This is a genomic window from Actinoalloteichus hymeniacidonis, assembly GCF_014203365.1.
GTDB lineage: Bacteria > Actinomycetota > Actinomycetes > Mycobacteriales > Pseudonocardiaceae > Actinoalloteichus_A > Actinoalloteichus_A hymeniacidonis.
On sequence record NZ_JACHIS010000001.1, the window covers coordinates 5,580,728 to 5,691,903 of the forward strand.

Sequence of the window (111,176 nt, forward strand, 5' to 3'; positions counted from 1 at the left end):
CAGCGCCACCCGACGCCGCTCACCGCCGGAGAAGTTGGCCACCGGGGCGTCGAGGCCGCGTTCGGTGATGCCCAGGCCCTCCAGGATGCCGCGCACCCGCGCGTCGGAGGCCCATTCGTGCTCGGCGGCGTAGCCGAGCGGATCGAGGATCGCCTGGCGGACCGTCGAGCCCTCCGGGAGTTCGGTCCGTTGGGTCACGACAGCCATCCGCAGGTCGGAGGTGTGTGCGACGCGGCCGGAGTCCGGTGGCTCGATGCCCGCCATCACCTCCAGCAACGTGGTCTTGCCGCCGCCGTTGAGCCCCACCACGCCGACGCGCTCGCCACGTCCGATGCCCAGCGATACGGAGTCGAGCAGGTTTCGCACGCCGTAGGACTTCGACACCTCGGACAGGTTCACCAGGTTGACCATCGGCCGGGACACACTCCGTTTCGTCCATCCGCCACGACCCGCGCGGCCGCCACCACTGCATTATCCGCTCTCGTCGGTCGCCATCCGACCTGCCGGGGGCGTTGAGAGGCCCGACGACCGTCTGCCACCCCGACTACCCAGGCTCCACAGCATGGCGACCGCGATCGAGGCCAGTCCGCCGATCACCACGACGGTGGTCGGCGCCAGCACGGCCAGCGCCGCACCCACTAGGGCGAGCGAGGTCCGTTCGGACATGCCATCGGCGAGGTGATAGATGCTGAACACCCGGCCGTGCAGGTGTCGTGGCACATCTCGGAGCAGCAGGGTGACCTCGATGCCGATGATCACGCCGCCCGCGATGCCCATGATGAACAGCACGATGGCGAGCGGGACGGCGAGCGTGGCCAGTGGCGCCACCGAGGTCCAGGCGACTCCTTGCACGAGATAGGCCGTGAGGTGGTGGGTGCGCATGGTTGTGGCGGCGAGTTGTCCGGCCAGCACCGTGCCCACCAGTAATCCGGCTCCGTAGACGGTGAAGAGCAGTGCCACGCCCCGGCCATCGCCGGAGAGGTCGGTGCCGAAGATCCCGAGCAGCACGGTGAGACCACCGCCGATCAGACCCCAGGAGGTGCAGAGGGCGACAACGGCCCTGGCGGCCCGATTGCGGCGTAGGACGGCGATCCCACCGCCGAGTTGTAGCCGTCGTGGCGCAGCTGCGGTGTCGAGGCCCATTCGTCCGATGACAGGCATTCGCCACACCACGAAAGCACCGAGCACCTGGAGTCCGCAGGCGAAGCCGAAGACGGGCAACGCGCCGAGATCGCTGACCCCGCTGCCCGCCACCGCGCCCAGGATCGTCGTGATCGCCATGATGCGGGACACCGCGGCGTTGGCCAGTGGCCATTGGCGTTCGTCGAGCAACGCATAGCGGAGCCGCTGCAGCGCCAGGGGTGGGAATTGGGCCGCTATCGAGCAGATCGCGTTGCACCCGGCGACGGCGATCAGCGATTGGGATAGCGACACCGCCATGCCCATGATCAGCACGGCCTGTACTGCGAGAGCGACGCCGGCAGCCAGCCTCGGTTCGACGTGGTCGACCACCGCGCCCGCGACCGGTCCGGCCAGCAGACCGGGAACCGTCCCCGCCAGCAGCAGCCAGGCCAGTGTCGAGCCGGAGTGTTCGGCCAGTACTGCGACCGTCAAACCGATCTGGACGGTCCATAACCCGAGGGAGCCTGCTAACCCGACGAACCACAGCCTGCGGAAGGGCCCGGAGTCCCAGATGCGGATACGCCGGCTTCGATTGTCACTCTCTGTCACCAGTCGATCATGCAAGCTCCACCGGACTGGATGTCAAGAGCTCGCGGCTGGCGTGCGCGCCGCAAAGTTCGCTTACCACCATACAATTCCACCGTTTGCCTTTTACCCGAAAGGCGCAACGGAAGTCCGATTGGTTGCGCTTTAGCCTATCCGGCTGCGCCATCGGGCGCACCGCGTTAGCCCGTACCGACGATTGCGCACGCCGCCCACTGCTCCGTAATATTGATCTTCTCGTGATGGTTGTCGATCGACTGCAATCATCCGAATTCGCGAGCTGGGGGTTGAGCAATGAACTGACCGAGAGAGCCCAGGTCCGACGCGCCAGGTCATCCTTGCCGGTGGGCGCTTCCACGGTCGATATCGACCATAAAACCCCCTGAATTCGCCGTGAATTATCTAGGTCAAATTTCATGGCGCGTTTCCGCGACCTTGTTCCGCAGTGTCATTCTGCGGTGCCCGTTACCCGCATTTGGCACCCTGCAACGACTCTTCGAAGGTGGGACGCCGCCCCGTTTCAAGGAGAGTCGAGTCAGTTGATCAACAGCGGCGCCGCCGGAACGACGTCACCAATTGCCGGAAACCGCAGTTTCCTGGCGCTGCTGTTGGCAAATGGAATATCGGCATTGGGCACCGGCCTGTACCTGCCCGCGATCCAGCTACTCGCGGTCGAGCTGACCACCGATGAGACGGCGGTGGCCGCGCTGAAGGTGGCCTCGGTGCTGCCCGCCGCCCTGGTCACCCTGTGGTCCGGGGTCGCCGCCGACCGAATGCGCCGCCGGGCATTGATGATCTTCAGCGATGTCGTTCGGGCCGTGGCGATCCTGTCCTTCGCGGGCCTGGTCGCGGGCAATGTGCACACGCTGTGGCCGCTGTATCTGGTCGCCATCGTGTTGGGCTCCACGCAGACGCTGTTCGATAGCGCGGCGCAGGCGATCCTGCCGCAGTTGGTGCCCCACCACGAGCTCGACCGCGCGAACAGCCTGCTGACCTTCTCCTGGACGATGGGGGTCGCCTTCCTCGGTCCGGCCATCGGCGGCGTGTTGTTCTCGATCGACCACGCCCTGCCGTTCGTCGCGAACGCGGCTACCTTCCTGCTCTCGGCGGTCATGCTGGTCTGGGTTCGGGTGAAGACCGGCGTCGCCGTCCCCCGGGGACCGAGGGGGATCCGCAGCATCACGGCCGAGGTCGGCACCGGCATCCGACACGTCCTGGAGCACCGCGTCCTGCGTTCGGTCACGCTCATCGGCGCGGTGGTGAGTTTCTGCGTCGGAATGATCACGAGCGTGTTCGTGCTGTTCAGCACCCGCTGGTTGGGGCTCGATGCGATCGGGTTCGGACTGTTCCTGGTCGGCGAGGCCGTCGGCGCACTGGCAGGCAGTTACCTGGCCGTGCGGCTCGAAGGACGGGTGAGTCGCCGCGTGATCGTCCGGGCGGTACCACTGCTGATCGGGGCCATGTACGCCCTACAGGCCGTGACGTCCTCGCTCCCGTTGGCCTTCGTGGTCGTCTCCGCCGGGAACGCCATGTTCATGGTCTGGACGATCGTGGCGACCTCGATACGACAGAGCATCGGTCCCAACGCGCTGCTCGGGCGTATCACCAGCGTCGATCGCCTGTGCGGCCTGACCGCTACGGGGGCTGGGGCACTCGTCGGTGGCACGGTGGCGGGCAGCCTTGGTGTCCAGGCCCCGTTCTTCCTCAGCGCCGCCGTGTTGTGCATCCTGCCCCTGTGCGTCCGGCTGCGAGTGGATCAGGACGAGGTGCCGACGTCGCTTCGTTGGTGACTCGGGCTCGTCTCCTGCCCGATGCCTGCCACTCATGCGTGCACCGGTGGTGGGGCAGGCCGCGTCTGATCCTCGCGTTGCACGACCTTGGCGCCCGGCACCGGCCCCTGGGCGACCCGAACCGTGCGGCAGACTCCCGCCCCGGACAGCTCGGCTGCCACCTGGACTGCGGATGCCGCGCTCTCACACAGGAAGGCACAGGTCGGTCCCGAACCGGACACCACACCGGCCAGCGCGCCCGCGTCCACGCCTGCCCGCAGGGTCCGACGCAGTGTGGGGCGCAAGGACACCGCCGCCGCCTGCAGGTCGTTGCCGAGCAACAGGGCCAACTGCCGAGGGTCGCCGGAGGCCAAGGCCTCCAATACGGGTTCGACGGAGCCGATGCGGGGTGGTCTGCCCTCATCGCGCAGCCGGTCCATCTCGTGGAAGACACTCGGCGTCGACAGTCCTCGGCGGGCCAGCGCCAGCACCCAGTGGAACGAGTGCCGGGACAGCACCGGGACGAGCCGCTCGCCGCGACCGGTACCCAGCGCGTTGCCGCCGTGCAGACAGAACGGCACATCGCTGCCCAGCGTCGCCGCGACATCGGCGAGTTCGTCTCGGCCGATGTCCAACTTCCACAGCGAGGCCAGCCCGACCAAGGTCGCCGCCGCGTCGGCACTACCGCCCGCCATGCCACCCGCGACCGGAATGCCCTTGTTGATCACCACCCGGACCTTCGGATCCGCTGAGTTCCGGCCGACATGCGCGGCCAGCGCCTCGACGGCTCGCCACGCGAGATTCGTCGGCCCGGCGGGCACGGCATCGGCTCCCTCGCCGTGCACCTCCACGCCGGGATCGTCCGTGGCTGCGACGGTGATCTCATCGGTCAACGACAGGGCTTGGAAGACGGTGATCAGATCGTGGTAGCCATCCTCACGCAGATCGCCGACGCCAAGGTGCAGATTGACCTTGGCCGGAACGCGAACCGTTATCGGGGGTGGTACGACTGCGAGCACCCCTGCAGCCTACGGCCGGTTCCGCTGGATGTGTTCGATCAACCTTCTATGAGCACTCTTCGGCATCAGACGATCACCTTCCGTTAGTCGCTGGTGCATCCGGATCACCCCGCTCGACCCCCATCCGTCCCCCTGCACGAGGGCCGAGGGCGGATGGGGGCCGATGGCCGCGACGATGCTTGTTCTCACCCGCTTTCCGGCGAGAACGAGTCGGGTCAGAAGGAGGGCAGCACACCGCCGTCGTAGTTCTCCTCGATGAAGGTCCGAACCTCATCGGAGGTCAGCAGCTCCACGAGCGTGGCGATCCTCGGGTCGTCGGCCAACGCGGGCGTGGTGACGATGCCGTTGGCGTTCGGGTTGTCCGCCGCCTCCTCCAGCAGGATGGAGTCGTCGGCCGGGCTCAGGCCCGCGTCGATGGCGTAGTTGCCGTTGATCACCGAGGCGTCGGTGTCGGCGAGGCTCACCGGCAGCTGCGCGGCCTCCAGCGGCGCGAACTCCAGGTTCTTCGGGTTGTCCTCGACATCGGCCTCGGTGGCCTGCCCCTCGGTGCCCTCCCGCAGGCTGATCAGGTCGTTGGCGGCGAGCAGTTGCAGACCCCGGTTGAGGTTGGCCGGGTCGTTGGACACGCCGATGGTGGCGCCGTCGGGCAGGTCGTCGATCGACTCGACGCTCTCCGAGTAGAGGCCGAGCGGTTCGAGGTGCACCGCCTCGATCCACTCGTACTCTCCGCCGTGCTCGATCTCGAAGTTGTCGAGGTAGGGAACGGTCTGGAAGTAGTTCGCCTCCAGCGAGCCCTCCTGCAGCGCGGTGTTGGGCTGGATGTAGTCGGTGAACTCGACGACCTCCAGTTCCAGTCCCGCCTCCTCGGCCAGCTCCTCGTTGATGAAGTTGAGGATCTCGCCGTGCGGCACCGGGCTGACGCCCACGCGCAACGGGCCGTCCGTCGAGCCGGGCTCGGTGGCGTCCGGACCGTTCTCGCTGCCGCAGCCCGCGAGCACGGCTGCGGAGGCGGCCAGCAGGACGGTGGTCTGTCTGACCCGAGCTCGAATACGCATTGCGGTGTACTCCTTCTTCGCTGGTGGCCCACTGTGCGATTGCGGCCAGTGTGTCCACAGTGGACTGAATTGGACCGACGCCACCGGACTCCGGACGCCGTTGCGCGGCAACGGGCCGGTGGCGCGGGTAGAACAAGCTGTGCGTGGCGCGATCAGATCTTCAAAGCGGACCGCCGTCGATCGATGCCTCGGGCCAACCGGTCGAAGAGCAGCTGGGTGAACCACGCGAGGGCACCCAGCGCGATCACCGACGCCCACAACATCCGGGTGTCGTTGCGCTGGTAGCCGTAGCGGATCGCCACGTCGCCCAGTCCGCCACCGCCGATGACCCCGGCCATCGCCGAGTAGCCGATCAACGTCACCGCCGTGACACCGATCGCCGCGACCAGCGCCGGGCCCGCCTCACGCAGCAGCACGCTGCGGACCATGCGCGTGCGGCTGGCTCCGGTGGTGATGGCTGCCTCGACGACCGCGGCGTTGACCTCGCGCAGGGCAGCCTGGACCAGCCGTCCGACGAACGGGATAGCACCCACCGTGAGCGGGACGATCACGGCCGTCGGGCCGATCGTGGTGCCGACCAACGTCCTGGTCACCGACCCCAGCAGGACCAGCAGCACCACGAACGGCAGTGAACGACCGATGTCGACCACCACGCCGAGTACCCGGTGCAGGACCGGACGCGGGCTCAAACCGGTCGGCGAGGTGATGTGCAGCAGCACCCCGAGGGGGATTCCGCCGATCGCCGCCAAGACGGTGGCGATGCCGACCATGAAGATCGTGTCTCCGGTGGCGGCTGACACCAGATCGAAGACCCGATCCCACGGGGTCGGTTCTCTCACGCGGCCACTCCTCCTATCTCCTGCGGGGTGCGACGGATCGTCGCGTCGTGCTCGCCGAGCCAGGCCAGCGCAGCCTCGGATCGGTCACCGGTCAAGCCGATGCGGAATCGAGCGACCGGGGTGTCGCCAAGCCTGGTGAGACCGCCGCCGAGGATCGACAGGTCGACGCCGAACCGGTTGGCGGCCTCCGGCAGCAGCGCGCCGACGGCGGCGAATCCGACCAGCACCACCTCGGCGACGACGTCGGCCCGCGTCGAGGGATTGAAGGCCCCCGTCGCCTGGTCGACCTCGGGAAGCAGGGCGGAGGTGATCCGGCTACCTGGCACGCTGAGCAAGTCGAGCACCTTTCCGTGTTCCACGATCTGTCCGTCGTCCAGCACCGCGACGTCGTCGCAGATCCGCCGGACCACTGCCATGTCGTGCGTGACGACGAGGACGGTCACACCGAGTTCGGCCCGCGCCCGGTCGAGCACGGTGAGCACCGAACCGGTGGTCTCCGGGTCCAGCGCCGAGGTCGGTTCGTCGGCCAGCAGCACGGACGGCCGCGCCGCCAAGGCCCTGGCCACGGCGACACGCTGCCGCTGACCACCGGAAAGCTGATCGGGGTAGTTGCCTGCCTTGTCGGTCAAGCCGACCAGGTCCAGCAACTCGACGACCCGGGAACGACGCGCCGCCGGGCTCACCCCGGCGCTCTCCAGCGGAAGCGCGACGTTGCCCGCGGCGGTGCGCTGGCGCAGCAGCGAATCGCCCTGCGGAACGACGCCGATGCGGCGGCGGGCGGCCCGCAGATCACGACCGCGCAGCGAGACCAGGTCGGTGCCCTCGACGGTGATCGAACCGCTATCGGGCTGTTCCAGCAGCGCGATGCACCTGGCCAGCGTGGACTTTCCCGCGCCGCTGGGGCCCACCACCCCACACACCGTGCTTTCCGGGACGGACAGGGTGACCCCGTCCAGGGCGTGCACCACGCCGTTCTTGCCGGGGAAGGTCTTGGTCAGCTTGTCGACAGTGATCATCTTTAGCTCCACGACGCCGGGCCGCGCGAAAGGCGGCACGCTGAGACCGCCCCCATCGGGGGCGGTGAGAAAGGGCGACGAAATTCCGGTGGGTTCTAAGCTCGGGTTGACTCGAGGTAGACCCGACAGCCGGAAGCGGTTCGACGACACTGGTCGACCACACGTCGGCGCGTGAGCATGAAGCGAACTAACACTACGACTCCATCGGTCCTGGCGTTAGCACCTGCCCAACGAGTGGGTGGTTGCTGCGGCGTCATAGAGCCAGGTCTCTCAGCCGCTCAGGATGGTCGGTCTCACTGAGTAAAACCGACGAGCGAGTGTGAACGCAAGTAGATTCAGGCCACATCGGCACAACGGCACCCGTTTCGCCCAACGTGAAAGCGCTTCGGCGCGGGCTCCAGGCACGAGGTCGGGCAGCCAGAGCGTGTCGGAGGACACGCACAGCGAACGCGATCGGTTGGCAGCACGCCGTCGGGTCGGGTCGCCGCCCGGACGCTCGGACCACTCGGGTTCGGCCTGGGCAGCAGGGATTCTCCACCCGCGTTCGTCGTCTTCGAAGCAACGAGCGCGATCCCCTGCCGGGTTCGGGGATTCGCTGCACCGACTCGGGATCAACGCGGTGATCTCGCAGGAGGATGCCCGGTGACCGCCCTTGGGCAAAGTTCGGCGGCCCGACCGGCCGACTCGATGATGGCTCGCCCGAATCGTTCGTATCGCGCCGAACGAGCGCACGGCGACGATCCCGGACATCAGTGACCCAAGTCACTCTTCGGCCGTGTCAGGAATCCCGGTGCCATCTCGTTCTGGGTGCGAACGTAGAGACAGGAGCAGGAGAATGCGCCATCGCATCGTTGTCCTGGGGGCCGGATACGCCGGGGCCTTCGCCGCCGGATACCTCGCCCGTCACCTTCACCCCGACGACTTCGACATCACCGCCGTCAACGCCGAATCCCACTTCGTCGAGCGGATGCGCCTGCACCAGCTCGCCGCAGGCCAGGATGCGCCCCGCCATGAATTGGCGAAGGTGTTCGCAGGCACGAGCCTCCGGCTGCGAGTGGCGCGTGTCACCGCCGTCGATGTCGAGCACCGAATCGTCACCGTCGAAGACCGTGCTGGCACCGAACGACTCGAGTACGACACCCTCCTCTACTCGCTCGGCAGCACCACCGCCGACCACGGCGTCCCCGGCGTGGCCGAACACGCCTTCCATATCGCCGAACGGCAGCCGACACTGCGATTGCGTCGCAGGCTGGGCGAGCTGGCCGAGAATGGAAGGGTGCTGGTGGTGGGCGGCAATCTGACCGCGATCGAGGCCGCTACCGAGATCGTCGAGGCTCACCCCGAACTACAGGTCACCCTCGCAACCAGCGGCGAGCTGGGCGGCTGGCTGAGCCCGAAGGCTCGCCGTCATCTGTTTCGTGCCTTCGACCGATTCGGCATCACAGTGCACGAGCACACCACCATCGGCCGGGTCGAGGCCACGGGGGCCGTCGCCTCCGATGGCACGACCCTCGCTTCCGACGCGACCGTGTGGGCGGCGGGTTTCTCCGTCCATCCCATCGCCGCCGCGAGCGGTCTTGATGTCGAACACGATGGCAGGATCACCGTCGACCGTCTGATGCGCTCGGTCTCGCACCCCGAGGTCTACGCCGCCGGTGACAGCGTCCATGCCGTCGGCGATAACGGCAGTCCGCTGCCGATGTCGTGCGCTTCGGCGGGATTCACCGCCAGGCAGGCAACGGCCGCGATCGTCGGGGACCTGACCGGTCGGAAGATCTCGAAGATCCCGATGGCATACCTCGGAAACTGCCTCAGCCTCGGACAACGGGATGCGATCTTCCAGGCGGTCGATGGCGAGGCGCACTCGAGGTCCTGGTCTCTCCGGGGCCGGCCTGCCGCGCGTCTCAAGGCTGGAGTGCTCAAGAACGTCGTGTGGAGCACCTGCCATCCGACCTACGGGCTGCCGAGCCGCAAACTCCGGCTGACCACCGCGGATCGTTCGGTCGGCCGCGATAGGCACGCAGAGTCGCTCTGATGGACACTGCTCACCTGGGGTATTTCGAGGTCAACCGGGATCGGTTGGCCTCGATTGCCTACCGACTGCTCGGCTCGGCCGCCGATGCCGAGGACGCCGTGCAAGACGCATTCCTGCGCTGGCAGTGCGCAGACCGATCACACATCGAGGTACCCGAGGCGTGGCTGACCAAGGTAGTCACCAATCTGTCTCTCGACCGCCTCCGGTCGGCGCAGCTGCGGCACGAGCGCGCGGTCGGCGACTGGCTGCCCGAACCACTCCTGGACGGTGACCCGATGCTGGGCCCGGCCGACACCGTCGAACAGCGGGAGTCGGTGACGCTGGCGGTGCTGGTGCTCTTGGAGAGCCTGACGCCGATCGAGCGGGCGGTCTATGTTCTCCGCGAGGCCTTCTCCCATAGCCATGCCGAGATCGCCACGATCCTCGACATCACCGAGTCCGCGAGCCAACAGCACACCCACCGGGCTCGACGTCATGTCGCCACCAAGCGGACCCTCGGTGCAGTCGACGGTGCCGCCGCGCGCCGCATCGTCGAGGCCTTCGTCAACGCCGCCGCCTCGGGCGACACCGAACGCCTGGTGGCGTTGTTGACCGACGACGCGACCGCGATCGCCGACGGGGCCAACTGGACCACGAAATTCACCCGTTACTCGGTTCCCGATCGAATCGCCGCAGCCATACGCGCCAACTTCAAGCCGACTCCGGCGAGGCGAAAGCTGCTGGGCGGCGCCCCGGCCATCCACGCCGCCGTGGTCAACGGCTCCCCCGCACTGGTCGTGACACTCGAAGATCGGGTGCGCGGGCTCGCCGTTCTGGAGATGCGCGACGGCAAGGTCTCGGCCGTGCGCAGCATGGGAACCACCGCCCGTTTCGGTCGGCTCATCAAGGAATGGCGCCGACGCGAACACGACGCGCCCCTCATGGAATGGTGATTCTTATGTCCCCTGCCAGCGTGTTTCCGCCGGTCTCAGCGGTAGGCGCGGCGTGGCCGGCGCTCGGAACGGAAGACCAACAGCCCCAGCGGTACTACATCGCACCGGTACCGCAGCGGCGTGGCTGGCACCGATAACGAGCCGATCAGGCAGGCAACGCAGGGCGCGCCGTCGCCGGGAACGAGCCGTTCCAGGCCGTCGCCGAGGCGGAATGTCGTGCCACACAGGGCAACGAGGCGGGTTGCGGTGACGCCATCGGCGGGCACGATATGCACCTGAACTTCCCCGGATCTGCGGACGAACCAGCGGACCGCGTCATCGGAGGCCGGCGGATCGACTTCGCCGAGGTGGATGGCTCGGCAGTCGTGACAGTCCTCGACATGGGTACTGGGGATTCCCGGCTCGACCTCGGCGGGTGGTGGACCGAACAGGACCCCGGCTCCGCAGAGCGCGATTGCCCGGTCGCCGTCAATGGGCAGCAGTTCGCCCGCGTCGACGAAAACCTTGTGTCGTTGCAGGATCAGCCCTGCTTCCGGCGCCGCGACCTGATCGATCAGCAGAGGTTCGCCTGCGGTGTCGGCCGGCAGCTCGCTCATCGGGTCACCGCCGCATGCAGATAGGGACGCACTCGGGCGGCCCGGAGTTGTCGGACCGTGCCGACGACGAAGAACGTGGTGATCGTGGGTTCGGGTTTCATCGGATCACCGCCCGCGCACGACGAATCGGCACGATGACCGTGCCGGTCTCCGCTGGTCTATCGAGGACGGAACATGCGGGGCACGGTTGGTCCTCGTAGTAGCACTCTTCGATCGGCCACCGGTTGAGTGCGACGAAACGAGATCCCCCGCACGCAGGCCACACCACCACCGAGCCGTCCCGCTGTTCGCTTCGACCAAGGTGGGTATCGCCCATCTGTACCGAACGAACGAACCACCAGGGCGCATGGAACGGATCGCTCATCCTCGGCCCCCGTTTCCAGCGGTGGCCACGATGGCGCTGGCTTGAGGAGAACCCGACTCCGGCCCATGTTCCGCAGCGTTTTCGGCACGCAACAACGTGATCGAGTCGGCCAGCGCGAAACCAGCCTGTGGGACGTCGTCGAACAGAATGCGCCAGCAACCGATCGGCTGTGCGGTCCCGAGAATCGCTAGATCGACATGCTGAGCGGTCGGGGTCACGACCAGGTGCCGCCCGACCAATCCGCTGCCCACCGCGGGCAGTTCGATCGGCCGACCTTGCGGGCGCAGCGCGGCAAGTAGCCGGCGAGCATCGGTGACGGTGAGTGCCACCAACACCGGAGTCAACGGCCTGCGAGTCGCCTCGATCAACACGTGGTCCCGCGCTCGATTGCAGCTGACCACCAGCGATTCCCGCTTCTCGACGATGCCCTGCAACCGCGCGGGCACCGACACCGACCAGTCGGCCGGATCACGAAACCTCACGACCGCACCCCCACCGGCACGCCGCCCACCAGCACTGGGCGATAGCCCGACTGCTGCGCTTCCAAGGCGCAGCGCGCCAGAATCGTCATCACCGACACCGAACGCACCCGCTTCGGTGCGACTCGTTTCGGCGGCCGGTAGCCCCACCAGGCCAGCGCAAGCCCGAGGACGACCAGGGCCGAGCCGCAGGCAACCAGCGCGATCATGACGCGCCGCTAACAGACGAAGCCAGAAGCCCGTTCAGTGTGTGCTTGGCGCTCCCGCCTTTGGCTCCTCGCAGGGTGATCGCGTTCCCCGAGCGGAAGCACGTTCGCTGAACGCTCTCGAATGAGCAGTACATGCACATCCTCCACAGATCGACTCCAGAGACTTAGTGACTCCGGAGTCAGTATCCAGTTGCGGAGTCGGTGGATACAATTCCCCAATTGGGGGAGACTCAACGGACTATGGAGCGCCCGTACGCTCGTCCCATGGCCACGCCGAAGTCCCTGGCACTCGCGAATGAGTTGCGTCGTCACCGAGAAGCTGCGGGCGCCAGTGCGCGACAACTGTCGCTCCAAGCTGGGCTATCGCACTCGACGGTCGCGCGATGGGAATCCAACGTTCGAGCGCCCAGCCCGACTGACCTCGCTGCGGTTCTAGCTCTACTCGGCGTGGATGCAACAACCCGCGACGAGTTGATCGCCATGGCGACAGACGTCGATGGCCGCCAGTGGGTCGCAACGGGGTTGCCCGAGCAAGCACGTGCGCTACGCGCGCTGCTCGAAGCGGAACGCGACGCGTGCCGGGTCGTCACCGTCGCGCCGTTGCTAGTCCCCGGAATGTTGCAGACTTCCGACTACGCGAGGGCTATCTTCACCGCGGGCGATGTGCCCGACGAAGAGATTGAGACTCGTGTCCGAACGAGGGTTGGACGGCGCGAAAACTTCACCGGTCGACGCGCCACCGAACTGGTAGCCATCCTCGGCGAGGCCGCGCTGCGGCGACCAATCGGTGGCCCGGAGACACAGATTGATCAGCTCTACGCCCTTATAGACCTCGCGGATCTACCCGCCGTCGATCTTCGTGTCATCGCGCTCTCCTGTCCGTGGAGCCCGGACTTGGAAGGCGCGTTCGATCTGTTCGACTTCCCGGATGACCGGGACTCGGTCGTCTGCGTTGAGCACCGACGGAGTTCGCTGTTCCTGCATGAACGTCGTGATGTTGACGCATACCGAGCCGCAGTCGCTAACGTCATGAATGTGGCGATGAGCCCGGTGGACTCGACCGGTCTCATCGGCGACATCATCAAGGAGATGGAGAAACCATGACGACGCAACCGCACAACCTCCCCATCTGGCGGAAGTCGAGCCGGTCCGAGAACGGCGGCAACTGCGTCGAGATCGGCCACGCGCCCGGCCTCGTCGGCATCCGCGACACCAAGAACAGAGCTGGCGGCACCCTCCACGTCGATCCAGCGACCTTCGGCGCGTTCGTGCTCTCGATCAAGGCCAACCGGCTCGGCTGAGGTCTGCGCGTAGTCGAGGCGGCGCCGCAGCGAGGAGAACCTGCGGCGTCGCCCGGGAGCGCGCGATATACGAGGTACGCAGCGGCGTTCTGAGCATGGCCCAATCTAGATTGAGGCCCCGCCCGACTCCGCCTTACAATCAGAAGACACAATCCCCTGCGGGGATAACACCATGAGCCCGATAATAGACCCGGCCAATTATCGGCGACTCAAGCTTCAGTCGCCCAGCAAGCTTCCGCCCCCTTTCAAGCCAAACCTTCTCCACCTCGGGCGAGGCAAAGCCAGCCGTCGAAAAATCCTCCCGGTCGAAAGCACATTGGTACTCTTGATCCCAACCCTGCAGCTCTCGAACTAGATCAGGGCCGAGTCGGAGAAATTCTATCGTCTCCTCGTCGATATAGTGATTCAAATCGTCATCAGGATCGCCACTGTCGTAGTAGAACGGCCCCTCTTCCAGGCCTACCAAGAGCGATACATCTATCAACGTCCTACCCAGATCCATTTTTTCTCCGAGACTTCATATCATGCACGACCCCTTCGGGATGCAGCCATAGGCTTGATAATCGACCCGCGCAACCACCGGCGACTCTTGCTTGAGGCGCACGGCCAACTCTTTTCCCTTTTGAACCCAATTCTTTTCAGCCTCTTCACTCGGAAAACCGGAAGCGCGGAAATCATCGCGATTGAAAGTCTGCTGGAACTCGTCGTCCCACGCCATCAAATCTGCGACCAGCTCTGGACCAATTTGGAGGAATTGGATGGTATCTTCGTCGATCCAATGGTTCAGCGAATCCTCGGGATCTCCGTTATCGTAGTAGAAGGGACCTTCATCCCAGCCACTCAACATGGACACCACGATAGGTTCGGTCAAATCATGCAACTTCCGTCCGGGATGCAACCGTTGGCCTGATAGTCAACTGCGGAAACGACCGGAGACTCGTTCTTCAACCACAAAGCCAACGCCTTCCCTCGCTCAACCCACTCCGCCTCTTTACTTGAGCTAGGAAATCCGGAAGCTCGAAAATCTTCCCTATTGAAAGTTGCCTGATACTCGTTGTCCCACGCGACAAGCTCACGGACCAGCTCAGGCCCGATCCGCAGGAAAGCTACCGTATCCTCGTCGATCCAATGATTCAACGAATCTTCAGGATCACCGTTGTCATAGTAGAATGGACCCTCATCCCAGCCAGTCAGGATCGTCACAACCACAGCCACCTTCATCCTTCCCCTACCTCAAGATCGATGCAGCCTCGCCCGGACTCTACGGCCCAGCGGCACCGGCATCGCACCAACAATAAATCCGTCGCGCACCGTGATCGCCACGCGTCGAAACCTCCCGCCATAGGCTACTTCATAAACCGGCCGATCCTGCCCTATATAGCCGACCTTAATTCCTTCCTCGAGCGCCACGAAGACCAAATTCACAATTTCGTCTCGCGAAATCCCAGACCGCTCGAAGTCTCTCACCCGAGAACGGCGAAGGATATGTTCCAATCCCCCATCTGAATGGCCCCGTTCCAACCACACCAGCCGCCCATTGCGCAGTCGTATCATGCGCACGACAGCATCGGGCTCCACGTGCATCCCTTTGCCCCGAAGCTCGTCGATCCACTCGGCGTAGTGATCCTTCACGTTATAGCCGGGCTGGCCTGACGGTAAAGCAGTTCCTGCGCCCACTTCAGCTCGTGCAAGCCCATGACCGGCGATCTCCCAACAGTAGGCGTCGATGATCTCTTGCGCGCCACGCAGCGCGGCCTCGCTCAATCGGACTTCGTCCGCCGCCGAATGCGCCAGCCGGTGGATCTGCGCCACCTGTGGCCAAATCGAACCCTTGGTAGCTCCGGCGAACACCTCGTGGCCTTCGATGATCGCCAGGTCCGCCACCGCCGTCGAGCGCAGCGCCTCGGTCAAGAGGTCATAGGCCCGCCGCAACTGCTCCACGATTTCGGTTACCGGCACGACACGCCTCCTCACCATGCGTAGGCACAGTCAGAAGATTGCCAGACGGGCGACCGGTTTCGCCATCGCCGTGGCGCCTCGGTCCGCCTACCGCAGCCGGTAGCGGGCGCCCATCGTGGCGACGGCGTCGTCGACCGCGGAGTCCACCTCGGCCGTGGTGGGGGCCCAACCGACGACGAGCAGTCGCGGCCAGAAGATGTAATTCGAGATCATGCCCATGAACTGGGTGGTGGCCATGACGGGATCCTCGATGCGGGCGGTCCCGGCGTCATGTTCTGCGGCGAGATAGCGCTGGACGGACTCGAAGAACGGCATCTTGCCGAGGTCGAAGTGGGTCGTGGCGAGCGCGGGGAATCGGGGCATCTCGGCGATGACGATTCGGTAGAGGCCGACCATCTCGGGTCGGGACATGAGTGCGGCATAACGGCGGCCGTACTCCCGCAGCCCACGTTCGAGGTCACCGGTCTGCGGTGCGGGACGCTGGTCATCGCCCGTGCTCCAGTGCTCGGTGACCATGGCCTCGAACAGGTTCGCCTTGGTGGGGAACTGCTTGAAGAGAGTGGCCTTGGAGACCTCCGCAGCCTCCGCGATCCCGGCCAGAGATGTGCCCGCGTAGCCGTTGTCGAGGAACAGGCCGGTGGCCGCACTGATGATCGCGGCTCGCTTCTGCTGCGCGAGCTGCTGGTGGTAGGTCCCGGTCCTCGTCGCCATGGGCTCATGATGCCCCAGCGCGCGAGGCGAATCACTTGACTCACCTCCTTGGCCGCGCCTACCTTGAAGGTAAGGCGAGTCACTCGACTCACCTCTACGAAGGAGCGCGCTCGTGCAGCGATTCGAGAACAGGACCGTCATCGTCACTGGTGCAGGCGGCGGGATGGGCAGCAGCCACGTGCGCGCCTTCCATGCTGCGGGGGCCAATGTCGTGGTGGCCGACCGGGAGACGGAACGCGGCGAGCAGCTCGTCGCAGCGCTCGGCCCTCGGGCGATGAACGTACGGCTGGATGTCACCAGCGAGACGCAGTGGACGGCAGCCATCACGGCAGTCCAGGAGCGCTTCGGGCCGGTGTCGGTACTGGTGAACAACGCAGGTATCCAGCAATCGGCAGCACCGATCGAACACACAGATCCAAGCGTGTTCCAGCGCGCCATGGACATCAATGTGACGGGCCAGTTTCTCGGTATCCGCGCGGTGACGCCGTCGATGCGCGCCGGGGGCGGAGGCTCGATCATCAACATCGCGTCGACCATGGGCAACGTGGGCACGGCCTACTACGCGGCCTACACCGCCAGCAAATGGGCCGTGCGTGGCCTGACGAAGACGGCGGCGCTGGAGCTCGGCCGGGACGGGATCCGGATCAACTCGGTGCACCCCGGCGTGGTCTCGACACCGCTGATCAATACCCCGGTAGCCCCGGGCGAGCGCCCGATCTCGGACTTCTATTCACCCGAGCCGTATGCGATCCCGCGCATCGGCCAACCCGAGGACATCTCCCGCCTGCTCCTGTTCCTTGCGTCCGACGAGGCGTCGTACGCGACCGGCTCGGAGTTCGTGGTCGACGGCGGGCTGCTGCTCGGACCTGCTCTGCAGTACGAGGCGGCCTGATGGACTCCGCAGTCCGCGCAGCGATCGAGATCACGCCCGCCGCCACGACGCGGGAGCGGATCATCGACATCACGACCACCGGCCGACGCACCGGTTTGCCCCGCCGCATCGAGATCTTCTTCTACCACGTCGCAGAACGCACCTACCTGTGCAGCGGCACCGTGCCCTCGCCCCGCTGGTACGTGAATCTGGTGGCGAACCCCGCGTTCACCTTCCACCTCAAGCACGGGGTGCGAGCGGACCTACGGGCCACCGCGCGGCCGGTCACCGAGGAGCAGGAGCGTCGTGCCGCGCTCGGCGAGATCGTCGCCGACCTCAACCAGCCGGCCAATCCGGGCACCCTGGCCCAACCCGTGCGGCTGGAGGATTGGGTGCGGCACTGCAAGCTGGTCGAGGTGTCCTTCCTCGACTAGATAGTTCGTCCGCCTAGCCTGCACAAGCACTCAAGCCAGACATCGGCCGCCTCGGACGTGGCTTGCCGCGCACCGGCGCCGGCGCGGAACAGGCCGGTGCAGCAGGCAGCCACAGCCAAGGGGGTTGCCGGTGTCACCCTCGCCAGGCGCAGGCGCAGCGAAGAGGCCACAAACCGGCAACGAGTCCTCCGGTTAAACGGAGAATGCGCCGGATCCGGCACGCCTGATCACACCATTCGGCGGCAACAAATTTGGTTGTGATATTCGCGCGAGTATCCCGACAATTCGGATCCGCGCCGTTCCACCTGCGATTCCCCGGCTAACCGCCACCCAATACGCCAAAGTGCCCCATAGTGTCGGCGGGCTGTCTTACCCTGCCGACCACAGCTTCGCCGAAAGCGAATGCTGCTGGGGACTCGTGGCGATACATCAAGCAACACGAATCGCACATCGCTGGTGGTGGTCGCGTTCCTCTTTCGATGCCGCCGAGCCAGAAAGCGTCCGCCGTGACCGATCCACTCCCCGCCGACGAAGACGTTCTCGTGCTGCCGCCCGAGTGGTTTCCCCACCTCGCCCCTCGGCGTGGCGGGCACCTGCTTCCGGTCGTGCCCATCAAGAAGGCGATCGAGAAGGCGGACAAGCTCGTCGCCGCCGCTCAGGAGACCATCGAACAGCGGCTCCTGGGGAACACAGCGTGGGCGCGCTTCACCGCAGCGGCGCGCGAGCATCAGGCGGGAAATCCTTCGCCGTTGGGCGCGGCCGTGCTTGCCGGGATCGTGGCGAGCACCCTCACCGACGCCAAGCTGCAACGGCTGGAGGTGTTCGCCGACGCCTGGGCCGCCGCGCACGGGGTGGTCTTCGCGGCGGAAGCCGTCGCCGAGTTAGCCGACATGACCGTGACCTCGGCGTACTCCGGTTCGGCGCGATCCTGGCGGGGCAGCAACAAGACCCACCTGTTGGAGGGTCCACGCCTGCGTTCCCGCGACGAGCAGCACGTCGACCGATGGCCTGGCGAACCGATCGCACGCCGGGTTCGCGCCCTGCTGGCCGAGGCGGACGAGGCGCTCTATCGGCGGGCTGTTCACGCCCTCGAACCGAGGCCACACGGCCGTTTCCGCAACGTCGTCACGGCGTTCCTACTGCCGACCGAACAATGGCAGCAGCACGAGGACAGGGGCATCGGCGCCGCTGAAGTCGAGTTGCGACTGCAGACCACCACGTCGTTCACCGAGGTCGCGCTGCTGCTCAGCCACACCGAGGGCGTCCGGCGCGCCTACGAGAACAATCCGCGTGGACTGGTGTTCACCCTGGTGGAAGGGCTCGCAGGGTCGGCCCACCCCGAGAAGCTCGCCGCGTTGCTGCACGGGATGCGTTCACAGTCCAAGGGAATCCGGGCGTGGTCGGCCCTCTCCGAGGCGTTGGCGGTGGTTCCCACGGACGACGCTTTCCTGGCGTTGGTCGGCGTCGGACTCGCCGACCCGCTGGTGAGTGCGGCTCACCGTTTCCCGCGCCGCGCACTGCGATTGCTTGCCAAACCCGTCGAAGACGAGGGCTTCTCGGAGCGAGCCATGCTGTTGCTTCGGCGGCTCGCGAACTCGTACCCCGAACTGGCTGCGGAGATCCTCGCGAAGCCGTCCACTACAGGGCGGGAGCGGCTGGCAACAGCCATCCACGCCACAGCCGCACCGGAAGCCGAACCGGCCACCGTGCCTGCCTTACTGGCCGAACCACCGTGGAGCCGTGCAGGCGCGGTCAGCGCCGATACCACCGTGGTCGAAGGACTCACCCCTGCCGCCGGAACCACCGTTCGTTGGGCGCCGGGTGAACGCGCGGCCTGGCGGTGGCAGAACTTCCAGGTCGCCAGCAGTTCCCGGACCGGATTCGAAACACGGGCAGCCTCGATCACGAAGTCGCTCGATCAAGGAGACCTATCCGGCGGGAATACCGCCTGGCTGTTCGCCAACGGACCGATGGACCTCATCGAACCCCTCATCCGAGACGATCGGACCAAACTCGACAGTTGGGAGCTGATCGGCCACGGTCGACGGCTGGCCGCCCGCCACGGGACGGCGCTGGCCGAGAAGCTACGCCGAGCAGCTGCGGAGGAACCCCGAAATGCCGGGCACACCCTGTTGCCGTTCTGCGACGCCGCCACCGCCACCCTGATGGCCCACTGGCGGGCCCGACGGCCCGTGCTGCGGCACCTCGCCGACACCTGGCTGGCCCGTCATGGGTCGGAGGCGGCGACACTCCTGATCCCGGCGGCCCTCGGCCCCCTCGGCCGGGACCGGCTCCACGCCAGGCAAGCGCTGTGGGTTGCCGCCCAAGGCTGCGAATCCGCCGTCATCGAGGCCGCAGGCGAACACGGCACCGCAGTCCAGCAATCGATCGCCACGCTGCTGGCCACCAATCCGCTGCTCGACGGCGCACCCGCCGAGGAAGCCGTGCCCGAGCCCGCAGCCGCAGTTTGGGTCGACGTCGAGGTGCTCCCGCCGGTCCTGTTGTCCTCCGGGGAACAACGGCTGCCCGACGCCGACGTCCGCACCCTGCTCCACGTGCTGCAACTCCCATGGCTCTCCCGCTCGAGCAAGGCGCTCGTCGAATTCCACGCCCGGTGTGATTCGAGGTCGCTCGCGGAGTTCTGCTGGCAGCTGTTCCTGGCGAAGTTCCGGATCGATCAACAGGAGGGCGAGAACTGGGAGAAGGCACTCGGCTGCCCGGCGACCAGCTGGGTGGCCCGCGCCCTCGGCTGGTTCGGCGACGACCAGACCGCCCGCGACATCGTCGAGTTGCTGCGCCACCACAAGGGCAAGGATCTGACCACCTCGCTGTTCACCGCGCTGGCGGACATCGGGACCGATCGGGCCTGGAGTCACCTCATCCGGTCGGCTCGGCGTGGCCGGGCCGGCCGCGAGCACGCCGAACTGCTGCTGGCCGCCCACACCTACCGGCAAAGCTGCTCCACGGCCCAGCTCGCCGATCAGGTTGTGCCGAGACTGGGCTTCTCTGCCGCAGGCACACTCACGGTCGACTACGGAGTCCGCCAGTTCGCGTGCGGACTTAACGATGGACTCCAAGTGGTCATCACGGATGGTGCAGGCAAAACCCTCAAGACCCTGCCCCGCCCGGTGCAGAAGGACGAACCGACCGCCGCGGCACAGGGCTATCAACGCCTACGCGAGCTGCGCGACGACCTGAGCCGGATCGCCGAAGAACTGGCTCAGCGGCTCGAACGCGAACTGGTCCAGCCCACAGACCGCAACAGCGCCCAGTTCCGTGCCCAGCTCGGACACCCCATTCTCTGCCCGATGTGGCGCGGACTGGTGTGGCTCGCCATCGACGCCGAAGGCACCCAGCGAGCGTTCCGGGTCGCCGAGGATGGAACCTTTGCCGATGTCGAGGATGACGAATTCCATCTCGACGACCACAGCACCGTCACCCTCGCCCATCCCGCCCAGCTGGGCGATGACCTGCGACGCTGGACCGAACTCTTCGGCGAGTACAAGGTCATCCAGCCCATCGTTCAGCTCGGCCGCCCGGTGCACCGGCTCGAACCCGAGGAGCGTGGCGCCGTCGAACTCGCGCGTTACCAGGGCAAGAACATCGGGCACGGTCGATTCAAGGACCTGACCATCCGGGGCTGGGAGTGGGCAGAGGGACGGGTCGGCAAGCCCTTCGCTCGGCGGATGGGCGCCGTAATGGCCGTGCTGGAGTTCGAGCATTGGGATGGCGCATGGTCCGGCGATCTCGTGATCGCCAAGGTGCGGATCACCCGGCCGGCGGGCAGCGAGTTCCGCGACGACCACGGCCTGCCGCTGAGCGAACTCGGCCTGGCCGGGGAATCGGAACTGCTCAACGACCTGCACGACCTGTTCGCCTAGCGCCGCTACGCAGACCCGCAACGGACACCGCCGAGGGCCTCAGCTCTCGGCGGCTCGCGCCGCGGCGATGGCGGCGAACTCGGTGACGGTGAGCTGTTCGCCGCGCTGAGCGGGATCGATGCCCGCAGCGCGCAGCAGTCGTTCGGCCTCCGCAGCCGAACCGGCCCAGCCGGACAACGCGGCGCGCAGGGTCTTCCGGCGTTGGGCGAATGCCGCATCGACCACGGCGAACACCTCGCGCCGGGGCGCGTCGGCGGGCGGCTTCTCCCTGCGCTGGAACGACACCAGGCCCGAGTCCACATTGGGCACCGGCCAGAACACCCCACGCGGCACATTGGAGGTCCGCCGCACATCGGCATACCAGGCGGCCTTCACGCTAGGCACCCCGTACACCCGGCTGCCGGGTTCGGCCGCCAGCCGGTCGGCGACCTCGGCCTGCACCATCACCAGGCCGGAGCGCAACGAGGGCAACTGTTCCAGCAGGTGCAGGACCACCGGCACGGCCACGTTGTAAGGCAGGTTCGCCACCAGGGCGGTCGGCTCGCCGATCTCCTCGGCGCCGACCCGCATCGCATCGGCGGTGACGACCCGAAGCCGATCGGCCAGATCGGGGGCGCGCTGCGCCACGGTCGCCGGCAGTTTGGCCGCCAGCACCGGGTCGATCTCCACCGCGACGACCTCACGGGCATGCGGCAGCAGCGCCAGGGTGAGCGAGCCGAGACCGGGGCCGACCTCCAGAACGACGTCCTCGGCGGAGACACCCGCGATCCAGACGATCCGACGCACCGTGTTGGCGTCGTGCACGAAGTTCTGGCCCAGCTTCTTCGTCGGCCGGACGCCGATCTCCTCGGCCATCCGACGAACATCGGCCGGACCGAGCAGGGCGCTCGATCCGGCCGAAGACTGCGATTCGCTCACGCGCGGAGGTTACGGCATCGGCCGTATTCGCACCGACGACCTCACTGGGGAAGTCCCAGCTGGCTCGCGCAGTGCGGCCACGAGTTGTAGCGACCGCCGTTGGCGTCCCGCAGTTTGATCGCCACCGCGATCTGCTGCTCACGGGTCGCCTCGTTGGGGTAGGTGGCGTATTCGCCGCCGCCGTAGGCGTTCCAGGTCGGAAGGCCGAACTGAAGCCCGCCGTAGTACAGGCCGTTGGAGCTGATGATCTGCCAGTTACCGGTCGACTCGCACTGCGCGAGCCGGTCCCACACCTCTTCGTCGTCGATCTCGGGAACCTCGGGTTCCTTGGTTCCGATTCGAACGATCCTGGGTTCGGACTCGGTAATCGTCTCGACGGAGATCTCTTCGCGCTCGGTCTCCGCCCCGTTCACCGTGACCACGCGGTAGGTGACGAGTTCGACGCCGGGGACGCCTTCCTCCTCGACCTCCTCCTCACCTTCGAGGATCTCGGGATCCTCGATCTCCTCCAGCTCGGGTTCGATCTCGCGTTCCTCGGTCTGTTCCTCGCTTCGGGTCCTGGTGATCTCGACGAGTAGGCCGTTCTCCAACTCGGTGACCAGCGGTGGCTCCACCGAGTCCTGCTGTTCGAGGGCCAAGCCCTCGGATTCGAGTAGTTCCTCGACGGTGGTCGCGTTGGTGGACAGCTCCACCATCTCGCCGCCGCCGTCGATCAGTTGCACGAGCTTGGAGATGTTCAGCTCGACTTCGAGCCCCTCCAACGGGATGGGGGTGCTGTGTGGGAGGGACATCTCCTCGGGCTTGACCCGCATGTCCAGTTCGTCGAGGGCATCAGCGAGAGTCAGTGCCTGCGTCCAGACCTCGCGGGTCTCCTTGTCGATCTGCAGTGTGAGCAGCCTGCCACGCTTGAGCACGATGGCACTGCCGTCGGCGACGGAGGAGTCGGCCGAAGGCGCCACCGCATCGTGCTCGCCCGCTTCGAAACCCGCGCTGCTCAGCGCACCCGCCACGGTCGTGGCGAAGGTGCGGATCGAGTGTTGTTCGCCGTCCACGGTGATCGCGACAGATTTGTCCATCGCGATGGCGGTGCCGGAGCCGCTGATCAGGATGACCAGCACCGCGACCACCATGGCACGCAGCAACGTGCGTTTCTTCACCTGTAGTCCAGCCGTCGTGGTTCCGGGCAGGGGACTCCATTACCGAGTGTCGGGCCGATCGGCGCGATGTGATCAGCGCACTCATCAGTCCACACAAGGGATGTTCACCACGAAAGCGCGTGACCCCGACTTCGCACGCACTCCGCGCGGGACCACCAGGATTCCCCATCCCGGCTGTTGGCGATCACGGCACAATAACGAGCTTCACCGCCCCCCGCCAAGACCCCGCCGGAGGCTGTGTTGCCGATCACACGATTGATCGACCTTTTCGTGACCAACGGTGAACCCTAGCTCACGGATCGCAGACGAAATGCTCGTTCCGCGTTCGCCGTCAGGATTCCGGCCATCGTCGCGTCGGACACGCCTCGGACTTCGGCGAGCGCCCGCACGGTGTAAGCGGCGCAATAGGGTTCATTCGGCCTACCCCGGAACGGATGCGGCGTCAAGAATGGCGCATCGGTCTCGACCAACAACTGTTCCTCGGGCACCAGCGCGGCGGCTTCTCGCAGGTAACCGGCATTGCGAAACGTCATGGTTCCCGCGAAGGACAACAGATATCCGGCGGCCGCACAGCGCTTGGCGAAGTCGACGTCGCCGGAGAAACAATGGAAGACCACCGTCTCGGGAGCGCCCTCTTCGGCCAGTACCCGCAGAATGTCCTCGTGCGCGTCGCGGTCGTGAATCATCAACGGCTTACCGAGGCTCTTCGCCAACTCGATATGCCAGCGGAACGCCTCCTGCTGGGCGACGGGTGGCGAGTAGTCCCAGTAGTAGTCGAGGCCGGTCTCGCCGATGGCCACCACCCTGGGCTGCGCCGCCAGCGCCGCGAGCTCTGATCGCTGCTCATCGGTGAAGTCGGCTGTGCGGGTCGGATGCAGGGCCACGGCGGCGAAGACCCGCTCGTCCCAACCGGCGGCCTGCACCACCCAACGCGCCGACTCGACGTCGTCAGCCACGGTGATCACCCGGCCGATGCCTGCGGCCTCGGCCCGATCCACGATCGCGGCCACGTCGGCGGCGGTGCGAGCGCCACAGGCGTCCAGGTGGGTATGCGAATCCACCGCCTGCACCGGAAGTGGTTCCGGCGCAGGCGGTGGTGTGGTGTCACGCTGCCTGCTCATCCTGGCAGTCTTGCCTGCCGTGGGACGACCATGCTCATCGAGGGGTCACTTCTGGATGGGCGCCCATTCCGGTCCGGTCTCGCCCAGCTCGGCATCCAGCTTGGCGAACAGCGGGCTCGGCTTGGCCAGCGGCCTACCGATCTCGATCGGCACCGACTTCCACTCCGCCTTCTCCTGGGCGTAGTCCCCGGTGATGATCGGGTAGCTGCGGGACGGGTCGTCAAGGTCCTCGACCTCGCGCAGCTCCGGCTGCGCCGCCCACACGCCGGTGCCGCCGAGCAGCTCGTGCACCTTCTGCGCCGAGTGCGGCAGGAACGGCGTCAGCAGGGTGTTGGCGTCCGACACGACCTGCAGAGCGGTGTGCAGGATCGTGTCCCGCCGCTCCGGGTCGTCCTTGCGCTTCCACGGCTCCTCGTCGGAGATGTACTTGTTCGCCGCGCCGACCACCCGCATCGCCTCGGCGGCACCCGCACGGAATCGCGAACGCTTCAGGTGCTCGCCCACGACGTCGAAGGCGGCCTTGGCCGTGGCCTTCAGCTCCTCGTCGGCCGCTTGCGGCGCGCGAGCCTCCGGGACGGCACCGACGTTCTTCGCCGCCATGGACACCGCGCGGTTGACCAGGTTGCCCCACTCGTTGGCCAGCTCGAAGTTCGTGCGGCGCACGAACTCCTCCCAGGTGAAGTCGACGTCCTGGGTCTCGGGGCCTGCGGCGGAGATGAAGTAGCGCAGCGCGTCCGGGCCGAACTCCTTCACGAAGTCACGCAGGTAGATGACGGTGCCGCGCGAGGTGGAGAACTTCGAGCCGCTCATCGTGAGGAACTCGCTGGAGGCGATCTCGGTCGGCAGGTTCAGCTTGCCGTAGGCACCGGCCTCGCCGCCCTTGTCCCCCGCCCCGTTCTGGCCGAGCAGCAACGCGGGCCAGATCTGGGCGTGGAAGGTGATGTTGTCCTTGCCCATGAAGTGGACGATCTGCGCGGCCGGGTCCTGCCACCACTGCTTCCAGGCGTCCGCGTCGCCCGAGCGGCGGGCCCATTCCACGCTGGCGGAGAAGTAGCCGATCACCGCGTCGAACCACACGTAGAACCGCTTGAGCGGCTGATCGCGCCAGGTGTCCAGCGGGATCGGCACACCCCAGTCGAGATCTCGGGTGATCGGCCGGGGACGCATGTCGTCCACCAGGTTGCGGGTGAAGTTCAGGACGTTGGGCCGCCAGTCGGTCTTGGTGCCCAACCAGTCGGCCAGGGAGTGGCTGAACGCGGGAAGGTCGAGGAAGAGGTGCTCGGTCTCGACGAACTTCGGCGTCTCGCCGTTGATCCGCGACACGGGCTTGATCAGGTCGGCGGCGTCGAGCTGGTTGCCGCAGTTGTCACACTGGTCGCCCCTGGCACCGTCGTACGAGCAGATCGGGCAGGTGCCCTCGACGTAGCGGTCCGGCAGCGTGCGGCCCGTCGACGGGCTCACCGCGCCGGTCGTGGTCCTCGGCAGGATGTACCCGTTGCGGTACAACGCGAGGAAGAACTCCTGGACGACCTGGTAGTGGTTGCCCGAGGTCGTGCGGGTGTACATGTCGTAGGTGACGCCGAGATCGCGGAGATCCTCGCCGATGACCCGGTGGTACTTGTCCGCGGTCTGCTGCGGGGTGAGTCCCTCCTTGTCCGCCTGGACCAGGATCGGTGTTCCGTGCTCATCGCTGCCCGAGACCATGAGCACCCGGTTCCCCGCCATTCGCTGGTAGCGCGAGAAGACGTCTGAGGGGACACCGATACCGGAGACGTGACCGATGTGGCGGGGGCCGTTGGCATACGGCCACGCCACCGCGGTCAACACGGAAGAACTCATGCGTCAAAGACTACGAACCGCGCAGGCACCGACGCCATCGGGTTCCGTGAGAACGACGTCCGGGATCGTCGACCGGCATGATGAGGCCGTGTCTGCCACCCGGTTGTTGATGCTCGGATTGGTGCGGTCGTTCGGCAGGACCAATGGCTACCAGGTTCGACGGGAGCTGCTGAGCTGGAACGCCGACCGCTGGGGCAATGTCAATCCCGGCTCGATCTATCACGCGCTCAAACAATTGCGCGGCAACGGCTTGCTGCGCACCGTCGACGAGCCCGCGCGGCAATCGGGACGCCGGTCGGAGGGGATCTATGAGATCACCGAGGACGGCGAGACGGAATTCCTGCGCCTGCTGCGGGCCGCGCTCATCGAGGTGGACGACCCGCACTCCGGCGAGCTGGAGGCGGCGATCTCCTTCCTGCCGAACCTGCCCGCCGAGGAATCGGCGGCGCTACTGCGGCAGCGCCTGACGAAGCTGCAGCAGCGGCGCCGGACGCTGGCCGCCGACGTCGAGCAGCTGCCCGGCTGGGGCAAACCGGCGCAGGTCGGCGAGCTGTATCGGCTGTGGCACGGACAGACCGACGCGGAGATCCGCTGGTTGCGCGAGCTGATCGGCCGGATCGAGACCTCCGCCTCCTGATCGGTTCCCGCCGTCTCGCTCGCCGGGATCGGATGGCGGTCCGGCTCTGCGTGTTAATCAAATTTGACTAAACCGTGCCACGGGTGGACTCTGTGCTCAGGTTGGTCAAATTTGACTAGGAGCACTGATGATCAGAGCCCGAGGGCTCACCCACAGGTTCCGTCAGGGAAAAGACGAGTTCACCGCGGTCGACGGCATCGATCTGGACGTCGCTCCCGGCGAGTTCGTCGGCTTCCTCGGCCCGAACGGCGCGGGCAAGACCACCACGATGCGCATCCTCACCACGCTGCTGAAACCGACAGCGGGCGAGGCGACGATCGCGGGCTGCGACCTGCGCGCCGACTCCGCAGGCGTCCGCCGCCGAATCGGCTACAGCACACAGACCGGCGGCGCGGGCCCGGACTGCCTGGTCGGCGAGGAACTGGCCCACCACGGCAGGCTGCACGCGATTCCCAAGGCCGCCGCCCAACAGCGAGCGAACGAATTACTGGACAGACTCGACCTGCACGGCCTGGGCGGCCGCCGCGTCGACACGCTTTCCGGCGGACAACGCCGCAGGTTGGACATCGCGATGGGGTGATCCACGAACCGGAGCTGATCTTCCTCGACGAGCCGACCGCCGCCCTCGACCCACAGAGTCGACGCAACCTGTGGGACCACATCGCGGCCCTGCACGCCGAGACGGGCAAGACCGTCTGCCTCACCACGCACTACCTCGAAGAAGCGGATGCGCTGTGCGAACGCGTGCTGGTGATCGACGGCGGGCGCATCGTGGCCGAGGGCAACCCCGCACACCTGAAGAGCCAGGTTGCGGGCGACGCCATTCTGCTGGGCACCGACCGACCCGAGGCGGCGGCCGAGGTGCTCGGCACCATCCCCGCCGTGGCCGAACTGGCCACCGAGGCCCACGGGCTACGACTGCGCATCCCCGAGGGCAGATCGGTCCTGCCGGAGCTGCTTCGCGCACTCGACCACGCCTCGATCGTCCCGACCTCGGTGGAGATCCGGCAGCCCAGCCTCGACGACGTCTTCTTCCAGCTCACCGGCCGATCCCTGCGCGACGTGGGCAACTGATCGCACCGCATCGCTTCGCCCATCGCGCTACCAAGATGACAAGGAACCGACATGGCCCTCGCACACGACACCTGGCTGATCTTCATCCGAGCCCTGCGGCAAGCCGCCCGAAACCCCACCTGGGTGGTGGTCGGGTTGTCCCAACCGCTGGTCTACCTCGTTCTGTTCCGCCCGATGCTGGAACCGATGGCGGCCACCCCCGGCTTCCCTCCCGGCGATTCCTGGCAGGTCATGCTGGCCCTGCTCGCGCTGGCAGGCACCGGGTACGCGGGTTTCTCCCTGATCGCCGATCTGCGCAGCGGGGTCCAAGAACGACTTCGCGGCGCGCCGATCAGCCCGACCGCCCTGTTGTTCGGCCAAGTAGGCAAAGACCTGGTCGTCATCCTCGGCCAGGCCGCCCTACTGCTCTCGCTCGCGCTGGCCATGGGCCTGCGGGCCGCACCGCTGGGCGTGGTCGTCGGGGTGGCACTGACCATTCCCCTGGCCGTCACCATCGCGGTCACCTCGTACGTGCTGGCGCTGGGGCTGCGCAACGAGGACGCACTGTCGGGCGTGCTGTCCTCGATCATGATCCCGTTGATGCTGCTGTCCGGAATCCTGTTGCCGATCAGCCTCGCGCCGGACTGGTTGCACGCGATCTCCCGGGCCAATCCCCTCGCCTACATCGTCGAAGCGCAGCGGGCCGCGTTCCTCGGCGACCTCGGTCCCGAGGTCCTGATCGGTGGCCTGGTCGCGGTGGGCCTGCTCCTGCTCGCCGGCTGGTGGGGCACCCGAGCATTCCGCCGCGAGGCCGGGTGAGAACGAGTCCAGGATCGAGGCGGTAGCGAGGACGCTGGTCGGCACGATGACGGACCGACCCACCACGGCAAGGGGCGCGCGCCCTGGTCTGGGGACGTGCGCTGACTCTCATTCGGTGCTGAGCGCTATCGGATTCCGGTTCCAACCCGATAATCAATGGCCAAGTCCGGGTGTGTTCGTGCCGTTCACCGCTGGAGCCGTCCCGTCGGGCATAGACCGGTTGACCGAGGCCCTGTGGTCGGCAGCGGCGGTGGCGGGCCTGGCGACCAGGGAAGCACCTGCGGTGTCCGTCCATCCGCCCCAAGCTCCCCTCGCCGCAACGGCTGGAGCGATCAAAGGACTGGCGTCTTCGGCGGTGAACGAAAACCGGTCGAGCGAGGTCGCGCTGCGCGGCGCGTAGTCAACAGCCGAGCGCAGCGGCCCCAGTGCTCGACCTCACCTCGACGGCGTGCCGGGCAGGGGGTTGCACAGATCCACATCGCGTCGGGTTGGATCGGACGAATGCGCACGTATGTCCGGCGATTAGCCAAGCCCGACGTGGCACCCGAGCAGCTGCTCCGCAGGTTGGCCCAGCGAGCCAGGACGCTGCGTATCGCCGAACCCGCCGCGCTGATCGGCAGCTGGTTCGGCTCGACCGCCGTCCTGGTGCCGTCGGTGGCCCTGGATCGGCAGCGAACCGACAGCACACCGGCGTCGGACATCGCGCCGGCAGGCCCCGATCCGGCGGGCACGATCGGCGGCGGATTACTCGGCAGCCTCGACCATCCCGACCGCCCCGGTCACGACTGCCGAGGCTCCTGGGGCTGGACGAACCAGGTCCTCCGCCGGGACGCCGCCGGTGACTGGTGGTTCGAGGCCCTGATCGGCGAGCCGCCGCACGGGATGGACCCGGACGCCGCAGTCGCCGCCGCCACCGAGTTCGCCGAACTGCTGACGGCAGCCGATCCCCCGATCGCAGCGCGCCGGGTCGGCGACCTGCGCACTCCCGATGCCGCTCGACATCGCAAGGCCGTGGCGGCCTGCGTGGAGGCGATCGCGGCGGGCGAGATCTTCCAAGCCAACATCTGCAGCCGCTTCGAGGTCGACTTCGACGGCGATCCCATCGACCTGTTCACCTCGGGCACCACGGCGATGCGCCCCACCCGAGCGGCCTTCCTCTCCCATGGCGACAACGGGTCCGTCGTCTCGTTCTCGCCGGAGTTGTTCCTGGCCCGACACGGTGACCGGGTGCGGTCCTCCCCCATCAAGGGCACGCTGCCCCGCCGAGGCCCGAGCGACGATGTCAACGCCGCGCGGCTCCGCGAGTCGGTGAAGGACGTCGCCGAGAACGTCATGATCGTCGACCTGGTCCGCAACGATCTCGGCCGCGTCGCCCGACCCGGCAGCGTGACCGTCCCCGAACTACTCGACGTCCAACCGCATCCCGGGGTCTGGCACCTGGTCTCCACCGTCGAAGCGTCGCTGCGGCCCGGAGTGAGCCACGCCGAACTGCTGGCCGCGACGTTCCCGCCCGGTTCGGTGACCGGGACACCCAAGGTGCGCGCCTTGGAGATCATCGACGAACTGGAGGCCGAGTCTCGACGGCTGCACTGCGGCGCGGTCGGGATGATCTCCCCGGTGGCGGGCCTGGAGTTGAACGTCGCCATCCGCACCTTCGAGCATCGGCACGGCCGACATGGCGGCGTGCTCGCCCTCGGGGTCGGGGGCGGCATCACCTCGGATTCGGATCCGGCCGCCGAATGGGCGGAATGCCTGACCAAGGCCGCGCCGCTGCTAGCCCTTCTCGGACATCGCCCGCCGAGCTAGGGCGCGGCTATCGTTTGGTCGAGCGAACCCGCAGCACCGTGTCGTACAGCTCCTTGCGCCCGACACCGCCCGCCGCCGCGACGGCCGTGACCGCCTCCTTGAGTCGCTCACCCTCGGCGACGCGGCTCTCCACCTCGGCCACCAGCGCCTCCGGATCGGCCGCGACCGCCTCGGCGCCCGCCAACACCACGGTGATCTCACCGCGCACGCCCTCGGCCGCCCAAGTGCTCAGCTCGCCGAGCGTGCCCCGGCGGACCTCCTCGTAGGTCTTGGTCAGCTCCCGGCAGACCGCCGCGCGCCGATCTGCGCCGAGCACCTCGACGGCGGCCGCGAGGGTGGCCGCCAACCGGTGCGGCGCCTCGAAGAACACCACCGTGCGCCGTTCGTTCGCCAACTCGGCGAACCAGCGAAGCCGCTCACCGGACTTGCGGGGCGGGAACCCGTCGAAGGTGAAGCGGTCCGAGGGCAGGCCGGAGACCGCCAAGGCCGTGGTCACCGCCGAGGGCCCCGGTAGACAGCTCACCGGCAGGTCGGCGGCCACGCATTCGGCGACCAGCCGGAAACCCGGGTCGGACACGCTGGGCATCCCGGCGTCGGTGACGAGCAAGACCGTCTGACCCTCCCGGATGGCCGCCAACAGCGCGGGCGCCCGGGCCGCCTCCACCGCGTCGTAGCAGCTCACCACCCGTCCTTCGACGGTGACCTCCAACGAGGCGGCGAGCTGTCGTAGGCGTCGGGTGTCCTCGGCCGCGATCACCTCGGACTCGGCCAGAGCAGCACGCAGCCGAGGCGAAGCGTCGCCCAGGTTGCCCAGCGGCGTCGCGGCGAGCAGCAGCCTGCCCGATCCAGATGTCTCACCCATTCGGACAAGCCTACGATCAGCGCCGTGAGCGCCTTGATGCCGGACACCGACATCGACCGCCCGACCTCGACGGATGGGGACAGAAATCCCCCCATCGAGCACCCGGGCGGCGAGCACTCCGAACAGGAGCGATCCGGTGAGAGACGTTCGGCCGACCCGCTCGAACGGCTACGCGGTCGGCTTCCCACCGACCGGGTACGCGGCTGGGTCGTCGCGCTGAGCCTCGCCGTGATCGGCGGGGTCATCCGCTTCTGGAATCTCGGGCATCCGACCGATCAGGGCACCCCGGTCTTCGACGAGAAGCACTACGTCCCGCATGCCTGGCAGATCCTGCGCAACGGCGGCTACGAGGACAACGCCGGTTACCGGCTGATCGTGCATCCGCCGTTGGGCAAGCAGTTCATCGCCATCGGCGAGTGGCTCTTCGGCTACAACGGCTGGGGCTGGCGATTCTCGGCCGCCGTCGCGGGCACCATCGCTGTGCTGCTCATCGTGCGGATTGCCAGGCGGCTGACCGGTTCCACGATGCTCGGGGCCGTCGCGGGCATCCTGTTGATCTGCGACGGCGTCAGCCATGTGCAGTCCAGGATGGGGATGCTCGACATCTTCCAGGCGGTGCTGGTCCTCGCGGCTTTCGGCGCGTTGCTGGTGGACCGGGATCAGATGCGGGACCGACTGCGGACCGTCGTCCTCGAAGGCCGCATCGCCGACAGCCGCTTCGGTCCGCGACTGGGATTCCGTTGGTGGCGGGTCGGGGCGGCCGTGCTGCTCGGGCTGTCCTGCGGGGTCAAGTGGTCCGGCGCCTACTACCTGGTCGCCTTCGCCGTGATCTCCGTGCTCTGGGATTACTCGGCGCGGCGCGCGGCGGGGATCCCCGGCCCGTTCAAGGCCACCGCGCTGCGTGACCTGCCCTCCGCGCTGTGGACCTTCGTCGTGCTGCCCATCGGCGCGTACCTGGCCACCTGGTGGGCCTGGTTCACCAGCGAGACCGGGCTGGATCGACACGCCGTCGGCCAAGACATCGGCACCGAATCGGCGTTCTGGTTCGTGCCCGATGCGTTGCGGGCGCTGTGGTTCTACAGCGCAAGTGTTCTGGACTTCCACAACGAGCTGATCACCGACGCGTCCGATCCACACCCCTGGGAATCCAAGCCGTGGACATGGCCGATGGGCCTGCGGCCGATGCTCTACTACTACGAATCGGGCGAGGGTGCGCCGGGCTGCGGTCAGTCCGATTGCGTTGGCGCGGTGATGCTCATCGGCACCCCGGCCATCTACTGGCTGGCGCTACCGATCCTCGGTTGGGCGTTGTGGCGGGCCTTGGGCAGGCTCGACTGGCGATACACCGCGGTGCTCGTCGGCTATCTGGCCGGTTGGCTGCCCTGGTTCATGAACCTCGACCGGCAGATGTACTTCTTCTACGTGACGCCGATGGCGCCGTTCCTGGTGTTGGGTCTGACCCTGATCCTCGGCGAGATCCTCGGCAAGGCTGGCGTGGGAGCGGAGCGACGCGGCACCGGGCTTCTGGTGGTGGCGCTTTATATCGGTCTGGTGGTGGCGAACTTCCTGTGGCTGTGGCCGATCCTCAATGGGGACTCGATCACGCCGTGGCGATGGAACGCCGAGCTCTGGCTACCGTCCTGGCGGTGAGCCCGCGTCAGTCCGCGTCGTCCACGTCGGTGAGCCAGCCCCGCCGATAGGCCGCGCCGACCGCAGCCGCGCGATCGGCGACGCCGAGCTTGGCGTAAAGCCGGGTGAGGTGCGTCTTGACGGTGGCCACCGAGATGCGCAGCGCACGGCTGATCTGCTGGTTCCCTCGCCCGTCGGCGATGAGAGCCAGGATCTCCCGCTCGCGTGGGCTCGGCGCCGATTCGCTGCCCTGGTTCTGGCGGAAGGCATTCACCAGCAGTGCGGCGACCGGCGGCGCGAGCACGGACTCCCCTCGGCCGGTGGTCCGGATGGCGGCGAAGAGCTCCTGACGTGTCGAGTCCTTCAGCAGGTAGCTGGTCGCGCCCTTGGCCATCGCGGCGGTGACGTCGGCAGCGGCACCGAAGGTGCTCAACACCATGATCGGCAGCGTCGGGTCGTGTTCGTACAACAGCTCGATCAGCTCGATGCCGTCGCCGCCCGGCATCCGCAGATCGGTGATTACCAGGTCAGGCCGTTTTCTCCGCACCTGCGCGAGCGCCTCCTGACCGTTGGCTGCCTCGCCGACGAGTTCGAGGTCCGGTTGGGTGTCGATCAAACCGCCGAGCCCGTCACGGACGATCGGGTGGTCATCGACGAGCAGCACCTTGGTGATCGGCTCGGTCATCTTTCGCCCCGTTTCTGCTGTTTCCTGCGACGCCGGGTCGCAACGGGATCATCGCGTTGATCATCGTGCCCTCCCCGGTAGCGGACTCGATGGCGAGTGTGCCGCCTGCGGCCTCGACTCGGTCCCGCATGGCATGTAGGCCGTAACCACCTGACGCAGAAGGCTCGGCAAGTTCGTCGAAGACGAAGCCGACTCCGTTGTCGACGATGTCCACCGCGATCAGGTCACCGAGGTAGGACACCGTCACGGTGACCTCGGTGGCTTTGGCGTGTCGTTCGATGTTGGTCAGAGCCTCCTGGGCGGTTCGTAGCAGAGCCTGCTCAGTCGCGGGAGCTGCGGACGTTTGATCGCCGGTGATCTCGAGCCGAGCCGAACACTGGGTCCGAGACCGCCACTGATCGAGCACCGTCCGGATGGCACCGACGAACGAGTGCTGTTCCAACGGTCCCGGCCGCAGTTCATTCACCGACCGCCGCGCCTCGATAAGGCTGGAGCGTGCCAGGCTCAGTGCCAAGCCGATCCGTCGTCGAGCGGGATGTCCTTCCTCGAGAAGTTCCTCGGCGATCTCCAGTTGGGTGCTCACCCCCGCGAGCCCCTGCGCAAGGGTGTCGTGCAGTTCACCCGCCATCCGGGCGCGTTCCGCCGTCACTGCGGCTTCCCGTTCGCGTTCGACCATCTGCCGCCGCAGCCGGTGCTGCTCCAGTGACGAGGCTTCCAGCTGATCTAGGACCCGCTGAGTTCTCTCGGTGGCACGCCGCCGCAGCTCAGCCTCGGTCTCCAAGCGGCGGAAGGCCCAGCCGAGCCCGGCGGCGATCACCGTGGAGCCCGCCATTTGCCACGCCGTCTGAGAATCGGGTGGCAGCCCGCCGAGTATCCCGGCCAGTAATACCCCGGTAGCCATCAAGCCGAGATACGCCCAGTTCCCAGGCAATGCGATGAACGTGACGAACAGACCGGAGGCCGCAACCAGCAGAAAGGCGGGATGCACCATGGTCAGCGACCAGGCCAGCACCAGCAGGCCTGCGAAGTAGCAGGCCATCGGTACGAGCTGGTTCTCCGGCCACTGCGGGTGCAGGGTGACGAACCACAGTTGCCAACCCAGCGTGCCGAGGACGAGCGCGAACAGCACTGCCGGATGCCCGGCCAACCGATCGAGATCGAGCAACGCCCGCACTATGGCCACCACGACGACCACGTAGAGCACGAGTCCCCAACCGAAGTTCCATCGGCGTTGGAATCGCGATGCGGCCGTCGTGGACAGCGTGTCCTCAAATTGGGCCACGGCGGCAGTCTCTCACTTCGGCCCGTAGGACAACCTGCGCAATAGCGTCTCCGCAGGACCGGACTTGCCCAGCACGTCGAGCCACTTCGCCAGCGCGATCGACGCCAGCCAGGTGACCACGGCCAACGCGAATACCGCAGCGGAGCCGAATTCCGCACCGAGTGCGAAGGTAACGGGCGAGAGGACCACCATGAACACGATCGAGGACAACAGGTAGAAGCTCATCGACCGTCGTCCCAGTGCAACCAAGGCGCCGGAGATCCCTGCGGCGCTACTCGATAACCGCAAACTCAGCAGCGCGATCAACGCGAGGTATCCGACGGCAGCCGCCACTCCACTGATCGAGTGCAAGAACGAGGTCGCGAACAACAGTCCAGCCGAGTCGACCACGATGAAGTGCCCGACGAGCAGACCGATAGGCAATCCACCCAGCAAGCCGATGGGTACTAAGACGTACGCCAGTCGGCGAAGCAGCGCGAGGTGGCGGCGGGGCTCTTCGAGGATGCGGTGCCGGGCGGCGATGACCCCGATGACCGAGGTGGCCAATACCGGGAGCAGCCCGAAGGGCGTCGACAGCCATTCGCCGAAGCGCATCGGCAACAGTTCGTTCAATGAGTCGCTTTCGAAGGACTGGAAGAAGCTGCGTCCCTCACCTCCGCCATCCCAGGCATACACGGCACCCTGGACCAGACAGGCGAAGACGACCCAGATCGAAGCCAACCACAGCAGGGCACGGTCTCCCCAGTTGAGCAACACGAGAAGCCCGAAGCCCAGCACGCCGTAAAGCCCGAGGATGTCGCCTGGGAAGAACAGCACGGCATGGAGTAGGCCGAAGAAGATCAATGCGGTGCTTCTTCGCCGCAGGATGGATTTCGTCCGCCGCTCGGTGGTACCGCGTGCGGTGTTTCGGCGGAACATCTGCACCATGCCGTAGCCGAAGAGCAACGCGAATAGCGGATACGCCCTGGCATCGACGGCGGTCACGACGAAGGTGCCGACCACACGGTCGAGCAGCCCCTCCTCGACGATGTGCTGTCGTGGGCCGTACGGCCGGTCGTAGAGGAAGATCGCCGAGTTCGCGATCCCGATGAACAGCAGCATGATCCCGCGCGCGAGATCGGGGGCGAGGATGCGCTGGGTCAAGCCGACCGGCGCGGCTCTGGCGATATCGATACCTGGTGGCTTGCTCACAAGTGGCTCGGACATGATCCAAACGCTAGAAATCCCGATGGATACTGCCCAGTCGTCCGATACGCCGACGCATCGGTTCGCCAAGGGGCCAGAGGATGTCGTCCGATCGGATGTCAACCACAGTCACCGAGGTCCGTAATACGTCCTGATTGTCAGCATCGCCACCGACTCGACGCCGTAGCGTGCAAGGTCCAATCGCCACCTCGAATCACCGCCGTGACCGACCACGACCTTCGGAGAACCATGACGATCCGCTACGCCAGCCCCGGAATCTCCTGCATCGACCACACCATCGAGGTGCCGCTCGATCACGATCAGCCGAACGGCGAGAAGATCTCGATCTTCGCCCGCGAGGTCGTCGCGGCGGGCAGCGAGCAGGCCGATCTGCCCTGGCTGCTATTCCTGCAGGGCGGTCCGGGCGGCAAGGCGACCCGACCCGCGCCGATGACCGGTTGGCTACGGCGGGCGCTGCGGGAGTTCCGAGTGCTGCTGCTCGATCAACGGGGCACCGGCCGGAGCACCCCGGCGAATCGGCAGAGCCTGGCGCGTTTCGATTCCGGCGAACAGGCGGCCGACTACCTCCGGCACTTCCGCAGCGACTCGATCGTGCGGGATGCGGAGGCATTCCGTCGTCAGCTGATCGGCGATCGGCCGTGGAGCGTGTTGGGGCAGAGCTTCGGCGGCTTCTGCACGCTGACCTACCTGTCGCTGGCCCCGGCGAGCTTGACCGCCGCCTTCGTCACCGGTGGGCTCTCCGGTCTGGATGCTGGCCCGGACGAGGTCTATCGGGCGCTCTATCCCAGGGTGCTGCGCAAGAACGCGGAGTACTTCGCGCGGTATCCGGGAGACGAGTCGATCGTCCGAGACATCGTCGCCCATCTCGACGAGCACGAGGTGACGCTGCCGACCGGCGAGCGCCTCACCCCACGCCGCTTGCAGACCCTGGGCATCGAATTCGGCAAGACCAGCACCTTCGACCGGCTGCACTACCTGCTGGAGGAGGCGTTCATCGACACAGCCCTGGGGCGCGACATCTCCGACACCTTCCGCCATGGGGTCGGCGCCTCGGTCTCCTTCGCCACCGACCCGCTGTACGCGGTGCTGCACGAGTCGATCTACTGCCAGGGCACGGCCTCGGCCTGGTCGGCACACCGCGTTCGGGACGAGTTCGACGCGTTCGCGCTCGACGGCGCCTCGCCGGTGCGCTTCACCGGCGAGATGATCTATCCCTGGATGTTCGACGAGGATCCGGCGCTGCGTCCGCTACAGGACGCTGCGGAGGCGCTGGCGGCCAAGACCGACTGGCCCGCGCTGTATGACCATGCCGTCCTCAATCGCAACACCGTGCCGGTCGCCGCCGCCGTCTACCACGACGACATGTACGTGGATCGCGAGTTGTCCCTGCGCACGGCGGACGAGGTTCGCGGCGCCCGTGTCTGGGTCACCAACCAGTACGAGCACGACGGATTGCGGATGGACCCCGACGTGCTGGATCGGCTGATCGCGATGACCCGCAACGAGATCTGACCGGCTCGGCGGTATCGCGAAAGCGTCGGATACGGGCTCGGCAGATCGCTGGGCCGAGCCCGTATCGGACAGCCATCAGTCCTCGGTCAACGCCCGCAACACCTTGGCCTGTTCGACGTCCGTGCCCGCCGCTCGCAGCTCGACCGCCTCGGCCGCGCTGAAACCGGCGACCCGCCAGGCCGCGACCTCGTCGATCGGGATGCCCGCCCGCCACCAGGTGGTCAGCAGCTCGATCGAGTCCTCACCCTCGGCCGAGATCCGCGCCGCCTCCCCCGCTTCGAAGCCCAACGCGGCGAAAACGCGAGCGGCACCCGGTTCGACGCCACGGCGGGCCCAGGGCAGCGCCGCCCGCCCCACCCAACCGGCGTCGAGGAAACCCCGCGCCGTCTCGGCGGGAATGCCGTGCCGTAGTAGTTCCCGCAACGTCGAAGCCTGTTCCGAATCGAGGTCGGCTCCGCCCGCAGGCCGTCGACGGTGCGTCAGGCGGTACAACAACCCTCGCGGCCGAGGAGTCTCGCCCGCACGATGCCGATCCGCAGCCTCCTGGGCGGAATAGCCCAGCTCGGACCACTGAACGGCCTCCCGAGGGGTCAATCCGGCGCGCAGCCACTCCTGCACTGTGTACGGGGACGCGCCGACGGTTCGCCATTCCCGCGCGGCCGTCGGGGTGTAGACGCCTGCGTGCTGCCAGCGTCGGGCTTCGTCGATCACGAAGCTCTCGGCAATCCACCCTCTGGCCTCGGCGATGGAGAAGCCCTGGTCCTGCCATTGCGGCAGCGGTTCCGGGGTCGGCGGCCCCTCGCGGTGCCCGCGGTTTCCCTCGGGTTCCGGCTCCGGCTCCGGCTCCGGTTCTGGGCCGTCGAAGAATCCGATGGTCATGCCGGTCCTTCCGCTGGGATTCGGGCGGTGGCCGCCCAGTCCGGCGCCCGGCCGTCCGACCCGATCAGACACACCACGACGGGTGGACGGGGGCGACGCTGCGGCCAGTCGGTCACGCCGTCGGTGAGCACGACCACGAGGTCGGGGCGCGGCCGCAGAGCCACCGCCGCCTCGATTCCGGCGCTCATGTCGGTGCCGCCACCACCGAGAAGCTCGATCTCCGCTGCGGAGCGCACCGATTGCACCGGATGCGCCCGAACGTCGCAACACAGCACCCGCAGCCTGCGGTGCGGACCGGTGACGCCGTTGATGATGGCGTCGATCTCGGCGAGTAGCCGCTGTAAGACGGGGGTGGTCACCGAGCCGGAGGTGTCGACGACCACCACGGTGTCGGGCACCGGGGCGATCATCGCGGGCGGCACCACCTCGGGATAGGCAGCGGCTCGGCGAGATGCCTTGCGATAGCTGAAATCCACCTTGCCCGTGCTGGTGGCCAGGCCACGGCGAAGCAACGCCCGCAGCCGGGTCCGCCAATTCACCGCAGCGGACACGCGTTGTTCGGCCCACCGTTGCCAACCTCCGGGCACCGCGCTGCGCGCGCTGACTCGATCCCGGATTCCCGCGACGATCATCCGTTGCAGTAGATCGCGGTCCAATTCGGTGGGTCCATCGCCAGAACCGGAGTCCTCATAGTCGCGAGGCCTACCGTCGGCGGCGCTGCCGCAGTCGACAGCCTCGGCCAACGTCCGGCCGCCTCGGCCCATCGCCTCGGCGAGCACGTCCAACATGGGCAGGTATTCCTCGGCCATGCGGTTACTCGGCAGACCCAGCTCGACCGGTGAGATCACGCCCGCAGGCCCGGTCAGGCCCTCGGCGATCAGGTCGTCGTTGATCTCGGCGTCGGCGGCCTGGTTCCAGCGTTGCGCTTCGGGCGTCCCGGTTTCGCCTGCGGCATGGGTGTTCCCGGAGTCGGTGTCGCGCACTGGCGAGCGCATCGCGTGCGATCGAACTAGGTGTCCCACGTGGTGCAGCAGCCACCAGCCGATCTCCGCGATCGGAGTGGCCAGCGTGGTGCCGGCCTCCAGATGCACATTCCACCGGCTGTCGGCCGGGAAGGCCCGGAATTCCGGATCGGGTACCGGCACACCACCCGAATCGGCGATGGCCGAGGCGATGGGCACGGGCCGGAGGGCGAAGAGCGCCGAGGCCAGGTACGGCGCGCGATGCGCCGCCCACAGTCGGGCCGCGCCGAAGCGGACCATGATCTGTTCGGTGTGTTCCACGTCCGGCGTCATGTGAGTAGCCCGGCGGCCCGCAGGATCGGGGCGAGTTCCAGCATGGTCTTGGGGAGCTGCGCGCCTGCGGGTCGTTGTGCGGCCAGGGCGCGAGCAGCGCTCGCGGCCACATCCGGTGCCTTGCGGGCGACTCTGGCGATCACGGCCCAGGCCCCTTCCCACACCGCCACATCGCCCTCCGTGTTGACATGGGCGACCAATGCACCGAGTAGTGCGTGTAATCGATCGACGCGGTCGGGCAGTGGTGCAGCCGGATCAGCCAGCAGCTCCCGAGGATCGGGCAGGTCCAGGTTGCGCAGCCAGGACAGCAGCTCGAAGCCCGCCGAGTCTCCGACCGCGCCCAGTACCAACTCGGCCCGTACCTCCTCGGCTGCCCCGCTCTGGGAACTGGCGGCGATGGCGCGGGCCGCCAGCTCCCAGCTTCGCGGGCTCGGCCAGCTGCGGCCTGCGGTGTCCGGGTTGTCCGGCACCGCGAGCACCAGTTCGGGGCGTACCCGTAGGAACGCTCCGACCAGCGATCGGGCCCGGGCGATCGCGGCTGCGGTGGGCGGCTGGGCGGTCACGAGTTCGGGAACCCGGAACCCGCTGGTGAAGCCCTCGGCGATCACAGCGGCGTCGACCGTCCAGTCGAGGTGGATCAACCGGTTCGCCAATGGCGCGGACAGATCCCAGCCGTCTGCTGCGTGTTCCGGCGGGTTGGCCGCCGCCACGATGCGGACCTGTGGCGGCAGTTCGAGGTCGCCGACGGTGCGTTCGAGGATGATCCGCAGCATCGCGGCCTGCACGGCGGGCGGCGCCGTGGTCAGCTCGTCGAGGAAGAGCAGTCCGGTGCCCGACTCGGCGAGCCGTTGGGCCCAACGCGGTGGGGCGAAGTAGGTGTTGCCCTCGCGGAGCACCGGGAGTCCCAGGAAGTCGCTGGGCTCCCGCAGCGAGCCGACGACGACCTCGACCGGCAGGCCGAGGTCTCGGCCCAGCGCGATAACCGACGAGGTCTTGCCGGTACCGGGTGCGCCCCAGATGATCACGGGCAGATTGGCGGCGACCGCTAGGGCGATCGCCTGTTGAGTGCTTCGTTGCTCGGCCATCGATCCTCTCCCGGATCAATCGATGAAGGCGCCTGTGGCGCGAATTCGGGCAGCACGAATCAAGGCATCCCCCAGGTCGGATGCCTTCGAAGTAGAAGGGAGTTCCTAGTCCTGCTCGCGGAACAGGCTGCGGCCGCCGTACTTCTTGTGCACGGCCTGCTTGCTGATGCCCAATACGGTGGCGATCGACGCCCAGGTGTGCCCCTGCACGCGGGCCCGCCGGACGAGCACCGCCTCCAGGCGTTCCATCTCGCGACGCACCTCGGCCGCCGCGCCGAGCCCGACGATCGGGTCATCGCCGTTGGCTGCCTTGGTCAACGACACGATCTGATCGATCTCCATGTTGTCATCCTAGGTTGACACACCTCAAGGCGTCAACCAAAGGTGACAAGTCGGCCGCGACCTGCCCGTCCCGACACCGCTATCGACGACGCGAGCGGCCGATACTCAATCGGACTCGGACACCACGAGACCATCCCGCATCCCAGCGATCACGCTGCTCAACGTGGTGAGTTGGAAGGGCACACCGGCTCCGGTGATCTCCCCGCGCAGGGCAAAAATGCCGAGCGCGACAGCCACCCCCGCTGTAGCGCCGTAATCGGAGACGGCGGAAAGGCGCACGAGACGCTGCACCGGCCGCCCCTCGGACACACCTCGCGCCCGCACCCACAGCTCGACGTCCTCCGCCTTCGCCGGATCATGCTTGGCCAGACCCGCGATCTGCGGCGCGAACCGAGGTAGCACCCGGAGTGCTATCAGCCCCGCGACCAGCGAGTTGAAGGCACGGCTGTTCCAGGCCGTCCGGTATTCGACGTCGGCGAGTCCAAGGCCGGCGGCCACGACCCCGCGTTCGGGATGCTCGATCAGCCGCATGCCCTGCTCTGCGCGCGAACCACGGTCCGGGGCCCGTTCGCGCCGTACCGGAGTTGAGACGATCTCCAGCATGTCGATGGTCCCCGCCCGGCCGACCCGAGCGTTGGTGTTCTGTCTGAAGAAGACATCGACGCCATCGATCGCGTCGCAACCGTCGACCGCCTCCCGAACCGCGAGGCCGGAGAGTCCGGGGAAGAGCCCGGCCATGGCGACAACGGCGAGTCCGGCGTCGGTGGCCGGTCGATCCAGCTCCCGCACCCGCGCCGCGAATTCCGGCTGGACCCCGACGTCCACGCTGTGCACACCGGATTCGAGGCAGATCCGCTGGACGAGCGGCGCGCTCTGAGCAACCGCGACTATCACCAGATCCGCGCCCGCGACCGCATCCCGAATGGACACCGAGTCACGTACATCCAGTGACACCATGCGTGCCTGCGGGCCGAGATCACCCGCGAGGCCGTCCGAGGCGCCGCTCCTACGCGTGCCGATCAGCAGTTCCGCATCGGGGACCACGGCCCTGACCTCGGAGCAGATTGCCCGACCGAGGATTCCGGTGCCACCGGCCACGACGATCCTCATCCGGGCCTCTCCTTCTGCGTCATCGCATATCCCCCACCGCTCGCAAGACCGCCCCAGATCGCCGGGTACGACGGCCAACCGAACTACGCCTTCTGCGGGAACCCCGGCATCGGCGTGGCCGATTCCCCTCGCCCGCCACATCGAGAGGAGTCCACACGGAGTCGATCGCCCCATTCGATCGATCAACACAAGGTACCCATCGGCCGACGCCGATCACAGCCACCGAGTGCCTGGGGTCAGGATGTGACCGTGGTAGTCGTGGGCATGACCTCGTTGGTCGACGAACGCTCGCCGCCGACCAACTCCAACAGCCGGGATGCCGAAGCCTCGGCCTGATTCGAGGTGATCGCCGAGACGATCCACTGTGGTGAGGTCGCGGCGGGCAACCGGATGGTGACCAGACCGGCGGCCTGCGGTTTGGCCGCGACATGCTGCGGCACCAGGGCGATGCCCAGCCCGCGATGGATCAGATCGAGCAGGGTGTGGATGTCGTCGACGGTGCAGCGGACCCGACGCCCGACACCATGCGCGGCACAGGCCGCCTCGTTGAGCGAGCGCACTCCCCAGGACGTCCGGAAGTCGATGAACTCGCGATCGCGCAGCTCGGCCCACTCGACATCCGACCGGCCTGCCAACGGGTGTTCGGCAGGCACCAGCAGCACGATCGCTCGCCTGCCGAGTTCGACCGGGTTGACCGTCGCCAGATGCTCGGTGGTCGCGACGAACGCGACATCGAGTTCACCGGCGCGCACCTGACCTGCGAGATCGTGCGATCCGGACTGGGTGAAGTGGATATCCACCAACGGATAACGGCGATGGAACCGTTCGAGCAACGGCGGCACGTCGACCACCCCGAGACACTGCTCGGCCCCGACCCGCAGCCGGCCCGCCAGCGCATGGGTCGCCCGGATGACCGCGTCCCGCCCTGCGGCGACCTGGGCGAGCATCGTGCGGGCGAAGGGCAGCAGTGCGAGGCCGGCGTCCGTCGGCTCCACCCGACGGGTGGTGCGGGTGAACAGCGGCGTGCCGAGTTCGCCTTCGAGATTGCGAATGCCCGCGGAGAGTCCCGATTGCGAGACGCGGCAGACCGCCGCCGCCCGGGTGAACTGCTGCTCGTCGGCGAGTGCGACGAGGTATTCCATCTGACGCAGATCCATTGATCGATACCGCTTCTCAATCGCAGCAAAACTAGTTGTTGGACTTCTACCTGGAGAGTACCTACCGTCGATATCGACGATCACTCGAACGAGAGAGGCGCACCCTTGCTGCAACGCACCCTGGGAAACCGCACCGTCGGCGCGATCGGGCTCGGCGGGATGCCGATGTCGATCGAGGACCGGCCCGAGGAGTCTCGGTCGATCGCGACCGTCCACGCCGCCATCGACGCCGGTGTCACCCTGATCGACACCGCCGACGCCTATCACCAGCACGCGGACGAGGTCGGCCACAACGAGGAACTCATCGCCCGCGCCCTGCGCTCCTACAGCGGCGACATCGATGACGTACTCGTCGCGACCAAGGGCGGTCATCTGCGCCCCGGCGACGGAACCTGGACCCGCAACGGGCGTCCGGAGTACCTCAAGGCGGCGGCGAAGGCCTCGGCCAAGCGGCTCGGCGTCGAGGCGATCGGCCTCTACCAGTTCCACCGGCCGGACCCGGACGTGCCCTACGCCGAGTCGATCGGCGCGGTGCGGGATCTCCTCGACGAGGGCGTGATCGTCATGGCCGGCATCTCCAACGCGACCATCGCCCAGATCGACGAGGCCAACGAGGTACTCGGCGGCCGGCTGGTCTCGGTACAGAACCAGTTCTCGCCCGCGTTCCGCTCCAGCCTGGACGAACTCCGACACTGCGCCGACCTCGGCATCGCCTTCCTCCCCTGGTCGCCGCTCGGTGGCATCAAGCGCGCGAGCGAGGTCGGCGGGCTGCACGCGCCGTTCCAACGCGTCGCCGACGCGCACGGTGTGAGCCCGCAGCAGGTCACCCTGGCCTGGCAGCTGTCCCTGGCCCCGGTCGTGCTCCCCATCCCCGGCGCCTCCCGGCCCGAGAGCATCACCGACTCGACCCGCGCGACCGAACTCGAACTCACCTCGGAGGAACTCGCCGAGCTGTCGAAGGACAGCTGAGCTAGACCGGAACCGCCGCCCCCGGTCATCCCCTTCGAACGGTTCGCGAGAGGACCACTGTGCAGACCTTCACCCTCCCGGGCACCGACATCGTGGCGCCGAACATCGTGCTCGGCCTGATGCGAATCGCCGACAAGTCCGACGACGAGGTGCGCGAGCTCGTGCGCACCGCCCGCGATGCGGGCATCGACTTCATCGACCACGCCGACGTCTACGGCCACGAGAAGCACGGTTGCGAACGCCGCTTCGCCGAGGCGATGGCTCTCACTCCCGCCGAACGCGACGCCATCACCATCCAGACCAAGGCGGGCATCGTCCGACAGGGCCCGTACTTCGACTTCTCCTACGAGCACCTCATCGAGTCGGTCGAGGGCTCGCTGGCGGCGTTGCGGACCGACCGCATCGACATCCTGCTGCTGCACCGCCCAGACGCACTCGTCGAGCCGGAGGAGGTCGCCCGCGCCTTCGACGAGCTGCACTCCTCGGGCAAGGTCCGCGCCTTCGGCGTCTCCAACCACACCCCGAACCAGACCGAGTTGCTGCGCAAGTACGTGCGGCAGCCGATCGTGGCCAACCAACTCCAGCTGTCGATCACGCACGCGCCGCTGGTGGCGCACGGCGTCGCGGCGAACATGCTCGACCGGCAGCAGTCGGTCACCCTCGACGGCGGCGGGCTCGTCGACTACTGCCGGTTGAACGACATCACCATCCAGGCCTGGTCGCCGTTCCAGGCCGGTTTCTTCACCGGGGTCTTCCTCGGCTCGCCGGAGTACCCGGAGCTCAACGCCGTCATCGACCGGCTGGCCGCGCAGTACGACGTGCCGCCGATCGCGATCGCCACGGCCTGGATCACCCGACACCCGGCCAAGATGCAGGTCGTCCTCGGCACGACGAACCCCGAGCGGGTCGCAGGCGCCGCCCGGGGTTCGGATGTGCCGCTCACCCGCGCCGAGTGGTACGAGCTCTTCCGGGCGGCCGGGCACATCGTGCCGTAGCCGCCGACGAGCTTCAGCGGTCTTCGACGCCCTCGCCGAACTCAGCCGAGGAAATCGGTGAGGGCGTCGACGACCGCCTCGGGTTGCTCGTCGGGCAGGTAGTGACCGCAGTCGGCGATCTCGACCAGTCGCACATCGGTGCCCTTGCTCGGCATCACGGCGGCGAGCATGGGGTAATTGGCCTGCGCGCCACCCAGGGCCAGGATGGGCAACGACAGCTTCGGGTACGACTGTTCGTCGACGATGTCGGTCGGGAATGCCTGATACCAGCTATTACCCGCCCGGACCGCGTCAGCGGTGGAGTAGGCGTGGGCATAGATCTGCCGGGAACGCTCGTCGAGCGAGGCGGGGTCCTTGGCCAGGCGGTCGAAGAGCCAATCGGCCAGGATTCGGGAGCGGCCCGCCAACAGCTGTTCCGGTAGTCCGCGGACCTGGTTGAAGGCAAACCACCACAGGTAGTAGCGGCCGGGGGTCGGTGTGCCGTCGACCTCCTGGTCGAGCTCGGGCAGCAGCCGCATGTCCGCCCAGGTCTCATCCGGATGCGGCACATCCAGGATGACGAGCTTCGTGGTCGCCTCGGGATAGATCGCCGCGTGTGCGGTCGCGACCATGGCCCCGATGTCGTGGCCCGCGAGCGTGGCGGTCGTCAATCCCAGATGCTTGATCAACTCGTGGATGTCGTGCGCCATCGTCTTCTTGTCGTAGCCCGCCTCGGGCTTGGTGGAGCCGCCCATCCCGCGCAGGTCCACGGCGATCACGCGATACCGCCGAGCCAACGCGGGCATCACCTTGTGCCACTGCCACCAGGTCTGCGGCCAGCCGCCCAACAGCAGCAGCGGTTCGCCGGTGCCCCCTTCGACGTAGTGCAGCCGGACGCCGTTGACCTCGGCGTGGTTGCTGGAGAAGTCGCCGTCGAGGGCGCGCGCCAGTTCGGCATCGGTCGGTGAATCTGTCTGCGGCACCGTCATTGCGTCGTCCTTCACGAGTACGGAATCGAAAACGGTACGAAGATCTCGTACCGTTGATGGTACGAGATCTTCGTACCGTCGAACTAGGCGTGTCAACCCTCGGCACGAGCTTCGGTACGCAATCCACGTACAGTTGTCGCCATGGTCGTGCTGCACCACCCCGACCCAGCGGAGATCGAACTCGTCGACGTTCTCGCCGCCTTGGGACACCCGGTCCGCCTGGACATCGCCCGCGCACTGGCCGACGGCGAAGAGCGGTACTGCGGCGAGGTCCTGCCCGATGTCCCCAAGTCCAGCAAGACCCACCATTGGCGAGCGCTCCGCGAGAGCGGCGTGCTCTTCCAGCGCCACGAGGGCCGCAGGTTCTATCTGTCCCTGCGCCGTGCCGATCTCGACGCCCGCTTCCCCGGACTGCTGGATCTCGTGCTGACCGAGCCCCGCTGATCGGCTACCGATTCGACGCCCGGCTCATCGCCAGAACAAGGCGACGATGACATTGGCCATCGCGATCATCCCCGCGCCGAGCAGCAGTGGCTTGAGGCCACTGTCATCGGCATCGGCCCTTCCAAGTCGGCGCGATCGCAGTAATCCGATCATCGATAGCGCGCCGACGACCAGCGCCAGGCCGAGCTTGACGATCATCTTCAGCTGATCGACTCCCAGGCCACCCACCTCGCGCGTCGCGATCAGACCACAACCCGTGATGATCGCGACGATGGCCCCGATGACCAGCGGAAGGAAGTCGAAGTTCCGCTTCCATGGCATTTGAAGGATGTACGAACCAATGATCGCCGACAGCCCGACGATGTGCGCGAACAAGAGCGAGTAACGGACGATGTCGAGGGTCGACACGGTCATCTCCAAGGGGTGAGTGATCACTTACTCACCCATCATCGGAGGGTGGGCGTCGTACTGTCAAGGCACAACGGATGCGGGGCAAGATGGCAATGAGCACACGGGATCGGATCGTCAAGTCGGCCGCCGAGGTGATGCGCGCCAAAGGAGTGACGTCGGCGACAACCCGCGAGATCGCGCGCGAGGCAGGTTGCTCGGAAGCATTGCTCTACAAGCACTTCGCGAGCAAACAGGAACTGTTCGTCGCGGTCCTGCGCGAGCGGCTCCCGCGCCTGCCGGATCTGGACGATCTCGTCGGCACACGTACCGTCGTAGAGAATCTTGTGGAGCTCGTCGAGGCCCTTCTCGAGTTCTATGTCGAGAGTTTCCCCATGGCAGCGACAATCTTCGGCAGCCCGGCACTGCGGGAGGCGCACCGAGCGAGCGTCTCGCAACTGGGGGCAGGCCCCGAGGGACCTGCCCTGCTCGTGCAGGCCTACCTTGAGGCCGAGGTCCGTGCCGGGCGACTGCCCCAAGATCTCCCAGCGCGAACCCTGGCCCGCGCACTGACCGGCGCAGCACTCTTCGAGGCGTTCCAGGCGGCTTACGCCGGCCAGGTCGCGATTGCGGAAGCCGGAATGCTCGCGCGCCGAATCGTCGAGTCCTTCGAAACTGGTCTCGGATGTCGCTGAGGAGCGGTCTTTCGTCCACGGTCGGGGCCTCTCGCGTCCCCGTCGGGACAGCGCAGACCCGTCGGTGTGTCATGGCACGATCGCAGGGTGAGGAGCAATTCTGCCGCGCAGCAGCATCGCCTGCAGGACCTCGCGTTGCTGCGCCGTGTCCGCGACCGCATCGACCGGGAGTACGCCCAGCCGCTGGATGTGGCCGCGCTGGCCCGTGGCGTCGGCATGTCGGCCGGACACCTCAGTAGGCTCTTCCGACAGGCCTACGACGAGACGCCGTACTCCTACCTGATGACCCGGCGCATCGAGCGCGCGATGGCACTCCTGCGGCGTGGTGATCTGAGCGTCACCGAGGTCTGCTTCGAGGTGGGCTGCTCATCGCTGGGCACCTTCAGCAGCCGCTTCAGCGAACTGGTCGGCATCCCGCCCAGCCTCTACCGGGCCAAGGCGTCGAGCGCGACCAAGGGCATGCCGGCCTGCGTGGCGAAACGAGTGACCAGACCGGTCAGGAATCGAGAAGCGCCCTCGCTCGTCCAGAACTAGCGTCACCAGCATGGACATCACGATTCATGCGAGTTTCCTCCCGCACGACGACCCGGAGGCCTCCCTGGCCTTCTACCGCGACGCCCTTGGTTTCGAGGTCCGCAACGACGTCGGATACGAGGGAATGCGCTGGATCACCGTCGGCCCCAAGGATCAACCCGGCACGTCCATCGTCCTGCAACCCCCTGCTGCAGATCCCGGTATCACCGAGAACGAACGCACGACCATCGCCGAGATGATGGCCAAGGGCACCTACGCCGGGTTGCTGCTGGCCACCGCCGATCTCGACAGCACCTTCGAGAGATTGCAGCACACCGCCGAGGTCGTCCAAGAACCCACCGAGCACCCGTACGGCGTCCGTGACTGCGCCGTCCGCGACCCTGCGGGCAACCTGATCCGCATCCAGCAGACGCGCTGAGCAGCAGCCACGCCCAGCCAGTAGTCCGGATCGACCCCGCGCCCACACCGCATCGCGCTCGGTGGGCTCAAGGAGCTGAACAATGACGCTGTCGCTCGATGCAGTCACGCTCGGAACCCAACAACCGGCGGCCGCACAGGCGTTCTATCAGGCCGCGTTCTCCGCCACCACCGACGACCACGGCAAGCACGTCGAACTCGACCTCCACGGCGCCGGCCGACTCACTCTGCACGACGCCGCATCGCCCGCCGATGGCGCACCGGCCTCGGCGCCGGGCGACTACCTGCTCAACGTCATCGTCGACCAGCCCAGCGAGGTCGAAACCCTGTTCGCGGCCGCGCTCGGCAACGGGGCAACACTGTCCAAGGCCCCGAAGAAGGGTCTGTTCGGAGGCTTCTCCGGCGTCTACCAGGCGCCCGATGGCGCGAGCTGGAAAGTGGCCGCGCCGACGAAGAAGGACACCGGGCCCGCAGCGAATCCGCCTCGGCCGACCGAGGTCGTCATCATCCTCGGCGTCGCCGACCCCGAGGTCTCCAAGGTCTTCTACGAGGCACTCGGCCTGACCGTGGACCACGACTACGGATCGAAATTCGTCGACTTCAGCCTGGCCGCCGGGAAACCCCGGCTCGGGCTGATGCCGCACAAGGCCCTCGCCAAGGATGCGGGACACGACCAGACCGACCGCGAACGCCGCCCTGCCATGGTCCTCAACCATCGGGCCGTCTGCCGCGCGAAGGTCGATTCCCTGCTGGCGGCGATGCCCACCAACGGCGAGGTCACCGCCCCGGCGAGCGTGACCGATGCCGGTGAGTACGCCGGTTACTTCGTCGATCCCGACGGCCATCGGTGGCGAGTGGCCGCCGCCTGACACGGCGGGTGGGGCGAGCCCGCCGAGCCGCGGGCCTGGATCGGCTGGGGTAGCCGCGACACGCGTCGGAGAGTCACTGCCACAACCGGGGGTCCTCGCTGGGATCCGCGTACATCGGCGGGCAGCCCTGCGTCGCCGCTTCGGGGCGCAACTCGAAGTGCCACGATTCGTTGCCGTAGATCTGGCACAGCCCATAGGAGTCGCCGTGCCGGACCAACCAGTCGATGGCGTCATACGGGCCGATATCCACCGCATCCCCCGATACGTGCGCCGAGGTCTCCGGCGTCGCCACCCACCGCGCCGCCTCCTCCGCAGAGCCGTACTCGTCGATGGCGTCCTTCAGCAGTTGCTCCTGATACTCCGGGGAACGCCAACCACTGGTGACCTGGAACGTGATCCCGTTATCGGCGGCGGCGTCCGTCGCGGCCTGGCGTACGGCGGCGAGGAGATCCGGATCGAGCTTCGTCACCGCAGGCGCCTGCTCGTCGAAGACGGAGAGCTGTTCGCCCTCCTCGACCACGCCGCCCATCGAAGTGCTCGCGGCGAGAGACGAGGAGAGGACCGGACGAAACCACTGCGCGGCGATCAGCCCGAGGACGGCGATCGCAAGCGCGATGCCGATGGCGAGGTGTCGACGGCGGCGAGGTACCACGGTGCTGGCAGGGGTGCGGTAATTCATGGCACTCAGCGAAGGTCGTCGCCGGTTCCCACGGCGTATCCAGTTTTGGATATGCCGGCGATATGCCCAGGTCCGTAGGCTTCCCGAATGCGCGTGTTGGTTGTCGAGGATGAGCCCTACCTGGCCGAGGCAGTTCGGGACGGCCTGCGGTTGGAGGCGATCGCAGCCGACATCGCGGGCGACGGCGACACGGCCTTGGAACTGCTCGGCGTCAACTCCTACGACCTCGCGGTCCTCGACCGCGACATCCCCGGCCCCTCCGGCGACGAGGTCGCCCGGTGGATCGTCGCCTCCGGCAGCGGCATCCCGATCCTGATGCTCACCGCGGCCGACCGGCTCGACGACAAGGCATCCGGTTTCGAGCTCGGCGCGGATGACTACCTCACCAAACCCTTCGAGCTCCGCGAGCTGGTGATGCGGCTGCGGGCGCTGGATCGTCGGCGCGTGCACGCCCGTCCCCCCGTGCGGGAGATCGCCGGGCTCCGGCTGGATCCGTTCCGGCGGGAGGTCTTCCGCGACGGTCGATACGTCGCGCTCACCCGCAAGCAGTTCGCCGTGCTGGAAGTGCTCGTCGGCGCCGAGGGCGGGGTGATCAGCGCGGAAGAGCTGTTGGAACGGGCCTGGGATGAGAACGCCGACCCGTTCACCAACGCCGTCCGGATCACGGTCTCCTCGCTGCGCAAACGCCTGGGTGAACCGTGGCTGATCGCCACCGTCCCCGGGGTCGGCTATCGGATCGATACCGACATCGACGGCTCGACGACCACGGACGGTCGGCGTGTATAGACCGCCCGGCATGAGCGTCCGGCTGAAACTCACCCTCAGCTACGCCGGTTTCCTGCTCCTGACCGGCGCCATGCTGCTGGCCGCCGTCTGGCTGTTCCTACTCCGCTATGTCCCGGATGAGGCAATCCACCTCACCGACGGTTTCGTGCCCAACCAAACGGATCTGCTGCGTGCCTTCACACCGGCCGCGACCCTGGTGCTGCTGTTCCTGCTCGTGGTCGGGGTGGTGGGAGGCTGGTTCTTGGCCGGGCGGATGCTCGCGCCGCTGAATCGCATCGGAGTCGCCGCCAGGCTGGCCGCGAGCGGATCGCTGTCCCACCGGATCGCGATGCCCGGCTCCAGGGACGAGTTCAGCGAACTCGCCGACGTCTTCGACATCATGCTCGGCAGACTCGAATCCCACGTCGCCGAGCAACAGCGGTTCGCCGCGAATGCCTCCCACGAGCTGCGCACACCGCTGGCCATCTCGCACACCCTGCTGGAGGTGGCGCGTAACGACCCGGATCGCGACGTGGACGCACTGATCGCGCGGCTGGGCACCGTCAACACCCGAGCGATCGAGCTGACCGAGGCGCTACTGCTGCTCAGTCGGTCCGACCGACGATCCTTCGCCCGTGAGGTCGTCGATCTGTCGCTGATGGCGGACGAGGCCGTGGAGACGCTGCTCCCGCTCGCCGAACAACGCGGCATCACCCTCGACGTCACCGGCGAACCGGCCAGGACCATCGGCTCGGCGGGGCTGTTGCTGCGGGTGGCGACGAACCTCGTGCAGAACGCCATCGTCCACAACCTGCCCGCCGACGGCATGATCTCGGTGCACACCGATGTCCGGCAGGGTGCGGCGGTGCTGCGCGTCGAGAACACCGGCAACATGCTCTCCCCTGCGCTGCTCTCGACGCTGCTGGAGCCCTTCCAACGCGGCAGTGAACGGGTGCACGACAACGATCACGCAGGCGTCGGCCTCGGCCTGGCGATCGTGCAGAGCATCACCAGGGCACACGACGGAACGGTGCACATCGAGGCCCGACCCGCAGGTGGGCTCATCGTCACCGTGTGGCTGCCGGTCGCGCCGCCGGAAACGCCGCAACACTGAGCCGGCCCGAGCTCTTCGAGGCATGCCGCTTCACCGGGGTCAACCGCTTCACCAGTGTCAACCGCTTCACCGGTGTCAGCGCCGAACGCCCAGCCGGGCCGACGTCGAGACGAGCACCGTGATGCCCAGCATCAGATAGGTCGTCTGGCGCAGGATGTCGAAGAACAACGGGCCGGGTGGGTCAAAGGCGAAGGTCGACTGGTAGAGGTGACCACCCCAGGTATTGCCCGCAGCGTGAGGGCTACCAGCAAAACGCTGCCGCCCGTTCGGTTGAACAGCCAGGTGTAGATCACCGAGTCGCCCAGTATCCCGAGGAAGAACGCCAGCAGAATCGGCAACCAGAGGTCATTTCCGGTGACGATCAGCGGAACATGCCAGCCGAACCACAGCACACCGGTCAGCCCGCTGGCGACCACCGGGCCGTGCCGCTGTTGTAACCGCGGCAGCACAAAGCCGCGCCAACCGAACTCCTCGCCCAGACCGCGAGCACGAAGATCAGCACGAGATTGATCGGGACCGACACCAGCACCGACATCGGTGGTAGGACCACTTCTGTTGGGAAGAACACTGCGGTGACCAGGTAGGCCGCCCCGAGCACACAGCCGCCCACTCCGAACGCGACGAGGTACCACCGGCCGGCCGCCTTCCAGATCAGCAGTCGACGCGACAACGCCTACTCGCCCGTCGACGGCCAGTGTCAGGAGGAAGGCGCAGGCACTCGGCCCGACCAGCACGATCGCCACCATGGCATGCGGTCCGCCGATGATCTGCAGCGGCCAACTGACCACCAGCAGCAGTACGTAGAACCCCAGCACCGGGTAGCGCCGAAGCAACGCGAACCGTCGGGGCTGTCTGGGTCGGTCACGCGCATCTCCGAGACCTTGCTTTCCCTGCCCGCCTGGAGGCTCCCCGGTTCACCGGCGACGACACGACCGTTGCATCCATACCCGTCGGCCGAGTAGCCCGCCACCGAGATCGACGCACGAGGGCGATGAACTGGAATTCACGGAAGCGAAGGAAGTCGAATGGCAGGAAATCGCCCTCCCTGCCACTTTCAATTTATAGCGCACCCCGGGTCTTGCGGCAAGGCCCGGGTCATGCCGCACAATCCTTCGGCCACCACCGGAAACCTCAGGGGGAAGTAGCAGAATGCTTGATTCGCAACACAATCCAACGAGTTCTTCACCGTCCGCTGACTATGTGCTGGACCTTGCGGAGATCAACCCTTCGCAGGTCGCGCTGGTCGGCGGTAAGGCAGCTCACCTAGGATCACTTTCCCGAATGGCGGACATCAGCGTTCCCGCAGGCTATTGCGTGACGACGAATGCCTTCCGGCGAATCATGGCGGAAGCCCCGGGAATCGAGAATCTCCTCGATCGACTTGCAGGCATGAAATCCGACGATCGGGGCATGATTCGCACCCTCAGTGCCGAAATCCGCAATAGCATCGAGCAGACCCCCATCCCGGCCGATCTCGCGGCGGCGATCACTGGGCCGCTCGATCGATTCGGTGCGGCGGCCGCCTACGCCGTCCGATCCAGCGCGACGGCCGAGGATCTACCCACAGCCTCGTTCGCGGGCCAGCAGGACACCTACCTCAACGTCATGGGTGCGAGTTCGATCCTCGACCATGTCCGCCGCTGCTGGGCTTCGCTGTTCACCGAGCGGGCCGTGACCTATCGGCTGCGCAACGGCTTCGACCACCGCGAGGTTCGCCTGGCCGTGGTGGTGCAACGACTGGTCGTCTCCGACGTCGCAGGAATCCTGTTCACCGCCGACCCCGTCACGTCCAACCGCAGGGTCGCCACCGTGGAAGCCGGCTTCGGTCTAGGGGAGGCCCTGGTATCCGGAGTGGTGAACGCGGATGTCTACCGGGTGCGCGACGGGGTGGTCCTCGATAAGACGATCGCCGCCAAACGATTGACGGTGCGGGCGATACCGGCAGGCGGCACGCGGGAAGAAGCGCTAGCCGTCGATCGGCAACGGGAACCGACGCTCACCGACGTGCAGGCGGTCAGACTCGTTGAGTTGGGCAGGCGGATCGAGACGCACTTCGGCCGCCCGCAGGACATCGAGTGGTGTCTGACCGACGGCGAGTTCCAAATCGTGCAGAGCCGTCCGATCACCACGCTGTTCCCCATCCCGGAGAGCGGGGACGAATCCAACCACGTCTATGTCTCGGTCGGCCATCAGCAGATGATGACCGACCCGATCAAACCGCTGGGTCTGTCCTTCTGGCAGCTGACGACGCCACGGCGGATGGCCGAGGCGGCGGGCAGGTTGTTCGTCGATGTCACCACAGCCTTGGGTTCGCCCGCGAGTCGCGACGGACTCCTCGATGCGCTCGGAAAGTCGGATCCACTGATCACGGATGCCCTGCAAACGGTCCTCGATCGGGGCGACTTCATCCCGCCGAATGAGGGCGGCGCGCCCGTCGGTCCGGGTACCAACCAGCCCACCGATCCGCTCGAAACGGATCCGGCCATCGTCACCGGGTTGATCCAGCGCGGCCGGGAATCCACGGCTGCCGCAGGCCGCGACATCCAGACGCGGTCGGGACCGGAGCTGTTCGACTTCATCCGCGCCGATCTCGGCGAGTTGCAGCGTGTCGTGTTCGACCCGCTCGGCCATCGGGTGATCCTGGCGGTGGTGGAGGCGACCTGGTGGCTGAATGACAATCTCCAGGCATGGCTGGGCGAGGACAACGCCGCCGACACGCTCATCCAGTCCGCGCCGAACAACATCACCTCGGAGATGGGCCTGGCATTGCTGGACGTCGCAGATGCGATCCGGCCGTATCCGGCGGTGGTGGCCTTCCTCCGGACCGTCGAGCACGACGACTTCGCCGCGGAGCTGGCGGGGCTGGTCGGTGGACCCGAGTCGTTGACCGCCATCCGGGGTTATCTGGACGCCTATGGGATGCGCTGTGTCGGCGAGATCGACATCACCCGGCCGCGTTGGAGCGAACAACCCAGCGCCCTGGTGCCGCTGATCCTCGGCAACATCGACAACTTCGAGCGGGGCGCCCGAGGACAGCGCTTCGAGCAGGGCCTGCAGCAGGCGAAACAGAAGGAACAAAACCTTCTGGAACGCCTGCGCGCCTTGCCGGACGACGAGAACAAAGCCGAGGAGACCCAGCGGATGATCGACCGACTCCGCACCTTCGTGGGCTACCGGGAGTACCCGAAGTACGGCATGGTCAGCCGCTACTTCATCTACAAACGCGCTCTCCTGGCCGAGGCCGACCGGCTGGTGCGAGCAGGCGTGCTTCACGAACAGGCGGACGCCTATTTCCTGAGGTTCGAGGAGTTGCAGGAGGTCGTGCGCACCGGCGAGGTGGATCAGGCGCTCATTCACAGCCGTAGGGAGGCGTTCGAGTCGTATCGAGCGCTGACGCCACCACGGGTCCTCACCTCGGATGGCGAGGCTCTGGCGGGCACCTATCGCCGCGACAACCTGCCCGCAGGCGCGTTGATCGGTCTACCGGTCTCCACCGGAGCCGTCGAAGGACGGGCCCGCGTGGTCTTGGAGATGACGGAGGCCGATCTAGAACCGGACGACATCCTCGTCACCGCATTCACCGACCCGAGTTGGTCGCCGCTCTTCATCGGGATCAAGGGCCTGGTGACCGAGGTAGGCGGCCGGATGACCCACGGCGCAGTGATCGCCCGTGAGTACGGCCTGCCCGCCGTGGTGGGGGTCGAGCACGCCACTCGGCTGATCCGCGACGGTCAGCGAATCCGGGTGAACGGGACACAGGGCTACGTCGAGCTCCTCGATTAGTTTCGGGCGGGGCTGATGCACGACACTGTCCGGCCTCATCGAGAGGCCTGCGTCGTTCATGTTTCGGCATCGTCCCGCTCGTCCCGGCCCATCGACTGAAGCCTCGGGCTGCCCCGCCTGCGACTCGAGCGCTAGAGAAGTCTCGTGAACGTACCTTCGGTCAGCTCGGGGCCGAGTTCTTCGAAGTCCCACTGCCCTTGATCGCTGATCGCCTGCGTGCTGATCCAGAACACCATGGCCCGGCCGTCGGGTGTGCGCGCGATCTCACCGTATGCGTTGGCGTTCGCTCCGTTGTGCCATGCGGCCGTCTGACCGTCCAACTCGGTGATGACCCAGCCATAGCCGTAGTGCGTATCCTCGGGTTCCTCGCGGACATGCGGCTCGAACAGCTGCGACTTCGCATCCTGATTTAGGACATCGTCTTCGAGCAGTGCGACGTGCCATCGGAACATGTCACGCGCGGTGGAGAGTAAACCGCCGTTGCCCCGCAGATTCCAGTACGGCCCGTCCTCAGCCCAAGGGCGCCCCGTCGGCCTGCCTTGGGCGGCATCGTCTGCGTCGTACTCGATGGCGATGTCAGCCTGATTCCAGTCGGGGAGCACATAGCCGGTCGAGGTCATGCCCGCCGGGGTGAATAGGTGTTCGACTAGAAACGCCTCATAGCCGCTGGCGGAAGCCATTTCGACGATGGCGGCAAGCAGGCTGTAGCCGAGATTCGAATACGCATAGACGGTCCCCGGTGCCGACTGCAACGTCGAGTCCATGGCTCGATCGATCAGTTCGTCCCGCATGACGGGCTCGTAATCGTCGCCGAGGCCTCCGGCCAGCCCAGAGGTATGGGTCAGCAGGTGCTCCACGGTGATCGCACGTTTGTCCACCGGCACGTGATCGAAATAGTCGCTGATCGGATCGTCGACGCTCAGTTCGCCGCGCATCTGGAGCTTGAGCACGGCGGCGGCGGTGAACTGCTTGGTCATCGACATCACGTCTACGACTGTGTCGCATCCGAATGGGACCTGGTCTTCCTCGTTGGCGAAGCCCCAACCCTGACACACGGTGAGTTCATCACTCTGCGCCGCGATCAGGATCCCACGGGACTGCTCGGGCACCGTCTCCGCAACGAACTCCTCGATGGAATCCGGACCTGCCCAACCGCAACCGGCAACCACAAGCGCCATCGCAATGAGGATCCCGCCCGCTCTATTTCGCCTCACGGTGTGCCACCCCGGCTGATCCCCGCGCTCCGACGACTCCTGGTGTGGTCGCCCCTGGACACGGCGAAGGCGCCGCGCAGGAGAAGCGTTGCACGGGATGGCGTCTCTTGTACCCCCATTGTCGACATCGCTGCTTCTTTCGCAGCGCGCTCAACACCGCCCTGGGAAAGGCGGATTCGGCATCGCGCCGCAGGGACATGTTGGTGGCAGCACACAGCACGCCGCCGAGCCCACTGTCACGATCGTCTCGAAGACCGCCAATCGATGGTGTCGCCGATGACATATTGGTCAAGCGCGCATGTCTCGTCCCCGCCTCTGAGATGAAGGGAACCGCGCATGTCCGTGGTGACCGTGATCGCCGTGCTGGGTCTGGCGGCACTGGACATGCTCAGCCCTGCGGTCATCGGCGTCACGATCTACCTGATGCTCGCCCGGCCGCACAGATCCGTTCTTCTGCTGAGCACCTATCTGGGCACGGTCGCGGTCTCGTACTTCGCGCTCGGTGTGCTGCTCATGCTCGGCCTAGGCACGATCGTCCATACCATCGATCCCACCGTGTCGGCATGGGTGCAGGCAGGCATCGGCGTCGCGTTGTTCGCTGGAAGCTGGTTCATTCCCGATCGAAACCCCGATCGCACTTCCATGCGGGAGCGGACGGTCACCGTCCGGTCGATGATGCTGCTCGGGTTGGGGACATGGTTATTCGAGTTCTATACGGCGGTGCCGTACTTCGGCGCAATCGGCATCATGACCTCCGCCGAACTGGAAGCAGTCGCATGGCTTTCCCTGCTGGGCGCCTATGTGGTGATCATGATCCTGCCCGGCATCGCGCTCTATCTCGCCGGGGTGATCATGCGCGAACAGCTACGCGAGCGCCTCGAACGTTGGCAACGCCGTCTGGATTCCGGCTCTCGCGACATGCTGCGCTGGATCGTAGGCATCGCAGGCATCCTCATCCTTCTCAACGCTTTGCCCGCTGAAATCGCGATCACGATCGCTCAAGCCGGTTCCCGATAAAGCGTGGGTATCGCCGACATGCGCTCACCGCCCGGAGAACCTGTGCCGTGTATCGACAAACCGTGTCCGCGATGACGGGGCGCCGTCGCACGTGAGCTCCAGCGCCTCGGAGCGCGGTGGACGGCGGTGATCACAATTGTGAGGATCCCGCCGCGGGCCAGCTCGGCGGCTGCCCTGCCAGCACGCCCCCGGCCACGCTGACGAATAAGGAAACGCCTGGCCGAGCTCAATCGAGGCCGCCTAGCCGTTGCCCCCACCGACCCCAAGCCGCCACGGCCACCCCCGGGGGGGCGGAACCAACTCGGCCGAGGACCCCAAGGGCGAAACCAACCAGGGCCTGACGGCCCGAGGGCAAAGCCGAGCCGCAAGCCCGAGGGCGAAGCCGAGCCGAGCCGCAGGCCCAAGGGCAAAGCCGAGCCGAGCCGCAGGCCCAAGGGCAAAGCCGAGCCGAGCCGCAGGCCCAAGGGCAAAGCCGAGCCGAGCCGCAGGCCCAAGGGCAAAGCCGAGCCGAGCCGCAGGCCCAAGGGCAAAGCCGAGCCGAGCCGCAGGCCCAAGGGCAAAGCCGAGCCGAGCCGCAGGCCCAAGGGCAAAGCCGAGCCGAGCCGCAGGCCCAAGGGCAAAGCCGAGCCGAGCCGCAGGCCCAAGGGCAAAGCCGAGCCGAGCCGCAGGCCCAAGGGCAAAGCCGAGCCGAGCCGCAGGCCCAAGGGCAAAGCCGAGCCGAGCCGCAGGCCCAAGGGCAAAGCCGAGCCGAGCCGCAGGCCCAAGGGCAAAGCCGAGCCGAGCCGCAGGCCCAAGGGCAAAGCCGAGCCGAGCCGCAGGCCCAAGGGCAAAGCCGAGCCGAGCCGCAGGCCCAAGGGCAAAGCCGAGCCGAGCCGCAGGCCCAAGGGCAAAGCCGAGCCGAGCCGCAGGCCCAAGGGCAAAGCCGAGCCGAGCCGCAGGCCCAAGGGCAAAGCCGAGCCGAGCCGCAGGCCCAAGGGCAAAGCCGAGCCGAGCCGCAGGCCCAAGGGCAAAGCCGAGCCGAGCCGCAGGCCCAAGGGCAAAGCCGAGCCGAGCCGCAGGCCCAAGGGCAAAGCCGAGCCGAGCCGGGGGTCCGGGGGCGAAGCCACCCGGGTGGGGCTTGGGGGTTACACCCCCAAACAAAAAAACGAGGTGAGCCGGTCAATGCAAAGCATTGACACAACTCACCCCGAATCGAGTGGAGCTGCGGGGAATCGAACCCCGGACCTTCTCGATGCGAACTACTGGCGCCACGGTCGTTCATGGTCATTGCGGTCGATCGAGGGTCGTTAACGGGCAGCGAAGGTCATCCGCGTTCGGTGGCGTTGCTGTACTTCGCTGCTGTACAGCAGAGGGAGCCGCTGTCCTCATCCCGCCGACCTGGCGTCAGCCCGATCAGTCGTGTCAAGGGGGCACCGGGAGACCTTGGTGAGGGTTCTGCGGTCTGCCCCCTTGACGCGGCTGATAGCCCTTGGGGAGGTCGGTGGGATGAGGACTTCGGGACCACCTTCCCATCCGGCACCGGCTTGCCCCTTCCCTCATCCTGTTGATCTGCCTGCCCGGCGAGGGCATCTCTTCTGCACGCGAACCCGCTCCCGAGCAGCGGGCAGTTTCACGCGGTCCAGCCCGACGACCGGTGACGACCGCGGCACGGGACCGATCTCTCAGTGGCAACCTGTGGTCAACTCGATTCGCGCAGCGAGTCGCGTTGTCCATAGGGCGGCAGCCGGAGCGCCTGGACCAGCTCTGCCACGGCGACCACCCTCGCGCTCCGTGGGACTGCTCCACCCACCGAGCAGCACAACTGGTCCACGTCGGCCAGCACGTCACGCCCTCTGCCCGTGTTCTTCGGGCGTCCCTCTGCTCAATCCCTGAGTCCTGGCCGCCCGGCCGCGCCGGACCGGCCGCCAGGCCGCATGCCGGGGTGGTCGGAGCGGCCAGCGGCCCCCGGCGTGAGCCGGGGGCCGCGCTTGATGAAGTAAAGAAACTCTGAACACACCAGCGGTGCGGGGCCTGAGGCGTAGATCTCCTTGGCTGAGAGGACAGACAACCAGGTGATATGTTCGTGGTGGCCTACGCCAGAAGCCACCAACGTTCCGGGCGGCCGAGAGAGAGGAAGAGAAGTGTCACCAGTAATTGACCGACCAGTGCCGCCCTATCTACAGGTGCTGGAACACATCCGAAATCAGATCATCGATGGCACGCTCGCGCCCGGGGCTTCTGTCCCGTCTGAGCGTCAGATTGTGGTGGACTGGGAGGTCTCCAGATCTACCGCCACCAAGGTTCTCGCGGCGCTACGGGCTGATGGTCTCGTTGAGTCCATTCAGGGTGTCGGGACCATCGTTCGCGCTGCGGCACTACGTCCAGAGTCGCCACAGGATCGTTTCGCGCGCGCACGGCGCACCGGGAAGATCTACGGGCCCGACGAGTACGCCAAGATCACCGAAGCTTCCCTCGCTGCCGCATCCGCTTACCTTGCGGACGTATTCGGCATCGATGAGGGTCGAGACCTGATCCGTCGCGTGCGCGTGACGTATAGAGGCGATAGTCCGATCTCGCTCTCGACTTCGTGGTTCGACGCCTCCCATGCGGAGACCGCACCGGCATTGCTCACGACGGAACGAATCAAGGGCGGAACTGCTGCGTATCTCGAGCAAACCGCAAACCTGGTCATCGCACGCGGACGCGATGACAAGTCGGCACGAACGGCGACGACGGAGGACAGCGAGGCGCTGGGTGTTCCCATCGGCTCACCCGTCCTGGCTGGACGAAACACCGTGTGGACTGAGGACGGCGTGGTGATCGAGTACGGCGAATCGGTCCGCCCAGCGAACCACTGGGCCTCGACGTCCTGGCTCCTCGACTAGCAATCCAGCCAGATGGTGAATCCCCAGGAAGCTAACAGTCCTGGGGATTCACTCTTTTGGAGCAGCAAACCGGCTTGACGGTGGCCTAGGCCACCTGCCATAGTGGACACACAACACAAGATGTCTCAATCAAGAGAAAAGCGGGTGGCCTAGGCCACCGCCTACTCACCGACCAGGAGCAAGCATGAAGAACATCCCCGTGAACCTGACCGGATACAAGCTGATGATCACCGAAGCGCCCCAGATGAAGATGCGTACGGATGACGTGACGGGCGTGGAGTCGGTAGCGACCGGCTTCGACGGCGCACCCCAGTTCGTGGTGAAGCTCTTCATGAAGAAGCGCCCCGTTGAGGGTGAGCGGGTGCCGAAGGGTGAGGAGTACGCGGTGACTCTTCGAGCGGACCCGGGTGACGGATTCGATGAGGGTTCCTACGTCGAGCTGATCGACGCAACGGTAAGCCCGTGGCAGAACCAGCGTGGAAGTCGGTTCTCTTCGGGTATCTCGTTTTCCGCGCTGGGCCTGAAGCCGACCGGCCGATAGACGCTCGCGCATTCAGCTCGATTTCTTTCTTTGTTCGTGAAGGCGATCTCAACCTGCCTGTTTGTTCTTTGAAAACTTCACAGTGGATAAGTGCGCCCAAAAACAAGATTGTTTGCGGCATTGTGCCCGCTTGTTCTTTTCTAACTGAATATACGGGTTGACTCGCGATGTCGGCCCATCCCGCGTGACGTGGTTCTCAACTCTCTCGGGATGGGCCTGGTGGCGCGTCAAACCACAGGAATACGGCGCGAATGAATACAGGGAGGCGAAATGGTTCAGGGTTACACGGGTGGCGCGTGTATCGGAAAGGCGGATGAGGATGGCTGACTGGACATGTGGTGTTCGGGTTCTTCCGCCCAAGCCGTGGATCTGTGATCGGTGCGGATGGGTCGGGCTGGCCTGCACCTGCAAGTAACAAGACCCGACCGGCGCTGTCCCCGCCCATTCGAGCTGGGCGGGGACAGCGTTCGCATTCTACAGGGAAGTAGGTACAGACGTTGGTGTGTGAGTTGTGTGGTGCCCGTTCAGTGGTGGCGGTGGTGTGGGGCTGGAACTCCTGTGCTCGCTGCGCACGGCCGGTCCGCTCGGAGGGCGTCCAGTACGGGGTGGTGTCGCCATGACCGGATCCGAGGTGAGGCAGAAGGGTCTGGCCGCATTGAAACGGATCGAGCGCGAAATCCGGATCGCTCAATCCGTGGCATGGAAGTCGTCGGACCCAGGTGAGAAGGCGCGGGCGTATACCCGTATTTCACGGTTGTACGACCTGCAAGCGAGCTGGTGGTTCTGGATGTTCTGGACGGTTCCCGATATCGAAATGGACGAGCTGAGGCAGCGGGCTTACGTAGGCGCGAAGTGCAGCAACGACGAACGGTCCCGTTTCTACGCCGATGTCGCGGAGAAGTATTACGGTCTCACCGGAGGTGACCCTGGAATGGGCCACGAAGGGTGGCCGGGATGACAAGTGATCTCATTCTGTGTCTTCAGGGTAAGCACGTTTTCCAGACATCGGGGTGGTGCCTCTCCTGCGGTATGCCTGACCCCATCAATACCCCGATAAGCACTGAAGATTGATCAACTAGAGACTGAGAATATCGCGTTGGTCTGACCGTGCCTTTCATTCACCGGCTTGTGTCGGTGAATGGGAGGGGCGCATCAGCCTGAACAAGACAAGAAAGGGGAGCACCTCGGTGCAGATCGAAGCAATCAACAAGGCGTCACAGGAGAAATACCAGTCGATGGTGACGGCGCTGAACGCGGTTTTGTTGGCGTTGGAGGAGTCGGACAAGCTCATCAAGAAGATGGGCGAGAAGCCCAACGTGGCGTTCTCCGGCTGGCAGAACTCGGTAGATAAGGAGGATGTGAAGAAAGCCCGAGAGAAGGCGGGGCGCTCGTTGGAAGATTTCAGGGCTGACTTGAAGACGTATGAGGCAGAGTTGCTGTCTCGCCAGTGGAGGGTGTGACCGAATATGGCGGCAAAGTTCACAGTGTTCCGCTCTGCGGAAGACATCGATAAGGCGATGATGCAGGTGCGGAAGTCGATGGAAGGGATTCCCTTCCGCTTCTCCTCGTTCAAGAAGAAGCATGATGAGTTGGCGCGAGATATTGCCGCGTACTCAGTGGCGCTCACCGATGCGGAGAGCATCATTCGGGACTAGTCGCGAATTGGGCGGATCGGGCCGTTGAATTCTTGGCGGAACCACGGCCCGATCCCCTTCCTTCTGTCGATCACTGAAAGGAGTGACCGGTGGGTAAGTCTAGTCGGAGACAGGGTCGGGAATGGCGTGCAGCGCTGTGGTGCGCACGTCATCCGCTGGTGACGAGCCTGCCGGTCTCGGTTGGTGCGTCCGCCGCGACGTTCGGGCCGGTGACTACGAGCGCGGTCGCGGCAGGGCTCGGTGTTGGCCTGCTCAGCTGGTACCGGGGACATCCGGATTCGTTCGACCATCTTCTGTTGCCGCGCCTGCGGGCTGCCCGCCGGCGGTGGTGGTCATATGCGGGCCACCGGTGGTCACGGGCATTGCGCGATTGCGACCTGACCAGGGAACACCGTCAGACCCAGGTGGAACGGGTACCCCGCATCCTCCGGGTTCGATCGGTGACGCCATCGATCGACATGGTGGACGTGCTAATGGTGGGCGGTCAGACGCTCCGGATGTGGCAGGACCAGGCCGAACCGCTAGCGGACGCGCTCCGGGCACACCACCTGGTAGTTCTCAAGATCCGCCCCCAGACTGTGCGGTTGGTGATCGAGCGTACCGACCCATTCGGGGATGCGGCGCCGATCGACGCGATGCCAATCGCGGAAGACTCTGCGGATGTCGACCTCACGGCGGTGCCCTTGGGTGAGACCGAATTCGGCGAGGAGTGGACGGAGCAGCTGATCGGTCGACACTGGCTCAATGCAGGTGTCACTGGCAGCGGCAAGGGGTCGCTAATGTGGTCGACCCTGCGTGGTGTGGGACCGATGATCCGTGACGGCCTGGTGAGGGTTCGGATGGTCGACCCGAAAGGCGGCATGGAGACCGGTGCAGCTGCACCGTTGTTCTTCGAGCATTCGTCGTGCACTACTGCGGACGGCACCTCTGATCTGTCCTCGGGTGTCGACGTCATCGAATCGTGGCGCGATGACATGAAGAAACGACAAAAAGACTTGCGGGACGCCGGACTTCGAAAATTCACTGTTTCACGTGAAACGCCTCTGGATGTCCTGATGGTGGACGAACTCGCGATGCTGAGCGCCTACGGCGATTCACAGTCAGTGAAACGGGCATTGCGCTTGATTGCAGAGGGAATGACCCAGGGTCGCGCACCAGGTTTCTCCTTTGTGGCCTACGTCCAGGAACCAACAAAGGAGGTCGTCCCGATTCGTGATCTCTTCACGACTCGAATTTGCCTGGCCCTGACGAGTGCGAATCACGTCAACGCGGTGTTGGGAGATGGAATGCTGGAAGCCGGTGCACTGGCTCATGAGATTCCCCTGGGAACTCATGCGGGTGTGGGCTTCGTCAAGCATGAGAAATCCCGCCACCCCCGTCGAGTTCGAGCGGCGAACCAGACAGATGAGGACATCGCCGAACTGGTACGGACGTGCTCTCCGGAACAGCCGCCGGACAACGTTGTCCCCCTGCGGGATGAGGCGGTCGCGTGATGACACAACTCGACATCTTCGGCCAGGAACACCAGCAGGCATCACGCAAGACGAAAGACCCGCGACCATTCGGACTTTCGCACGAACAGATTCGGACCGCACTAGAAGGCGCGGCGGGCAATCACCTCGCGGTGATGGGTGCTCTCGCCACCACCGTGATTCGAGTGGATGAGGACCTGGACCACCACACCAAACTCCCTGCGGCCGATGAGGCGGCGGTCCTGCACCTCATGGAGTGCGGTCTGCTCGCAGAGGGCGAGACGGTCAGTCTCCGCCAAGGAGCGGTACGACGGTCGGTCGACTTGCTCTGTCTGACCCGCAAGGGCAAGAACCTCTACCAACGCTGGGCGCCACTCGCGAAGGGAAGAAACTGATGGTGCTGCTGCAACTCCCGATCACCGCCCGAGGAATCGCGATCCTGACCGCCAACGTGATCGGCCTAGCTCTGGTCGTGTGGGCGATCTGGTTGACGCTCGGACCCGGTATTGCCGTGCTACTGGCGGTGTTGCTTGTTGCCCAGGTGACCGCACTCGCTGCGGCGTTCCGCCGCACCAAGGACGAGTGAAACGGATGCGATGGCGACGCAAGAGCGCGGCGCCAGTCGATGTCGAGGGCGGTGTCACCAAGACGGTGATCCGCCTTCGGCATCGGCGGGCAGAGTCCAAGAACCTGCGCGAGCTGGTCGACGATCCGGATGTGGCTGCGGCTCGGTTGGATCGGACCCGGCGGCGCATCACTACGGGAATGTGGTGGTTCCTCGCGGCGGGTCTGGTGTTCACCACAGCGGGGGTTCACGAGTTCATCGCGGGTGATCTCGAACCGACCGATCCGCTGTGGTGGGCGGCCTGGTTCGTCGAACCGATGGTTGCCGGAATTCTGATTCTGTTGCTCAATTGGGAATCGGAGATCTTGTCACGAGGGATCGAACCGGACAGTGACGAGACCACCAACCTGAAACGTTTCCTGCTGTTCTGCACGTTCTTCATGAACGTCTACCCGCCGTTGTTCGGTGGCAATGAAATCGACATCGGGATGCTGTTCATCAAGGGCATGGTCCCGGTGATCGTGTTCCTGCTGGCCGAAGCGATGCCGATCGTCCAACGGCGGATGCGGCAGGCGATCACCGAGTGCTACGACTCGGCACGTCAAGCCGAACCGGTCCCCGAACCGACTCCCGTGGCGACTCCTGACCCGGTGCCGGTTCCCGAGGTCGTCCCGGTTCCCGAGGTGGTCTCGGTGCTGCGGTCCACTGCGGTGGCCCCAGTGGCGGTGGATGTGGTGTCGGTGGCTCGGCGGTTGCGGCTGCCGGACTCGATGACATCCGCGTTGCGGACGGTGGCCGATGAGGCTGCGGCGGCGGGTCGCCCGGTCACGGTCGACGACATCCGCACTGCGGTCCGCGTCCCGGCCGAGCTGGCCGATCGGATCGTCTCGGCCCTGCACCCGAACAACGGGCACCAGGTACGGGCCTAGCCCGGATCCGCATCACCCCGTGTCAAGCGAGGCGGGCTATGACCACCACCGGTCGTAGCCCGCCTCGTCTCGTCTCTCCCCCTTTTCTCGACCTGTAGGAGGCTTCTCGTGTCCCCACTGTCCACAGTGGAGCAACGGATCCAGCAGAGGGTCCAAGCCATCGACTACCGACATTGGCGAGCAAAGGTGACTGCGGTCGGCGGCTGCTCGGCCCCGGTCCGCCTCGGCGGCGCCTTCCAGCTCCAGAACCTCCAGGGCGCCGTGCTCGAGCATCGGGGCGGAGAACTCTTCAGCCCATGCGGCAACCGTCGCGAATCGGTCTGCCCGTCCTGCTCCGACCGGTACTCGGCTGATGCGTTCCATCTGATGCGTGCGGGCCTCTCCGGCGGTGCCAAGGATGTCCCGATCGACGTTCGGGAACGACCGCGATTGTTTGTCACGCTGACTGCGCCCAGTTTCGGGCCGGTGCACTCCCGGCGGACCTCGGCACGCGGACGAACCATGCCCTGCCGCTGCGGCGACTACCACCACCCCGATGACCCCCGCATAGGTGCTCCCCTCGACCCGGACTCCTACGACTACCGGGGCGCGGTGCTCTGGCAGGGCAACGCCTCGACCTTGTGGGCGCGCACGATGACCCGTCTTCGACGGCTCGTCGCCCATGCTGCGGGTCTGACTGTCCGGGACTTCCCGGACCATGCTCGGCTGTCCTACGCCAAGGTTGCGGAGTATCAACGCCGTGGCCTGGTGCACTTCCATGCGGTACTCCGCCTGGACGGACCCGAGGGTGCCGCCGACCGGTCCCCCGACTGGGCCACCACCGATCTCCTTACCCGCGCGGTCCAGAAGGCTGCCCACACCGCCGAGTACAGGGACAAGTTCACCGGCTTGACCTTCTCCTGGGGCGATCAGGTGGACGTCCGTCCGATCCGCGCCGATCAGGCCTCCGAGGTCGAAGACGCTCGCGGCGGGATCTCTGAAGGCGGTCTTGCGGCCTACGTCGCCAAGTACGCGACCAAGGGCACCGGCAAGTCAGAAGCCGCTGACCGGCCGATCCGGTCTCAAGCTCACCTCGACGCGCTCGACGTCTCCCCTCACCACCGCCGGATGATGCAAACGGCCTGGGACCTCGGTGGGATTCCGGCGCTCGGCCATCTCCGGCACTGGGCTCACATGCTCGGATTCCGCGGGCACTTCCTCTCCAAGAGCAAGAAATACTCGACGACCTTCAAGCGCCTCCGGGAAGACCGGCGGGAGTACCGATTGAACGAATTGCTGAACACCCTAGGCGTGGAGCGCGATTCCGTCGTCGTTGTCAACTCCTGGGAATTCCTCGGCACAGGCTACCGCTCCGACGCTGAACGAGAGATCGCTGAGGGGATCTACGAGGGACAACGAGCACAACGCCAGCAGAAATACCAGCAGGAAGGAAACCAACAATGACTGTGCACATTGCGGCGAAGTGGCACACGGTAAGCGAAGTAGCCGCCATGCTCGGCTACGGCCTATCGAAGACGAAGATGCTCATCGCATCCGAGCAGATCCGTTCGGTGAAAGACGGTCGACACCGACGGGTACTTCCGGGGTGGGTGGATGAGTACATCCAACGGCGCATTGACGAGGCGGCCTGAAATGGCTGGTCGAACACGCGCCAATGGGGAAGGATCGATATTCCCTTACCGAAACGGCTTCGGCGCCTACGTGTGGGTGCGTACTCCTACCGGAGACAAGAAGAGGAAATACGTTTACGGAAAGACCAGGGATGAGGTTCACGATAAGTGGGTGAAGCTTCATCAAGCAGCGAAGGCCGGTCCCGTAGCTACGGCAGTTCCTCGTCTTGATGAGTTCTTGCAATACTGGCTAACCGAGGTGATCAAGCCAAATCGCGCGCCATTGACTTTCGTGAATTACGAACTGTTCGTCCGGTTGTACATCATCCCAGGATTGGGTGATCGGCGTCTGGACAGAATGCAGGTTCGCGACGTGCAGTCTTGGGTCAACAAGATTCCATCGATCTGCCAGTGCTGCGCCCAAGGCAAGGACGAGCGGCGCGCGTCCAAGGACCGGCGATGCTGCGCGCGCGGTGCCTGCTGTGGCGAGTCGCCGTCGTCGCGCACGGTCAGCGACATCCGGGCCTGCCTGAGGTCCGCTCTCTCACACGCGATCCGGGAGGAGCTGATCACGAAGAATGCCGCTGCTCTCGTCACGCTGCCGACCGTCCGCAAGCGCAAACACCGTGCGTGGTCCAGCGATGAAGTTCGGCGCTTCTTGGAGTCGGCACGCGATGGTGCTGATCCGATGTACGCGGGTTACGTCCTGGCGGTCGTGCTGGGTCTGCGGAAGGGTGAGGTCCTCGGGCTCACTTGGGACGCGGTGGACTTCGAAGCCAGAGAGCTGAGGATCAGCCATCAACTCCAGCGAGCGAGTGGGGCGTTGCTGCATCGCGAGACGAAGACGGCGGCGTCCGACGACACGTTGCCGCTACCGGAGATCGTGGTGGCAGCACTGGTACGGCGGAGGCAGCAACAAGACGCCGACCGGCGGGCGCTCGGTAGCGGATGGCCTCCGGGGGGCCTGGTCTTCACAACGAAGTTCGGTGCTCCGGTTGATCCTCGGAACTTCAACCGCTCGTGGGACCGTCGGCTCTCGAAGAGCGAGGTCCGCAAGATCACCGTGCATGACGCTCGACGCTCCTGCGCGACCCTGCTCGCAGACCTCGGCGTGCACCCTCGCGTGATCATGCGGATCCTCCGCCATGCCCAAGTGGGCGTGACGATGGAGATCTACACTCAGGCATCGTCGAAGGCGACGCAGGCAGCCTTGATACGACTGGGGGAAAGCCTCGACGGGTAAGGCTGCTGTACTTCGCTGCTGTACTCATGAAAGCGGCCCGGCTCCCTCACGGGAAACCGGGCCGCTGACCTGGGGTGGAGCTGCGGGGAATCGAACCCCGGACCTTCTCGATGCGAACGAGACGCGCTACCAACTGCGCTACAGCCCCTGGTGCTTGGTGCCTGGGAAGCATAGCAGGGCGCGATCGGCGTCCCACGCACCCCCCGGCACCGCGATGGTCATTCCCCGGCTGCCCGGCGGAAGGTCATCGGTAGTGGCGAATCGAGGTCGTCGAAGGCCGGGTCGTCGTCGTCCAGTTCGAGGGCGTAGGTGCCTTCGAGCGAGGGGCGACGAGACAGTTCGGATTCGCCTTGCGCGACGGTCACGCCGGTCCGCGTCGGCAGGCCGTCATCGTCGACCTCGCCGACCTCGCCGACGGTCCGCACCTGACCACCGTGCAGGAGGTGATCGCGGCGCTGGGCCTCGGCGACCCTGGCGGTTCGCCTGCGGCGCACTGCTTCTTCGATGCGCACCTGCCTGCGCAGGTAGACGAGGTATCCGATGAAGGTGAGGTCGATGGCGCCGTGTGCCCACCAGATCAACGGGGACAGCAGGCCCGCCAGTACGCCGGTGGTGACGGCGGCGAGCAGCAACAGGACCACGATGCGCTGGCGCAGTGCGTACTTGGCACGTGCCAGGTCGGCCGCCGCCTCGGGGTCGAAGCCGCCTCGGCCGGGACGGTAGCGTCGGCCCGCTCGGCTGTCGTCGGCGTGCAGGGTCCGCCATTCCTCTGCGTCACCCTGGTCGTCGTACTCGTCGAGCTCGTCGTAGCCGTCCTCGGATTCCGACATGTCGCGGTCTCCCTCCAAGTTGGCCACGACCTTCGAGCGCTCCTGTTGGTCTCGGTGATTCGTCGACGGTGTGTTCTTCCCTCGACGAAGAACCCTTGCTTCCAGGGCGGAGTCGGCGGTCCGCGCGACCTCCTGCCGTCGCCGGGCGATCATCGGCACGAGCACGACAAGCCAGGCCAGCGCCAAGGCCGCGAAAATCAACGAACTCGGCATGATCCGCTCACCTCCCCCACCCACAGAAACATGCGTATTCCCTCGTCACGCTAACCACAGCAGTAACACCTACGTCGGAGGCGCGCCGAGCTGACAGGCCCCGCAGACTGTGTTAAAGATCGCCCATTCGGGTTACTGGCACGACCGTCCAGCATTACCTTTCTGGCTGTTCGGACAGCGGGAGACGGGCCGACTCGAGCCCGCCCACCGGCAGTACCGGAGGCGCCGATCTTCGCAGATGAATGAGATGAAGGACACAGCTTATCGCTCGTCGTCGGGCCTGCCTCGAGAACTGTCGAAGGACTCGGTCGACCGACGGGTAGCCATCGTGGACGAATCGTTGGCAGCAGAACCACGATCAGGCTCGATCAAGCCCACTCGGCGGAGCCCGCACGCACCAGGGCAGCCGACGCGCTCTCTCGGACGTCCTCCGCAGTGATCGCGAGACACAGGTGGTCCCGCCACATCTCGGCGACGTAGAGATAGCGCTCGAACAGGCCTTCGCGGCGGAACCCGACCTTCTCCAGAATTCGCAGGCTCGCAGCGTTGTCCGGTCGCACCGTGGCTTCGAGGCGGTGCAGCTCGGCTGCGCCGAAACAGTGGTCGACCACCATCGCCAGCGCAGCGGTGCCGACGCCGCCACCGGTCATCGTCCTGCTCACCCAGTAGCCGACCCAGCCCGAGCACAATGCACCGCGCACGATGTTGCCGACGGTGATCTGCCCGACGAACCGGCCATCCACCAGGATCGCGAACGGCAGGGTCGAGCCATGTCTGGCCAGCCGCCGCATCGCGCCCCACTGCCCCGGCCAGGACAACAACGTGTTGCGCTGCTCCCAACCCTCCGGCGCCGAGGGTTCCCACGTCTCGAGGTGGTCTCGCTCGGCCAGCCGGATCTGGCTCCACTCCGGACCGTCCCACAACCGGGGAGTCCGTAAGGTCACCGTCCCGGCCGGGACCACCAGGCCGCTCAGCCTGGCAGGCCAGCCAGGATGTCCGTCGCCCTGCACAGGCACAGTATGTCGATCGTTCTCACTTCTCCGTTGCGAGCAGGCGGAGAACATCGGAGCATTCACCCGAACGTCGGTGTCGGGCGAATGCTCAGGCTCGTTGGGCGAGGAAACTGACCTGCACCTCGTCACCTGCCGTGAGCTCGGTCACTTCCTCATCGACGACGATGAGGCAGTTCGCCTCGGCCAGTGACGCCAACAGGTGCGAGCCGCCTGCCCCGACCGGTTGCACCAGGTACTGCTCGCTGCCTCGGTCCCGAAGGAGCTGGCCCCGGAGGTAGCCGCGCCGGTCCGCTGTGGAGCTGACCGGCGAGAGCAGCTCTGCTGTGATCACCCGACGGTAGGGGTTGCTCTTGCCCAACGCGGCCCTGATCAGCGGTCGGACCAGCACCTCGAAGACCACCAGCGCGCTCACCGGGTTGCCCGGCAGCAGGAAGGTCGGAACCCGATCCGGCCCCAACCTGCCGAAACCCTGGGTGGAGCCGGGATGAATCGCGACCCGGGACATGTCGATGTCACCCAGTTCCGCCAGCGTCGCGCGGACGTCCTTGCCGACCGTGCCGCCGACGCCGCCGACGATGACGACGACCTCGGAGAGCAGCAGCCGTCCCTCGACGACCTCGTGCAGCCGCCGTGTCTCCGCGCTGACGATGCCCACCCTGGTCACCTCGGCCCCGGCATCCCGGGCAGCTGCGGCGAGCGCATAGGTATTGACGTCGTAGACCTGGCCGCCGCCGGGTGTGCGGTCGATATCGACCAGCTCCTCACCCACCGAGATGATCGACACCCTCGGGCGGGGATGGACCAGCACCTTGTTCCGGCCGACCGCCGCGAGGAGGCCGACCTGGGCCGCGCCGATCACCGCGCCGCGCCGCACTGCCACGTCGCCGGTCTGGACGTCCTCCCCCTCACGCCGTACGAACGCGGCGGAGGGGACGGACTGGTTCACGGTGACCTTGGCCGGATGCTCGTCGGTGTAGTCCAACGGCACCACGGCATCGGCGAGCGTCGGCAGCGGCGCTCCGGTGTTGACCCGGACCAGTTGGCCCGGCTGGAGTCTTCGCGGCTGCCGCGAACCGGCGACGATCTCGCCGACCACCGGAAGGGTGATCGGCTGTTCCGCCGCCTGCTGTACGTCGACGCTGCGCACCGCGTAGCCGTCCACGGCAGCCTGGTCGAAACCAGGCAGGGCGCGTTCGGCCACCACATCCTCGGCACAGAGCAGGCCCTGTGCCTCCGAGATGGCCACGCGGACCGGGGAGGGCCGCACGGCAGCGGCGAGCACCCTGGCCAACTGCTCGTCTACCGACCTCATCGTTATCGGACCTCACCGTTGTGCATGAGGGCGCTGCCCTCGGTTTCGAGAGCCTGTTCGGCGAACCCGCGAACCGACTGTGCGTTACTCAGACGGTTTCTCGCGGGGCTGGTGCCAAGCGACGTATCCACCTGGATCTCCGCTCAATCGGAGTGGGTTCACGAAACACGCTTTGGGGAGTCCCGTCACCCCGCGGCTTTCACCGCGCGACGTCGGACAACCTTTGACTCAACCATTCCCGCAGCTCGGGGCCATACTCGGGGTTCTCGAGTGCGAAGTCCACTGCGGCACGCAGAAAACCACCCGGGTTACCCAGGTCGTGGCGTCCGCCCCGGTGCACGACGACGTGTACGGGGTGACCTTCCTCGATCAGCAGCGCCACCGCGTCGGTGAGCTGCAATTCGCCGCCCGCGCCCGGTTCGATTCGCTCCAGGGCATCGAAAACGGCCCGGTCCAATAGGTAACGACCGGCAGCGGCGAAAGTGGACGGTGCCGCCTCGGGGGCAGGCTTCTCCACCATGCCCTTGACCCGGAGTACGTCCTCGGTACCGGTGGGCTCGACGTCGAAGACGCCATAGGCAGAGATCTGTTCGCGCGGGATGTCGAAAGCGCAGAGCACACTGCCGCCGAACTGCTTGCGCACCTCGGCCATCTCGGTCAGGGCGCCGGTCGGCAACACCAGGTCGTCCGGCAGCAACACGGCGACCGCGTCGTCTTCCTCGGTCAGGTTCGGCAGGGCGCAGGCCACCGCGTGACCGAGTCCCAATGCCTTCTCCTGGATGGCCACCTCGGCCTGCACCAGGGCGGGGGCGCGGCGCACCTTCGCCAGCAGGGCGTCCTTGCCCCGATCGGCGAGGGTCTGCTCCAAGTCCGGACGGCTTTGGAAGTGCTTGGCGACCGAGGACTTCTCAGGTGAGGTCACGATGACCAACCGCTCGGCGCCCGCCTCTGCGGCCTCGGCGGCCACGAGTTCGATGGCGGGTGTGTCGACCACGGGGAGAAGTTCCTTCGGCACCGACTTCGTAGTGGGGAGGAAGCGAGTCCCCAATCCTGCGGCGGGCACGATGGCTGTGCGGAAGGCACGCGTCGGGCTCATGGCTGTGGAGCCTATCGTCAGGGCCGATTCGCGACGACGCAATCATGATCGTCGATACACGGTGCGCGACCATCGGCGGGCCGATTGCGAAGTATCGTCGAGGTCATGACCGCCGATCGGCGTCCCACGCCCGCTGCCGAGACCACCAAGGGGCAGTGGCGGACCCGACTGAAGGCGGCCCGGCGCGCGATCCCCGCCACATCACGGGCAGCCGAGGCTTCGGCGCTGGTCACGGCTCTGTTGGCCAAAGGACCTGAGCTCACGGGCACGACCGTCTGCGCCTACCTACCGGTAGGATCGGAACCTGGCTCGCCCGAGATGGTCGAGTCGCTGCATCAGAGTGGCATCCGTGTCCTGCTCCCCGTGGTCGGCGCGCAAGGCCCGCTGGACTGGGCGGTCTACACCGGCCGGGACGGCCTGCGACCCGGCCCGTTCGGACTACAGGAGCCAGCAGGCCCGAGGCTGGGGTGCGCTGCGATTCGCACGGCAGGGTTGTTGCTGGTCCCCGCGCTGGCCGTGGACCGAAGCGGAGTACGGCTGGGCAGGGGCGGCGGGTACTACGATCGATCGTTGCCCGCTGTCGATCCGAGGGCAACGCTGGCGGGAGTAGTGCGCGATGAGGAGTTTCTCGACGATCGGCTCCCGGCCGAACCGCACGATGTCCTGATGACCTCGGTGTTGACTCCACACGGCGGTCTGCGTTCGCTGGTGAGCGGCTAGCGGCGCGAACCAAGGTTTGCGTAGTCGTTGAGAATAGGCGCATTATTCATCTGGCACTCCCACTCGATGAGTGCCAGCAGATGTCCCGGAGGAAACGCTGTGCCCACTTACCAGTACGCGTGCACCGCTTGCGACCACCGCTTCGAGGCGGTGCAGAGCTTCAGCGAGTCGTCGCTCACCGAGTGCCCGGAGTGCCAGGGCAGGCTGCGCAAGCTCTTCTCCTCGGTGGGCATCGTGTTCAAGGGCAGCGGCTTCTACCGCACCGACAGCCGCAGCGGCAATGGCGACGGCGCGACCTCGACGGTGAAGTCGGAGTCCAGCTCGTCCACTGAGAAGAAGTCCGACTCCGGTACCTCGAAGTCGACGGAGAGCAGCTCCTCCACGTCGAGCACGTCGAGCACCTCGGGTTCCTCCGGTTCGTCGAGTAGTTCGTCCGGCTCGGGCAGCTCCAGCAGTGGCGCGAAGGCTGCGGCGACGTCCTCCTCCTGATCCGATACCCCGCCCGTCGACATACGGGCGCGCGGACGCCCAGGCCAGGGCTGTGACGGTGCGGTAGCCGACCGACGCATCGTCACGGCCGCCTGGCCACATCGCACGCTCCCCCGCCGAGTCGCCACCGGCGCCGCAGCTGCGCTGCCACTCGTCTACGTCTCTCGCTTATACCGCCGAAGCGCCCATCGGCTCTTCGCCTGCGGCACTGACTCCGCGTAGTTGTCCACAACCGCCGAGTTGTCCACAGATCTGCTCTCACGACGTCCCCACCCTCAGCCGGGCGCCTAGCGTCGGCAAGGTCGATTGATCGGACCCGGTGGGGAGGCAGAGATGGCATCCGGACGACTGAGCCCCGCGCTGCGCGACCGGCTGCGCAGTCTCATTCCAGGCAGCCGGTGGGTACGCGTGGTGCTATTGCGCCGCTTCCTCGCCGTCACGCTGGTGACGCTGGCCTGCGCCCTGGCCCTGCTGGAGAGTCGCCCCGACGAGCAGGCCACGGTGCCCGCGTTGTTCGCCACCCGTGACTTGGCCCCCGGCGCCGTGCTCCGTGACGCCGATGTCCGCCCGGGGCGACTACCCGAGGGCGCGGCGCCGAACGGCCTGCTCGCCGAGCCCACCGACATCGTGGGCAAGGTGCTCGCGGGCGGCGCACGCCGGGGCGAGGCGCTCACCGACGTCCGAATCGTCGGCAGACAACTGACCACGCTCACGGTGGGTACCCACAGCGCGTCCGCCGTGGGGATCCGGCTGGCCGATGGCGAGCTGGCCGAGCTGCTGCACCCCGGCAAACGGGTGGATGTGGTGTCGATCGATCCCGATCTCGGCGAGGGCGCGGTGCTGGCCGAGGATGCGGTCGTCGTCTCGGTCCGACCGCACGAACCCGGGGATAACAGCAGGTTGATCGTGGTCGCCTTACCCGGCGATATCGCCCCCGAGGTGGCATCGGCCTCGCTGGTCAACGACATGACGATCACGCTGGGTTGACTATCGGTCGCTGACCGGAATGACACCGGCGCCATCGATTGACTACCGTTCCCGGCGGATACCAACGCGGAGTAGGTCACCGTGAGCGATGACAGCTCTGTCGTTCCCCTGCCTGAAGAGAGAGACGGATGTTCAAGGGTTTCAAAGACTTCCTGATGCGCGGCAATGTGATCGACCTGGCGGTCGCGGTCGTGATCGGCGCCGCCTTCACCTCGATCGTCACCGCGTTCACCACCAATCTGATCCAGCCGATCGTGGACGCCATCGGCCCTGCGGAGACCGGCAATCTCGGAATCAGGATCGGTACCCGGCCCGATGGCACGGCGATCAGCATCGACTTCGGTGCGGTGCTCACCGCCACGGTCAACTTCCTCATCGTGGCGGCCGTCGTCTACTTCATCTTCGTGCTGCCGATGAACAAGCTCCAGCAGCGTCGCAAGCGCGGCGAGGAGGACGGCCCGGCCGAGCCGACCGACGTGGAGCTGTTGACCGAGATCCGCGACCTGCTGCGGACCCAGCACGGGGCGCAGTCGGAGCAGGCCGACCGGGTGGCGCGATCGGAACGGGTCGAACGGGTCGACAACTAGGGACTACGCGGACTGCTGGACTCAGCCGTGGTGTGGCGGGCGGTTCTCCCGGTACCAGTCGTCACCACGGCCGGAGTCGTCCCTGGCGTTCTCGTCTCGCTCGTCACTGGTGGTGGCGGGCAGCACGTCGCCGAACACCTCCTGCAGGCGGCTCGCGGAGACAGCGGCTCGCGCGGGGCGCCCGCCGTCGGGCCGTTCGTCCTTGCCGGAGTCCATCTCTCGATTATGCCGCGCCGACTCGCCCGCTCCGCCCGTGTCCCCGGGGCATCCGTACCGCCTGTTCCACAGACATCGACTTGGGCGCCCTCGTGGACGGCGACACGCATCGATAATGGCCACAAGAACGGCGACAACATGGGAGAGGAACCGCCATGAGCAACTTCCTGGACAAGGCCAAGGAGCTCGCCGCGCAGGCGCGAGAGCGGGGCGGCAGCGTCGCGGAGAAGGTCGGCGACGCAGCGGCCAAGGGCGTCGGTGTCATCGCGGACAAGGCCGACGAGATGACCGGTGGCAAGTACACCGAGAAGATCGAAGACGTCAGCGAGAAGATCGAGGGCGTCCTAGACCCGAACGGCAACACCAAGAAGGACGACGACAAGTGACGTCGAATAGTTGAAGCACGTCTGGAGCCGACCCGAGGTGTCGGGCGGCTCCAGACGGTGAGTGGTCGAGGCTGTCAGGGCGTCTCGAGGCTGGAGAGCTCCTCGATGACGTGGGTGACCAACGGGCTCAGAGTGGCCATTCCGTCTCGTACCGCAGAACGCGACCCCGCGATGTTCACCACCAGGGTGCTACCGGAGACACCGACCAGGCCACGTGAGATTCCCGCGTCCACCGCACCCGCGGCCAACCCGGAGGCGCGCAAGGCCTCGGCGATTCCGGGAATCGGCCGGTCCAGCACGCCTGCTGTCGCGTCGGGCGTGACGTCCCTCGGCGACACCCCGGTCCCGCCGACGGTGATCACCAGATCGACGCCGCCGATCACCGCCGTGTTCAACGCATTGCGAATGTCGACCAACTCGCCCGGCACCACAACGCTGCCATCGACGATGAATCCGGTCTCCTCCAGAAGTTCAGTGACCAACGGGCCGGTGACGTCTTCGTACTCCCCCTGCGTGACCCGATCGTCCACGATCACGACGAGGGCACGGCCTAGACGCTGCGCACTGCGTTCCATACCGATCACCGTAGTAGGCACACGGGACAGCAGATCGGACATCCGCCGAAGGCCCCCCTGAATGTCGCCTGCGGCGACTAACGACTGTCCGCTGACTGTGACGGTCATCCCGCCCGCGTTGGCTTCGGTTCCCACATCACTGGTCTTCATGATTCTCACCCACCGGCCGTCTGACTACCCAATGTGACATCTACTGTTCGTTCCGAGCCACCACCGTCGAGCACGGTGAGTGTCACCTCTTGTCCCGGTTCCTGGGAGCGCACGGCCGCGACCAACGCGTCCCGTCCCTGGATAAGTCGATCGTCGAGCTTCGTGATCAGTTCGCCTTGCTGCAGGCCTGCCCCGCTGGCCGGGCCGTCGGCGACGACCTCCATGATCTCGGCGCCGCTACCAGCCCTCGGGTCGCCGACGCTCACCCCGAGCACCGCCTGCGTCGCCTGGCCGGTGTCGATGATCTCCTCGGCGATACGTCGTGCGTGGTCGATCGGGATGGCGAAGCCAAGACCGACCGAACCTGCCTCCTGCTGCTGGCCGCCGCGCGGGCTGTAGATCGCCGAGTTGACGCCGATGACCCGGCCCTGCATGTCGACGAGCGGGCCACCGGAGTTGCCCGGGTTGATGGCGGCGTCGGTCTGCACCGCGTCCAGAACCGTCGCCACGTCGGATTCCGATTCGCCGCCTGCGGCCACCGGCCGGTCGAGGGAGGAGATGATGCCGGAGGTGACCGTGCCCGCCAGGCCGAACGGCGATCCGATCGCCACGGTCTCCGCCCCGACAGCCAGGTCGTCGGACCTGCCCAGTTCGGCCGGGGTCAGGCCGGACACTCCCTCGGCGCGCACCACCGCCAGGTCGGACGTCGGATCGCGGCCCTCGATCTGTGCTCTAGCGGTGGAGCCGTCATCGAAGGCGACCGTGATCTCGCCGCCCTCGGCTGCCGGTGCGACCACGTGGTTGTTGGTCAGGATCAGGCCGTCGTCGCTGAGGATGATGCCTGATCCGCCGCCCGCGCTCTGCTGACTGACGACTTCGAGCTGTACGACGCTGGGCAGGACCTTGTCCGCCACCTGTTGCACGGAGCCGTCCGGCGCGTCGGAGGCGTTTCTGGCCGCCGGACGTTCCTGATCGAGCGAGTTCACCGTGTTGCCGTCGTCGCCGAGCTGGTATCCGACGAGTCCGCCGACACCGCCGGAGACTCCCCCGACCAGCAGCGACAGGGCGACGATTCCGGCGATCATCCCGCCGCGCCTGCTGGGCCGTCCGCCTGCAGGCTGGTCCCGATAGGAGTGCGCGAAGTGCTGCCCGTAACCGGGCGTGCCCGGGTTGGTGCCTGCTGTTCCCTCCGGCCCGCCGACACCGGGCTGGGTGACGGTCTGCCCGGTGTAGGGCCCGGCGCCTGCCTGCTGCTGCGCGGGCTGACCGCCATAGGGTCCTGCGGGGAAGGTCTGACCGGTGGGCTGATGTGTCCCCTGCGGCCCCGTGCCCGACTGGGCGTCCGCGCCGGTCACCCGGGCCCCGTAGGGCGCCGCTCCCAGGCCGCTGCTGGGCGGGAAGCCGCCGCCGGTCTGCTGTCCTTGCGGTCGCTCCGGGAAGGTCTGTCCGGTGGGCTTCGCCTGCTCGATCGGGTTGTCCGGTCCTGGCTCGGACTGCGCCGCACCCGAGGGGGTCGGCTGCTCGCCCGGTGTGTCGCGGTCGGCGTCGTGCAAAGGGATTCCGTGCCGAGGTGTGTCGGCACCGGCGGCATTCGACCCGAGATGGTCCTGGCCCCCGGCGGTCGGCTCAGGCTCGTCACTCGGACCATTCGAGGTGTGCTCGCTCATGCCCCCACTGTGCACCGCGAGGCTGAGAACGGCCTGAGATCAAGCTGGGGGTTCCCAGCGGTTGTGGCAGGCGGTCAGGCCACGCCTGCCCGCCCGGATGAAGCAGGCGGCAGGCCGCTGCCGCGCTCGAACGCACACCTACCTGCGCGCGAGCGCTCCGCGCAGCCGGTCACCCGTTCGCAGAACGGTCCCCGCGCGATCCTGATCTTCGTGGCATTCGTCACGAGCATGCGCGGGTGCGATCGGCGGTGCACGGCCGGACGTGAAATCGAACGACGGCGGTTACCCGCCCCCGACTCAGCCCAAGGCGCGCAGCCGCTCGGCGGTCTGCTCGGGTGTCGCGTCGCCGATCCACACGCCCATCCCGGATTCCGAGCCGGCGAGGTATTTCAGCCGGTCCGGTCCTCGAAGCACCGAGAACACCTCCATCCGCAGCCAGCACAGTTCGCGCTCGGTTCGGATGGGTGCCTGGTGCCATCCCGCGATGTAGGGCAGCGGTCGGTCGTAGAGCCGGTCCAGCCTGCCCAACACGTCGAGGTAGATCTCGGCGAACTCGTCGCGCTCGGCGTCGGACAACGCAGGCAGGTCGGGCACCGGCCGATGCGGCACGAGTTGGATCTCGACCGGCCAGCGCGCCGCGGGCGGTACGAACGCCGTCCAGTGCTCGCCGGAGCGGATCACTCGGGTCCCTGCGGCACGTTCGGCAGCCAGGATGTCGCCGACCAGGTGCCTGCCGTGCTCGACGAGATACGGGCCGGCCATCTCCAGATGGCGCGCGGTGCGGGGCGTGACGAAGGGGTATCCGTAGATCTGGCCGTGCGGGTGGTGCAGCGTCACCCCGATCTCCTCGCCTCGGTTCTCGAAGCAGAAGACCTGTTCGACGCCGGGCATCTCGCTCAGGGCCGCCGTGCGGTCGGCCCAGGCATCGACCACGGTCCGCACGCGGCTGGCCGGGAGTTGCCCGAAGGAGGTCGTGTGGTCGGAGGTGAAGCACACCACCTCGCAGCGCCCGGTGGCCGGGAAGGCCGTGACCAGCGGGATCCCGTCGTTCTCCAACACCACCGCAGCGGTCTCCGGCAGATCCTGCGCGAAGGACGGGAACCGGTTCTCGAAGACCACGACGTCGTAGTCCGACTCGGGGATCTCCGACGGACGCTCCGGCGTGGTGGGGCAGAGCGGGCAGGCGTCGGCGGGCGGCTTGTAGGTCCTGGACTGCCGGTGTGCGGCAATCCCGACCCATTCCCCGGTGAACGGGTCGCACCGCATCTCCGGACGTGGATCCCGCGCCGGGAGATCCCGGGTATCGACAGCGGTCCGCGTCGGTGCGGCGTCATCCTCGTCGAAGTAGATGATCTCGCGACCGTCTGCCATGCGGGCACTGGTCCGGCGCACCTGGCCACCTCCGTGAAAGCGCTACTGACGCGTTGCGGTTCGTAACGAGGCCGGCGATTCAGGCCCGGTCAACCGGCGCGTCCGGGCAACCGCAACATGAACAGCGCGCCCCCTTGCGGAGCACGTCCTACTGACACACTGCCGCCGTGCCGCTCGGCCGCCTGCTTGACGATCGCCAGCCCGAGGCCGGAACCAGGCAGGGTTCGAGCTTCCGACGAACGATAGAACCTCTCGAAGACATGAGGCATGTCGGCCTCTGCGATCCCCGGTCCCGAATCGGCAACCTCGAACGCGACGCTCCCGTGGGAGTCCTGAGCCAGGTTGACCTGCACAGCACCGTCGGATGGGCTCCATTTCGCGGCGTTGTCGAGCAGGTTCAACACGGCTCGTTCCAGGGCGTTTGCATCACCGAGCAACCACCAGGGCGTCAGCGAGACCTCGAAATCGATATCGGGGGCCCGCCGTCGCGCCCGGTCGACCGCCCTTTCGATCACCTCGACGAGGTCGACCGGCTCGTGCACGACCTGGGGCGCGTCCTCCCTCGCCAGCTCGACCAGGTCTCCGACCAGCGTGGACAGCTCGTTGATCTGGGCTCGGACATCGTCGTAGATCTCGGCGCGATCCTGCTCTGCGAGCTCGGGAGCGTCCGGTCTGCTGGATGCCAGCAGCAATTCGATGTTGGTCCGCAACGAGGTCAGCGGGGTGCGCAACTCGTGGCCCGCATCGGCCACCAGTCTTCGCTGTCGTTCCTGGGATTCGGCGAGTACGCCGAGCATGACGTTGAAGCTGGTGGTCAGTCTGGCCAGTTCGTCGTCTCCGGAAACCTCGATCGGTCGCAGGTCCCCGGTGCGGGAGATGCGCTCGGTCGCGGCGGTCAACTCGCTCACCGGCCGTAGCGCGGTCCGAGCCACCGCGGTGCCCGCTGCGGCCGCCACGCCGACGCCGAGGCCGCCTGCCACCGCCACCACGACGGCCATCCTGCCGAGGGTGGCCTTGATGTCGTCCAGTGGTTGGGCCACCACGAGGCTGGAGCCGGGCTGGATGGGCAGGGTGATGACTCGGGAGTCGGAGGCGACGTCGGTCCGCAGTGAGTACGACAGTTCGCCCTTGGCCACCGCCAGTTCCTTGGGTCCGACCGGGGGCTGTTTCGCGCCGCCGAAGACGACCGCGCCGCTCTCGTAGACCTCCGCGATCTGCACGTCGGCCGCGGCGAACAGCGCGGCGGGAGCCGAGTCCAACCGGGCGTTGGACACCCGAGGTCCCTCGGCGGCCTGGGCGGCGCGTTCGAAGAGGCTGTCGTCAAGTTGGTCGTAGAGGCTGTTGTAGACCGTCACGAAGGCACCCAGCGAGGTCAGCGCCACCGCTGTGCCGACACAGAGTGCGGCCAACAAGGCGACCCGGGTGCGCAACGCCACCCGTTGGCGCCAGCTCTCCAACCGGCCCGGCGCTCGCTCCCGATCCGCCTCGGCCTCCGTCGAGCCCATCGTCACGGCGCCGTCTCCCTCAGGACGTATCCGACGCCTCGGACGGTATGGATCAGCCGGGGTTCGCCCGCGCCCTCGGTCTTGCGCCGGAGGTAGCCGATGTAGACCTCCAGGGCATTGCCGGAGGTGGGAAAGTCGTAGCCCCAGACCTCCTCCAGGATGCGGCTGCGGGTCAGCACCTGACGCGGATGAGCCAGCAACAGCTCCAGCAGGGAGAACTCGGTGCGGGTGAGGCTGATCGGACGCTGCGCGCGCCGGACCTCCCTCGTGGCGGTGTCCAAGGAGAGATCGGCGAAGCACAACGGCGGCGGCAGGTCGTCGTGTCCGCTGTCGGGTTCCGACGTCGTCCGCCGCAACAACGCCCGCAATCGGGCGAGCAGCTCTTCGAGGGCGAACGGCTTGGGTAGATAGTCGTCGGCGCCCGCGTCGAGGCCCGACACCCGATCCGACACGGCGTCGCGGGCGGTGAGAACCAGGATAGGCAGGTCGTCTCCGGTACCGCGCAGGCGTCTGCACACCTCGAGTCCGTCCAGGCGCGGCATCATCACGTCGAGGACCATCGCGTCGGGGCGCTGGGCGGTGACGGCGTCCAGGGCTTGGAGCCCGTCGGCGGCGAGCTCGACCTGGTAACCGTTGAACTGCAGTGACCGTCGCAGCGACTCGCGTACGGCACGGTCGTCGTCGACCACGAGGATGCGCATGGGGCCAGTGTCACCTCTCGCCCTGAGAGCGACCTGAGAACAGCGGGTCGGGCGAAATCAGTCGATAGCGATCGGCAGGATCAGGACCCTGAATCACGGGGTAGCGGCGCGTTCCACCGTCGCCACAGCGCCAGCACCCGGAGGCCGACGACCAGGGTCGATCCGATGAGGGCGACGGGACCGGCGCTCCAACCGGCGAGGTCCCCGATGCCGACGACCACGGTGCCGGTCAGCGCCGCGACCGCATAGATCTCGCGGCGCAGTACCAACGGCACCTCCCGTAGCAGCAGGTCACGCAGCATTCCGCCGCCGATTCCGGTGATCACTCCGATCAGGCAGGCCGTGTAGACCGGGGCTCCCAACGCGAGTGCGGTGGCGGTGCCGGAGGTGACGAATAACCCGAGTCCGACCGCGTCGGCGAGCAGGACGGCGCGCCGCAGCCGGGCCAGCTGCGGGTGGAACTGGAAGGCGAGCAGGCCTGCGCTTCCGGAGACCAGGAGATAGCGCCAGTCCTGAAGCGTGGTCGGTGGGTGCACGCCGAGCATCAGGTCCCGGACGACCCCGCCACCCAGGGCCGTCACCATGCCGAGCACGACGATCCCGAACAGATCCAGCCTGGCCCGGACGGCGGCCAGCGCGCCCGATACGGCGAAAGCCGCCACCCCGAGGAACTCCAACACGAGCAGCACGGAGTCCGAGCGTACGGATCCGGGCCGCCATCAGCAGCTCTCGTCCGCGAAATGGGAGTGGAGACCTCGGCCACCCGGGGTCCGGTTCGCTGTCAGTCGGGCAGCCGCCGGGGTGGCAGGTCAGTGTCGGGGCGGCGGCTCACCGATCGGCGTCGGGCGCCGAGTAGTCGAGGATCTCCGCAGCGAACATCGCCACCAGTTCGATGCCGCCGATCTCGGCCAGGTTCTCCCCGGCGGCTTTCCACTCCGGCGTGCGCAGGGCCGCCCGCATCGACTCGTGGGACTCGAAGTACATCTCGGCGATCAGATGGGGCTCGGCGTCCCCGAGGAAGCCGGGAAGGTAGGTCCGGGTGACCCGGCCGAGTTCGGTTCGCACCAGGCCGGGTGTCTTGGCGACCAAGGGCAGGTGCGAGGCGAGGTACCTCGCGTCGAAGTCGGGGTCGCTCGGTCTCCGGTACAGCGCGATGTACTTGATCATCTTCTGCTCCCACCATCGGCGTTTCGTCCCCGAAGTGTCCGGTTCGGCGGGCGAATGCAACAGCGCCAGCCGGGTCGAACCTCGGTGCTCGCGCCGCACCGGTCTCCCCCGATCTCGGGATGGGCAATCATCTCGAATTGATCAAGTTGAAAGTTTCCAACGTCTAAGCGTAAGCAATACCGGGATCATGCCCACACCTACGGAGTATCTATTCACCCTAATAGCGGTATGCGAATCTCACGTAGTGCGACTAGACGCGATTGCAAATCTGGCCGAGATCGCGGAGTTCCACCTCGGGGCTTCATCGTCGAGGTTAGCGAGGAGTCGACGTGACGTCGCGAGGACGAAACCACCGTCAAAGCGAACACCGCTGGTAGCAAGCGCACACACCGAAGGCCCCGAAGAAAAGTCGCGATCTATGCCACAAAGCGCCGCCCAAGCGGAACCCCGAAGTGGACCCGGCAGTCGAAATGGACGGCACTGCAAACAGTGGGTCGCCCATCCGGGTAGCCTGTCTCAAACCGCAGCAAGCATGGGCCATGCCGATCAGGCAGGCTGGCAGGAGATGTCAAGTCCGTGGTTGATCGCAACGATTCACCCCTGGCGGAACACCTTCCGCAGCAGGACCGCGAGGTGCGACTGCTGCTGGAATCCGGACGAGTGCTGGAAGCCAACGCACTGTTCGACGAGGTCGTATCCGGATTGCCGACCGGCGAGGACGACCGCTGGCGTCGAGCCACCGTGCTGGTACACCGCGCAGTGGTCGCTTTCCGGCTGAACCGAATCCCATTGGCGCTCGAACTCGCCGCCGAGGCATGGGTGGAGTTGGACGCGGATCGCCCGGAGGGCTCGGCTGCCGCGCAGACCATCGGAATGCTCGGATATCTCGTGGAGAGCATCGGCCATCGACGTGCCGCGTTGGACATGATGCGGGTGTCGGTCGAGCTGGCCCGCCGCGCCGGGCATCCCGAGACGCTGGCGCACTGCATGCAGCGGCTGGGCGGCACCTTGAACATGCGGGCGACCGAGGCTTCCGCCGACGATGCCAAACGGATCTTCGCCGAAGCCAGGGGCATGCTCTCCGAGGCGCTGGACCTGGTCGACTCCGGCTTCCTACATCGAGCCCTACTGGCCGCGTACAGCCGTTCGCTGGCAGGTCTGGGGGAGCTCGCCGAGGCCGAGGAACTCGCACAACGCGCGTTGCGGCTCAACGAGGCCGCCGAGGACCGGTGGGGGCTCGCCGTCGCCAACTGGGTGCTCGCCGGGGTACGACGCACCCAGGGCGCGATGCCTGCGGCGCGAACCCTCGCGAGCCGGGCCGTCGCCGAATCGGATCGGGTCGGCGACGCGATCCTGCTGCGCCGGGTCTCCCAGGACCTCGCCGATATCTGTGCCGATCTCGGTGACCACGTCGGCGAGGCTGAAGCGCTGCGCCGGGGCATGGCGGCGGGCAGCAAGATGCTGGACACACTCCAAGAGGCATTAGGACAGGCGCTCGAACAGCGCAGGCTCGCTGTTCAGGCACAGCGGGTGGCGGTGGCCGCGCAGGAGGCGGCGGCCCGCGATCCGTTGACCGGCCTGGTGAACCGGCTCGGTTTGGAACGCACCGCGCCGCATCTGATCAAGCGGACGGCCTCGCGTGGCCGCGTCCCCTGGCTGGTCCTGCTGGACGTCGACTGGTTCAAGGACGTCAACGACGATGCCGGCCACGCGGCGGGCGACGCGGCGCTGCGCGAGATCGCCCAGCTACTGCGCCGCGAGTGCCGGGCCGACGATCTGGTGGCCCGGTGGGCGGGCGACGAGTTCGTCATCGTGCTCGGCGACGTGAGCGAGGAACGCACCGAGGGCTCCGATGCCGGCCCCACGGTGGCCGAACGAATCCGCGCCGCCGTCCACAATCACGACTGGCGGCTGGTGCTCGGCAAGACAACCCGACCGCCGACCGTCAGCATCGGTGTGGCCGCAGGCCCCGCTCAGCTCGATCAGCTCTTCACCGCCGCCGACAACGCGCTGTACCGGGCGAAACGCCAGGGCCGCAATCGCGTCGAGGTGCAGCCCTCCACCGAGGACGAGTTGGACAGCAGGCAGGCGGGCACACTGGCGCCACGCTGACCACGCCGTCGGGCAGTGGCGCCTACCGTGGGCTCGGCCGTCGTCGGCGCTCGACGGCGGGATGACCCGGACCGCGATCGCAGCCGACGCCGACCTGTGTTGACTCGATCGAGGCGCCTGCGGCCGCACCGGGTTCCTCAGCCGGGTCGTGGCCCGCTACGATGTCTGCGGACGTGACACGGGTTCAGCCACCATCGCAACCCCAGGCGCGACCCGGCCTCGTAGCTCAGGGGATAGAGCACCGCTCTCCTAAAGCGGGTGTCGCTGGTTCGATTCCAGCCGGGGCCACCCTCGATATCAACGGCGAGGCATCGACTCGATGCCTCGCCGTTGTTCGTATCCGGGTTCGACGGCCACCGCCGATTCACGCACCTCGATCACGGCCGGGAATAGAACGTCATCGTCATGGGTTGCAATCCGCATGCCTTTGACTGGTGAATATGCACCGAGTACTTCTGGATGGGCCCGCGATCAGGCCGAACTGATCGAACGCTCCGGCGGCACCGAGGGAACGGAACTCAACGGCCTTCCGGTGATCGTGCTCACCACGGTGGGTGCCAAGACGGGGAAGCTCCGCAAGACGGCGCTCATGCGCGTCGAGCACGAGGGTTCCTACGCCGCGGTCGCCTCACTGGGCGGCGCTCCGAAGCATCCGGTGTGGTACTTCAACCTCCAGGCCAACCCGCGGGTGGAGCTGCAGGACAAGACCGTCAAGAAGGACTACATCGCCCGCGAGGTGACCGGCGCGGAGAAGGCCGAATGGTGGGAGCGTTCCGTCGCTGCCTTCCCGCCCTACGCCGAGTATCAGCAGAAGACCTCCCGTGAGATCCCCGTCTTCGTGCTGGATCCCGTCGAGGACTGATCGCCGAGGGCACCCGCTCGGCCAATGGCCCGTCGCACCACGTTCCCGGACAGCTCGACCCTCCGGGATGACGTTCGGTGCGGCGGGCCATCGGTCTGCCAGAAGCCGGTTCCTCCCAGTAATACCGACACCCACCATGTCTATGACTGAATCTCATGCTTCCGATGAAAATTATGTCTTTGATTCATGAATAACAGGCGGGCAGGCTCGGAACCGCCCGTCGAGCGGCCGAGGTGGGGCAATGGCCTCGCGATCGGCCAGCCCCGCCTAGGACGAGGCGGGCATCGGCTCGACGGCGAATTCGGAGAGGAACCATGAATACACCGCATGACAAGGTCGCGTTAGTGGTCGGCGCCCAGGGTGTCATCGGGCGCAATCTGGTCGAACACCTGGTCGAGCTCGGCGACTGGGAGGTCATCGGCCTGTCCCGACGCGGCGGCGAGTCCTCGGCTCGGGTACGGCATCTCGCGGTCGACCTGCTCGACGCCGAGAACAGCCGCGCCAAGCTCGCAGGCGAAACCGCGATCACGCACGTCTTCTACACCGCTTACCAGGATCGGCCGACCTGGGCGGAACTCGTGCCGCCGAACGTCGCCATGCTGACCAACCTCGTCAACGCCGTCGAACCAGTGGCATCGAAACTGACCCATGTCAGTCTCATGCAGGGCTACAAGGTCTACGGCGCGCACCTCGGTCCGTTCAAGACCCCGGCCCGAGAGTCCGACGCCGGGCATATGCCACCGGAATTCAACGTCGACCAGCAGGACTTCCTCGAACTGCGGGCGCGGCAGGGAACCTGGACCTGGTCGGCGATCCGTCCCTCGGTGGTCTCCGGCTTCGCACTGGGCAATCCGATGAACCTATCGATGGCCATCGCGGTCTACGCCTCGATGTGCGTCGAGCTGGGTCTGCCGTTGCGCTTCCCAGGCAGCCCCGGCGCCTACAACAGCCTCTTGGAGATGACAGACGCCGGTTTGCTGGCCAAGGCGACGGTGTGGGCGGCCACCACACCGGGCAGCACGAACCAGGCGTTCAACATCGGCAACGGTGATCTCTTCCGTTGGAGCGAGCTATGGCCCAAGATCGCCCACTTCTTCGAACTGGCTGTCGCACCGCCGCTTCCGATGTCCTTGGCCACCGTGATGGCCGACAAGGAACCACTGTGGAACTCGATGGTCGACCGGCATGGCTTGGAACCGAACGCCTATGCGGCTGTCTCATCCTGGCCGTTCGCCGATGCCGTGTTCTCCTGGGACTACGACATGTTCGGGGACGGCTCCAAGGCCCGTCGACACGGATTTCATGAATACGTCGAGACAGAACAGATGTTCCTCGGTCTGTTCGCCGATCTGCGCGCCCGCCGCATCATCCCGTGATCGGAGTTGTGAAGCCACACCACCCACCGCACAGTGCGCCTCAGTCGGCCATCGGACCGAAGAGATCCACCAAGGCGGACGGCACTGGCCGTGCCGTCTCGCGGAGCGTCTGGAGGAACGCCTCGCTGATCGGGTCGGGATTCGGACGGGTATAGGCGGTCAAGGCCCGACGGACCGGCGGATCCGGGCGCAGCACCAGTCCGTCGAATCCGGCCGGGATGATGTTCGCGGGCGCCAAGGTGGGTCCGAGACCGGCGGCAGCCAGGATGGGAGCCGCAGCGGTCTGTTCCGTACGTATTGCCGCGCGGGGCACGAAACCCGCCTCGGCGCATGCCTGGTGGAGCACGTCCGCCAATCCGTTGCCCGCCGCGTAGTCGACCCAGTTGCGCTCTGCGAGCGCGCGTAGATCCACCCGCAACACACCTTCCGCGCCGAGGGGGTCGTCGCCGGGCAGCACCACGACGAACTCCTCCAAGCCCAGTTGCCAGGTCGGCCCCGACCAGGCCCGGGGTGCTGGACCGACAGCCAGGTCGGCGGCGCCCTCGGTCATCGCGGCCAGCAGTTCGTCACCGTGTCGATGCTCGGACATCCCGATCTGGATCTCGCGGTGTTCCTGCCGCCACCGACGCAGCACCGGCGGCAGGACACCCAATCCCACGGAATACACGGTGGCGAGGCGCAATTCGCCCTGTTCCAGGCCTGACGCCTGGCGAGCCACGCACCTGGCTCGGTGCGCGTCTGCCAAGGTGGCACGGGCATAGGGCAACATCGCCCGTCCTGCCGGGGTAAGCCGGACGGATCGCGGTAGTCGTTCCAACAGCGGGCCGCCGACCGAGCGCTCCAGAATCCGCACCTGATGTGACAGGGCAGGTTGAGTGACGTGCAGCGACTCGGCGGCCCGCGTGAACGAACCCTGCTCGGCAATCGTGACCAGATACTCGAGTTGACGCAGACTTACCATGATCGAATTTTATCGACGATTCACCAAGAGCGAGATCCGTTTATCACTAACGGGAGCACACCACGCACGAGGACAACTCGGCTTGATCACGGATCTTCCGTAGCATCGGAAGTGCTTCGATAGCCGTCGCCCTCGGCAACAAAGGCGGCAGCCAAACTGACATTCACGCCCTCCTGCCGTCCTCCTCCTGGTGAAGGGACCCGATATGGAGCCGGTCACGGTTGCCGCTGCGGCGGGAAACACCATCGTCGATGCCGTGGGAACGGATTCGTGGCGACAGGCCGTCACGGAGATCACCGGTTGGTGGCAGCGGTTTCGACCCGCCGAGGTCGCGACGATCGAGGCGGAGTTGGTCGAGGTCCGGGACGAGATGCTGGCCGCCGCGCAGGAGTCCGGCACCGCGACGGCGGCGGAACTCTCGGTGGAATGGAAACGCAAATTCCAACGACTGCTGCGGTCCGAACCCGAGGCGGAGCCCGAACTCCGGCGCTTGTTGGAGGAGCGGTTGCAGCCGCTGATCCCGCCGGAACGACGTCAGCAGATCGGGCAAGTCACGATGACCGCCACAGCGCACGACAGCAGCCGGATCTATCAATCCGCAGGAGATATGACCATCAACGAGAGCTGATCGACCATCCGTCCAACCCGACGTTCTCTCGGCTGCTCAGCCTTGTCGGGCCGCGAATTCTCATCGCCCAGACCACTCGGATTGACTAGAACGCCCCTGCGATAGAGAGACGGCCTGTCACCTAGTGGGATTGGCGAGTAACACCGACGGGCTAATGAGAAACGCATCGGGTTCGCCATGTGTCGACATCTCCACCGAACGTCACGCACCTGCCGATCCGGTGGGTGTCCATCGATCGCCCGCTACCGAGGACGACGGCAGAAGTCACATGTCCTCTATCGGAACTTCGGCCTGATTTCACCTGAAGAACAGGAATTGGCGGTGCGGGCGCAGCGCATTGGACGACGTCGACTTGCAGTTCTACCAGCGACTACCGAACACTGATGAGAGACGAACCGCTTCTGTGCCCTTCGCAGCCGGGACTACCTTAGCCCGGACTCCAATCGGACGAACGCAGGGCATCGCCGGTTACCAGAAGTTCTCGGAAGTGGGGCACCGACGCCTACTCCCATCGCCCGATCGCCACCTTCACCCGATCGTGCTTCGCTAGTACGAACAAACTCGTTGCCTACGCACCGGAAAACCGACGACTGCCGTGACCTGCGCGTTTTCGCACCGCTCACCTGTAGCGATGCGTCCAACTGGAGATCGTCCCACGTTGGTAGATCGATACCGAGACGCGATCGTGTCTACGAACGGATGACTGCTTCTGGTTAAGCAGCCACGAACTTGGAACAATCTAGGTTGCCGGGTCGTTCGAATATTGACGAGCCAGACCGATGGGTTACTCCATCAGGGTAAGCAGCCGAGAGGTCCAGGGACCGGAGGTGGTCGCGCTGAAAACATCCTCTGCGGTCGTCGATTATCCGCGCACGCCCATGATCTGTTGTTCAATCAACCTAGTCTGCGGCTTTGATCCCATCGAGTTCGCCGCAGAACCGTCGAACGCGTGGCATGTCGGCGAGCCGTGGATTAGCACCGCTGGGATTCGCCGAATCCACCACGACGCACGGAGGTTCTTCAAAATGTGCATCATCACGCCTGCCGCCACGGGAACCTCTCCCGCATCGCGACCCTCCGTCGAACCGGGCCTGCTCAGCACTCGCCTATCGAGGCGGCCCGCCGGGTACGCGCCCCGCCAAGTCGTCGGTGACCTGACCGTCACCGACGGTTGACCGGCCACTCGAGCGTCGGACCCGGTGAGGGGCCTCCCGTGACGTCGAACCACCCGCCGGATCGCGGAGATCACGGCGGCGCAACGTACTCCGCAGAGGGGCACGATTTCGCCCGCGTCTACCAGGCGCAGCGCGACATCGTCATCGGCGGAGGAACTGTCGAGTCGCCACCGATCGCCACGGTGCGCCGGTTACCCGGTCTGTCCGATGGCAAAGCGGATCTCTTCGTGGGCCGAGAAGCCGAGATCGACCTGCTGCGCACCGCGCTCGGTCCCGATCCGCATCGCCAGCTGGCCACGACGGTGGTGTCCGCAGTCGCGGGAATGGGCGGGATCGGCAAGACGGCGCTGGCCTGTCACGTCGCTCGGATGGCCGTCGACCAGGAGTGGTTCCCCGCCGGTGCCTTCCTCGCCGATCTGCATGGCTACGACACACAGGTCTCTCGCCGCGTGCTGGCACACCACCTGGTCGGCCCACTGCTCCGCGCAATCGGGGTGGTCACACTCGATCCGACCCCCGCAGGCCAGTTCGCTCAGTTCCACCGCCAGCTCGGGCGGCTTGCGGTGCACAACCGAGCGGTGCTGTTGGTGCTGGACAACGTCTCCGATCAAGAGCAGATCGAAGCCCTGCTGCCGGTGGAACGGCTACATCGGGTGTTGATCACCACCCGCGAACCGCTCAACGCGGTCGTCGCCGAGCAGAATCTGCGCCTCGGGTTGCTCGACGAACAGACGTCCGTGCAGCTGGTTTCCGCGACCATGGCCAAGGCATGGCGAGCTGATCCGCGAATCCATGCCGAACCGACCGCGTTGCGGGAACTGGTCCGGCTGTGCGACATGCTTCCGCTCGCACTCAGGATCGTCGCGGGCATCCTGGTCGCCGAGCGAGACCTCACCGTCGCCGACATGGTCGACGAACTGCGGGATGGCGCCACCCGCCTGGATGTCCTCACCGACGGGGTCCGAGCGGTCCGCACGGCGTTCGATCTCTCCTGGGATCGGCTACCCCTCGAACAGGCCCGATTGCTCGCCCTGGTGGCGCTCAATCCCGGCCCCGACTTCGCTCTCGACACCGCCATCGCGCTGGCAGACCGGCCGAGGCAGCAGACTCAATCCGCACTACGGGCTCTGGTCGGCGCGCACCTGTTGGAGCGCACGGGCAATCGTCGCTGGCGAGTGCACGATCTGATCCGGCTGCACTCGGCCGAGAAGCTACGCGATCACGAGGACGGCATCGGCGACGAACGACAGCGGGCGCTCGCTATCACCCGGATGCTCCAGCATTACCTCTCCCAGGCCGACGCGGCGGCAGCGGCCTTCGATGGCTCGGCCGCCGCCTCGGCGCGTTTCCCGGATCGGGAGGTCGCCGGGCGGTGGCTCGACGAGGAACGAGGCAACCTGTTGGCCTCGGTGATCCTCGCACTGCCGACTCACCCGGAGGTGGCGCTGCATCTTCCGTTGCGCCTGGCCAGGTATCTCCATCGGCAGCGGCACTTCGACGACATGATCACCGTGCACCAGACCGCCGTCCTGGCGGCACGCCGCCTTGGCGATCGCAGGTCGGAGGGCACGGCGCTGAACAACCTCGGCACCGGACTCCAGGAGGCTCGGCGCTTTGAGGAGGCCGTCGTCGCACACCGACAGGACCTGGCCATCTGTCGGCAGACCGGCGACCGGCACGCGCAGGGCACGGCGCTGAACAACCTCGGGATCGCCCTCCAGGAGACCAGGCGCTTCCACGAGGCGGTAACCGCGCACCGCGAAGATCTGGTCATCTGCCGCGAGACCGGCGATCGCGATGCCGAGGGCGTGGCGCTGAGCAACCTGGGCATCGCGCTGCAGGAGACCGGCAGGCTCTCGGAGGCACTGGAGTTCCACCGCAGCGCGGTCGATCTCTACCGCGAACTCGACGATCCGGCCGGGCATGCCGCAGCACTGAACAACCTCGGGATCGCCCTTCAGGAGTCCGAGCGGTTCGACGATGCCGTGGAGGCGCATCGGGCTGCGGGCAGCCTCTACCGGCAGGTGGGCGACCGACCGTCGGAGAGCCTGGCGTTGAGCAATCTGGGCCTCTGTCTGCGGAAACTCTCCAGGAGCGCCGAGGCCGTGGTGGCGCATCGGCAGGACCTGGTGATCTGTCGGGAGACCGGCGACCGACATGCCGAGGGCATCGCGCTGAGCAACCTCGGGATCGCCCTCCAGGAGATCGAGGAGCTCGGTGAGGCCGTCAGTGCCCACCAGGCGGCCGTCGACCTCTACCGACGGATCACCGATCGGCACGGCCAGGCGGTGGCGCAGAACAATCTCGGGGTCGCCCTGCGCCAGCTCCGACGGATGGAAGCCGACCCCGCTCGGTACCGACCCCCGACGATCGATATCGGACCCGCGACCTCGATCGATGAGCTGCCCGAGACGTCCGAGTACTCGGACGACGAGGTGCACGTCCATTCGATGCCCGCCGCAACGGACGCCGAGACCTCCCAGTCGGCGCGCGCAGCAGCCGTCATCGAGGCGCATCGGCAGGCCGCGATCCTGTTCAACGAATCCGAGGACCGTCACGGCGAGGGCATCGCGTGGAACAACCTCGGTCTCGCGCTCCAGGAGACCGACCAGTTCATCGAGGCCGCCAACGCACACCAAACGGCCGCAGGACTGTTCGAACAGACCGGCGATCTCCCCGGCCAGGGGCTGGCCTTTCAGCACCTCGGCACCGCCCTCGCCGCGGCGGGCAGGCAGAGCCAGGCACTCTCGGCCTGGCAATCGGCGTTGCTCGTCTACGTGGAATGTGCGGATCAGGCGCGCATCGAGTCCGTTCGCCTGCTGCTGGCGGATGCGGACAACAGCCCACCGCCCGCCGCAGGCTGATCGTCGTCGAACCCGTCGGACCCCCCCCAGAAGAGGGGGTCTAGGCACACTGAATCGCACGTGGAGCTGTACAACAATGAGCGCCACGCGGTCAGCAGGCGTCGGCCGCGCTCCGATTGGAAGGACGCATGATGACCACCGCTGCTGCACCGCGAGTCGGGCGGTTCCCGCTGTTGGGCTGGTCGTTCGTCTTCACCGTCTACTCGGTGTTGGGCATCGGTCTCATCGTCCTGATGACGGTCAGCACGGTGCTGCTGGTCCTCACCATCGGGCTGCCGATGGTGGTGGCCTTCGCGTACTCGATTCGGGGTTACAACAACGTCTACCGGCTATGGGCCGGACATGTGCTGGGACGCACGGTCATCCGTCCCTACCGGCCGACCCCCAAGGGCAACCTGATCAGCAGGTTGCGCGCCATCGCCACCGACCCCGCGACCTACCGCGACTACGCGTGGCTGTGGGTCAACGCCATTCTCGGATTCGTCATCTCCCTGGTGTCGTTGACGTTGTTCGCAGGCGGGATCTTCTTCTTCGTCCTACCCGGGGTGATGCAGAACGTCCCACCCGGGATCTTCGATATGAACCTCGGCTTCATGCAGATCACCCGAGCGAACAGCCTGTTCATGTGGGTCTTCGCCGCACTGAGCTTCGGGCTGTGGTGGTGGCTGTCTCCGAAGCTGATGACCGGCTATGCCCGGCTGGCGGCGGTGATGCTGGGCATCAGCGAGCGGGCCAGGCTGTCGCAGCGGGTGGATGCGCTGGCGAGCTCGCGCGCCGAGACCGTCGACACCCAGGCCGCCGAGCTGCGCCGCATCGAACGAGACCTGCACGATGGCGCTCAGGCACGTCTGGTGGCGTTGGGGATGAGCCTGGGCATGGCCGAGGAGATGTTGGCCAACAATCCGGCTGTGGCGCAGGAACTGCTCACCGAGGCCCGCCAGTCGACCAGCCTCGCCCTGTCGGAGCTGCGTGACCTCGTGCGGGGCATCCATCCGCCGGTGCTGTCCGATCGTGGACTGACCGGCGGCATCCAGGCGTTGGCGATCGGTAGCCCACTGCAGGTCGAGGTGGATGTCGTGCTGCCCGACCGGCTGCCTGCCCCGGTCGAGTCGGCAGCCTATTTCGCCGTGGCCGAGGTACTCACCAACGCGGCCAAGCACAGCGGCGCATCGGAGGCATGGATCCGCGCCAGGCATGTCCGGGGCTCGCTCAACGTGTTGGTCGGCGATGATGGCCGGGGCGGGGTGGTGCAGGAGGCCTCCGGTGGCCTGCACGGGATCGAAAGACGGCTGAGCGCCTTCGACGGAACGATGCACCTGAGCAGCCCGGTCGGTGGCCCGACCATCGTCTCCATGCAGCTGCCCTGTCTGCCCGAGTGAGCGCGGATCCACGATTGGGCAACACTTGCGCCCAGTCGGGATCCCGTACCGATCCCCCCGGTCCCTGGAGTCACAGTGCGCGTCGTCATCGGTGAAGATCTGGTCCTGCTGCGGGAAGGCCTGATCCGCTTGCTCACGGCCTACGAGTTCGAGGTGGTCGAGGCGGTGGACAACGGCCCCTCGCTCCTGCGCGCGTTGGTGACGCAGCGGCCGGACGTCGCCGTCGTCGACGTTCGGATGCCGCCCACTTTCACCGACGAAGGGCTGCGCGCAGCCATCGAGGCACGGCGGCAGGTACCCGGACTGCCGATCCTCGTGTTGTCGCAGTACGTCGAACAACTCTACGCACGAGAGCTGATGTCGGACCGCAATGGCGGGGTGGGCTACCTGCTGAAGGACCGGGTCTCCCAGGTCGGCCAGTTCGTCGAGGCGATCCGTCGAGTGGCGGCCGGTGGTACGGCGATGGACCCGGAGGTGATCTCGCAGCTGCTCGCGACCAAGCCAGAGCCGCTGGGCAGGCTGACGCCTCGGGAGCGAGAGGTGTTGGCGCTGATGGCCGAGGGTCGGTCGAACGCCGCGATCGCAGGCAGGCTGTTCATCAGTGAGAACGCCGTCGGGAAACACACCAACAACATCTTCAGCAAGCTGGGCCTACCGCCATCGGAGGATGACAACCGCCGGGTGCGTGCGGTGATCGCCTATCTCGACGCCTGAGCCGACCACCGAGACTCAATCGCCGAAACGGTCGGATACCGGCGCAGATCGGTCAGATAACAACGGGGCTGCCCGACCTCGGTCGTGACTAACCTGACCGCAATGTTCGACGACAGGCTGGGGACACGATGACCGACGTGCAGACGCTGGTATCCGATCTGACCGACATCAAGTTCGATCTCGATCCGGTGACACCGACCGTGCTGGGCCTCTCGGGTGGACGGGACGCGCTGCTTCCCGATCATCGGGAGGAGGCAACCGATGCCGTCCGCAGCAGGCTGGTCGACCTGGCGGCGCGGGCCGCCAAGCTGGATACGACGAACCTCGATGCCCAAGATCGGATCACCGTCGCCGTCGTGCGGCAGCAGACCGAATCGATCCTCGAGACGCAGGATCTGCGGCTGACCGAGTTCACCATCACGGACTCGTTCTTCGCCCACGCAGGAGAGCTGCTGTTCATCCTGCCGCTCATCACCCTGCCCAGTGAAAACCAGGCGGAGGACTACCTGCGGCGGCTCGAAGCCATCCCCGACTTCCTCTCGGCACTGGCTGATCGACACCGAGCGGGCATCGCGGGCGGACGAACGCCGGTGGCCCACCTGGTGAGCAAGACGATCGAGCTGGTGGACCGCTACCTCGCCGACCCGGCCTCGGATCCGCTGCTGCGTCCCAAGCCCGCCGAGCCGAACGCGGACTTCGAGGACCGCCGGAAGCAGATCCTCGCCGACCGGGTTCACCCGGCGTTCGCCGACTACCGCGCGGTGCTGGCCGACGAGGTGCTGTCGCACGGCAGGCCGCTGGACAAGGTGGGTCTCTGCTGGCTTCCGGACGGAGAGACGACGTACCGCGCCCTGGCCAAGTCCCACACCACCACCGACCGCACTCCCGCCGAGCTGCACCAGGTCGGCCTGGACCTCATCGCCGACCTGGGACGGGAATACCGCGAGCTCGGCGCGAAGGTGTTCGGCACCGACGACCTCGCAGAGATCTTCGACCGGCTGCGCACCGACCCCGCGCTGCGGTGGTCCGATGGCGATGAGCTGCTCGATGCGGCCCGCGCCGCCATCACCAGGGCCGAGGCCGTGGCACCCGACTGGTTCGGCAGGCTGCCCAGTGAGCAGTGCAGGGTCGAGCCGGTTCCCGAAGCCGAGGCACCGGGCGCGGTGGGCGCGTACTACATGTCCGGTTCGCTGGATGGCAGCCGGGTGGGAACGTACTACGCCAACACCTACGAGGCAGGCGAGCGCTTCCGCTACACGGCCGAGGCCACGGCGTTCCACGAGGCCGTGCCCGGGCACCATTTCCAGATCACCATCGCCCAGGAACTGAGCGACCTGCCGTTGATCCGCCGCATCGCCCCGCTCAACGCCTACCTGGAGGGCTGGGGGCTCTACACCGAGCGGCTCGCCGATGAGATGGGCCTGTACTCGGACGATCTCGCGAAGTTCGGGATGCTCACCCTGGACTCGATGCGCGCCGGTCGTCTGGTCGTCGACACCGGCCTGCACACCATGGGGTGGAGCAGGCAGCAGGCAGTCGACTATCTGATCGAGAACACCGCGATGGCCCCGCTGGAGATCGAGGGCGAGGTGGACCGCTACATCGCGGCGCCCGGCCAGGCCCTGTCGTACATGGTGGGGCGGTTGGAGATCAATCGGCTGCGCAGCCGGGCCGAAACGGAGTTGGGCGAGCGCTTCGACATCAGCGCCTTCCACGACGCCATGCTCGGCAGCGGAGCGCTGCCGCTCACGGTGCTCGACGAGCTGATCGGTGACTGGATCGCCGCCCAGCAGTCCTAGCTCGTCTACCCGGAGGCGGGTGGCGCGGATCGACAACCGGTCGTGGACGTCGACCACACCGGCCTACGCACTATCCGCGTCGCCTGCCGAATCCGGTCCGGCCCGGCCGGGCCGCCGGGGTCAGTCCGCGGCGACCCGCAGTCTGCGTGTGACGGTCGTGCGCGCCGCGAGCTCGCCGTCGGCCGGATAGTCGACGCCGACCAGGCTCAACCCATGCGCAGGCGCAACGGCCACGTCGTTGGCCCGCTGACGTAGCTGCAACAGGCTTCCCGGCCAGTTCACCGGTCGGCGACCATCGCCCACCGCCAGCAGCGCACCGATCAGACTCCGCACCATCGAATGGCAGAAGGCATCCGCCGAGACCTCGGCATGGACGACGTGCTCGGACACCCGCGTCCAGTGCAGGCGTTCCAGGGCGCGAACGGTGGTCGCGCCATCGCGGCGCTTGCAGAAGGCCGCGAAATCGTGTTCGCCCAACAATGCCTCGGCGGAGGCGTTCAGTACCTCGATGTCCAACCGGCCCGGCCAGCCGAGGGTGTTGTGCCGGATCATCGGTTCGACGCCCCAGGGGGCATCCGAGAGCCGATAGACATAGTGCCTGCGCAGGGCCCCGAACCGGGCATCGAAGGCGGCGGGAACCCGCCGACCCGCGAAGACCCGCACGTCCCCCGGCAGCATCCGATTGAGCCTGCGAACCAGCTCGTCGGGATCGGTGGCCAGCGGATGCTCGACGGGCAGGTCCAGATGCGTCACCTGGCCCGAGGCATGGACGCCTGCATCGGTCCGACCAGCCACGGTCACCCGGATGTCCAGCCGGGTCAACAACGACAGCGCGTCCTCCAACACCCCGCAGACCGTGCGACGGGTGGGCTGCCGAGCCCAGCCGGAGAAATTCGTGCCGTCATAGCCGAGATCGAGCCGAACGCGAACGAGCCCGTCGTCCCCAGCGGGAACGGCGGGCTCGTCGGCGTCGGAGTGAGCAGTGGTGATAGCTCAGTCCTTCTTGTCCGACCCGGCGTCGTCGGAAGCGGCGTCCTTGGACTCCGCCTCTGCGGCGACCTCGGGGGTCTCCGAAGCGGTCTCCTCGGCGGGAGCCGCCGGGGTCTCGGTCTTGGTGTCCGACGCGAAGGTCGTGCCACGCGCGGCCTCGGCCTCGCTGGTCACGGTCTTCTCGTTCACCAGCTCGATGACCGCCATCTGGGCGTTGTCGCCCTTACGCGGCATCGCCTTGATGATGCGGGTGTAACCACCGTCGCGGTCCACGAAGAACGGACCGATCTCGGCGACCAGCTTGTGGACGATGTCCTTGTCGCGGATCACCTTCATGATCTCGCGACGGTTGTGCAGGTCACCGCGCCTGGCCTTGCTGATCAGCCGCTCAGCGAACGGACGAAGTCGTTTCGCCTTCGCCTGGGTGGTGGTGATCCGCCCGTGGGTGAACAGCGAGGTGGCCAGGTTGGCCAGCATCAACCGCTCGTGGGCGGGCGAACCGCCGAGACGGCGGCCCTTCGTGGGGGTGGGCATCCTTGCTCCTCTATCAAGATCCTCGACTGTCCGCGGCTGTCCTCACTCGGGACAGTCAGCGGATCTACAGCTGCTCGGTCTCGGCGTAGTCCTGGCCATCGTCGCCGTGTCCATCGGGACCGTCGCCATTGCTGGACCAACCCTCGGCGGGGTAGTCGGCAGCGGCGGCGGACGGGTCGAAGCCGGGAGGGCTGTCCTTGAGCGCCAGCCCAAGACCCGCGAGCTTCATCTTGACCTCGTCGATGGACTTCGCCCCGAAGTTGCGGATGTCCAGCAGGTCGGCTTCGCTGCGGCCCACGAGTTCGCCGACGGTGTGGATACCCTCGCGCTTGAGGCAGTTGTACGAGCGAACCGTCAGGTCGAGGTCCTCGATCGGCATCGCGAACGCCGCGATGGTGTCCGCCTCCGCAGGAGACGGGCCGATCTCGATGCCCTCGGCGTCCGAGTTCAGCTCGCGTGCCAGGCCGAAGAGCTCCACCAGCGTCTTACCCGCCGATGCCACCGCGTCCCTCGGTGTGATGGAGGGCTTGCTCTCCACGTCGAGGATCAGCCGGTCGAAGTCCGTCCGCTGCTCGACACGAGTCGCCTCGACCTTGTAGGTCACCTTCAGCACGGGCGAGTAGATCGAGTCGACCGGAATCCGGCCGATCTCCGCGCCTGCCTGCTTGTTCTGCACGGCGGGCACGTAGCCGCGGCCACGCTCGACGACGAGCTCGATCTCGAGCTTGCCCTTCCCGTTCAGCGTGGCGATGTGCAGATCCGGGTTGTGCACCGTGACGCCCGCAGGCGGAACGATGTCACCGGCGGTGACCGCACCGGGGCCCTGCTTGCGCAGGTACATGGTGACGGGCTCGTCCTCCTCGGAACTGACGACCAGCTCCTTGAGGTTCAGGATGACGTCGGTGACGTCCTCCTTGACCCCCGGAATGGTGGTGAACTCGTGCAGCACACCGTCGATACGGATGCTGGTGACCGCCGCCCCCGGGATCGAGGACAGCAGGGTCCGCCGCAGCGAGTTGCCCAAGGTGTAGCCGAAACCGGGCTCGAGGGGCTCGATGACGAACCGGGAGCGGGTCTCGTTGACCGACTCCTCGGCCAGGGTGGGCCGCTGAGAGATCAGCACTGTGTTTGTTTCCTCTCCTCACGACGCCCGCTATTTGACGCCGATGGAACCGGGGACGCGGCGATGCACTGGTCGCACCGTCGCCAGACGTGCCGGAGCGGGACGAGCGCCTAGGCACCCGTCCCGCATCCCATCACTTCGAGTAGAACTCGACGATCTGCTGTTCCTGAACCGGCGTGTCGATCTGCGCCCGCTCGGGAAGCTGGTGCACGAGCACCCGAAGGTTGCTCGGCACGACCTGGAGCCACGCGGGAGTGATCCGCTCGCCCAGGGTCTCCTTGGCGATGATGAACGGCGTGGTGCCCAGGGACTTCGGCTTCACATCGATGATGTCGAACTTCGACACCTGGAAGCTGGGGATGTCCACCTTCTTGCCGTTCACCACGAAGTGACCGTGGCTGACGAGCTGACGCGCCTGCCGCCGCGTCCGGGCCAGGCCCGAGCGGTAGACGACGTTGTCGAGGCGAGCCTCGAGGAGCTGGAGCAGATTCTCGCCGGTCTTACCAGGACGCCGCGAGGCCTCCTCGTAGTACTTGCGGAACTGCCGCTCCAACACGCCGTAGGTGAACCGAGCCTTCTGCTTCTCCTGGAGCTGAAGCAGGTACTCGCTCTCCTTGATCCGCGCCCGGCCGTGCTGTCCCGGCGGGTACGGACGACGTTCGAAGGCCTGGTCGCCGCCGATCAAGTCGACCTTCAGTCGACGAGACTTGCGAGTCGCGGGTCCGGTGTAACGAGCCATGAGTGTCTAGTCTCCTTTCCCGCGCTCTTAGACCCGACGCCGCTTGGGCGGCCGGCAGCCGTTGTGCGGCTGAGGGGTCACGTCTTGGATGGTGCCGACCTCGAGGCCGGCAGCCTGCAACGAACGGATCGCGGTCTCCCGGCCGGAGCCGGGACCCTTCACGAACACGTCGACCTTGCGCATGCCGTGCTCGGCAGCCTTGCGGGCGGCGTTCTCCGCAGCCATCTGGGCGGCGAACGGCGTCGACTTCCGGGAGCCCTTGAAGCCGACGTGGCCCGCGGACGCCCAGCTGATCACCGCACCGGTCGGGTCCGTGATCGAGACGATCGTGTTGTTGAAGGTGCTCTTGATGTGCGCATGTCCATGCGCGACATTCTTCTTTTCCTTGCGCCGGACCTTCTTGACCCCGGCACCGGAACGAGACTTGGGTGGCATGTCTGGTGTGATCTCCTAGCTGCGCGCGAGGTGGGGCTACTTCCGGGTGGCCTTCTTCTTGCCTGCCACCGTCTTCTTCGGGCCCTTCATCGTGCGGGCATTCGTCTTGGTCCGCTGGCCACGAACGGGCAGCCTGCGGCGGTGCCGCAGTCCCTCGTAGCAGCCGATCTCGACCTTCCGCCTGATGTCGGCAGCCACCTCGCGGCGGAGGTCACCCTCCACCTTGTAGTTGGTCTCGATGTGGTCCCGGAGCTTCACGACGTCCTCGTCGGTCAGGTCCTTGGCCCGCAGATCCGGGCTGATCCCGGTCGCGGCCAACAGCTCCCGGGAACGGGTCCGGCCAATGCCGAAAATGTAAGTCAACGCAACCTCCATCCGCTTTTCGCGGGGGAGGTCGACGCCAGCAAGCCGTGCCATACGGCGCGTTCTCCTTCATGTCACTCCAGGTCTGCTCCCCTACCGTCCCGCTCCTCGATGAGGAGCAGGCCCCGGCCTGGAGTCCGGGGGCGAGTCGACCGGATCCCAATGAGAATCCGACGACAGGTGTGGGGAGGCCTCTTGACTGTCGGTCGTCGAAAGACGACCTGTGGTCATGCCTGTCGGGGCTTGGATCAGCCCTGGCGCTGCTTGTGTCGCTTGTTGTCGCAGATCACCAAGACCCGGCCATGTCGCCGGATCACCTGGCACTTGTCACAGATCTTCTTGACGCTCGGCTGGACCTTCACGGTCGTGCTCTCCTGCTGCGCTCGATGCGTCCTCTTCGAGTGTTTCGTCGAGGACGATGCCGCTTTGCCCGGGTGGTCACCCGGGCACCTTTGAGTGGCACAGAGGTCACTTGTAGCGGTAGACGATGCGCCCACGGGACAGGTCGTAGGGCGACAGCTCCACAACCACCCTGTCCTCGGGCAGGATGCGGATGTAGTGCTGCCGCATCTTGCCGCTGATGTGGGCCAGAACCTTGTGTCCGTTCTCCAGCTCCACACGGAACATCGCGTTGGGGAGCGGCTCGACCACGCGACCTTCGACCTCGATGGCCCCGTCTTTCTTGCCCATGTCCTCCGCGTTTCGTGACGGTGTCAGTTGTCTGTCCCCTCCAGCACCGACCGATAGGCCAGCCGATGTCCAGGAGGGCGAGCACCCGTCGAGACGATCCTCCGGGCCGTCTCGACGTCGGCCTGCCCGGTGAGAACCGCCAGGAGACTCGACAGGCCGCGAGGGGGCTAGAGCCACCCAGCAACGCTGAAGGAGACACGATGGACCAGCGCGACGAATGCGCCGTTGAGCCAGTGTAGTCGCTGGGTGAAGTAGCCCGACAGCGACCCCTAACACACCGCGTCCCCGACCCGTCATCGGGCACGGCTCTTGATCCACCCGAGGTGCGGCGGACCACCGGCCTCTAGTGGCGCCAGCCGTGCGAGGTCGAGCCGGAGCCACCACCGTTGATCCACTTGAAGACCAGCGCGGCGCCCCATGGTCCTGCAACCCAGAGCCACCAGGGATACACCCAGGAACCTGCGATGCCGATGACCAGCCAGACGCTCAGGTTGACGAGGCTCACCGCAGCCCACGCCGCCACCTCGCGTTTGCGCTGCTCACGAGCTGCGGCGAGCTCGGCGGACTCCCCGTTCTCGGCGACGACCGGCTCCGCAGTCGACGTCATCGGCGTGATCACCTGCGGCACGGCGGGCAGGTCCTCGGTGGCCTTGCCCAGCTCCCCGTAGGTCCTCGCCTGCCACACCGCCCGGGTTCGTTCGTCGAGCTCGGCGAGGGTGAGCCGCCCCTCCGCCTGTGCCGCGCTCAGGCGGTCCACCACCCGCTGCCGGTCGACATCCGATGCACGCAGATCGTCTCGCGACTGCGGTTCGCTCACCACGCCGATTCTGCCAGACGCGTCCACCCAGGCCACCCCGCTCACTCTCGTGGTGTCACGTCACCCCGAACGTGACACCATCCATGATAGCGAACGACATCATCGTGACGCCATGACTGCCATCACTCGGATCGCGGCCTGCCGATTCCGCTGGCATAGAGCACGCCGAGGACTCCACCGGGCGGCAGGCCGACCCAGAGCCACCACGGGTACAACTCGAAGGAGCCAAGGTCGATGAGGCCCCACACGATGAGGTTGACGACGGTGGCGCTCAACCAGATGATCGTCAGCACCCGCATCGCCATGCCGCCGGGATCATCGCTGAAGACCCGCTTACGCGGTTTCGACTGATCGAAACCGTCCTGTTGCTGACGGACGGGCGGCAGGTCGCGAGTCACCTTCTCGAGCTCACCGCCGGTCTTGGCATCCCAGGCCGCCCGCACCCGGGTGTCGAACTCGCTCAGGTCGATCAGACCCTCGGCGTGAGCCCAATGCAGATGCTCCTGGGTCTTCTTGCGGTCCCGATCGGAGGCGCGCATTTCTTGATGACGAATCGGCTCGGTCACGGCACCATTTTCCTCAACCTCCACGCGTCTCGGGCAGGAACCCGATCGCTGGTGAGCAGGTCGTTACAGGTTATGCGGCGCGCAGAGCGCAGAACAGGGACATAACAACACCCGAGGCGGATCGTGCCGATCCACGCCGAGGGAGTTCTGACCGGCCGCCGTTCGATCTCGCAGCCGAGGTGACCTGCTGAAGTGAACCGTCGATCATCCGGCCGGCGGGACATCGGCCGGGCCGACCGGCCGCTCTTCGGCGGACGACGGTGCTGTACTGCTGAGGGTGCATCAGCGGCGCGATGCCACCGATGCACCCTCGAAGATCAGTCTGCTGGAGCGGTGAGGACCCAGGGCCCGTCCTCGGTGATCGCCACGCTGTGCTCCCAGTGCGCGGCCCGAGAACCGTCGGCGGTCACCACGGTCCACTCGTCGTCGAGTTCCCTGGTCTGAGCCGTACCCAGCGTCAACATCGGCTCGATGGCCAAGGCCATGCCCACCTTGAGCTTCGGCCCACGGTTGGGCCTGCCATGGTTGGCGATGAACGGCTCCATGTGCATCTCGGTGCCGATCCCATGACCGCCGTAGCCCTCGACGATCCCGTACTCACGGTCGTCGCGTTCCGCAGCCTTGGTGGTGGCGACCTCGATGGCCCAGGAGACGTCCCCGAGGCGGTTGCCCGCCCGGACAGCCTCGATCCCCGCCAACATCGATAGGCGAGTGGCCTCCGAGAGCAGTGCGTCCGCCGCCGACTGGGTGCCGACCGGCACCGTCACCGCCGAATCGCCGTGCCAGCCCTCGAGGATCGCGCCGCAGTCCACCGAGAGCAGGTCGCCGTCGGCGAGCACCAGTTCCCGCGAGGGGATGCCGTGGACTACCTGCTCGTTGACCGAGGCACAGATCGAACCGGGGAAACCGTGGTAGCCCTTGAAGGAGGGCACCGCCCCCGCGTCCCGGATGAACTGCTCTGCGACCTCGTCGAGCTCGCCCGTGCTGATACCGGGGCGCACCTGCGCCGTGACCGCCTGCAGCGCCCCGGCGACGATGAGGCCTGCGGCCCGCATCGCCTCCAACTCGGCCTTGGTCTTGAGCTGGATGCCGTTGCCTCGTCGCAGCATGGAACTCAGCCGTCCTGCTTCGCGCGCAACGCCACGAGCGCACGTTCCGAGATCTCATCGACCGAACCGAACGCGTCGATCACGATCAGCCGGTCCCGGTAGTAGTCCAAAAGCGGTTCGGTGCTGGTGTGGTACACGTCCAGCCGCTTGCGGATCACCGTCTCGGTGTCGTCGGCGCGCCCGCGGGCCAGCATCCGGGTGACGACCTCGTCCTCGGGGATCTTGAACTCGAGCACGGCGTCCAGGCCCTGCTCGTCCTGATCCTTGAGGATTCCGGCCAGCACGTCGGCCTGCCCGATGGTCCTCGGGAAGCCGTCGAGCAGGAAGCCGTTGGCCGCATCCGGCTCGCTCAGCCGCTGGCGCACCATCTCGTTGGTGACCTCGTCGGGGACCAAGGACCCTTCGTCCAGGTAACGCTTGGCCTCGGTCCCCAATGGCGTCCGATTGTCGATGTTGGCACGGAACAACTCGCCGGTGGAGACATGAGGGATGCCCAACGTCGCACTCAGCACAGCGGCCTGCGTGCCCTTGCCCGCGCCAGGCGGGCCAACAAGAACCAGTCGCACTACTTGAGGAACCCTTCGTAATTGTGCTGCATGAGCTGGTTCTCGATCTGCTTCACAGTATCGAGACCCACGCCGACCATGATCAGCACTGCAGTACCACCGAACGGGAAGTTCTGGTTGTTCCCGTCGCCGGTGATACTCAGGAAGAAGTTGGGCAGCACCGCCACGATGCCCAAGTAAAGCGAGCCGGGCAATGTGATCCTGGACAGAACACGGCCCAGGTACTCGGCGGTCGGCTTGCCCGGTCGGATTCCTGGAACGAATCCGCCGTACTTCTTCATGTCGTCGGCGCGCTCATCCGGGTTGAACGTGATCGACACGTAGAAGTACGTGAAGAAGATGATCAACAGGAAGAACAGCGTGATGTGCACCCAGCTCGACTGAGGCACCAGGTACTCGTCGACGAAACGTCGCCACCAGTTGTCCTCGCCGGAGAGCTGCGAGAGCAGCTGCGGCAGGTAGAGCAGCGACGAACCGAAGATGACCGGGATGACGCCGGCCTGGTTGACCTTCAGCGGCAGATAGGTCGAGGTGCCGCCGTACATCCGGCGACCGATCATGCGCTTGGCGTACTGCACCGGGATACGGCGCTGCGCCTGCTCGACGAAACAGACCGCCACGATGATGGCCAGCGCGAACACACAGACGACGGCGAAGACGACGCCACCTGCGGACTGCAGGATGTTGCCACCCTCGGCCGGGATCCGGGCCGCGATGGAGGCGAAGATCAGCAGCGACATACCGTTGCCGATACCGCGCTCGGTGACCAGCTCACCCATCCACATCAACAGCGTGGCGCCTGCGGTCATCACCACGACGACCACGATGAGGCTGAAGATCGAGTCATCGGGGATGACCCGCTCGTTACAGCCCTGGAAGAGGGCGCCGGAGCGAGCAAGCGCGACGACGGTGGTGGCCTGCAGGACCGCGAAGGCGATGGTCAGGTAGCGGGTGTACTGCTGAAGCTTCGCCTGCCCCGCCTGACCCTCCTTGCGGAGTTGCTCGAAGCGCGGGATCACAACACCGAGGAGCTGAACGATGATGCTCGCGGTGATGAACGGCATGATGCCCAGCGCGAAGACCGACAGCTGCAGCAGAGCGCCGCCGCTGAACAGGTTGAGCAAGGAGTAAAGGTTCTGGTTCTCGCCCTGTTCGGCCAGCCTGAGGCACTCCTGGATGTTCGAGGAGGAGACCCCTGGCGACGGAACGTTCGCCCCCAGCCGGTAGATCACCACGATTCCGAGAGTGAACAGAATCTTGCGGCGCAAGTCCGGCGTAGTGAGAGCCGAGCGGAAGGCGCTGAGCACGCGTGACCTCCTCGGCGTCGTCGGGTTCTCATTCCGACGATCGGCATAGGCCGGCACGGTGCCGGCAGTACACGGGCCTGGCGCGCAGGCCAGGAACACTGCGTGCATTCAGGCACGAAGCGTGTGCCGACTCTAACAGCAGGGTGGTCATGCCCCACAAGGTGCGCGCGAGTATTGCGAGATGATCAGCTGTTCGGCTGCCCCGCATCGGCGTGTCAACCGCCGAATGCCAGCACCGGAAGGCGGTCAAGCGACGGCACTCAGGCACGCAATCGGCGCAAGGACCGCGCCTCGAAGATCATGCGGCAGCCGGACATGGGCTCTACGAACAGGCCGAATCCCCATCGGACACCCAAGGCGGGGTATGTCGTGCTGCGGGGCGGACAGCTTCCCGACCGCAGCACCATATTTCGCCCCTTCGAGTGATCGCCGTCGGGCATCCGGCTCCTCGCCCATCGGACCGACGGCGAGGGTCTGCGGCGAATCGACCGGAGAGGTCTCCGAGGCTGGACTCTGCTCCTCCTGCGGCCGACGGGCCGATCGAACAAGAGGACCGACGTGACAAGACGATCGAGTCCGATCAATTCCGAGTCGGCCCGATCGATCGTGGAACGGCCGAGCAGCCCTGTTTATCTGCACGAAGCTCACGACCGGGATAAAGATCCAATCGCCGGGTCTGGCGTAAACGGCGCCGCCGTTCCTCGCACCGCGCCCGATCTCTGCTGGCACGATCCCCGACGAGATCGAGCATGATCGGGATCGACGCACCTCGGACACCTGACAGCTTCCAGAACGCGCGGCAGCATCGCTGGTAGCCGCGTCGACCTACACGTGTCCGCCCCACACCCGTGCCGAGGAACGTGGTCGATGACGAACGGAACGACGCTGTCGATCATCGGAGCCCTACGCCATTAACGACCCCGGCGGCCGCTAATTCACCGCCTCGCATCCGGTGTCCGGGTTATTCGCCACTCTCTTTGCGGACGTCGAGCGTCGAATCTTCTCACTCGAATCGAATAACCCGGCGGCCGTCGACCAAATGCCATCGGGCCATGGGGAACTCGGACAATCAGCGGCACCACGCCCGGTCCGCCGCGTCGGCATCCGGACAGCGTATCGATGGGCGTCCCGGAAGCCCCACCGTGATCGGAACCTCGCTCGACCAGACCCTAAGAAGGCGAAGCACCCGGCCGAACCGGCTGTGGGCCGCAGGCGGCCAGGGAAGCCCGTGAGAACCAAAGCGGCCCGCAGGGAGAACCTGCGGGCCGCTTCAGGGTTGTCTGTTGCCGATCAGGCGGTGGTGGTGGTCCCACCGGCCGCCGTGATCTTCTCGATCGCGCTGCCGGAGAAGGCGCTCGCGGTGACGTTCAACTTCACGTCGCCGAGGTCGCCGTTGCCCAGCACCTTGACCAACTGGTTCTTCCGGACCGCACCCGCGGCGACCATCTCGGCGATGCCGATGGTGCCACCCTCGGGGAACAGCCGAGCCAGATCACCGATGTTGACGGGCTGGTACTCGACGCGGAACCGGTTCTTGAAGCCCTTGAGCTTAGGCAGCCGCATCTGCAAGGGCAGCTGGCCACCCTCGAAACCGGCCTTCACATTGCTCCGGGCCTTCGTGCCCTTGGTACCACGACCAGCGGTCTTGCCCTTGGAACCCTCACCGCGACCGACACGGGTCTTCGCGGTCTTGGATCCCGGGGCAGGCCGCAGGTGGTGAATCTTGATGGCCATAACGTCAGTTCACCTCTTCGACCTTCACCAGGTGACGCACGGTGTGGATCAATCCGCGAACCTGGGGAGTGTCCTCGCGCACGACTTCCTGGCGGATCTTGCGCAGCCCGAGGGTGCGCAGCGAGTCCCGCTGGTTCTGCTTGACGCCGATGCGGCTGCGAAGCTGGGTCACCTTGAGCTGAGCCATCGCCTCACACCCCCTGTCCGGCACGAGCCCGCAGCATACGAGCGGGAGCGACGTCCTCGAGCGGCAGGCCGCGACGGGCAGCCACCTCCTCCGGACGCTGCAGACCCTTGAGCGCGGCCACCGTGGCGTGCACGACGTTGATGGCGTTGTCGCTACCCAGCGACTTGCTCAGCACGTCGTGAACTCCGGCGCACTCCAGCACGGCACGCACCGGGCCACCGGCGATAACACCGGTACCGGGGCTGGCCGGCCGAAGCATGACCACGCCTGCGGCCTTCTCACCCTGGATGGGGTGAGTGATGGTGCCCGCGATCCGGGGAACACGGAAGAAGTTCTTCTTCGCCTCTTCCACACCCTTGGCGATCGCGGCAGGCACCTCCTTGGCCTTGCCGTAGCCGACGCCGACCAGGCCGTCGCCGTCACCGACGACTACCAGGGCGGTGAAGCTGAACCGACGACCACCCTTGACGACCTTCGCGACACGGTTGATCGCGACAACGCGCTCGATGTGCGGGGTTTTCTCTGGAGCCGCCCCGCCGCGGCCACCGTCCCGGCGGTCGCGGCGCTCGCCGCGCTCGCCACCACCCTCACGACGTGTGCGTCCTGGCATCAGACGGCCCTCTCGTTCCACTTGATCTTCTGCATATCTGTCAGAACTCCAGCCCCGCCTCGCGCGCCGCCTCAGCGAGTGCGGCGATGCGGCCGTGGTACTCGTGGCCACCGCGGTCGAAGACGACACCCTGGATGCCCGCGCTCTTGGCCCGGTCGGCGACCAACGCGCCGACCTTGGCCGCACGGGCCTTCTTGTCGCCGTCCAGCGCTCGGACGTCGGCTTCCAGCGTCGACGCCGAAGCCAGCGTCACGCCGGCCAGGTCGTCGATCACCTGGGCGACCATGTGCCGCGAGGACCGAGTGACGGCGAGACGAGGACGCTCGGCAGTGCCCGCGACCTTCTTCCGGATACGGAAGTGCCTGCGCGCCCTGGCCACCCGACGCACCGTGGAGACGTCCTTGCCAACGGGCTTGCGCTTGGCAACGGTGGTTGCAGTGCTCTCGCTCATGCTCACTTACCCGTCTTTCCGACCTTGCGGCGGATGACCTCACCCGCGTACCGCACGCCCTTACCCTTGTACGGGTCGGGCTTGCGCAGCTTCCGAATGTTGGCAGCAACCTCGCCAACCCGCTGCTTGTCGATGCCCTGGACCGAGAACTTGGTCGGGCTCTCGACCGCGAAGCTGATGCCCTCCGGCGGCGTGATCTTCACCGGGTGGCTGTAGCCGAGGGCGAACTCGAGCTCGCCGCCCTTCAGCACCACACGGTAACCAACGCCGTGGATCTCGAGCTTCTTCTCGTAGCCCTGGCTGACGCCGATGATCAGGTTGTTGACCAGCGTGCGGCTCAACCCGTGCAGTGCACGGCTCTTCCGCTCGTCGTCGGGGCGCTTCACCACAACCGCGCCGTCCTCCGAGCGCTCAGCGCTGATCGGCTCGGCAAGGGTGTGCGACAGGGTGCCCTTGGGCCCCTTGACCGTCACCAAGCGGCCATCGAGAGTGACCTCGACGCCGGAGGGCACGGTTACCGGCAGTTTTCCGATGCGCGACATTCCGATACCCCCTTTCTCACCAGACGTAGGCGAGGACTTCCCCGCCCACGCCCTGCTTGCCTGCCTGCCGGTCGGTCACCAGACCGCCGGAGGAGGAGATGATCGCCACTCCGAGACCGCCCAACACCTTGGGCAGGTTGGTCGACTTGGCGTAGACCCGAAGACCGGGCTTGGACACGCGCCGCAGACCCGCGATGCTGCGCTCGCGGTTCGGGCCGTACTTCAGCTCGACGACCAGGT

The 111,176-nt window shown here is 66.5% G+C and carries 115 protein-coding genes, 2 tRNA genes, 2 pseudogenes and 1 riboswitch (2 of these 120 running past the window's edge); of the genes and pseudogenes, 51 read left to right on the plus strand and 68 right to left on the minus strand.

What is annotated here, in order from left to right:
• Together BKA25_RS23570 and BKA25_RS23575 are read right to left on the minus strand one after the other, a co-directional pair.
• On the minus strand, positions 1-411 hold the 5' portion of the coding sequence (locus BKA25_RS23570) for an ABC-F family ATP-binding cassette domain-containing protein (protein ID WP_069846560.1). 1,389 nt of this gene lie to the left of the window's left edge; only the first 411 of its 1,800 coding nucleotides appear in the window; it begins with the start codon at positions 409-411; the stop codon falls past the left edge of the window.
• A 60-nt stretch (positions 412-471) separates the two neighbouring features.
• A complete protein-coding gene (locus tag BKA25_RS23575; protein ID WP_069846558.1) occupies positions 472-1,731 on the minus strand; it encodes an MFS transporter in 1,260 nt (419 codons plus the stop codon).
• A 533-nt stretch (positions 1,732-2,264) separates the two neighbouring features.
• Between BKA25_RS23575 and BKA25_RS23580 the strand changes: the two genes are divergently transcribed.
• Positions 2,265-3,515 carry an MFS transporter gene (locus tag BKA25_RS23580; RefSeq protein WP_172803725.1) on the plus strand — a complete coding sequence of 417 codons (1,251 nt, stop codon included), beginning with the start codon at positions 2,265-2,267 and terminating at the stop codon, positions 3,513-3,515.
• Positions 3,516-3,547: 32 nt separating this feature from the next.
• On the opposite strand, the gene BKA25_RS23585 is transcribed toward BKA25_RS23580, so the two are convergent.
• From BKA25_RS23585 to BKA25_RS23600, 4 genes are all read right to left on the minus strand, one after another.
• Entirely contained in the window at positions 3,548-4,513 is a 966-nt protein-coding gene (locus BKA25_RS23585; RefSeq protein WP_069846555.1) for a 4-(cytidine 5'-diphospho)-2-C-methyl-D-erythritol kinase, read from the minus strand.
• A 215-nt stretch (positions 4,514-4,728) separates the two neighbouring features.
• The gene (locus tag BKA25_RS23590) at positions 4,729-5,568 is read right to left on the minus strand and encodes a MetQ/NlpA family ABC transporter substrate-binding protein (RefSeq protein WP_069846553.1); all 840 of its coding nucleotides are present in this window, start codon (positions 5,566-5,568) and stop codon (positions 4,729-4,731) included.
• Between the two features lie 152 nt (positions 5,569-5,720).
• Entirely contained in the window at positions 5,721-6,407 is a 687-nt protein-coding gene (locus BKA25_RS23595; RefSeq protein WP_069846551.1) for a methionine ABC transporter permease, read from the minus strand.
• The gene (locus tag BKA25_RS23600) at positions 6,404-7,423 is read right to left on the minus strand and encodes a methionine ABC transporter ATP-binding protein (RefSeq protein WP_069846550.1); all 1,020 of its coding nucleotides are present in this window, start codon (positions 7,421-7,423) and stop codon (positions 6,404-6,406) included. Before BKA25_RS23600 ends, BKA25_RS23595 begins: the two co-directional genes overlap by 4 nt.
• A gap of 198 nt (positions 7,424-7,621) precedes the next feature.
• Positions 7,622-7,713, minus strand: a riboswitch (SAM riboswitch).
• A gap of 545 nt (positions 7,714-8,258) precedes the next feature.
• On the opposite strand from BKA25_RS23600, the gene BKA25_RS23605 reads away from it, so the two are divergent.
• Positions 8,259-9,458, plus strand: coding sequence for an NAD(P)/FAD-dependent oxidoreductase (locus BKA25_RS23605; RefSeq protein ID WP_069846547.1), 1,200 nt, complete (start codon positions 8,259-8,261; stop codon positions 9,456-9,458).
• The gene (locus tag BKA25_RS23610; RefSeq protein WP_069846545.1) at positions 9,458-10,390 is read left to right on the plus strand and encodes a sigma-70 family RNA polymerase sigma factor; all 933 of its coding nucleotides are present in this window, start codon (positions 9,458-9,460) and stop codon (positions 10,388-10,390) included. The genes BKA25_RS23605 and BKA25_RS23610 overlap by 1 nt, the downstream gene beginning before the upstream one ends.
• A gap of 35 nt (positions 10,391-10,425) precedes the next feature.
• Here the strand turns inward: BKA25_RS23610 and BKA25_RS23615 are convergent, their stop codons facing one another.
• The 3 genes from BKA25_RS23615 to BKA25_RS23625 all read right to left on the minus strand — a co-directional run bounded on the left by BKA25_RS23615 (position 10,426) and on the right by BKA25_RS23625 (position 12,038).
• Complete coding sequence (locus BKA25_RS23615; protein WP_069846544.1) at positions 10,426-10,986, minus strand: hypothetical protein; 561 nt, start codon at positions 10,984-10,986, stop codon at positions 10,426-10,428.
• Positions 10,987-11,346: 360 nt separating this feature from the next.
• A complete protein-coding gene (locus tag BKA25_RS23620) occupies positions 11,347-11,832 on the minus strand; it encodes a hypothetical protein (RefSeq protein ID WP_069846541.1) in 486 nt (161 codons plus the stop codon).
• The gene (locus BKA25_RS23625; RefSeq protein ID WP_069846539.1) at positions 11,829-12,038 is read right to left on the minus strand and encodes a hypothetical protein; all 210 of its coding nucleotides are present in this window, start codon (positions 12,036-12,038) and stop codon (positions 11,829-11,831) included. The genes BKA25_RS23620 and BKA25_RS23625 overlap by 4 nt, the downstream gene beginning before the upstream one ends.
• Positions 12,039-12,302: 264 nt before the next feature.
• Between BKA25_RS23625 and BKA25_RS23630 the strand changes: the two genes are divergently transcribed.
• Together BKA25_RS23630 and BKA25_RS23635 are read left to right on the plus strand one after the other, a co-directional pair.
• Complete coding sequence (locus BKA25_RS23630; RefSeq protein WP_069846538.1) at positions 12,303-13,142, plus strand: helix-turn-helix domain-containing protein; 840 nt, start codon at positions 12,303-12,305, stop codon at positions 13,140-13,142.
• Positions 13,139-13,339, plus strand: a complete 201-nt coding sequence (locus BKA25_RS23635; protein WP_069846536.1) for a DUF397 domain-containing protein — start codon at positions 13,139-13,141, stop codon at positions 13,337-13,339. Before BKA25_RS23630 ends, BKA25_RS23635 begins: the two co-directional genes overlap by 4 nt.
• A gap of 139 nt (positions 13,340-13,478) precedes the next feature.
• On the opposite strand, the gene BKA25_RS23640 is transcribed toward BKA25_RS23635, so the two are convergent.
• The 5 genes from BKA25_RS23640 to BKA25_RS23660 all read right to left on the minus strand — a co-directional run bounded on the left by BKA25_RS23640 (position 13,479) and on the right by BKA25_RS23660 (position 16,009).
• The gene (locus BKA25_RS23640; RefSeq protein WP_069846534.1) at positions 13,479-13,841 is read right to left on the minus strand and encodes an immunity protein CdiI family protein; all 363 of its coding nucleotides are present in this window, start codon (positions 13,839-13,841) and stop codon (positions 13,479-13,481) included.
• A gap of 15 nt (positions 13,842-13,856) precedes the next feature.
• Entirely contained in the window at positions 13,857-14,186 is a 330-nt protein-coding gene (locus BKA25_RS23645; RefSeq protein ID WP_157420929.1) for an immunity protein CdiI family protein, read from the minus strand.
• A gap of 20 nt (positions 14,187-14,206) precedes the next feature.
• Positions 14,207-14,542 carry an immunity protein CdiI family protein gene (locus BKA25_RS23650; RefSeq protein WP_157420928.1) on the minus strand — a complete coding sequence of 112 codons (336 nt, stop codon included), beginning with the start codon at positions 14,540-14,542 and terminating at the stop codon, positions 14,207-14,209.
• A gap of 30 nt (positions 14,543-14,572) precedes the next feature.
• Positions 14,573-15,298 carry a hypothetical protein gene (locus BKA25_RS23655; RefSeq protein ID WP_157420927.1) on the minus strand — a complete coding sequence of 242 codons (726 nt, stop codon included), beginning with the start codon at positions 15,296-15,298 and terminating at the stop codon, positions 14,573-14,575.
• A gap of 87 nt (positions 15,299-15,385) precedes the next feature.
• The gene (locus BKA25_RS23660; protein ID WP_069846529.1) at positions 15,386-16,009 is read right to left on the minus strand and encodes a TetR/AcrR family transcriptional regulator; all 624 of its coding nucleotides are present in this window, start codon (positions 16,007-16,009) and stop codon (positions 15,386-15,388) included.
• Positions 16,010-16,121: 112 nt separating this feature from the next.
• On the opposite strand from BKA25_RS23660, the gene BKA25_RS23665 reads away from it, so the two are divergent.
• The 3 genes from BKA25_RS23665 (at position 16,122) to BKA25_RS28515 (ending at position 21,195) form a co-directional block, all read left to right on the plus strand.
• A complete protein-coding gene (locus tag BKA25_RS23665; protein ID WP_069846528.1) occupies positions 16,122-16,901 on the plus strand; it encodes a glucose 1-dehydrogenase in 780 nt (259 codons plus the stop codon).
• The gene (locus BKA25_RS23670; RefSeq protein WP_069846526.1) at positions 16,901-17,314 is read left to right on the plus strand and encodes a nitroreductase/quinone reductase family protein; all 414 of its coding nucleotides are present in this window, start codon (positions 16,901-16,903) and stop codon (positions 17,312-17,314) included. Before BKA25_RS23665 ends, BKA25_RS23670 begins: the two co-directional genes overlap by 1 nt.
• A 506-nt stretch (positions 17,315-17,820) precedes the next feature.
• Positions 17,821-21,195: a DUF4132 domain-containing protein gene (locus tag BKA25_RS28515; protein WP_069846525.1), complete on the plus strand. Its 3,375-nt coding sequence runs from the start codon at positions 17,821-17,823 to the stop codon at positions 21,193-21,195.
• 39 nt (positions 21,196-21,234) lie between these two features.
• On the opposite strand, the gene rsmA is transcribed toward BKA25_RS28515, so the two are convergent.
• The 4 genes from rsmA to metG form a co-directional block, all read right to left on the minus strand.
• Complete coding sequence (rsmA, locus tag BKA25_RS23680) at positions 21,235-22,050, minus strand: 16S rRNA (adenine(1518)-N(6)/adenine(1519)-N(6))-dimethyltransferase RsmA (RefSeq protein ID WP_216637837.1); 816 nt, start codon at positions 22,048-22,050, stop codon at positions 21,235-21,237.
• Between the two features lie 104 nt (positions 22,051-22,154).
• On the minus strand, positions 22,155-23,270 hold the full coding sequence (locus tag BKA25_RS23685; RefSeq protein ID WP_069846523.1) for a resuscitation-promoting factor: 1,116 nt from the start codon (positions 23,268-23,270) through the stop codon (positions 22,155-22,157).
• 287 nt (positions 23,271-23,557) lie between these two features.
• Entirely contained in the window at positions 23,558-24,391 is an 834-nt protein-coding gene (locus BKA25_RS23690) for a TatD family hydrolase (RefSeq protein ID WP_069846521.1), read from the minus strand.
• 45 nt (positions 24,392-24,436) lie between these two features.
• Positions 24,437-26,230 (minus strand): methionine--tRNA ligase, encoded by a 1,794-nt coding sequence (gene metG, locus BKA25_RS23695; protein WP_172803724.1) that lies wholly within the window; start codon positions 26,228-26,230, stop codon positions 24,437-24,439.
• Between the two features lie 88 nt (positions 26,231-26,318).
• On the opposite strand from metG, the gene BKA25_RS23700 reads away from it, so the two are divergent.
• The 4 genes and pseudogenes from BKA25_RS23700 (at position 26,319) to BKA25_RS23715 (ending at position 30,545) form a co-directional block, all read left to right on the plus strand.
• Entirely contained in the window at positions 26,319-26,867 is a 549-nt protein-coding gene (locus tag BKA25_RS23700) for a PadR family transcriptional regulator (protein WP_172803723.1), read from the plus strand.
• A gap of 127 nt (positions 26,868-26,994) precedes the next feature.
• Positions 26,995-27,941: pseudogene (locus BKA25_RS23705) on the plus strand (ABC transporter ATP-binding protein).
• Between the two features lie 51 nt (positions 27,942-27,992).
• Positions 27,993-28,739: an ABC transporter permease gene (locus BKA25_RS23710; protein WP_069846518.1), complete on the plus strand. Its 747-nt coding sequence runs from the start codon at positions 27,993-27,995 to the stop codon at positions 28,737-28,739.
• Positions 28,740-29,240: 501 nt separating this feature from the next.
• Positions 29,241-30,545 carry an aminodeoxychorismate synthase component I gene (locus BKA25_RS23715; protein ID WP_069846516.1) on the plus strand — a complete coding sequence of 435 codons (1,305 nt, stop codon included), beginning with the start codon at positions 29,241-29,243 and terminating at the stop codon, positions 30,543-30,545.
• A 7-nt stretch (positions 30,546-30,552) separates the two neighbouring features.
• Here the strand turns inward: BKA25_RS23715 and rsmI are convergent, their stop codons facing one another.
• A complete protein-coding gene (gene rsmI / locus BKA25_RS23720; RefSeq protein WP_069846514.1) occupies positions 30,553-31,407 on the minus strand; it encodes a 16S rRNA (cytidine(1402)-2'-O)-methyltransferase in 855 nt (284 codons plus the stop codon).
• A 36-nt stretch (positions 31,408-31,443) separates the two neighbouring features.
• On the opposite strand from rsmI, the gene BKA25_RS23725 reads away from it, so the two are divergent.
• On the plus strand, positions 31,444-33,057 hold the full coding sequence (locus BKA25_RS23725; protein WP_157421349.1) for a dolichyl-phosphate-mannose--protein mannosyltransferase: 1,614 nt from the start codon (positions 31,444-31,446) through the stop codon (positions 33,055-33,057).
• 7 nt (positions 33,058-33,064) lie between these two features.
• Here the strand turns inward: BKA25_RS23725 and BKA25_RS23730 are convergent, their stop codons facing one another.
• Genes BKA25_RS23730 through BKA25_RS23740 form a run of 3 tightly spaced genes read right to left on the minus strand, consistent with a single transcriptional unit; the run spans position 33,065 to position 36,209 of the window.
• Complete coding sequence (locus tag BKA25_RS23730; protein WP_069846513.1) at positions 33,065-33,721, minus strand: response regulator; 657 nt, start codon at positions 33,719-33,721, stop codon at positions 33,065-33,067.
• Positions 33,684-35,003, minus strand: a complete 1,320-nt coding sequence (locus tag BKA25_RS28520) for a sensor histidine kinase (protein WP_069846511.1) — start codon at positions 35,001-35,003, stop codon at positions 33,684-33,686. Before BKA25_RS28520 ends, BKA25_RS23730 begins: the two co-directional genes overlap by 38 nt.
• 12 nt (positions 35,004-35,015) lie before the next feature.
• Positions 35,016-36,209: a DUF418 domain-containing protein gene (locus BKA25_RS23740; RefSeq protein WP_084642481.1), complete on the minus strand. Its 1,194-nt coding sequence runs from the start codon at positions 36,207-36,209 to the stop codon at positions 35,016-35,018.
• 228 nt (positions 36,210-36,437) lie between these two features.
• On the opposite strand from BKA25_RS23740, the gene BKA25_RS23745 reads away from it, so the two are divergent.
• Entirely contained in the window at positions 36,438-37,721 is a 1,284-nt protein-coding gene (locus BKA25_RS23745) for an alpha/beta fold hydrolase (RefSeq protein ID WP_069853241.1), read from the plus strand.
• Positions 37,722-37,796: 75 nt separating this feature from the next.
• On the opposite strand, the gene BKA25_RS23750 is transcribed toward BKA25_RS23745, so the two are convergent.
• The 6 genes from BKA25_RS23750 to BKA25_RS23775 form a co-directional block, all read right to left on the minus strand.
• Entirely contained in the window at positions 37,797-38,600 is an 804-nt protein-coding gene (locus BKA25_RS23750) for a hypothetical protein (RefSeq protein WP_084642480.1), read from the minus strand.
• On the minus strand, positions 38,597-39,895 hold the full coding sequence (locus BKA25_RS23755) for a vWA domain-containing protein (RefSeq protein WP_069846509.1): 1,299 nt from the start codon (positions 39,893-39,895) through the stop codon (positions 38,597-38,599). The genes BKA25_RS23750 and BKA25_RS23755 overlap by 4 nt, the downstream gene beginning before the upstream one ends.
• Positions 39,892-40,980, minus strand: coding sequence for an AAA family ATPase (locus BKA25_RS23760; protein WP_069846508.1), 1,089 nt, complete (start codon positions 40,978-40,980; stop codon positions 39,892-39,894). The genes BKA25_RS23755 and BKA25_RS23760 overlap by 4 nt, the downstream gene beginning before the upstream one ends.
• Positions 40,981-41,085: 105 nt before the next feature.
• A complete protein-coding gene (locus BKA25_RS23765) occupies positions 41,086-41,322 on the minus strand; it encodes a hypothetical protein (RefSeq protein WP_069846506.1) in 237 nt (78 codons plus the stop codon).
• A 105-nt stretch (positions 41,323-41,427) separates the two neighbouring features.
• Positions 41,428-42,432 (minus strand): NAD-dependent epimerase/dehydratase family protein, encoded by a 1,005-nt coding sequence (locus BKA25_RS23770; protein ID WP_069846505.1) that lies wholly within the window; start codon positions 42,430-42,432, stop codon positions 41,428-41,430.
• A 236-nt stretch (positions 42,433-42,668) separates the two neighbouring features.
• Positions 42,669-43,574: a LysR family transcriptional regulator gene (locus tag BKA25_RS23775; RefSeq protein ID WP_216637783.1), complete on the minus strand. Its 906-nt coding sequence runs from the start codon at positions 43,572-43,574 to the stop codon at positions 42,669-42,671.
• A gap of 120 nt (positions 43,575-43,694) precedes the next feature.
• On the opposite strand from BKA25_RS23775, the gene BKA25_RS23780 reads away from it, so the two are divergent.
• Complete coding sequence (locus BKA25_RS23780) at positions 43,695-44,558, plus strand: aldo/keto reductase (RefSeq protein WP_069846502.1); 864 nt, start codon at positions 43,695-43,697, stop codon at positions 44,556-44,558.
• A 59-nt stretch (positions 44,559-44,617) separates the two neighbouring features.
• A complete protein-coding gene (locus BKA25_RS23785; protein WP_069846500.1) occupies positions 44,618-45,553 on the plus strand; it encodes an aldo/keto reductase in 936 nt (311 codons plus the stop codon).
• Between the two features lie 41 nt (positions 45,554-45,594).
• Here BKA25_RS23785 and BKA25_RS23790 read toward each other — a convergent pair whose 3' ends face one another.
• Positions 45,595-46,521 (minus strand): alpha/beta fold hydrolase, encoded by a 927-nt coding sequence (locus BKA25_RS23790; protein WP_069846498.1) that lies wholly within the window; start codon positions 46,519-46,521, stop codon positions 45,595-45,597.
• 141 nt (positions 46,522-46,662) lie between these two features.
• Between BKA25_RS23790 and BKA25_RS23795 the strand changes: the two genes are divergently transcribed.
• Positions 46,663-46,965, plus strand: coding sequence for an ArsR/SmtB family transcription factor (locus tag BKA25_RS23795; RefSeq protein WP_069846497.1), 303 nt, complete (start codon positions 46,663-46,665; stop codon positions 46,963-46,965).
• Between the two features lie 24 nt (positions 46,966-46,989).
• Here BKA25_RS23795 and BKA25_RS23800 read toward each other — a convergent pair whose 3' ends face one another.
• Positions 46,990-47,379, minus strand: coding sequence for a hypothetical protein (locus BKA25_RS23800; protein ID WP_069846495.1), 390 nt, complete (start codon positions 47,377-47,379; stop codon positions 46,990-46,992).
• A 71-nt stretch (positions 47,380-47,450) separates the two neighbouring features.
• On the opposite strand from BKA25_RS23800, the gene BKA25_RS23805 reads away from it, so the two are divergent.
• The 4 genes from BKA25_RS23805 to BKA25_RS23820 all read left to right on the plus strand — a co-directional run bounded on the left by BKA25_RS23805 (position 47,451) and on the right by BKA25_RS23820 (position 49,867).
• A complete protein-coding gene (locus BKA25_RS23805; RefSeq protein WP_084642478.1) occupies positions 47,451-48,047 on the plus strand; it encodes a TetR/AcrR family transcriptional regulator in 597 nt (198 codons plus the stop codon).
• Positions 48,048-48,134: 87 nt separating this feature from the next.
• Positions 48,135-48,581: a helix-turn-helix transcriptional regulator gene (locus BKA25_RS23810; RefSeq protein WP_069846494.1), complete on the plus strand. Its 447-nt coding sequence runs from the start codon at positions 48,135-48,137 to the stop codon at positions 48,579-48,581.
• Between the two features lie 10 nt (positions 48,582-48,591).
• Positions 48,592-48,999: a VOC family protein gene (locus tag BKA25_RS23815; RefSeq protein ID WP_069846492.1), complete on the plus strand. Its 408-nt coding sequence runs from the start codon at positions 48,592-48,594 to the stop codon at positions 48,997-48,999.
• An 82-nt stretch (positions 49,000-49,081) separates the two neighbouring features.
• Positions 49,082-49,867 (plus strand): VOC family protein, encoded by a 786-nt coding sequence (locus BKA25_RS23820; RefSeq protein WP_069846491.1) that lies wholly within the window; start codon positions 49,082-49,084, stop codon positions 49,865-49,867.
• 73 nt (positions 49,868-49,940) lie between these two features.
• Here the strand turns inward: BKA25_RS23820 and BKA25_RS23825 are convergent, their stop codons facing one another.
• Entirely contained in the window at positions 49,941-50,546 is a 606-nt protein-coding gene (locus BKA25_RS23825; protein WP_069846489.1) for a M15 family metallopeptidase, read from the minus strand.
• A gap of 87 nt (positions 50,547-50,633) precedes the next feature.
• Between BKA25_RS23825 and BKA25_RS23830 the strand changes: the two genes are divergently transcribed.
• Both BKA25_RS23830 and BKA25_RS23835 read left to right on the plus strand, forming a co-directional pair.
• Positions 50,634-51,332, plus strand: coding sequence for a response regulator transcription factor (locus tag BKA25_RS23830; RefSeq protein WP_069846487.1), 699 nt, complete (start codon positions 50,634-50,636; stop codon positions 51,330-51,332).
• A gap of 10 nt (positions 51,333-51,342) precedes the next feature.
• Entirely contained in the window at positions 51,343-52,425 is a 1,083-nt protein-coding gene (locus BKA25_RS23835; protein WP_221312411.1) for a sensor histidine kinase, read from the plus strand.
• A 131-nt stretch (positions 52,426-52,556) separates the two neighbouring features.
• Here the strand turns inward: BKA25_RS23835 and BKA25_RS23840 are convergent, their stop codons facing one another.
• Complete coding sequence (locus tag BKA25_RS23840; protein WP_157420924.1) at positions 52,557-53,240, minus strand: CPBP family intramembrane glutamic endopeptidase; 684 nt, start codon at positions 53,238-53,240, stop codon at positions 52,557-52,559.
• Positions 53,241-53,574: 334 nt separating this feature from the next.
• Here BKA25_RS23840 and rph point away from each other — a divergent pair, with 334 nt between their 5' ends.
• Entirely contained in the window at positions 53,575-56,208 is a 2,634-nt protein-coding gene (gene rph / locus BKA25_RS23845) for a rifamycin-inactivating phosphotransferase (RefSeq protein ID WP_069846482.1), read from the plus strand.
• Between the two features lie 131 nt (positions 56,209-56,339).
• Here the strand turns inward: rph and BKA25_RS23850 are convergent, their stop codons facing one another.
• Entirely contained in the window at positions 56,340-57,317 is a 978-nt protein-coding gene (locus BKA25_RS23850; RefSeq protein WP_216637781.1) for a serine hydrolase domain-containing protein, read from the minus strand.
• 441 nt (positions 57,318-57,758) lie between these two features.
• Between BKA25_RS23850 and BKA25_RS23855 the strand changes: the two genes are divergently transcribed.
• The gene (locus BKA25_RS23855; protein ID WP_069846479.1) at positions 57,759-58,439 is read left to right on the plus strand and encodes a GAP family protein; all 681 of its coding nucleotides are present in this window, start codon (positions 57,759-57,761) and stop codon (positions 58,437-58,439) included.
• On the opposite strand, the gene BKA25_RS28525 is transcribed toward BKA25_RS23855, so the two are convergent.
• Positions 58,421-59,545, minus strand: coding sequence for a hypothetical protein (locus BKA25_RS28525; RefSeq protein ID WP_184285102.1), 1,125 nt, complete (start codon positions 59,543-59,545; stop codon positions 58,421-58,423). The two genes, BKA25_RS23855 and BKA25_RS28525, sit on opposite strands and share 19 nt — an antisense overlap.
• Positions 59,546-60,601: 1,056 nt before the next feature.
• Here BKA25_RS28525 and BKA25_RS23865 point away from each other — a divergent pair.
• From BKA25_RS23865 to BKA25_RS23920, 12 genes are all read left to right on the plus strand, one after another.
• A complete protein-coding gene (locus tag BKA25_RS23865; RefSeq protein ID WP_216637780.1) occupies positions 60,602-61,303 on the plus strand; it encodes a GntR family transcriptional regulator in 702 nt (233 codons plus the stop codon).
• 199 nt (positions 61,304-61,502) lie between these two features.
• Positions 61,503-61,844: a hypothetical protein gene (locus BKA25_RS23870; RefSeq protein ID WP_311734509.1), complete on the plus strand. Its 342-nt coding sequence runs from the start codon at positions 61,503-61,505 to the stop codon at positions 61,842-61,844.
• Between the two features lie 616 nt (positions 61,845-62,460).
• Positions 62,461-62,802 carry a hypothetical protein gene (locus BKA25_RS23875; RefSeq protein WP_069846474.1) on the plus strand — a complete coding sequence of 114 codons (342 nt, stop codon included), beginning with the start codon at positions 62,461-62,463 and terminating at the stop codon, positions 62,800-62,802.
• 229 nt (positions 62,803-63,031) lie between these two features.
• Positions 63,032-63,304: a hypothetical protein gene (locus BKA25_RS23880; RefSeq protein WP_069846473.1), complete on the plus strand. Its 273-nt coding sequence runs from the start codon at positions 63,032-63,034 to the stop codon at positions 63,302-63,304.
• Between the two features lie 6 nt (positions 63,305-63,310).
• Positions 63,311-63,499: a hypothetical protein gene (locus BKA25_RS23885; RefSeq protein WP_069846471.1), complete on the plus strand. Its 189-nt coding sequence runs from the start codon at positions 63,311-63,313 to the stop codon at positions 63,497-63,499.
• A gap of 158 nt (positions 63,500-63,657) precedes the next feature.
• Positions 63,658-64,992, plus strand: coding sequence for a cell division protein FtsK (locus tag BKA25_RS23890; protein ID WP_236750469.1), 1,335 nt, complete (start codon positions 63,658-63,660; stop codon positions 64,990-64,992).
• Entirely contained in the window at positions 64,992-65,366 is a 375-nt protein-coding gene (locus BKA25_RS23895; RefSeq protein WP_069846468.1) for a hypothetical protein, read from the plus strand. Before BKA25_RS23890 ends, BKA25_RS23895 begins: the two co-directional genes overlap by 1 nt.
• Complete coding sequence (locus tag BKA25_RS23900; protein ID WP_069846466.1) at positions 65,366-65,557, plus strand: hypothetical protein; 192 nt, start codon at positions 65,366-65,368, stop codon at positions 65,555-65,557. Before BKA25_RS23895 ends, BKA25_RS23900 begins: the two co-directional genes overlap by 1 nt.
• Positions 65,558-65,562: 5 nt before the next feature.
• Positions 65,563-66,465, plus strand: a complete 903-nt coding sequence (locus tag BKA25_RS23905; RefSeq protein WP_069853238.1) for a hypothetical protein — start codon at positions 65,563-65,565, stop codon at positions 66,463-66,465.
• Between the two features lie 126 nt (positions 66,466-66,591).
• Entirely contained in the window at positions 66,592-67,908 is a 1,317-nt protein-coding gene (locus BKA25_RS23910; RefSeq protein ID WP_311734524.1) for a replication initiator, read from the plus strand.
• 77 nt (positions 67,909-67,985) lie between these two features.
• Positions 67,986-68,096, plus strand: coding sequence for a hypothetical protein (locus BKA25_RS28125; RefSeq protein WP_236750889.1), 111 nt, complete (start codon positions 67,986-67,988; stop codon positions 68,094-68,096).
• Entirely contained in the window at positions 68,059-69,318 is a 1,260-nt protein-coding gene (locus tag BKA25_RS23920) for a tyrosine-type recombinase/integrase (RefSeq protein WP_236750468.1), read from the plus strand. Before BKA25_RS28125 ends, BKA25_RS23920 begins: the two co-directional genes overlap by 38 nt.
• Before the next feature lie 75 nt (positions 69,319-69,393).
• Here the strand turns inward: BKA25_RS23920 and BKA25_RS23925 are convergent.
• From BKA25_RS23925 to BKA25_RS23945, 5 genes are all read right to left on the minus strand, one after another.
• Positions 69,394-69,466 (minus strand) — tRNA-Ala (locus tag BKA25_RS23925).
• Between the two features lie 70 nt (positions 69,467-69,536).
• Positions 69,537-70,361, minus strand: a complete 825-nt coding sequence (sepX, locus tag BKA25_RS23930; RefSeq protein ID WP_069853236.1) for a divisome protein SepX/GlpR — start codon at positions 70,359-70,361, stop codon at positions 69,537-69,539.
• A gap of 368 nt (positions 70,362-70,729) precedes the next feature.
• Positions 70,730-71,371: a GNAT family N-acetyltransferase gene (locus tag BKA25_RS23935; protein ID WP_375791867.1), complete on the minus strand. Its 642-nt coding sequence runs from the start codon at positions 71,369-71,371 to the stop codon at positions 70,730-70,732.
• Positions 71,372-71,462: 91 nt separating this feature from the next.
• Complete coding sequence (glp, locus tag BKA25_RS23940; protein WP_069846459.1) at positions 71,463-72,686, minus strand: molybdotransferase-like divisome protein Glp; 1,224 nt, start codon at positions 72,684-72,686, stop codon at positions 71,463-71,465.
• Positions 72,687-72,885: 199 nt separating this feature from the next.
• The gene (locus BKA25_RS23945; protein ID WP_069846458.1) at positions 72,886-73,782 is read right to left on the minus strand and encodes a UTP--glucose-1-phosphate uridylyltransferase; all 897 of its coding nucleotides are present in this window, start codon (positions 73,780-73,782) and stop codon (positions 72,886-72,888) included.
• 105 nt (positions 73,783-73,887) lie between these two features.
• On the opposite strand from BKA25_RS23945, the gene BKA25_RS23950 reads away from it, so the two are divergent.
• Complete coding sequence (locus tag BKA25_RS23950; RefSeq protein ID WP_069853235.1) at positions 73,888-74,502, plus strand: 5-formyltetrahydrofolate cyclo-ligase; 615 nt, start codon at positions 73,888-73,890, stop codon at positions 74,500-74,502.
• Between the two features lie 66 nt (positions 74,503-74,568).
• Positions 74,569-74,694: pseudogene (locus BKA25_RS28130) on the plus strand (FmdB family zinc ribbon protein); the annotation flags it as partial.
• A 62-nt stretch (positions 74,695-74,756) separates the two neighbouring features.
• Here the strand turns inward: BKA25_RS28130 and BKA25_RS28135 are convergent.
• Positions 74,757-75,014, minus strand: coding sequence for a hypothetical protein (locus tag BKA25_RS28135; RefSeq protein ID WP_069846456.1), 258 nt, complete (start codon positions 75,012-75,014; stop codon positions 74,757-74,759).
• A 310-nt stretch (positions 75,015-75,324) separates the two neighbouring features.
• On the opposite strand from BKA25_RS28135, the gene BKA25_RS23960 reads away from it, so the two are divergent.
• Positions 75,325-75,978 (plus strand): SAF domain-containing protein, encoded by a 654-nt coding sequence (locus tag BKA25_RS23960; protein WP_084642469.1) that lies wholly within the window; start codon positions 75,325-75,327, stop codon positions 75,976-75,978.
• A gap of 128 nt (positions 75,979-76,106) precedes the next feature.
• Positions 76,107-76,565: a large-conductance mechanosensitive channel protein MscL gene (mscL, locus tag BKA25_RS23965; protein WP_069846455.1), complete on the plus strand. Its 459-nt coding sequence runs from the start codon at positions 76,107-76,109 to the stop codon at positions 76,563-76,565.
• A gap of 21 nt (positions 76,566-76,586) precedes the next feature.
• Here mscL and BKA25_RS23970 read toward each other — a convergent pair whose 3' ends face one another.
• Positions 76,587-76,781 (minus strand): hypothetical protein, encoded by a 195-nt coding sequence (locus BKA25_RS23970; RefSeq protein WP_069846453.1) that lies wholly within the window; start codon positions 76,779-76,781, stop codon positions 76,587-76,589.
• 155 nt (positions 76,782-76,936) lie between these two features.
• Between BKA25_RS23970 and BKA25_RS23975 the strand changes: the two genes are divergently transcribed.
• On the plus strand, positions 76,937-77,167 hold the full coding sequence (locus tag BKA25_RS23975; protein WP_069846452.1) for an Rv0909 family putative TA system antitoxin: 231 nt from the start codon (positions 76,937-76,939) through the stop codon (positions 77,165-77,167).
• Between the two features lie 74 nt (positions 77,168-77,241).
• Here BKA25_RS23975 and BKA25_RS23980 read toward each other — a convergent pair whose 3' ends face one another.
• From BKA25_RS23980 to BKA25_RS24010, 7 genes are all read right to left on the minus strand, one after another.
• Positions 77,242-77,742 carry a MogA/MoaB family molybdenum cofactor biosynthesis protein gene (locus BKA25_RS23980; RefSeq protein ID WP_069846450.1) on the minus strand — a complete coding sequence of 167 codons (501 nt, stop codon included), beginning with the start codon at positions 77,740-77,742 and terminating at the stop codon, positions 77,242-77,244.
• A 155-nt stretch (positions 77,743-77,897) separates the two neighbouring features.
• Positions 77,898-79,559 (minus strand): S1C family serine protease, encoded by a 1,662-nt coding sequence (locus tag BKA25_RS28140; protein ID WP_236750467.1) that lies wholly within the window; start codon positions 79,557-79,559, stop codon positions 77,898-77,900.
• A 297-nt stretch (positions 79,560-79,856) separates the two neighbouring features.
• Positions 79,857-80,951: a galactose-1-phosphate uridylyltransferase gene (gene galT / locus BKA25_RS23990; RefSeq protein ID WP_069846448.1), complete on the minus strand. Its 1,095-nt coding sequence runs from the start codon at positions 80,949-80,951 to the stop codon at positions 79,857-79,859.
• A 68-nt stretch (positions 80,952-81,019) separates the two neighbouring features.
• Positions 81,020-82,435 (minus strand): sensor histidine kinase, encoded by a 1,416-nt coding sequence (locus BKA25_RS23995; protein WP_069846447.1) that lies wholly within the window; start codon positions 82,433-82,435, stop codon positions 81,020-81,022.
• A gap of 2 nt (positions 82,436-82,437) precedes the next feature.
• Positions 82,438-83,136, minus strand: a complete 699-nt coding sequence (locus tag BKA25_RS24000) for a response regulator transcription factor (RefSeq protein ID WP_069846445.1) — start codon at positions 83,134-83,136, stop codon at positions 82,438-82,440.
• Between the two features lie 80 nt (positions 83,137-83,216).
• Positions 83,217-83,825, minus strand: coding sequence for a trimeric intracellular cation channel family protein (locus tag BKA25_RS24005; protein ID WP_069846444.1), 609 nt, complete (start codon positions 83,823-83,825; stop codon positions 83,217-83,219).
• Between the two features lie 139 nt (positions 83,826-83,964).
• The gene (locus BKA25_RS24010) at positions 83,965-84,402 is read right to left on the minus strand and encodes an EthD family reductase (RefSeq protein ID WP_236750466.1); all 438 of its coding nucleotides are present in this window, start codon (positions 84,400-84,402) and stop codon (positions 83,965-83,967) included.
• 477 nt (positions 84,403-84,879) lie between these two features.
• On the opposite strand from BKA25_RS24010, the gene BKA25_RS24015 reads away from it, so the two are divergent.
• The 4 genes from BKA25_RS24015 (at position 84,880) to BKA25_RS24030 (ending at position 88,653) form a co-directional block, all read left to right on the plus strand.
• Complete coding sequence (locus BKA25_RS24015; protein ID WP_236750465.1) at positions 84,880-86,415, plus strand: GGDEF domain-containing protein; 1,536 nt, start codon at positions 84,880-84,882, stop codon at positions 86,413-86,415.
• 215 nt (positions 86,416-86,630) lie between these two features.
• Positions 86,631-86,703, plus strand: a tRNA-Arg gene (locus BKA25_RS24020).
• A gap of 133 nt (positions 86,704-86,836) precedes the next feature.
• Positions 86,837-87,277: a nitroreductase family deazaflavin-dependent oxidoreductase gene (locus tag BKA25_RS24025; protein ID WP_069846442.1), complete on the plus strand. Its 441-nt coding sequence runs from the start codon at positions 86,837-86,839 to the stop codon at positions 87,275-87,277.
• A gap of 314 nt (positions 87,278-87,591) precedes the next feature.
• Positions 87,592-88,653, plus strand: a complete 1,062-nt coding sequence (locus BKA25_RS24030) for an SDR family oxidoreductase (protein WP_069846440.1) — start codon at positions 87,592-87,594, stop codon at positions 88,651-88,653.
• Between the two features lie 40 nt (positions 88,654-88,693).
• Here the strand turns inward: BKA25_RS24030 and BKA25_RS24035 are convergent, their stop codons facing one another.
• Positions 88,694-89,614, minus strand: a complete 921-nt coding sequence (locus tag BKA25_RS24035) for a LysR family transcriptional regulator (RefSeq protein WP_069846438.1) — start codon at positions 89,612-89,614, stop codon at positions 88,694-88,696.
• A 205-nt stretch (positions 89,615-89,819) separates the two neighbouring features.
• Here BKA25_RS24035 and BKA25_RS24040 point away from each other — a divergent pair, with 205 nt between their 5' ends.
• The 5 genes from BKA25_RS24040 (at position 89,820) to BKA25_RS24060 (ending at position 98,173) form a co-directional block, all read left to right on the plus strand.
• Positions 89,820-90,242 carry a hypothetical protein gene (locus BKA25_RS24040; protein WP_069846436.1) on the plus strand — a complete coding sequence of 141 codons (423 nt, stop codon included), beginning with the start codon at positions 89,820-89,822 and terminating at the stop codon, positions 90,240-90,242.
• A 1,213-nt stretch (positions 90,243-91,455) separates the two neighbouring features.
• Positions 91,456-94,281: a tetratricopeptide repeat protein gene (locus BKA25_RS24045; protein ID WP_069846434.1), complete on the plus strand. Its 2,826-nt coding sequence runs from the start codon at positions 91,456-91,458 to the stop codon at positions 94,279-94,281.
• Between the two features lie 131 nt (positions 94,282-94,412).
• Positions 94,413-95,660 (plus strand): sensor histidine kinase, encoded by a 1,248-nt coding sequence (locus BKA25_RS24050; RefSeq protein ID WP_069853230.1) that lies wholly within the window; start codon positions 94,413-94,415, stop codon positions 95,658-95,660.
• A 75-nt stretch (positions 95,661-95,735) separates the two neighbouring features.
• On the plus strand, positions 95,736-96,374 hold the full coding sequence (locus tag BKA25_RS24055) for a LuxR C-terminal-related transcriptional regulator (RefSeq protein WP_069846433.1): 639 nt from the start codon (positions 95,736-95,738) through the stop codon (positions 96,372-96,374).
• 128 nt (positions 96,375-96,502) lie between these two features.
• A complete protein-coding gene (locus BKA25_RS24060; RefSeq protein ID WP_069846431.1) occupies positions 96,503-98,173 on the plus strand; it encodes a DUF885 domain-containing protein in 1,671 nt (556 codons plus the stop codon).
• 120 nt (positions 98,174-98,293) lie between these two features.
• Here the strand turns inward: BKA25_RS24060 and truA are convergent, their stop codons facing one another.
• From truA to rpsH, 19 genes are all read right to left on the minus strand, one after another.
• Positions 98,294-99,163 (minus strand): tRNA pseudouridine(38-40) synthase TruA, encoded by an 870-nt coding sequence (truA, locus tag BKA25_RS24065; protein ID WP_084642468.1) that lies wholly within the window; start codon positions 99,161-99,163, stop codon positions 98,294-98,296.
• A 3-nt stretch (positions 99,164-99,166) separates the two neighbouring features.
• Positions 99,167-99,697, minus strand: a complete 531-nt coding sequence (gene rplQ / locus BKA25_RS24070) for a 50S ribosomal protein L17 (RefSeq protein WP_069846430.1) — start codon at positions 99,695-99,697, stop codon at positions 99,167-99,169.
• Between the two features lie 64 nt (positions 99,698-99,761).
• Positions 99,762-100,820, minus strand: coding sequence for a DNA-directed RNA polymerase subunit alpha (locus BKA25_RS24075; protein ID WP_069846428.1), 1,059 nt, complete (start codon positions 100,818-100,820; stop codon positions 99,762-99,764).
• Between the two features lie 133 nt (positions 100,821-100,953).
• Complete coding sequence (gene rpsD / locus BKA25_RS24080; RefSeq protein ID WP_069846427.1) at positions 100,954-101,559, minus strand: 30S ribosomal protein S4; 606 nt, start codon at positions 101,557-101,559, stop codon at positions 100,954-100,956.
• Between the two features lie 27 nt (positions 101,560-101,586).
• On the minus strand, positions 101,587-101,994 hold the full coding sequence (rpsK, locus tag BKA25_RS24085; protein ID WP_069846425.1) for a 30S ribosomal protein S11: 408 nt from the start codon (positions 101,992-101,994) through the stop codon (positions 101,587-101,589).
• Between the two features lie 36 nt (positions 101,995-102,030).
• Positions 102,031-102,411 (minus strand): 30S ribosomal protein S13, encoded by a 381-nt coding sequence (rpsM, locus tag BKA25_RS24090; RefSeq protein ID WP_069846423.1) that lies wholly within the window; start codon positions 102,409-102,411, stop codon positions 102,031-102,033.
• 194 nt (positions 102,412-102,605) lie between these two features.
• Complete coding sequence (gene rpmJ / locus BKA25_RS24095) at positions 102,606-102,719, minus strand: 50S ribosomal protein L36 (RefSeq protein ID WP_069846422.1); 114 nt, start codon at positions 102,717-102,719, stop codon at positions 102,606-102,608.
• Between the two features lie 106 nt (positions 102,720-102,825).
• Positions 102,826-103,047, minus strand: a complete 222-nt coding sequence (gene infA, locus BKA25_RS24100; protein ID WP_005166804.1) for a translation initiation factor IF-1 — start codon at positions 103,045-103,047, stop codon at positions 102,826-102,828.
• A 343-nt stretch (positions 103,048-103,390) separates the two neighbouring features.
• A complete protein-coding gene (locus tag BKA25_RS24105; RefSeq protein WP_069853228.1) occupies positions 103,391-103,864 on the minus strand; it encodes a DUF1707 SHOCT-like domain-containing protein in 474 nt (157 codons plus the stop codon).
• Positions 103,865-103,986: 122 nt separating this feature from the next.
• Positions 103,987-104,430 (minus strand): DUF1707 SHOCT-like domain-containing protein, encoded by a 444-nt coding sequence (locus BKA25_RS24110; protein WP_157420920.1) that lies wholly within the window; start codon positions 104,428-104,430, stop codon positions 103,987-103,989.
• 317 nt (positions 104,431-104,747) lie between these two features.
• A complete protein-coding gene (gene map / locus BKA25_RS24115; protein WP_069846418.1) occupies positions 104,748-105,539 on the minus strand; it encodes a type I methionyl aminopeptidase in 792 nt (263 codons plus the stop codon).
• A gap of 5 nt (positions 105,540-105,544) precedes the next feature.
• On the minus strand, positions 105,545-106,105 hold the full coding sequence (locus BKA25_RS24120; protein WP_069846417.1) for an adenylate kinase: 561 nt from the start codon (positions 106,103-106,105) through the stop codon (positions 105,545-105,547).
• Positions 106,105-107,412 (minus strand): preprotein translocase subunit SecY, encoded by a 1,308-nt coding sequence (gene secY / locus BKA25_RS24125; RefSeq protein WP_069846415.1) that lies wholly within the window; start codon positions 107,410-107,412, stop codon positions 106,105-106,107. Before secY ends, BKA25_RS24120 begins: the two co-directional genes overlap by 1 nt.
• A gap of 1,290 nt (positions 107,413-108,702) precedes the next feature.
• Complete coding sequence (gene rplO, locus BKA25_RS24130) at positions 108,703-109,146, minus strand: 50S ribosomal protein L15 (protein WP_069846413.1); 444 nt, start codon at positions 109,144-109,146, stop codon at positions 108,703-108,705.
• 4 nt (positions 109,147-109,150) lie between these two features.
• Positions 109,151-109,333 carry a 50S ribosomal protein L30 gene (rpmD, locus tag BKA25_RS24135; protein ID WP_069846412.1) on the minus strand — a complete coding sequence of 61 codons (183 nt, stop codon included), beginning with the start codon at positions 109,331-109,333 and terminating at the stop codon, positions 109,151-109,153.
• A 4-nt stretch (positions 109,334-109,337) separates the two neighbouring features.
• On the minus strand, positions 109,338-109,943 hold the full coding sequence (rpsE, locus tag BKA25_RS24140) for a 30S ribosomal protein S5 (RefSeq protein WP_069846410.1): 606 nt from the start codon (positions 109,941-109,943) through the stop codon (positions 109,338-109,340).
• A gap of 40 nt (positions 109,944-109,983) precedes the next feature.
• On the minus strand, positions 109,984-110,394 hold the full coding sequence (gene rplR, locus BKA25_RS24145) for a 50S ribosomal protein L18 (RefSeq protein WP_069846409.1): 411 nt from the start codon (positions 110,392-110,394) through the stop codon (positions 109,984-109,986).
• A 2-nt stretch (positions 110,395-110,396) separates the two neighbouring features.
• Complete coding sequence (gene rplF / locus BKA25_RS24150) at positions 110,397-110,936, minus strand: 50S ribosomal protein L6 (protein ID WP_069846407.1); 540 nt, start codon at positions 110,934-110,936, stop codon at positions 110,397-110,399.
• Positions 110,937-110,952: 16 nt separating this feature from the next.
• On the minus strand, positions 110,953-111,176 hold the 3' portion of the coding sequence (gene rpsH / locus BKA25_RS24155) for a 30S ribosomal protein S8 (protein ID WP_069846406.1). Its footprint extends 175 nt past the window's final position; only the last 224 of its 399 coding nucleotides appear in the window; its start codon lies off the right edge, out of view; the stop codon is at positions 110,953-110,955.

Bases quoted from the DNA above. Each gene is read 5' to 3' on its own strand.
- BKA25_RS24040 (WP_069846436.1), top strand. From the start codon at position 89,820: ATGGAGCCGGTCACGGTTGCCGCTGCGGCGGGAAACACCATCGTCGAT.
- rplQ (WP_069846430.1), bottom strand. From the start codon at position 99,697: ATGCCCACCCCCACGAAGGGCCGCCGTCTCGGCGGTTCGCCCGCCCAC.
- BKA25_RS23790 (WP_069846498.1), bottom strand. From the start codon at position 46,521: ATGACGGTGCCGCAGACAGATTCACCGACCGATGCCGAACTGGCGCGC.
- BKA25_RS23945 (WP_069846458.1), bottom strand. From the start codon at position 73,782: ATGAGCCCGACGCGTGCCTTCCGCACAGCCATCGTGCCCGCCGCAGGA.
- BKA25_RS24000 (WP_069846445.1), bottom strand. From the start codon at position 83,136: ATGCGCATCCTCGTGGTCGACGACGACCGTGCCGTACGCGAGTCGCTG.
- rph (WP_069846482.1), top strand. From the start codon at position 53,575: ATGCTTGATTCGCAACACAATCCAACGAGTTCTTCACCGTCCGCTGAC.
- map (WP_069846418.1), bottom strand. From the start codon at position 105,539: ATGCTGCGACGAGGCAACGGCATCCAGCTCAAGACCAAGGCCGAGTTG.
- sepX (WP_069853236.1), bottom strand. From the start codon at position 70,361: ATGCCGAGTTCGTTGATTTTCGCGGCCTTGGCGCTGGCCTGGCTTGTC.
- BKA25_RS23710 (WP_069846518.1), top strand. From the start codon at position 27,993: ATGGCCCTCGCACACGACACCTGGCTGATCTTCATCCGAGCCCTGCGG.
- BKA25_RS23740 (WP_084642481.1), bottom strand. From the start codon at position 36,209: ATGTCCGAGCCACTTGTGAGCAAGCCACCAGGTATCGATATCGCCAGA.
- BKA25_RS23610 (WP_069846545.1), top strand. From the start codon at position 9,458: ATGGACACTGCTCACCTGGGGTATTTCGAGGTCAACCGGGATCGGTTG.
- rpsK (WP_069846425.1), bottom strand. From the start codon at position 101,994: ATGCCACCCAAGTCTCGTTCCGGTGCCGGGGTCAAGAAGGTCCGGCGC.
- BKA25_RS28140 (WP_236750467.1), bottom strand. From the start codon at position 79,559: ATGAGCGAGCACACCTCGAATGGTCCGAGTGACGAGCCTGAGCCGACC.
- BKA25_RS23815 (WP_069846492.1), top strand. From the start codon at position 48,592: ATGGACATCACGATTCATGCGAGTTTCCTCCCGCACGACGACCCGGAG.
- BKA25_RS23660 (WP_069846529.1), bottom strand. From the start codon at position 16,009: ATGGCGACGAGGACCGGGACCTACCACCAGCAGCTCGCGCAGCAGAAG.
- rpmD (WP_069846412.1), bottom strand. From the start codon at position 109,333: ATGGCTCAGCTCAAGGTGACCCAGCTTCGCAGCCGCATCGGCGTCAAG.
- BKA25_RS23885 (WP_069846471.1), top strand. From the start codon at position 63,311: ATGGCGGCAAAGTTCACAGTGTTCCGCTCTGCGGAAGACATCGATAAG.
- BKA25_RS23900 (WP_069846466.1), top strand. From the start codon at position 65,366: ATGGTGCTGCTGCAACTCCCGATCACCGCCCGAGGAATCGCGATCCTG.
- BKA25_RS23950 (WP_069853235.1), top strand. From the start codon at position 73,888: ATGACCGCCGATCGGCGTCCCACGCCCGCTGCCGAGACCACCAAGGGG.
- infA (WP_005166804.1), bottom strand. From the start codon at position 103,047: ATGGGCAAGAAAGACGGGGCCATCGAGGTCGAAGGTCGCGTGGTCGAG.
- BKA25_RS23730 (WP_069846513.1), bottom strand. From the start codon at position 33,721: ATGACCGAGCCGATCACCAAGGTGCTGCTCGTCGATGACCACCCGATC.
- BKA25_RS23995 (WP_069846447.1), bottom strand. From the start codon at position 82,435: ATGGGCTCGACGGAGGCCGAGGCGGATCGGGAGCGAGCGCCGGGCCGG.
- BKA25_RS23905 (WP_069853238.1), top strand. From the start codon at position 65,563: ATGCGATGGCGACGCAAGAGCGCGGCGCCAGTCGATGTCGAGGGCGGT.
- BKA25_RS23960 (WP_084642469.1), top strand. From the start codon at position 75,325: ATGGCATCCGGACGACTGAGCCCCGCGCTGCGCGACCGGCTGCGCAGT.
- BKA25_RS23745 (WP_069853241.1), top strand. From the start codon at position 36,438: ATGACGATCCGCTACGCCAGCCCCGGAATCTCCTGCATCGACCACACC.
- mscL (WP_069846455.1), top strand. From the start codon at position 76,107: ATGTTCAAGGGTTTCAAAGACTTCCTGATGCGCGGCAATGTGATCGAC.
- BKA25_RS23805 (WP_084642478.1), top strand. From the start codon at position 47,451: ATGCGGGGCAAGATGGCAATGAGCACACGGGATCGGATCGTCAAGTCG.
- BKA25_RS23795 (WP_069846497.1), top strand. From the start codon at position 46,663: ATGGTCGTGCTGCACCACCCCGACCCAGCGGAGATCGAACTCGTCGAC.
- BKA25_RS24050 (WP_069853230.1), top strand. From the start codon at position 94,413: ATGACCACCGCTGCTGCACCGCGAGTCGGGCGGTTCCCGCTGTTGGGC.
- BKA25_RS23645 (WP_157420929.1), bottom strand. From the start codon at position 14,186: ATGTTGAGTGGCTGGGATGAAGGTCCCTTCTACTACGATAACGGAGAT.
- rsmI (WP_069846514.1), bottom strand. From the start codon at position 31,407: ATGGGTGAGACATCTGGATCGGGCAGGCTGCTGCTCGCCGCGACGCCG.
- BKA25_RS23820 (WP_069846491.1), top strand. From the start codon at position 49,082: ATGACGCTGTCGCTCGATGCAGTCACGCTCGGAACCCAACAACCGGCG.
- BKA25_RS23630 (WP_069846538.1), top strand. From the start codon at position 12,303: ATGGCCACGCCGAAGTCCCTGGCACTCGCGAATGAGTTGCGTCGTCAC.
- BKA25_RS23775 (WP_216637783.1), bottom strand. From the start codon at position 43,574: ATGGAATACCTCGTCGCACTCGCCGACGAGCAGCAGTTCACCCGGGCG.
- BKA25_RS23895 (WP_069846468.1), top strand. From the start codon at position 64,992: ATGACACAACTCGACATCTTCGGCCAGGAACACCAGCAGGCATCACGC.
- BKA25_RS23855 (WP_069846479.1), top strand. From the start codon at position 57,759: ATGTCCGTGGTGACCGTGATCGCCGTGCTGGGTCTGGCGGCACTGGAC.
- rpsM (WP_069846423.1), bottom strand. From the start codon at position 102,411: ATGGCACGGCTTGCTGGCGTCGACCTCCCCCGCGAAAAGCGGATGGAG.
- BKA25_RS23615 (WP_069846544.1), bottom strand. From the start codon at position 10,986: ATGAGCGAGCTGCCGGCCGACACCGCAGGCGAACCTCTGCTGATCGAT.
- rplF (WP_069846407.1), bottom strand. From the start codon at position 110,936: ATGTCGCGCATCGGAAAACTGCCGGTAACCGTGCCCTCCGGCGTCGAG.
- BKA25_RS23715 (WP_069846516.1), top strand. From the start codon at position 29,241: ATGCGCACGTATGTCCGGCGATTAGCCAAGCCCGACGTGGCACCCGAG.
- rpsD (WP_069846427.1), bottom strand. From the start codon at position 101,559: ATGGCTCGTTACACCGGACCCGCGACTCGCAAGTCTCGTCGACTGAAG.
- BKA25_RS23980 (WP_069846450.1), bottom strand. From the start codon at position 77,742: ATGGAACGCAGTGCGCAGCGTCTAGGCCGTGCCCTCGTCGTGATCGTG.
- BKA25_RS23800 (WP_069846495.1), bottom strand. From the start codon at position 47,379: ATGACCGTGTCGACCCTCGACATCGTCCGTTACTCGCTCTTGTTCGCG.
- BKA25_RS23690 (WP_069846521.1), bottom strand. From the start codon at position 24,391: ATGAGCAGGCAGCGTGACACCACACCACCGCCTGCGCCGGAACCACTT.
- BKA25_RS23600 (WP_069846550.1), bottom strand. From the start codon at position 7,423: ATGATCACTGTCGACAAGCTGACCAAGACCTTCCCCGGCAAGAACGGC.
- BKA25_RS23750 (WP_084642480.1), bottom strand. From the start codon at position 38,600: ATGACCATCGGATTCTTCGACGGCCCAGAACCGGAGCCGGAGCCGGAG.
- BKA25_RS23920 (WP_236750468.1), top strand. From the start codon at position 68,059: ATGAGTACATCCAACGGCGCATTGACGAGGCGGCCTGAAATGGCTGGT.
- BKA25_RS23825 (WP_069846489.1), bottom strand. From the start codon at position 50,546: ATGAATTACCGCACCCCTGCCAGCACCGTGGTACCTCGCCGCCGTCGA.
- rpsE (WP_069846410.1), bottom strand. From the start codon at position 109,943: ATGCCAGGACGCACACGTCGTGAGGGTGGTGGCGAGCGCGGCGAGCGC.
- BKA25_RS23835 (WP_221312411.1), top strand. From the start codon at position 51,343: ATGAGCGTCCGGCTGAAACTCACCCTCAGCTACGCCGGTTTCCTGCTC.
- BKA25_RS23755 (WP_069846509.1), bottom strand. From the start codon at position 39,895: ATGACGCCGGACGTGGAACACACCGAACAGATCATGGTCCGCTTCGGC.
- rplO (WP_069846413.1), bottom strand. From the start codon at position 109,146: ATGGCCATCAAGATTCACCACCTGCGGCCTGCCCCGGGATCCAAGACC.
- BKA25_RS23765 (WP_069846506.1), bottom strand. From the start codon at position 41,322: ATGGAGATCGATCAGATCGTGTCGTTGACCAAGGCAGCCAACGGCGAT.
- BKA25_RS23970 (WP_069846453.1), bottom strand. From the start codon at position 76,781: ATGGACTCCGGCAAGGACGAACGGCCCGACGGCGGGCGCCCCGCGCGA.
- BKA25_RS23605 (WP_069846547.1), top strand. From the start codon at position 8,259: ATGCGCCATCGCATCGTTGTCCTGGGGGCCGGATACGCCGGGGCCTTC.
- BKA25_RS23975 (WP_069846452.1), top strand. From the start codon at position 76,937: ATGAGCAACTTCCTGGACAAGGCCAAGGAGCTCGCCGCGCAGGCGCGA.
- glp (WP_069846459.1), bottom strand. From the start codon at position 72,686: ATGAGGTCGGTAGACGAGCAGTTGGCCAGGGTGCTCGCCGCTGCCGTG.
- rplR (WP_069846409.1), bottom strand. From the start codon at position 110,394: ATGAGCGAGAGCACTGCAACCACCGTTGCCAAGCGCAAGCCCGTTGGC.
- BKA25_RS23830 (WP_069846487.1), top strand. From the start codon at position 50,634: ATGCGCGTGTTGGTTGTCGAGGATGAGCCCTACCTGGCCGAGGCAGTT.
- metG (WP_172803724.1), bottom strand. From the start codon at position 26,230: ATGAGTTCTTCCGTGTTGACCGCGGTGGCGTGGCCGTATGCCAACGGC.
- BKA25_RS24030 (WP_069846440.1), top strand. From the start codon at position 87,592: ATGAATACACCGCATGACAAGGTCGCGTTAGTGGTCGGCGCCCAGGGT.
- BKA25_RS24035 (WP_069846438.1), bottom strand. From the start codon at position 89,614: ATGGTAAGTCTGCGTCAACTCGAGTATCTGGTCACGATTGCCGAGCAG.
- BKA25_RS28135 (WP_069846456.1), bottom strand. From the start codon at position 75,014: ATGTCGACGGGCGGGGTATCGGATCAGGAGGAGGACGTCGCCGCAGCC.
- BKA25_RS23770 (WP_069846505.1), bottom strand. From the start codon at position 42,432: ATGAGGATCGTCGTGGCCGGTGGCACCGGAATCCTCGGTCGGGCAATC.
- BKA25_RS23760 (WP_069846508.1), bottom strand. From the start codon at position 40,980: ATGGCCGAGCAACGAAGCACTCAACAGGCGATCGCCCTAGCGGTCGCC.
- BKA25_RS23725 (WP_157421349.1), top strand. From the start codon at position 31,444: ATGCCGGACACCGACATCGACCGCCCGACCTCGACGGATGGGGACAGA.
- BKA25_RS23640 (WP_069846534.1), bottom strand. From the start codon at position 13,841: ATGGATCTGGGTAGGACGTTGATAGATGTATCGCTCTTGGTAGGCCTG.
- BKA25_RS23635 (WP_069846536.1), top strand. From the start codon at position 13,139: ATGACGACGCAACCGCACAACCTCCCCATCTGGCGGAAGTCGAGCCGG.
- BKA25_RS23590 (WP_069846553.1), bottom strand. From the start codon at position 5,568: ATGCGTATTCGAGCTCGGGTCAGACAGACCACCGTCCTGCTGGCCGCC.
- rsmA (WP_216637837.1), bottom strand. From the start codon at position 22,050: ATGGCCGAGGAGATCGGCGTCCGGCCGACGAAGAAGCTGGGCCAGAAC.
- BKA25_RS23670 (WP_069846526.1), top strand. From the start codon at position 16,901: ATGGACTCCGCAGTCCGCGCAGCGATCGAGATCACGCCCGCCGCCACG.
- BKA25_RS28125 (WP_236750889.1), top strand. From the start codon at position 67,986: ATGCTCATCGCATCCGAGCAGATCCGTTCGGTGAAAGACGGTCGACAC.
- BKA25_RS23625 (WP_069846539.1), bottom strand. From the start codon at position 12,038: ATGATCGCGCTGGTTGCCTGCGGCTCGGCCCTGGTCGTCCTCGGGCTT.
- BKA25_RS23875 (WP_069846474.1), top strand. From the start codon at position 62,461: ATGACCGGATCCGAGGTGAGGCAGAAGGGTCTGGCCGCATTGAAACGG.
- BKA25_RS24025 (WP_069846442.1), top strand. From the start codon at position 86,837: ATGCCTTTGACTGGTGAATATGCACCGAGTACTTCTGGATGGGCCCGC.
- BKA25_RS24060 (WP_069846431.1), top strand. From the start codon at position 96,503: ATGACCGACGTGCAGACGCTGGTATCCGATCTGACCGACATCAAGTTC.